Genomic DNA, 112,428 nt, shown 5'->3' with positions numbered 1-112,428 from the left:
TTCGGATCTGTCACTCGCTACCGGAGCCGTGTTCAACGTACGAACCACCAGGTCGGCAGCACTACGACTTTGCTTCAGTTTGCTCGAAGTTGCGCAAATGCTGGTCAGCACACCGGGTTTCACGCGACCATGAACGTGCGTGACGCAAACTCACGCACACCGCTGGACGGGAGGGTCCAAAGTGAAGCTTCATTTTCTGGGATCAGGTGGATCGAACACGAACGGTTGCCCATCGCTGTACGAGACAGACCAGGGCACATTCCTGGTGCAGGGCTGGACTACCGACACCGCCGACACAGTCGAAATCCCGCACCTGCTAACCGGTTTCGCACAGCCACGCACATACCTGGGCGCAACGCTCACCGACACCGGCCGAGGCACGTTCACCGTGACCGGTCGCCCGATCACCGAGACAGACACGCTCGCACAGATCGACCTGGCTGCCGACGAGACAGCCATCGAGGTACCGCTACGAAAGCGAGAGTTTTACGGTCATGCAGCAACTCAGTGACGACGGGTTCGCCGAACTGTTCGGCAGAACCACGCGCGACGCGTTCCACCTCGAGGTCCAAGACACCTACGCCGTAGACCTCGAAAACGGGCCTTACGCGCGGTGGTTGGCCGGTGAACCCGACGACTACGGATGGATGACTCCGTGGCTCGACCAGGTAGCCGACCTGACCGCGTCCGGTGCGACTGTGCGCAGGGTTCGGGTGGTCAGCCGTCCTCATACCGACTACACGCGGTGGTGTCTGCACGTCGCGCAGGAGAACATCCGTGCGGGTGAACAGGTCCAGTACATCGACCGCGCCGACATCGACCCTGAGCTGCTGACCACTGACGATTGGTGGCTCTTCGATGACAGGGTCGCCTCGTTCAACGTGTTCGAGCCGTCCGGCCGTTTCGCGGGCGGTGCGGTGACCACCGACCCCAGGATTCTCGCGATGCTGCGGGAAGTACGAGACACGGTCTGGCTGAAGTCGGTTCCCCGTGATGAGTACGCCGCCGGAGAACCCCAGCGGTGACAAGCGCCGTCCACGCGGCACGCGAGGCCCTGGGGCTCCAGCTCCGGGGCCTTCGCCACGATGCCCGACTCACCGGCCGCGCTCTTGCGGGTCTCGCGGGCTGGCACGAGTCCAAGATCAGCAAGGTCGAATACGGCAAACAGACGCCGTCCGAGGACGACGTTCGGACATGGTGCGAGCACACCAACAGCACCGAACACCTGCCCGATCTCATCGCAGCGCTCCGCAACATCGAAGCGGCCTACCTCGAGTACAGGCGCGTCCTGGCGACCGGCACGAAGCGACGGCAGAAACAGGCCGTCAAGCTCGAAGCCGACACCGAGGTCACACGCTGGTACGAGCCGCAGGTAGTGCCCGGCCTCCTCCAGACCGCCGACTACGCGCGATGGATACTCGCGCGCGTCACCGACTTCTACGAAACCCCGAACGACCTCGAGCAGGGCGTAGCCGCCCGAATCGAACGGCAACGTGTGCTCTACCACGGCCGTCATCGGTTCTGGTTCGTCATCGCTGAGCAGGTGCTCCACACAACCGCCGGTGACGACCAGATCATGTTGGGTCAACTCGACCGACTACAGACCGTCATGGAGCTTGCGCGGGTGTCGTTGGCGATCGTCCCCACAGCCGCCGTCTACCGGGCACCGACGATCAACGGGTTCGTCATGTTCGATGACCGACTGGTCCAGGTCGAAACCGTCTCCGCAGAGCTGAACGTCACCCAGCCACGAGAGATCCGGCTCTACGCACGAGCGTTCGACGTGCTCGCCCGGCAGTCAGTCACCGGAGAGCGCGCACGAACGTTGATCCGCCGGGCGATTGAATCCCGCCGACACGCTGAACCACCCGGAAGCTGATTAAGTCTGCACGTCACAGGGTGTGCGCTCGAATACGATCGCGCGATGACGGACCAGAAGCACGCAAGCTATCGGGCCGCGTGGGTACCAATGGCGCTACCCGAACATCCGTTGGACCCTGCCGTCGAGCTGTGCATCGGATGGATTAACAGCGAAGCGCACCGGCTGGGTCTGTACCCCGTGCTGATGTCGCCGACCCGCCCTGCCGTCGAGTCTTCGGAGCCGCTTGCCGAATTCGCGGCAGCGAATGTGCACATCACCGCCCTGTCGCATGCCATTCTGCCCGGGTCCGGGCCGGTGCTCTCGTATACGCCGGACGTCAAAGAGCTTGTTACCGCAGTCACGCTGACGAAAGACACGGCGCTGTGTGTGTTGGAAAACGTCATCTTCCCGGTTCACGGATGGGCCGCCGCTGTTGGTGCGCTCAACCTCGCGACCGGCCAGGTTACCGATCCGCCCCCAGAGGACCTCGCGACGCAACTCCGTCGTCTCGCCCACGCGGGATACAAGGGGTTCACAGACAATCCGACCAAGCTCAGCGCGAACGAGATCCTGACCGCTATGTCTGAACGCGACGACTACGACCCTGGCTTCATCGTGGGATATCTGGCGGCCCAGAAGCAGGTGAGCGCCGCCGGACTCGTCAGACTCCAGGGGATGGCCGCCGAGTTCGCTCCATGACGCGCGTTTGCGCCCAGGCGCTCCGGTGCTCCGGTGCCCACATTTTGCCCACACAGGGAGCGAAAACAGGGCACCGGAGGCCGGACCGATTGGAATGCAACCGCAGGTCAGAAAGTTGCCGGATCTGCGATCCGGCGGAGGACCCGGGTTCGATTCCCGGCAGCTCCACTCAGAGCCCCTCACCTGACACGCAGGTGAGGGGCTTTTTCGTGCGCGGACGACGCAGTTTTGTAACTTCGAATCCACTATGTGTAGGGTTCAGGATGTGGCGCGGAGCAAGGGGTTCGACATGGATCGAGCCGTGGACCAGGCGATGGAAGTCTTCTGGGCCAACGGCTATGCGGGCACCACGCCGAAGCGGCTCACTGCTGAGCTCGGGATCGGTAGCGGCAGCCTCTACAACGCGTTCGAGAGCAAGCGCGCGCTGTTCGAGCGGACGTTGCGGCGTTACTACGAGCGGGAGTCGGTGCGCCTGATTCAGGTGCTGGATGGGCCGGGCGCGCCGCGCGAGCGTCTGCGTGCCGCGGTCGATCTGGTGGTCGACGCGGCGCGGTCGGATGACGGGCGCGGATGCATGGCCGCCAATGCCGCGATCGAGTTCGGCGGTCGGGATCAGGTGGTCGAACATCTCGTGCGGCGAATCTTCGACCGGCAGGAGGCGGCCTTCCGGAGCACCATCGAGGAAGGACAGCGTTCCGGCGAGATCGCCGCCGACGTCGATGCCGTGGCCGTGGCCGGGCTGTTCCTCGCGACGATCAACGGCATTCGGGTGCTGGCCAAGGCCGATCAGAGTTCGCCGCGCCTCGACATTATGGCCGCTACGGCGTTGCGCGCCCTCTGACGTCTCTGGTGTGAACTTCCCGCGCTTCGTCATGCTCATATTTTGTATCTGTAGTTCAAGAAAGGAACATCATGGATCTACAACTTTCGGGAAAGACCGCCGTCGTCACCGGTGCCAGCAGGGGGATCGGGCTCGAAGTCGCCCGGTCGCTCGCGGCCGAGGGCGTGCACGTCATCGCGGCCGCACGGTCCGCGGGCACGAACAGTGACCTGGCCGAACTCGGCGTGACCGCGGTGTCGCTCGACCTCACCGATCCGCTGAGTGCCGCCCAGCTCACCGAATTCGGCGACGTGGACATCCTGGTCAACAATCTCGGTGGCGTGGCACCGGCCAGCATGGCGGCCGCTGGCTTCCTGGCCGTCGACGATGCCGCGTGGCAGCAGACCTATGACCTCAACCTGTTCGCCACGGTCCGCGTCACCCGAGCGCTGCTGCCCGGCCTCCTGCGGCGGTCCGGCGTGATCGTCAACGTGTCCTCGATCGGCGCTCGCGCCGCCTTCCCGCCGGTCGACTACGGGACGGCCAAAGCCGCCATCACCAACCTGACCAAAGCCCTCGCCGAGGAGTTCGGCCCACAAGGTCTGCGTGCCATGACGGTCAGTCCGGGACCTACCCGCACCGAGAACTGGGGCGACCCGTCCGGCTACGCGGGCCGGCTCGCCGACGTGGCGGGTGAGGACCTAGCCGACTTCCTGGCCAGGGTCCCCGAACGGATGGGAATCACCACCGGGCGGCTCACCGAACCGGCCGAGACCGCCGCGCTGATCACGTTTCTGGCCTCGCCTCGCGCGGGTAACCTCACCGGCGCCGACTATCTGGCTGACGGTGGTGTGATCAAGACCGTGTGACCCGAACCTGCCGTGGGGGAGGGCTCGCGGCCCTCCCCGGCATCAATATTCGATACATACTTCTCTGAATTCAGAAGTCTCTGTACTATCTTTCCCGTGACTACCGCAGTGCAGATCGACGCTCTCGCCCGTTTCGGCTACGCCCTCTCGGATGCGACGCGAACCCGGATTCTGCTGAGTCTGCGGAAGGGGTCTGGGTATCCGTCGGAGCTCGCCGAGGCGATCGGGGTCTCGCGGCAGATTCTGTCGAATCATCTGGCCTGCCTGCGTGGATGCGGGCTGGTCGTCGCGGTTCCTGAGGGGCGGCGCAGTCGGTATGAGCTGTCCGATCCGCGGATCGGGCGGGCCTTGGACGATCTGGTCGGGCTGGTGCTGGCTGTCGATCCGGCCTGCTGCCCGGCGGCGGAGTCGGATGGCTGCTGCTGATGGAGTCGATCGGGATGCCTGCGCTGACGGCGCCGAGTTCGGCGCGGAAGGTGGTGCTGGCGAAGCGGATTCGATGGTTGGTCGCGGTGACCATCAGCTACAACGTGGTCGAGGCGGTCATCGCGCTGGCCGAAGGAGCGCGGGTCTCCTCGACCGCGCTGATCGGGTTCGGACTGGACTCGGTGATCGAGGTGTCCTCGGCGGCCGCGGTGGCGTGGCAGTTCGCCGGGCGCGATCCGGAAGCGCGGGAGAAGGTGGCGCTGCGGGTCATCGCATTCTCGTTCTTCGCGTTGGCCGCCTATGTCGCCGTCGACGCTGTCCGTTCACTGCTCGGGGTCGGCGAGGCGCGGCATTCGACGGTCGGAATCGGGCTGGCGGCAGCGAGTCTGGTGATCATGCCGGTGCTGTCCGCAGCGCAGCGCAGGGCCGGACGCGAACTCGGGTCCGCCTCCGCCGTCGCAGATTCCAAGCAAACCCTGTTGTGCACCTATCTCTCGGCTGTGCTGCTTGTCGGCCTGGTGCTCAACAGCCTTTTCGGCTGGTCGTTGGCCGACCCGCTCGCGGCGCTGGTGATCGCGGTGATCGCGATCAGAGAAGGGATCAACGCCTGGCAGGGCGAAACCTGCTGCACGACAACGTCCACCGGATGCGGTCACGGGGATCCCGACGGCTGCTGTGACGACTTCACCAGGGGAAACACATGATGGCGAGCTGCGCACTCGGTCACTCTGGTCGACACCGGCGTGTTCGGTCTGGTCCGGAACCCCATCTTCACCGCGATGCTGCTGTTCGCCGGTGGCATCACGCTGATCATCCCGGACGCTGTCGCGATCGTCGCGTTCGCATTGCTGCTGGTGACGATCGAACTCCAGGTGCGCGTCGTCGAGGAGCCGTATCTGACGCGGGTACACGGCGCGAACTATCGCGCCTACCTCGCCGCCACGGGCCGCTTCGTCCCTGGCATCGGCCGCGCCTGATCTGACCGGCGAGACCCTGGTGCAGGCCCGTGCGGCGAGGCCACGTAGAACTGAGCGAATGACGCGGTATGCATACGACTCGGGGGCGGGAACGCTGGTCGCCACCTGGGGGACCGGTCGGGGTGACGTCGCCGAGACGATCGCCGAGGTGCCGGGGGCCGAGCACGGGGTGGAGCTGGCGGCGGCGCTGGCGAGTTTGGCGCGGTTTCAGTGGCGGACCTACACCCATCCGGCGACCGCGGCCGGGGATCCCGATATCGAGAACGGGGAAGCGTGGCGGCGGGCGGAGGAGCGCAATCGCTTCGCGAAGGTCGAAGCAGCGCTGCGCACCCCCAATCTGCCCGACGACGACGGATGCATGCTGGTCTTCTACAGCCCCATCGAGGAATCCGCGCACCACGTGGGCCGCGTGCTCCACGCGATCGGTGACGCGGGCCTGGTGGACCGGGTGGTGAACGAGGTGCTGACCGAGCAGGCGGCGATCACGGCCGCGGAACTGGGTGATCTGGCAGGCCGAGCCAGGCAGGCCGTCGAACTCACCCGGCCGGAGATCTCCCCGGTGCAGGTGCACGCGGCGGACAGCCTGCTCCGCGCCAACCCGTTGGGCACGATCGACCTGTTCACCGAACTGGATCCGGCCGCCGCATCGGTCGCCGCCGCACACTGGCTACGGGCCGCGGCGACGGTGGCGGGCGAGGTCACGGGCCTCGAGCCGGTGGACGTGGTCGCCGAGGCGGACGACATCGAAGCACTGCAGGTCGAAACGCCGACCGTGGTCCTGGAACGGCTCGGCGAGGGGGAGACGCCCACCCAGGTGGTGGTCGACCTGATCGCCGATGCCATCGCCGTGTCCGAAGGCAAGGTTCGCGACCTGGACGGAATCATCGACGCCGCGCAGGAAATCGAGGAGCGCGACGAGGACGACGATCCCGACGCCTGGTCCGACGGATATCGCATCTGCCGCCTCGACCCCACTCGCCCCGCGATCGACCTGCTCGAAGACCTGCTCGGCGCCATCCGGGGATGTTGGCTGGTCTTCAGCGAAGCAGACAGCGGTACCACGTTCGAGAACGCGGTTCGATCCGAAGCGGACGCCGACACCTCCCGCTTGCAGTAGCTCCGCGTCACCGAAAAGCCCTGCGCCGCACGGTGATTACCGGCGGGGCAGGGCTGCTCACGGAAGCGGGGCCGCAGCGCGAACTATCCTCCGGCGCGACGGCGGAAGGTGCGCTTCCCGCCTGCCTGCGCGTGCGTCCCACGCACCTTGGCGGCATTCTGCGCGGCCCCTCCGGCGGAGGAGTGGCCGTTCTTCCGCTCGAGCGCCTCGCGGAACTTCCGCTTGGTCGCCTCTTCCGGAGTTTCGTTCGCATCACCGGACTGGTCGGCGGAGATTTCCTGATCATCGGGCATGCGTACAGCCTGCCACCTCGACGCACCTTCCGGCACCATCGGCGGGACCATCGCCCGGCCCGTCAGTGCCCCTCGGTACGATCCACCGATGCGGGGCAGGCCAGGAGGGACGTGGCTGTGATCGAAGTATGGGGTGCGCGGGTCGCGGTTCGGTACGCGGACGGGCGGCTGGTGACGACGCCGCTGCGCGCGGACAACGAGATCGGGCTGGATGTCGGCGTCGCCGAACTGGGCAGGGTCGCGCTCGCGACCACCGAGGACGGGCAGATGGCACTGCTGCTGTTCTTCCGGTCGGCGCAGTTCGTGGTCGACGGGGCGCCGACCGAACGTCATCCGGTGCCGGTGTTCCTCGAAACCGGTTTACGCGAGCAGGCGCAGACGCTGATCAGAGCGGTCGAACGTGACCTGGTCAGCTTACGGAGGGTCTTCCCTCCTCGACCGAATCTCGTTCCACCACAATCGGTGCACGGTGCGAACGGCAGGCAACGTCCCGATGTCACGGCCGCCGCGTACCGAATGCGCCACGCGGGCAACTCCTTACGTGAGATCGACATCCTGCACCGCTGTGCCCGTCCCGATGAGTACGTGCTCGAACTGGCCCAAGCCGGCCACGAGGGCGCACCCGGCCTGGTCGCGATCACCACCCTGCGCCTGCTGTTCGTCTCCGCGTGGGCGGTCTACGAATTCCCGGTCTCGGTCCTGTCCGGCGCCGAAGTGATCTCCGGTCAGGTTGCGACCCTGCGTATTTCGGGCGCGGGCGCCGACCTGGACTTCGTCGACTGGGAACCCGCCGACTTCACCCGCATCACCGAGGCCGTCCAGCTGGCCTGCGAAATCGAGCACGTCGACGGATCCATCGCCGCGACGATGCCCTCCTCGGCCGACCTCTTCGGCGAATGGCAACTGCTGGTGGAACGCCGCAAACTCGGCATGGTCGACGACGATCCGTTCCGCCGTCAAGCCGTCGGCATCATGCTGACGATGCCGGGCTGAACACCGGCGCACCCGCGTGCAGGGCGACCCGCCGCCATGGACTCGACGGCCGCAGGTGAAGCCCCGCGATCATCCGCCTGCGTTCGGCCACTTGACTTTTCGCCGCCGATAGATCCTGTGTGGCCGCCCAGAAGATCGCCCCGGTGAGGAACCCGTCGCCGAACTGGCGCCAATTGCGATAGTGCTGACGCGCCCGATCCAGGCCGGTCAGCATGTGCTCCCACGCCTCGTCCTCGGTGAGGTAACCCGCCGTGCACGCGGCGCGGGCGATGAACACCAGCCGTGCCAGATCCCATGCGGTGGCGTCGATCTGCAGCGGCGTCGGCAGACTGTCGGTGATGCCGAGTTTGATGGCCTGCAACCAGGCGTCGTAGTCGCGATCGATCCCCGCGGGTCCGCGATACCCGCGGAAACCCGAGAGCGTGTGCAGGAATTCGCGGTGCTCGTCGGCCAACCCGGACCGGTCGACCCGTCCGGTATCGGTCGCCGCCATGACGGCGAGCGGATGGACGAGTTCGAACAGCGGCGCGTGCATCCCGGCCAGCAACCGCCGCGCGGTGTCATGGGCGTCCTCGGCGTTGTCGACGCCCCACGATTCATGGAGTCCCTCGATCGCGGTCTCGCGCCGCGTCGACGAGCTGTCCGGCTCCTCCGGGAGGAACGCGACCCCATCGCACTGCGCACCCCAGCTCCGGCCGTAATACGCGCCGACGGCCAAGGCCCGGATCCGGTCGTCGTCAACGGCCGCCCCGGACCATACGTCGGGCTCGATATCGATGTCCGCCCCCGGGAAACCGGCCACGCGCGGCCGTCCGCCCTGCACTGCTGCTGTCGGTTGCATGTGGCACCCCTCTGCCGAGCGAACGTCGTGCCGCCAGATCTTACGTACTGCGCGATGACAGCGCGGCAGCTACCTGTCGGTGGGCAGGACTACCGTCGGAAGGGTGACGGGATACCGGGAACGCGCATCGCGGCTGGACCGAGCGGTGGTCTGGTCGCGGACGGTGCCTGCCCACACGGGGCCGGTCACCGTGTTTCCGGACGGGTGCATGGATCTGATCTGGACCGAGGGCACGTTGATGGTGGCGGGTCCGGACGATCGGGCGTTCCGCGCGCCGACCGCGCGGGCGAGCGAATTCGCCGGCATCAGGTTCGCGCCGGGCACCGCGCCGACGTTGCTCGGGATTCCGGCGGTGGAGCTGCTGAACCAGCGGGTCGACCTGGCCGAGATCGCACCGTCGCGGACCACCCGCGCACTCGTCGACCAGGTCGACAACGCGCCCGACCGCGTGGCCGCGCTGGAAGCGATCGCATTACGATTCGCCGCCGAGAACGGTCCGGCGGATCCGGCGCTCACCGCCGTCGTCGACTCGTTGTCGGCGGGTGCGACGGTTGCCGAAACCGCCGCCGAGACGGGTATGTCGGCCCGGATGCTGCATCGGCGATCGTTGTCCGCGTTCGGCTACGGACCCAAGATGCTGGCCCGTGTGCTGCGATTTCAACGTGCGCTGGGGGCGGTTCGCACCGGCGTCCCAGCCGCGCGAATCGCGGCGACGACCGGTTTCGCCGACCAAGCGCACCTGTCGCGGGAATTCCGTGACCTGGCGGGATGCTCGGTGCGCGCACTACAAATGGGCTGACCAGCACCTCGATGCCCGGAAAGTCTCATTCGGATTCATCGTGACGGAGGGTTACGCTCACAGAGCACGCCCCGTCGCAAGTGCTCAGCACAGTCCGAACACCGACGAGAGGATGTGACCTGATGATCGACGAATCCGTGTACTCCGCACTCCGTATCGAGGCTGAACGAGACGAAATCCGCCGGCTTGTCGTCGGCGCGGTCATCGTCCGCCATCAACGAGTACTCATCCTGCGCCGCCGACGATCGGATTTCCTGAGTGGCCGGTGGGAGCTGCCCAGCGGCGTCGTCGAGCCGGGTGAGGCACTCGACGAAGCGCTGGCCCGCGAAGTCGCGGAGGAGACCGGGCTCGAGGTCACCGGGGTCAGCGACTATCTCGGCGATTTCGACTACCTGACCGGCGCGGGTGCCCGCACGCGGCAGTTCACCTTCGTGGTCGACGTGGCCGCCACGGGACCGGTGACGCTCACCGAGCACGACGCGCACCTGTGGACCAGGCTCACCGGAGAACCCCCGGTCAGCGACGAGGTCCGCGACATGCTCGGCGTGTATCAGCGGCGTCAGCGCGCCCCGCACGACTGGTCGACCTATTCGGCTGGCAACGGCGCGTAGAGGTCGATTCCGTGCCCGTCGGGGTCGACGAGCGAGGCGTAACGCTGACCCCAGAAGGCATCCCATGGCGGGAGTTCCCCGTGATGGCCGGCGTCGACGAGCTCGGCGTAGAGCTTGTCGACCTCGGCCGGATCGGCGCAGCGGAACGCGAGACTGCTGCGGCCGGGGCCGGTCGGTGGCTGCCAGCCGGGCGTGAACGAGGCGATCGTGGCCTCGGTGTCCAGCGCCAGCCGCAGCCCGCCGCCGAGCACGGCCTCGGCATGCCCCTCGGTTTCGGAGCCGTCGGGGAAAACCAGCCCCAGCTTGCGGTAGAAGGCCACCGAAGCGGCCATATCGGAAACAACAACGGACACGACATCGAGCTGTGGAGTCATATTCGCAGCGTAGACACGTGAACCCGACGAAGTCTTGAACGAATCGGACGTTCAGCGCGCAGGCACCGGCACCAGTTCCGCGATCAGATTGCCGATCAGGATCTGCAGGTGATCGCGAATGCTGCGCACCACCTCGATCGGCTGCCCGGCCGGATCCGACAGCACCCAGTCGCGATAGCTGATCCCGGGAAAGTACGGGCACACCTCGCCACACCCCATCGTGACCACCACGTCCGAGAGCCCGACCACGTCATCGGTGAGCGGCTTTGGTCGTTCGCCGGAGATATCAATCCCGATCTCGGCCATGGCCGCCACCGCGGCGGGGTTCAGCGCGGGCGCCGGGTCGCTGCCCGCGGTGCGCACCTCGATCCGGTCACCGGCCATGGCGCGCAGCAAGCCCGCCGCCATCTGTGATCGGCCCGCGTTGTGGACGCAGACGAACAACACTGTGGGAGTGTGGGCCATGGTCGCCCTTTCGGCGCAGGGGCGAAGTGCTTGTGGCGCTTCGGCTATCACCGCCCATCATTCCATCCGGGCGCACCGTCGGGGGCGCGTGCGGACGAACCGGCGACACTGTTGTCCGAGGTGTGTCCGCCTCAGTCGAGGGTGCCGAGCACCCGGTTCACGTAGTCGTTGGCGAATACCCCGGTGGGGTCGAAGCGGCGTCGTACCGCGGCGAAGCGGTCCCATTCGGGGTAGCGCGGGCGCAGCGTCTCGGCGGTCTGGAAGTGGCGTTTGCCCCAGTGCGGCCTGCCGTCATAGGTGTTGAACACCGCCTCGCACGCACGGAAATACGGCTCCCACACCATGCCCTCGTACTGGTGCACCGCGATGTAGCAGGTCTCGCGGCCGCCGGCGGGGGAGAGGAAGGCGTCGTCGGGCGCGACCCAGCGCACCTCGATCGGCATCGGCGTGCCGAATCGCCTTCCCAGCGCCAGTATCTCGCGGATCGCCTGCGCTGCGTGTGCGCGCGGGATCGCGTATTCCATCTCGTTGAACTTCACCAGCCGCGGCGTGGAGAACACGCGGTAGGAGCGGTCGACCTGCCGGTTGTTGCTGCCCGCCAGGGTGGCCGCGCGATGAATCACGGGAATGGCGGCGGGAATTCGCCGGCCGAGCTTGCACATGCCGCCGTAGACATGGTTGGCGATCAGGATGTCGTTGATCCATTCGTTCACCTTGCCGCGCGGTTGTTCCGGCGCCTCGGTGCGATTGATGGCCTTGGTCATCGCCGTGCCACTGTGCGGGAAGGCGAAGAACTCGAAATGGTCACTGCCATCGGCGAATTCGTCGATATCGGCGAGGATCTCGTCCAGCGCCACCGGTGTTTCGACGCACTCCAGCACGAACGACGGCGCGAGCTGCAAGGTGGCCGCGGTGACGATGCCGAGCGCGCCGACACTGACTCGCGCCGCCTTCCAGCCGTCGGGATCGGTCTGCTCGTCGAGCTCCACCCGGGTGCCGTCGGCACGCAGCAACTCCACCGAGTGCAGCGCGGCGGAGATATTGCGCAGCCGGGATCCGGTGCCGTGGGTGGCGGTGGCGGTCGCGCCGGCCAGGCTCTGTGTATCGATGTCGCCGAGATTGGGGAAGGCCAGCCCGTGGTCGTGCAATATCGGGCTCGCCGCGTGCAGCGAGATCCCGGCCTCCACGCGCACCCGGCCGGTGTCGGCGTCGACATCGAGCACCTTGTTCAGGCCGCTGAGGTCGACGAGTGTGCCGTCGGTGAGCACCGCGTCGGTGAACGAGTGCCCCGACCCGGCCACGCGCACGGTCCGCCCCGCGGCGACCGAATCGGCCACGATCGCGGCCAGTTCCTCGACGTCACGCGGCGCGGCGACGACGGCGGGTGTGCAGCGCTGCTCGCCTGCCCAGTTCACCCAGGTGCTCTTGGTCATGTGTCCAACTGTAGAGGATGGACTGTGACGCGCGCTACTTCTGGGTGGGGTCGGGGCTCAGCGACGGCGGCCGAGGCAGCCGGCGGCCTTGGCCTGCTCGACCTCCTCGTCGGTCATCGGGGGGACAAGCAGTGGCCTGCGTGGCACCGAGTCGGTGCGAACGCCGTTGAGGGCGATGGCCATATACCGTTGCCACACTTCGGAATTCACCGGCCCGGCGAACTCGGCGAGCGAGTTGACCATGTGGATCAGCGCGAAGAAGTCCGTGGTGGCAACGTCGGAGTCGATCGCGCCCGCCTCGCGCGCGCGATCGATGATCGCGGTCACCGACGGGTGGATTCGGTCGCGTAGCTCGGCGAATCGGGCCGGATCTTCCTCGAGCTCGAACATCACCTCGCCGAAACCGCGGTTGGTCGCCAGGTGTTTGCACGCGCTCTCGAAGAATTCGACGAGCCCGAGCCAGGCGTCCGGGTTGCCGAGGGCTTCGTCGGCCGCGTCGGCGAAGTCTTTGACGTGCTGATCGAAGACCTCGGCAATGAGTTCCTTCTTGTTCGCGAAGCGCCGGTACACCGTGCCGACGCCGACGCCCGCGCGCTCGGCGACATCGTCGAGGGTGATCTCGAGACCGTGATCGGCGAATAGCTCACGGGCGGCCGCGACGATGCGTTGCTGGTTGCGCGCGGCGTCGGCGCGCAATCTGCGAGGTGGTGTGGCAGTCGTCGTGGCGTGATTCACAAGTACATCCTATCAATCCGGGGATTAAGTGGAGGTCGTTTCTCCGTTACTCTGGTAGCTTCGAATGAAGCGGAGGCGTTATCTCCGATTATGCCACCCAGCAACCGCCCGCAGCCTTCCAAGGGGAGTTATGACCACCACACTCGACACGGAGCCCAAGAGCTCCGCGGATACCGGGCGTCGCGGCTCGCACGCCCTGCGCTGGTGGGTGCTTGCCGTCCTCGGCATCGCCCAGCTGATGGTCGTGCTCGATGCGACGATCGTGAACATCGCCCTGCCCGCCGCCCAAGCCGACCTCGGCTTCGGCGACGGTGACCGCCAGTGGGTCATCACCGGCTACGCGCTGGCCTTCGGCAGCCTCCTGCTGCTCGGCGGCAGGCTCAGCGACCTGTTCGGTCGCCGCAACACCTTCATCGTCGGTCTGATCGGCTTCGCGGTGGCCTCGGCCGTCGGCGGCGCGGCCACCAGCTTCGAGATGCTCGTCGCGGCCCGCGTCGGCCAGGGTGTGTTCGGTGCGCTGCTCGCGCCCGCCGCGCTCTCGCTGCTCACGGTCACCTTCACCGAACCCAAGGAACGGGCGAAGGCCTTCGGCATCTTCGGCGCCGTTGCCGGTACCGGTGGCGCGATCGGTCTGCTCCTCGGTGGCGTGCTCACCGAGTGGGCGTCGTGGCGCTGGGCGATGTATGTGAACCTGATCTTCGCCGCCGTCGCGCTCGTCGGCGCCGTGCTGCTGCTCGCCAAGCACGTCGCGACCTCGCGGCCCAAGCTCGATTGGACCGGCACCGTCGCCGTCACCGTCGCGCTGTTCGCCATCGTCTACGGCTTCTCCCACGCCGAGTCCAACGGCTGGAGCGACCCGGCCACGCTGGCCTTCCTGATCGGTGGCGCCGTGCTGCTCGCGGCCTTCGTGTGGATCGAGACCAAGGTCGCTCACCCACTGCTGCCGCTGCGCATCGTCGCCGACCGCACCCGTGGCGCGGCGTACCTGACCGTGTTCATCATGGGCATCGGCATGTTCGCGATCTTCCTGTTCCTCACCTACTACATGCAGCTGACCCTGGCGTACACGCCGATCGTGACCGGCCTGGCGTTCCTGCCGATGGTGGCGGGCATGGTGGTCTCCTCGACCACCGCGCCGTCGCTGCTGCTGCCGAAGGTCGGCCCCAAGGTCGTCATCAGCGGCGGTTTCCTGGTCGCCGCGGTGGGCATGCTGTGGCTCACGCAGATCGGCCTCGACTCGGGTTATGTCACCCACATCCTGCCCGCGCTGGTGCTGCTCGGCCTCGGCCTCGGTGGTGCGATGTCCGTCGCCTTCCAGGGTTCGACGGCGGGCGTGCAGCACGAGGACGCCGGCGTCGCCTCGGCGATGGTCAACACCAGCCAGCAGGTCGGTGGTTCCATCGGCACCGCGCTGCTCAGCACCATCGCGGCCTCGGCGATGACCGACTACGTGTCGTCGCATCAGCCGGGCCCGCTCACCATGGCGCAGGCCGCGATCGAGAGCTACACCACCAGCTTCTGGTGGGCGACGGCCACTTTCGTGCTCGGTGCGATCGTGATCGGCGTGCTCATGCCGAACACGGTGCCCGCCCCGGCCGAAGGCGAGCCGGTGCTCGCGCACTGATCTGAAAACATCGCCAGACGATGGCCCGAACCGACAATCGGTTCGGGCCATCGTCGTTCGTTCGCGTGGTCTGCTGAAAGTTTGCCGCGGCCGCACCGCGCGCATCGGTGTCGGTAGGTCTCGATACCATGAGCAACGACCACCACACGGATCTGCCAACGGGAGGGGAACGCATGGCATCGCCGCCCGCGGCGCTCGATCCGGCCGTTCTCGCGGCGATCTCGGTGGGCGGCGGTCTCGGTGCTACCGCACGTTTCGGTATCGGTCACTGGTGGCCGGTGCCCGACGGCGGGTTCCCGTGGTCGACATTCACGGTGAATGTGCTCGGCTGCTTCGCGATCGGCGTCTTGATGGTCGTGGTCACCGAACTGTGGAACGCGCCGAAACTGCTGCGCCCGTTCCTGGGAATCGGTGTGCTGGGCGGCTTCACGACTTTCTCCACCTATAGCCTCGAGATTCGTAGACTCGTCAACACCGGCGCGACGGGCACGGCGGTGTCCTATCTCGGTCTGTCGGTGCTCGCGGCGCTCGGTGCCGTGGCCATCGCCATGATCGCGACCAGGTGGGTAGCGCGGAGGGGGACCGCATGAATTCGACGACGGAAGGGGGCGAGCCGATGGTCGAGATGTGGGCTCTCGCACGGGGAGGCGCGGCATGACGGTGGCGCTGGTGATGGCCGGTGGCATGCTCGGAGCGCCGGCCCGGTACCTGATCGACCGGCGGATGTCCGCGTGGTTTCCGACTGGGCTGCCATGGGGGACGCTAGCCGTTAACATTGTCGGTTCGGCGTTGCTCGGGGGTTTGATCGGCGCGAGTGCGGGCAGTGCGCTGCTGGCATTCGCGGCCACCGGCTTCTGTGGTGCGCTGACCACGTTCAGCACGTTCGGGTACGAGACGATCCGTCTGGTAACCGAGGGCGCCTACGTGTACGCCGTGGGCAATGTCGCGATCAGCGTCGCGGCGAGCCTGGCCGCGGTGTACGCCGCCGCGTCCCTGACCCAGTGGTTGTGCGCATGATCCTCATGACCAGCCGCGCGCAGCCGACACGGAAGGGAACACCCACCATGGCCCACGATCGCGCCGGACGGCCTGCCCGCCCGACCGACCTGGTGGACATCGCCCACCTGGTCACCGCGTACTACAGCCTCGTGCCCGATCCGGACGAGCCGAGCCAGCAGGTGGTGTTCGGCACCTCGGGTCACCGTGGGTCCAGCGAGGACAGCGCGTTCAACGAAGCCCACATCATGGCGATGACGCAGGCGATCGTCGAATACCGCGCCACCCGTGACATCACCGGCCCGGTCTACCTCGCGCGCGACACCCACGCCCTGTCCGAACCCGCGTGGACCACCGCCTTGGAGGTCCTGGCAGGCAACGACGTGACCGCGGTGATCGACGCCCGCGGCCGCTACACCCCGACGCCCGCGCTGAGTCATGCGGTGCTGAACCACAATCGCGGCGGCACCAAGCACCAGGCCGACGGCATCGTGGTCACCCCCTCGCACAACCCGCCGCGCGACGGCGGCTTCAAATACAACCCGCCGCACGGTGGTCCCGCCGACACCAAGGCCACCGACGCCATCGCCGCGCGCGCCAACGAGTTGCTGCGCGGCGGGCTCGCCGGGGTCAAACGGGTCTCGCTCGATCAGGCGATGAAATCCCATGTCGAACGCTACGACTACCTCGACCAGTACGTCTCCGACCTGCCGAACGCGTTGAACCTGGACGCGATTCGCGGCGCGGGCATCCGGATGGGCGCCGACCCGATGGGTGGCGCGAGCGTGGACTACTGGGAAGAGATCGGGCAGCGCTTCGATCTCGAGCTCGAGGTGGTCAACCCGTTCGTCGACCCCACCTGGCGTTTCATGACCCTCGACAGCGACGGCCAGATCCGGATGGACCCGTCCTCGCGGCACGCCATGGCCGCGCTGGTCGGCATCAAGGACGACTACGACATCTCCACCGGCAACGACGCCGACGCCGACCGGCACGGCATCGTCACCCCCGACGGTGGCCTGATGAATCCGAATCACTTCCTGGCTGTCGCGATCGAATACCTGGTCGCGAATCGGATGTGGTGGGACGCGCTCACCAAGATCGGCAAGACCGTGGTCACCTCGTCCATGGTCGACCGGGTGGTCGGCGTGCTCGGGCGGGATGTGTACGAGGTGCCGGTCGGGTTCAAGTGGTTCGTGCCCGGATTGTTCAGTGGCAGTTTGGCTTTCGGTGGCGAGGAGAGCGCGGGCGCGTCCTTCCTGCGGATGGACGGCACCGTGTGGACCACCGACAAGGACGGCATCCTGCTCGCCCTGCTCGCCGCCGAGATCGCCGCCGTCACCGGCCAGACCCCGTCGGCTCGCTATGGCGAACTCGAACGTCAGTACGGCAGCCCCGCCTACGCGCGCATCGACGCCGCCGCCACCAGCGAGCAGAAAGCCGAGCTCGCGCGCCTGACTCCCGACGCCGTCACCGGCACCGAGATCGCGGGCGAGGAGATCACCGGCATCCTCACCACCGCGCGCGGTAACGGCGCGCCGCTGGGCGGGCTGAAGGTGACCACCGAGAACGCCTGGTTCGCCGCGCGTCCCTCGGGCACCGAGGACAAATACAAGATCTACGCCGAATCGTTCCTCGGCCCCGAACATCTCACCCAGGTGCAGGCTGCGGCCGAGGAGATGGTGAACCAGGCGCTGGGCGAGTGAGCGCGCCGGCCAAAGTTCGGCTACCCGCCGAGATCTGGGTACTGATCGCGGCGGCCTTCGTGATCGCGCTGGGCTTCGGCCTCGTCGCACCGGTACTCCCGCAGTACGCGCGGGAGTTCGGGGTCGGCATCGCGGCGGCCTCGGCGATCGTGAGCGCGTTCGCGTTGATGCGGTTGCTGTTCGCGCCCGCCAGTGGGCGGCTCGTCCAGAAGCTGGGCGAGCGGCGGGTGTATCTGGCCGGCATCGTGATCGTCGCGGTGTCGACCGGGGCGTGCGCGCTGGCGCAGACGTATTGGCAACTGCTGGTGCTGCGTTCGCTCGGCGGCATCGGGTCGACGATGTTCACGGTGTCGTCGATGGCGCTGATCATCCGGGTGTCGCCGCCTGCGGCGCGCGGGCGGGTTTCGGGTGTCTACTCGACCAGCTTCCTGATCGGCTCATTGGTCGGGCCGCTGGTCGGCAGTAGTTTGGCCAGTTTCGGGCTGCGTGCGCCGTTCCTCATCTACATGGCCGCGCTGCTCATCGTGTGTGTGATCGTGTTCGCCGGGCTGCGTGAATCGCCGGTGCTCGCTCCGGAGAACGGTGCGAAGTCCATCGAATTCAGCTTCCGGCAAGGCTGGGCCGAACCCGCGTATCGGGCGGTGCTGCTGTCGAGTTTCGCCGGTGGCATCGCGGTGTTCGGTGTGCGAATGGCGTTCGTGCCGTTGCTGGTCGTGGAGACGCTGCATCAGGAAGTCGGCATGGCGGGCGTCGCGCTGACGGTGTTCGCCGCTGGCAACGCGGCGGTGCTGTTCCTGTCGGGCAGGCTCTCGGACAAGTTCGGCCGAAAACCGTTCCTGATCGCCGGGTCGGTGATCTGCGCGCTCGGCACCGGTGCACTCGGCTTCGCACCGAATATCGCGTGGTTCCTGGTCGCGTCGTTCATCGCGGGGCTGGGGTCGGGGATGTTCAGCCCCGTGCAGCAGGCGGCGCTGGCCGATGTGATCGGTTCGCGGGCTCGCGGTGGTCCGGTGCTTGCCGCGTTCCAGATGTCGGCCGATCTGGGCACCGTGCTCGGCCCGATCGTCATCGGCTGGCTGGCGGAGCGCACCTCGTTCGGGGTGGGCATGGCGGTCACCGGTTCGATCCTCGCGGTGTCGGCCGCGGTCTGGCTGGTGACTCCCGAGCCCTCGCGGATCATTCATCCCGAAGACCCCGAGCACCCCGATCACGCGGGTGACGGCATCGACCCGCAGTGCACCTGCGACGGCAGTCCCGATGGCGTGCCGGTGGTGCGCGACGGGATGGTTCCCGCCGGTCGATCCAGCGACTACCAGAAGCCGCACTAGCTGGTCAGTGCACTTTCGGCGTGCCCGAGCGGCACGCCGCCGGTGACTCGAGGCAGAGTGGACGGGTGAGCACAGCCGGTTCTTCGCACAATCCGCGCCCCGTTTCCAGCAACACCACCTACGCGCTGGCCGCGGTGGCGGTCGTCGTGATCGGGTTTCTGGTCTTCGCGGCGTTCAAGTGGAACAAGCAAGCACCAACCGAGGTCCGCAACGACGGCTACGGCGCCGTGCGCGAGGCCGCCGTACAGGTCACGACCACGCCCGAGGGTGTCATCCGGCTCGGTCGCCCCGATGCCGCGAAGACCATCGAGATCTTCGAAGACCCGATCTGCCCCGCGTGCGGCGTGATGGAAACGACCTTCGGTCAGGAGCTCGCCCAGAAAATCGACGAGGGCAAGCTCGCGGTGAACTACCACCTCGTGGCGTTCCTCGACGCCCAGTCCAAGAGCAACGACTACTCCACCCGCGCGGTCGCCGCGAATCTCTGTGTCGCCCAAGCCGGTTCCGGTGCGACCTACAGCAAGTTCCACGAGGCCCTGTTCACGAAGAAGCAGCCAGAGGAAGGCGGCCCGGATCTGAGCAACCCCGCCCTCGCCACCCTCGCCACCGAATCCGGCGCCCCCGAGCCGGTCGCCGCGTGCATCAACAACAGCGCCGAGAACGAGGCCGCGAAGACGGCCGCCGCGAAGAATCTCGCCGACCTCGACGCCCGAACCGGCGACAAGGCCGCCACCCCCGCCATCTACGACGGCACCACCAAGATCGACTGGCTCGACGAGAACTGGGTAGTGAACCTGGCCCCCTGAGCCCCCGCGTGAGGTTCGGCACATTCTACCCCTGACCACCCGATCCGTCCCACCCGAACCCCCACCCGAAACCTCACGTTTCCCCCATCTACCAGCCGATTTGTTCTCCCCGAGAACCATGGTGTAACTTCATTCAGGCAGCAGCGAGAGCCACTGCAACAACTGAACACGGGGCTATGGCGCAGCTGGTAGCGCACCACACTGGCAGTGTGGGGGTCAGGGGTTCGAGTCCCCTTAGCTCCACCCAAACAACAAAGGTCCGGCTTTCGAGCCGGACCTTTGTTGTTTCTGCGCTATCTGATCGTGCGCCTCGACTGGTCCGGTCGCCGCTACCGAGCCCACACCGTCCACCGCCGAGTCCTCAGCGCCACGCTGGCGCGAGAGACTCTGGGGCCGGATGTCCCGTGATCACCCTGCGTTGCAGGTTGGCGTTGGGGCGACGCCGGTCCAGCGGTCGAGGGTCCATTGCACGAGCTGGGGTGTGAGGGGTGAATCGGGCGCGACGAGGCTCATATGACTGAGGCCGGGGAAGGTGCGGTAGTCGATCGGTTCGCCCGCTGCGCAGCGGGCGTCGATCCAATTCTGTTGCAGCGCGGGCTTGACCAGCGGGTCGGCGAGACCTTGCGCGACAAGTACCGGGGCTGGAAATGGGCCGGTGGGAGTCTGGCGCTTCAGCAGGGTGCCGAACTCGCCGTCGAGAAGGCTGTCCGGGAAGACCTGGTTCGGGATCTGCGAGCCGCGCAGGATCGCGGGGAGGGCGTCTTTGCCGTTGAAGCACAGGTTTCTGATCTTCTCGACGCCGTGTTTCGAACCTGGTGTCAGGTGCTCGGTGAGCTGGAGTTCGGGGTAGAGGAGATTCCATGTGTTCGCGATGTAGGCGGAGATGGTCTTGCCGCCGACCTCGGATTTGTCTGCCTCCGCGAGACCGTAGAGATCAGCGGCGGGGGCGAAAGCGGCGACGCCCTTGATGGTGAACTCGGGGGCGTAGCTCTTAGCGACCTGACCCGTCCACAGCGCCGCTTGGCCGCCCTGCGAATGTCCCCAGACGACGGTGTCGGTGGTCGTCGAGATCTCGTCGAACTGCTGTGCCGCGCGAGAAGCATCAAGCACGTTGCGTGCCTCGGCCTCCCCGACGAGGTACGGGTGGGTGCCCTGGGTTCCTAGCCCGATGTAGTCCGAGGTCACCGCGACCCAGCCGTGTTCGGTCACCAACTGCCGGAGCGCGGTACCGGCGCCGTCGTCGAACGGCGCGGCAGCCAGCGACGGCGCGCACTTCGGCGCGATCCCGGTGGTGCCGTGGGCGACGGTCAGCAGAGGATACGGATCGGCCGACGGGTTCGCGGGAGCGAGGATCGTGCCGCTCGACACGGCGGCGGTGCCGTCGGGATGCGTTGTCGTATAGAGGATTCGCCACCCCCGCGCACCATCGGGAACGCCTTCGTCGAGCGGTTCTGAGCGCAGCAGCCGACCTGGTTCGTCCGGCACGTTCGCGGGCGCTGTGTAGAACGGGCCGGGCTCGGGCAGCGGCACGCCCGACAGAATCCGAACACTGCCGTAGGCGAGCAGGACCGCGATCGCGAGTGCCGAAGCGGCAGCGACCGTTCGGACCCAGTGAGGGTTGACGTCGTCGTGCCGGTTCGCCCGTCCTCGGAGCCCGAGCAGTGTGGTGAACAGCAACTGCAATCCGAAGAAGACGAACCACGCGGCGACCCCGAACCGGAATAACACGAGGGTGAGGACCGGCCAGGAGAAGGCGACCACGCCGACAGTGATGCTCGCGATCGCGGTGAGCGCCGCGGTGATACGCCGGTCGACACCGCCCCGACGAGCCCCATCGTCGCGCACCGCCTGCCACACCGCGAGGACTCCATGAACGATGAGCGCCGCCCCGATGAGAAACGCGAGCCCCGGCGCCCCTGCACTCGGCCACACGGCCATCGCCACACCCAGCACGACGAGCACGCCGCCGAGTACCCGCGCGTGCAGTGGAACGCGTCCGGGCGCCGCGTGCGGAATCAACGCCGCCGCCACCCCCACGAGAACGAAGCCGGCACCGGTAACGAGCGCGACCATCTGCACCCGCATCGGAGCGAGAACCAGCAGTGCACCCACAGCGACGGCCGCGATCCCGATCGCACTGCGAAGCGGAGTCGACAACTCGTGCACCCGCCTGCGCAACGTTGCCCCGTCGCCGTGCTCAGCCTGTTCGTTCAACGAATCGTCGCTCAACTCAGCCCCTTTGCCGCGGTTCAGCCAACACCCCGACACCTGATCGTCCGCCGTGAAGCGCATCGAGGAGATCGAAGAATATCGCCTGAACAGGTCGAACAAGCGCTGCCGAGCGGTGCACCGTGGTGCGTCATGCCGAACTGGCTGAAGTGGGGTGATGTCGTGTCATACCCGGATCGCGTACACGCCGAACCCGCCGTACACATATGCCCTCTTGTCGGCGATCGCGATCGAACTGCATGCCGCGGCGGGGTCGCGTTGCCATTGGCCTTCGTCTACAGCAGTACCGATCTTGCATTCCCATCGGAGTGTGCCGGTGGCCGCGTCGAATGCGTGGACTCGAGATTCCCACACTGCGAATACGGTTCCGTCGGCCGCGAAAGGCGCCCCCATATGCCCCGCGCCACTGACTTTCGACCATCGCTTCCTGCCGGTCCTGCGGTCGAGCGATTCCAGCGGTGTGCTCGGCGCCGTGCCGCCACCATATTCTTCCGGTGTGCCGCCGAGGACGACCGCATCCCCGTCTGGGACGGCGTATCGACCGCGGTCGGCGCGGAATTCGCCGCGTGTGCCCAGAGCCCACAGCGGTTCGCCGGAGGCAAGATCGAAGACCTGGATCTGGGGCTGCCGCAACTTGGAGACCACCACGGTGTCGGCGGCGATGGCGGGCCGGTCGACAGGGTCGTAGGCACTCACCTCACCCACGGTGGCCCGCCACCGGATCGCGCCACTGACGGAATCCAGGACGAAAAGCGAATCGCCCTGGACGGCTGCGACAACACCGTTGCCCGCGGTGAAGTACATCCGGCCGGGGCCTCCGGTGTCAGCCGGGGTCGTCCAGCGTGGGGTACCGCTCTCGGCATCGAGTGCCACAATGTTGAAGCCAGAACTCGGACCCGTTCCGGCATAGACGTAGGGCGGGTCGTTTGTTGCGGACAGGTCGTTGCCACTGAGGGCTCCGGTCGCCCATCGCCGCGCTCCGGTGGTCGCGTCGAACCCGATCAACGAGCGCTCGCCGTTGACGACCACGGTGTCGTTCGAGATGACCAGGACCCGCGAATGGTCGGCGAGCTTGCTGCCGATCTCGACACTCCACCGCACTGCGCCGGTTGCCGCGTCAAGCGCGTGCAGCCGGTCGTCCTGACCGCAGAGGAAGACGCGTCCGTTGGCGACGACAGGTGGCGATCCGTCGCTGTCGGTGTTGGGACGGATCTTGGCTTGCCAAAGGATTTGGCCGGGGAGTGGTTCGGGCTCGGCCTTCGGCGTTTCCTCGTCGCGCGTCACCAGCGCTACCGCGGCACAGCCACCGCCGACGAGGGCGCCGGTGCCGAGCAAGCCCGCGCCGAGCCCGATCAGCCCCTTGGTGAGCATGGTTCTGCGGCCCAGCGACGTGGGCCCCGAACTCGGGCTGGGCGAGTTCGGTAGGTTACCCACAACCTCGGTGGTCGGTACTGCGGGCGGTTCGAACGACGGGGCCGGTGCCCGCCCGCCCAGCGATGTGGCTTCGAGCTGTCGGAGTATCTGTGTAGTCGTGAGCCGGGCACCGGGATGTGCCGCGAGGCAGCCCGCGATGACGAAGCGGAGTCTGGTGTCGGGTATGCCGGTGAGGTCCAGTGGCTGGGTGGCCACGCGATGCAGGAGCGTCGCGGCGTTGGCGTCGCCGAAGGGAGGACGCCCCATCAGTGCGTAGGAAAGCACAGCGCCCATGGCGAACACATCGGCGGCGGGTCCGCCCGGTTCCCCGGTGAGCTGTTCCGGCGACGTGAACGCCGACGGTGCGAAATGGGGCCTGGGAAGACCGAAATCGATTACCCGAGAGCCGGTTTCGGTGATGATCACCGACTGCGGGGTGATGGCGCCGTGCGCCAGACCCGCGCCGTGGATGGCGGTCAAGGCGTGCGCGATACCGATACCGATTTTCTCGACGGCCGGTAGTGGCAGCGGCCCGTGTTCGGTCACCAGCTCGCGCAGCGAAGGGCCGGTGACGTATTCGGTTGCTATCCACGGCTGCGGAGCTTGCGGGTCCGCGTCCAGGACCGTCGGTGTGAAGTCGCTGTGCACGGCTCGCGCGGCCGCGAAAACCTGTGCAAGCTCGCTTCGGTCGCTGATATCGGTTCCGCGGTCCGAGTGCACGGTCTGGACGACAACATTGTCTGCGCCAGGGGCACAACCCAAATAGGTATCGCCGCGTGCGTCCGAACCGAGCAGGCCGATCAGCACGTACGGACCGATCGTCGACGGAGCGGAAGCCCGCAACGGCAGCGTTCGCGGGCCGGACTGCCTGGCCGGTCCGACCAGGGATGCGTCAACCGCGGCACCGGTCGGCAGCGAAGTCGGCGGCTGTGGTCTTTCCGTATCCGGTTGCTGAGCCGCCCGAGCTTGCTGCCGGCGTTGCACCTGGATGATCACTGCGCCCAGGCAGAACGCCGCGACCGCGACCACACCTGCCCGGATCAATTCCACTGCTATCAGCCCGAATCCGCCCACCGGGGCGTGCCCATAGATGACGTAATCACCGGCTCGTTCCGTCCGCACCGCCGGGAGGCCCAAAATCAACGCGACGAACCCGAGCACCCACCCGAGCAGCAGAAACAACCACCACGCGGTTACCCATCCGCTGGCGCGACGGCCGCGCAGGTCCAGCGCGTCCGGCGGTGTGTGCGGGTCACTCGCGCGCCACACGTCGGACATGATCGTGTGCGGGAACCACACATTGACCACCGGGCAGAACCAGCCGCCGATCACCCATGCCATGGAACGCCGATGGCGTGCGGCGCACAGTGCTTCGGCATTGCGGCGCGCCCGCCACAACCACGTGATGACGGTCACTCCTGCACCGAGTTGCAGGATGGCCGAGATGATTCCGGCCCAGGTGTATGACTGCCACTCCGTGCGTGTCCCTGTCGGCTGTCTCCAGCTTCGTTCGAAGTCCGCCAGCAGTATCCAGTCGGCGATCGCACTGACGAACATCATGATCACAACCGCGGCGGCCAGGGCGATCGCCCATACCCCCAGCATCCCGATCGGACGTATCTGCTTATCGTCACGCACGATTGCCTGGTCCCACCCCATCGCCATGTTCCGATCCCTTCAGCCCAGCGTGCCACGCCGGGCCGGTGACAATATCGGATTACGTTGCCGCAGCGTCGTATCGAGTCAACCACGCCCTCGCCCATGCAACCAGATCGAGGAGACACATGGGCACCCTTGCAACGCCTCGTCGAGCAATTGGCCGGACCAGAGGGCATTCCGCGCGAAAGGATGCGCACGCAGCTGGCGAACTTCGCCACCAAGGTTCTGGCCTCCGACTCGCAACAGGGATAGTCGAGGACCGGGATGTCGGGTGTCGGAGTGGGGTGATCTGCAACCCGTTCACCCGGCCGTAGTGTGCGTACGCCATGCTTGTGCCGTGGTTATCGCGTCTGATGTCGTTCCCGTGCGTGGCAGTGAGTACTCGGTCCTGTTGCGTCGTATCCGGGCGGCGGACCTGCTCGACCGGCAGGTGGGGTATTACGGGTGGAAGAGCGCGCTGACCGCGGGGGCCTTCGTTGCTGGTTGGGCGGCGTTTTTCGCCCTCGGTGACTCGTGGTGGACGCTGCTGGTCGCGGTGTTCCTGGCCGCGGTGTTCTCACAGATCGCGTTCCTCGGACACGATGCGGGGCACAAGCAGATCTTCGCCGGTCGCAAGGCCAACTATCTGTACGGCTTGATCGCGGGCAACCTCATGATCGGGCTGAGCATCGGCTGGTGGACCAGCAACCACAACCGCCACCACGCCCATCCCAATACCGAGGGCATGGACCCGGACGCGATGGGGGTGCTCGCGTTCTCCGGCGAGCGCGCGAAGGCCGGAAAGGGCTGGCGCCGATTCATTTTCCGCTACCAGGCGTGGCTGTTCTTCCCGCTGCTGCTGCTGGAGGGCGGTAGCCTGCACTGGAAGAGCATCGTCGCGGTGTTCCGCTGGCCGATTCCGAACCGCATCTGGGAGGGCGCGCTGCTCGCCGCCCACTTCATCGGCATCCTGTCCGCGGCGTTCCTGGTGCTGTCGCCGGGTAAAGCGTTGGTGTTCATCGCGATTCAGCAGGGCCTGTTCGGTCTGTACATGGGCTCCACCTTCGCTCCGAACCACAAGGGCATGGAAGTTCTGCCCGACGGCGACAACACCGACTTCCTGCGCCGCCAGGTGCTCACCTCCCGCAATGTGCGCGGCAGTTTTCTCGTCGACACCGCGATGGGCGGGCTGAACTACCAGATCGAGCACCACCTGTTCCCGTCCATGCCGCGCGCCAACCTGCGTCACGCGCAGCCGATGGTCGCCCAGTTCTGCGCCGAGATCGATGTTCCCTATTGCGAGACCGGTTTGTTCGAGTCCTACCGTCAGGCGATGGCCAGTTTGAACGAAGTCGGCCGCCAGGTGCAGACCACCTCGTAGGGCCTACTCGCCGACCGCCTCGAGATAGGCGGCGGTGAGTTCCGCGAGCACCCCATCGGCGGGAAGTGGCGCGCCGCGCAGATGGGTGGCTCGCAGTTCATCCATGAATCGATCCCACATCGGCGGCCCGCCCGCGGCCAGTAACTCAGCGCGCACGGTCAGCTCCGGCGACGTGTGCAACCATCGCGCGCCCCACGCACCCAGCGCGGCCAGCACCGGAACGAGCTGAATCGCGGCCTCGGTGAGGTGATATTCGACTTTCTGACGATGGCTCGGGTCGTCGTCGCGGGTGAGCAGGCCGGCGGCGACGAGTTTGGTGAGTCTCGCGGCCAGGATGTTGGACGCGATGCCCTCGATGGATCCGGTGAGCAGCTCCCGGAAGTGCGTGTGACCGCCGAACATGATGTCGCGCAGGATGATCAGGCTCCAGCGGTCACCGAGCAGCTCCACCGTCAGATTGATCGGGCAACCCGACTTGCCCGGCGGCACGGGCAACTTTTCCAGAGCAACTGGTTGCGACATAGGATCAGTTTAGGATACGTTCGTCACTGCTTGCACATTGCAATCAGAAAGGGCACCTCGATGGCTCAGATGGTCCGCGTTCAGAACTTCAGCATTTCCAGCGACGGTTACGGTGCGGGGGAGGGGCAGAGTCTCGACCGCCCGTTCGGTCACGCCAATCCGGGTGACCTCGTTTCCTGGGCGGGTGCCACCGCGCACTGGCCCAACCGCACCGATCCCGGGGGCAGTTACGGCCTCGATGACTACATCACCCGCGACTGGGCCGTCAACATCGGCGCGGAAATCATGGGCCGCAACAAGTTCGGCCCACAGCGCGGCCCGTGGGAGAACTACGACTGGCAGGGATGGTGGGGCGACAACCCGCCGTTCCACACCCCGGTCTTCGTCCTCACCCACCATGAGCGCCCGTCGTTCACCTTGGCCGACACCACTTTCCACTTCATCGACGCCACCCCGAAGGACGCACTCGCCCAAGCCTTCGAGGCTGCCGACGGCAAGGATGTCCGAATCGGTGGCGGCGTCGCGACGGTCCGCGAGTTCCTCGCCGCCGACCTCATCGACGCGATGCACATCGCCGTCGCGCCGGTGGAAATCGGTGCGGGCGAACGATTCTGGGATAGCCCCGACGAATACACCGACCGCTTCCACCTCGAGCAGATCCCCAGCCCCAGCGGAGTGGTACACCACTTCTTCTGGCGTCGATAAGCAATCGCGTGACCTGCGCAGCGGCGATAATAGTGTGGTGCCAACAGATCGCGTGCTGCTCGACAACCCGACGCTGGAACAGTCCTCGGTAGTCGCGAACAACGCGATGAACCGTGGCCGAGGACTGTCCGGTGTGAACAGTTACACCCGAGAACTCGGATTCGATCCGTACGAGTTACTCGCGCAACGCCTTCGCACCGATCCGACGGCCGACATCACCTGGATCGATGTCTGCTGCGGTTCGGGCCGGGCGCTGCTCGAGGCCGAAGCACGATTCGAGCAGGAATTCCCGGACGCCGACCTCACCATCATCGGCATAGACCTCGTCGACTTCTTCCTCGGCAGTCCACGCACCCCCCGCCTGCGCCTACTCGCCACCTCGGCGACAGCATGGTCTCCACCCCGCAAAGCTGACCTCGTCACCTGCGTGCACGGACTGCACTACATCGGCGACAAACTCGCTCTCATCGAGGCGATGACGAGCTGGCTCGCGCCGAAGGCCCGATTCGCCGCCGACTTCGACCCCGCCGAAATCCGTCGCTCCAACGGCTTCCCGGCAACCAGCACCATCGTCGATACACTCCGAGCGGCCGGCTTGACCTACGACGTCCGCCGGCGCCAGGTCCACGGCCACGGCCGACCCGACTTCGCGGCCATCTACCTCGGTGCAGACACCACCGCGGGCCCTGGCTACACCGGCCAACCCTCGGTTGTCTCCTACTACGACTGGTGAATTCGCATCGAAATCCAGTGTCGCTCAACCCCGGTACGCACAGCGACGAGATGCCTGCGGCCCAGCGGGAAGATCCGCAGACCGCACAGGACCGAGCTGATCGGGTAGGCCTGCTCGGTCCACGGCGCGCCTGCCTTAATTCAGCGAAGCGCGACCTCTGCTCCGCCCGAGAACACGGAGTCGTGTGGGAACGGCGGCTCTGTGGCTTGGGTAGTCAGAGGCGAGGGTCGGTCGGGACGGATTCCATCGCCAGGATGGCGAAAACCAGCTCGTGGATCCGCCACAGCGGCTCGCCGGCCGCGACGGCGTCCAGGGCGGCCAGGCCGAGGGTGTGTTCGCGCAGGGCCAGGGTGCGTTTGCGGCTGAGGGTGCGGTCGCGGAGGCGGGTGAGGTGTTCCGGGGTGGTGTAGTCGGGGCCGTAGATGATGCGCAGGTATTCGCGGCCTCGGCATTTGATGCCTGGTTGGGCGAGTTTGCCCTTGGCACGGTGGGTGAGGCCGGCGTAGGGCTTGATGACCATGCCTTCGCCGCCTGCCGCGGTCAGCTCGAGCCACCAGGTGGTGGCTTCGGCTTCGGTGGCGGGGTCGGCGAGGTCGACGATGCGGCGGCCGGTGGGGCGGAAGGTTACCGGGTCGGCGGCTACCAGGCGGTCGCTGATGTCGAGGTGCCAGCTGTGGTCGCGGTCGGTGTAGGTGGCGCCTTCGGAGGCCAGGAGGGCGAAGGGGGCGATCTGGACGCCGTCGAGACCTGTTGTCGGCCAGCAGTATTGACGGTAGGCAGTGGTGAAGTCGGCCGCGTTCCCGGAGCGGGTGGCGGTGCGGTCGCGCAGTTCGCCGAGGTCGAGTCCACGGGCCAGTCCGGCGTCGAGTGCTGCGACAGCGGACGGAAGGGCGGACCGCGCGGCGGCGCCGGCGGCCGCGTATTGGGTGCGGATCAGGCCGACGGCCTTGGCCGACCAGGGGAGCAGCTCGCAGTCCAGGAGCAGCCAGTCCGAATCGAGTTCGTCGAAAAGTGGTGCGGCTGCGGCACGTACGCGATCCAGGAGGGTCTCGGTCAGGGTCGCATCGTTGAAGAACGAACGGCCGGTGCGGGTGTAGATGGCACCGGAACAGCCCACGCCGAACCGAGCCTCGGCCTGATCACGGCACACGAGCACCACGGCCCGCGACCCCATGTGCTTCTCCTCGCACACCACCTTGTCCACACCCGCCGCGCGATAGTCGGCGAACGCCTCCGTGGGGTATTCGAGATAGCCCTCGACCGTTGACGTCGACGGCGGCGACATGGTCGGCGGCAACCACAGCAGCAGCCGAGGATCGATCGCGAACCGGCTCATCACTTCCAGCGCGGCAGCTGAGTTCTCGGCATCGACGATCACCGTGCCGTAGTCGGTGCGCAGGTGCCTGCGCCCGGTGACATCGGCGAGGTCGAGAGTCTCGTTGTCGCGGGCGGATTCGGCATCGGCGAGCGGTTTGATCGGCTCGTAGTACACCTCGGCGGCCGCGACCGCGACGAAGGTCTTCTCCGGATACCGCATCGCCGTCAATTCGCCACCGAACACCGCGCCGGTGTCGAGGCAGACGGTGTTGTTGATCCACTCCACCTTCGGCGTCGGCACGTGCCCGTAGACGACCGTGGCCGCACCGCGGTAGTCTCGTGCCCAGGGATAGCGCACCGGCAAGCCGTATTCGTCTGTCTCTCCAGTGGATTCGCCGTAGAGGCAGAAGTCGCGAACGCGCCCGGATGCGCGACCGTGGTACGCCTCCTTCAGTCCGGCGTGCGCGACCACCAGCCGCCCACCGTCCAATCGCAGGTGGCTCACCAGATCATGGATCCACTGCGCCGCCGCGGCGACGAATTCCGGTGTCTCGCCTTCCAATTGCTCGAGCGTCTCGGCCAGCCCGTGCGACACCGTGACGTTCTTGCCCCGCAATTTCTTGAGCAGTTTCTGCTCGTGATTACCCGGCACGCACAGCGCGTTACCGCTCGCGGTCATCCCCATCACCAACCGCAGCACACCCGGCGAATCCGGCCCACGGTCGACGAGGTCGCCGACGAACACCGCCTGACGCCCCTCCGGATGGGTGGCATCCACCGGACGGCCTGCCTCGTCGCGAACCAGCGACCAGCCGAGTTCGCCCAGCAGCGTTTCCAATTCGGCTCGGCAGCCGTGCACATCGCCGATGATGTCGAACGGCCCGGTGAGTTCGCGCCGGTCGTTCCAGGCCTTCTCGTAGGTGATGGTCACCTCGGAGGGATCGCTGACGACGTGCACCTTGCGGAAACCCTCTCGACCCAGTTCCCGCAGTGATCGCCGCAGGTCCTGGCTCTGCCGCCGAAGGACATTGCGTCCGAACGAGCGATCGGCGCGGCCCTGAGTGCGTTCCCACGCAACAGCTTCGGGTGTATCGATCACGATCGCGACCGGCAGCACGTCGAAAGACCTTGCCAGTGCGACTAATTCGGCGCGCGCGTGCTTCTGCACATTGGTGGCGTCGATGACGACCCGTCGTCCGGCGCGCAGCCGGATCCCGGCGACGTGACCGAGTGCGTCGAAGGCGTCCTTCGTGGCGGACTGGTCGTTCTCGTCGTCGGCCACCAAGCCGCGGAAGAAGTCCGAGGACAGTACTTCGGTGGGCTTGAAGTGCTCGCGGGCGAAGGTGGATTTGCCGGAGCCGGAGATACCGATCAGGGCGATGAGCGACAGTTCGGGGAGGTCGATGTTCATTTACGCGGCCTTCCGGAAAAGCGCGAGCTGGGTGGGGGATCCGGTCTGCGGGTCGTGGTCGCCGACCGGGCGGATGGTGACGGTGTAGCCGAACGTCTCGGCCACACGGGTGGACCAGGCGGCGAATTCCGCACGGGTCCACTCGAATCGGTGATCGTCGTGGCGGTGTCCGTCGAGGGTTTCGTAGTGCACGTTGTATTCCACGTTCGGCGTCGTCACGATCACCGCGCCGGGTGCGGCATGGCCGAAGACCGCGCGTTCGAGTGCGGGCAACCGGGACTCGTCGACGTGTTCGATCACCTCCATGAGCACCGCCGCGTCGAAGCCTCGCAGCCGGTTGTCGTGGTAGGTCAGCGCGGATTGGATCAGCGTGATCCTGGCTCGCTGCCGGTCCGACATCCGATCGAACTTCAAGCGGCGCTCCGCCATCGAGAGTGCGGCGCTCGAGACATCGGCGCCGACGATCTCGGTGAACCGGGCCTCGCCTTGCAGCATGAGAAGCAAAGCGCCTGGGCCACAGCCGAGATCGAGCACCCGCGATGCGCCGGTCTCGATGAGTGCGGCGAGCACCGCTTCCTTGCGGAGCTTCACCAGCGGCGTGCGGCGCTCGGCGGCTTCGACGCGTTCGACTGCGTCTCCGGGGATTTCGGCATCCTCGACCACCTCGTCCACCGACCGCAGCCGTTCCAGCGCGGACAGCGTGAGTGTCCGTCGCCCGGCCAGATATCGTCGCGCGATCAGCTCACGGTCAGGATGTGTGCCGAGCCAGCCCTCGCCCGCCCGCAACAGCTTGTCGACCTCGTCGGCGTCCACCCAATAGTGCTTGGCGTCATCGAGCACCGGCAGCAGCACGTAGAGGTGGTTGAGCGCCTCGGCCAGCCGCAGTGTCCCGGTCAGCCGCAGGTGGGTGTAGGGGGAGGAACCCCAGTCCGGAAATTCGGGATCGAGCGGTTCCGACGTCGTCGATACCGTCCAGCCCAGCGGCGCGAACAGCCTTTCGACGATCTGCGTCCCACCTCGGCACGGCACGGCGGGCACGTCGATCTCCAATGGAATCGGCGTCTGCGCCAACTCCGCTCGATCCCGGCTCGTCCCGTTCAGCGCCGACCGGAAGACCTTGCCCATCGCCACCGACAGCAGGCTCGACGCCACATACGGCCGGTCGTTCACGTAGCGGCCGAGCGCGGATCCGTTGTGCCCCTTGCTCGGCCGTGCCAGCTCCACCGGGTCGACTTCCAGCAGCAACGCGACGGTGCAGCGGTCGGCGTCGGCCTGGGGGTAGAAGACGTGTGCCGTGCCGCCGGTGGTCGTGAACGACTGCACGCGGTCGGGATGTTTGACCAGGAGGTATCCGAGGTCTGTCGCCGGCGTGTGAGTCGTGGAGATCGTCAAGAGCACTTGCTGATCCTGTCACGCCCCGCCAGCGATTTTCGCCTTGTGCCGATTCAGATGAAGTCGAACAACGGTGGGATGGCGACGATCACGGCCGCTGCCCAGACGCCGTAGACGGGGAGGTAGTCGGTCTGCCAGCGTTCGAGCGCGGCGAAGGTCTTGGTGCCGCGCACGAATCCGACACCGAGGTAGCCCGACCACACCAGGTTCACCAGCAGGACCACATTCAGGCCGAGCGCGACCACCTTGTTCGGTGTGGAGCCGAATTCGGCGATGCGGTTGAGCATGGCGGCCAGCATGATCACGTCGACGGCCAGCGCGGTGACCACCAGGAGCACTTGCAGGCGGTCGAAGAAGCCGGGTGGGGTCAGCGGGTCGCGGGCCGAGATGGTGTACAGGATCAGGCCGAGAACCAGGACGAGGACCAGGTCCATCAGAATCAGCATTTCGCGGTCGATCGTCGTCAGGCTGCGGGTGGACGCGAGTCCGGCGAGCAGCGCGAGCAGCATCACGATCGTGAGCGGAGTGAAGACCCGGGTCAGCACCGGCGCGATGTTCTCCACGACGTTCTGCTTCGCCTCGACCAGCCAGGCGGCGACGATGACGGCCCCCGCGGCGCCGAAGGGCAGCACCCAGTACTCGATCACCGGCTCGATGTCGAGATCCAGCATCTCGAACGCCCCGACTGTCAGTCCGATCAGCACGCCGCCGCCGAGGGCCAGCAACGTCAGATAGACGAACCATTCCCCGGTGAACCGGATGAAGTCCATCCGCCGCCGTCCGGATCGCCAGTCGCCGCCGGTGTAGGCGAGGCCGACCACCAGCCACAGCAGAATCGGCGCGTGGATCGCGGCGATGATCTCGGTGGCGCCTTCGAGCTCGAACGGATACAGATTCAGAACCAGCGCGGTGAGCGCGAACGGTACGGCCAGAATCGCGGCCACCCGCCCGGAAACCTGCCGTTTCCACGCGAAATAGCCTGCGAGGAAGGGGAATACGAGCAGGCTGATATTGCGGCCGGGGGCGGAACCGTCCAGCCAGGTGAAGCCCGCTTTCACCGCGAGCCCGGCCATGACGGCGAGTGCGAGCACCACCATCAGCTCACGATTGCCCGGGCCGGTCTCGGACTCCTCCGGTACCAGAACCAGTTGCTTCCAGAGTCTTTCGGAGTGCTCGCGCGCGAATTCGCGTGAGATCGCGTCCATGCTGCCCATGCGTTTGACCGCGACGAGAAACGCCTCGTCGCCGGACAGTCCCGCTGCCTCCAGTGTCGAGATCCGCTCGCGCAGATGGTCTTCCATCTCGTCCACATCGGCAACCGAGATCGCACGATGACGCTGGACGTAGCCGCGCCACTGGTCGATGAGAACCTGCAACTCCATCACGCCCATCCCTTCGCCACCGGCTGGGTGGTGCTGCGCCAGACCTGGTCCAGTGCCTCGGCGACCACGCTCCACTGGGCTTGTCGTTCGGCGAGGGCGGCCCGGCCCGAATCGGTGATGAGGTAGTGCTTGCGGCGGCGCCCGCCCTCGGACACCCGCCAGGTCGAGGACACGTGCCCCAGTCGCTCCAAGCGGTGCAGCAGGGGATACAGCATCCCGTCGGTCCACTGCATCCGTCCGTGCGAGAGCTTGCCGACCTGCTCGAGGATGGCATAGCCGTACGACTCACCTTCGGCCAGAATCCCCAGCACCAGCGGTGTCGCCGAGGCCGCCACCAGGTCTTTGTCTATGCGCATCGCACTCCTATACCTAGAACATCTAGGGTATAACCTAGCAGATCTAGGTATCAGGGTGTGGATGTCGCCACCTAGGGTTAGGAATTCGTTCAACCGCCTAACGGCCGTCCTCGGGGCCCCGATGAAGTCAGCACATACGCGCTACCGCGCGTAGGGGACACGGAATCGAGGAACCATGAAGAACGCAGTTCGAATGAGCGCGCTGATCGCCGTCGCCGCGGGGCTGGTCGCAGGCTGCACCGGTGAGAATGGTTCGGGGACAACCACGTCGACCTCGCAGGCGACGGCCGCCTCGTCGACGACCCGCGCACCCGCGCCGGGCACCCAGGCTCCGGGAGCGAGCGCGCCGCAGGAGACGGCGCCACCTCAGCCCGGTGCCACCATCGCGCCGGAGCCCGAAACACCGCCGGTCACACAGGCTCCCACGGTTGTCCCGGTTCCGGACACGACCGCTCCCGGCAACGACATCAGTGGGCCGGATCGCTGCGTCGACACCTCCTCCACCGGCGTGCAGAACGCCCTCGCGAGCCTCACCGGAAGCTGGGTCGCGGGGCAGGCATCCGCCGATCAGCCGGGCAACTGCGGTGAGCTGCTGTGGGTGCGCGCCATCGGCGGCAACTCGGCGGGCGCACCGATTCACGTGCTGTTCTTCCATAACGGAAAATACTTGGGCACAGGTACTTCCGAGCCCTACGCCTTCACCACCGTCGTCGGCTCCAGCAGCACCGCCGTCACCGTCGAATACCGATGGCTGGCCGGCGACGAACCCTTCGCCGCACCCCAGGGCGGACCCGCGACGATCACCTACTCGTGGACCGGATCCACTGTCGTGATGAGCGGCCCGCTCCCGTCGCAAGTCACCCAGCCTCAGCGCTGATCTCGGCGCCGAGAACTGCCGCGCCGCCCAATATGATTGGGCGGCAGGGTCGTTGTGGGCAGCCCGTCGCTCGCAGAGGCGCGGGTCAGCGCTCGGGGTGCAGCACCAGCACCGTGATCTCACTGGGTGCGAACACCCGTAGCTGCGGACCCCAGAAACCGGTGCCGCGGCTGGTGTAGAGCTGGGTGTTGTTCGCGTGGCGGCTCAGGCCCGCGACGACCGGCTGGTCGAGCCGGACGAGGTAGTGGAACGGCCAGATCTGCCCGCCGTGGGTGTGACCGGAGATCTGCAACGCGACGCCCGCCGCGGCGCTGTCGGCGATCTGCTTCGGCTGATGGGCCAGCAGGACCACCGGCAGCGCGGGGTCGGCGCCCGCGAGCGCGGCGGGCAGATCGGGGCCGTGACCGGGCAGTCCGACGCCGGTCGGGTCGTCGATGCCGGCGATGACGAGCCGGTCGCCGTCGCGGGTGAGGACGCTGTGCTGGTTGTGCAGCGGCTGCCAGCCGAGCGAGGCCATGTAGTCGATCCAGCCCTGGGCGTCACCGAAGTACTCGTGGTTGCCGGTGATGTAGAAGCGGCCGAGTGGCGCGTCGATCTTGCCGAGCGGATCGACCTGCGTCTGACGTTTCGCGACCGAACCGTCGGCGAGATCACCAGCGTGACAAGCGATATCGGGCCGCTGCGCGTTCACCACCTCGACCACCCGCTCCGACCATCGGCGACGGTTCAGCGCCGCGTAGTGGGTATCGGTGACGACCACGACACGCAACCCGTCCAGACCCTCGGCCAGCCCGCGGATCGCGACATCGACGGTGCGCACCCGCGGCACCCGACGCGCTTCGTACACACCCCACCCGACCAGGATCGCCGACGTGACCAGCACCCCGGCCGCCACGAGCCGTGCACTGTCGACCCCGGCGACCGCCAGCGCACCCCGTGCGAACAGCCCGATCACCGACCAGGAGAACACCACCCACGCGACGCCGAGCAGGGTGTCGCCGACGATCACCGCCGGGTCGGACTGCGCGGGCCCGTGCCCACGGAACATCGTCACCGGCAGGCACACGAGGGCGGCCGCGCAGATCGCTGTTCCGATCCAGAACAGCGGTCCGTCTCCGCCGGTCGGCGCCCAGACCAACGTCCACCACGGCACTCCGAAGAGCAGGGCGAGGACCAGCGACAACATCATCAGGCGTACGGCGATCTTCACGGCAGTCCCGTTCTGGGCAGGGCGGCCGGGCGTGGCCACGAATCGACCTCCCAGCCTAGCGTCCGTGTCGGGTCGGCCGCCGCCGAGAATCCGCAGTTCCGGGTAGGCGCGCGAAGCGTGCTGCCCCACTTCATCATTCGATCTATCCCCGGGCTCGAGGGCGCGCTATGCTGCCCGGCAGGGCCCCGCGCGCAGGTTCAGACCGCCGCGGGTCGAGTGGGGAGGCGGCGTAGCCGCACAAAAGGGAAGGTCAGAACACCGATCATGCGTGGCGTAAATGTGCTCTTTCGGCGGGTCGTGGCGGGCGCGGTGGTGGCGGTGCTGCCGTTCGGCGCGTCGGTCGCGCCCGCGGCCGCCGATGCCGACCCGTCCGCGATCGACTTCCGGGTTGACACGTCGATGGGCGAGATCAACACGAGAATCATCCGCGCGGCCGACGGCAATACCGATCGGGTGGTCTACCTGCTCGACGGCGAACGCGCCGAGGACGACCTCAACGGCTGGGAGAAGCACACCGATATCCCGGCGAAGATGGCGAAATTCAATATCAACGTGGTGATGCCGGTCGGCGGGCAGTCCAGTTTCTACGCCGACTGGGAGCAGCCGAGCAGCTTCAACGGCATCAACCTCGACGGGTCGATGCTGCCCAGCGCCGACTCCGGTTCCGCGATCGGCGGCTGGGAGGACACCCAGGGCAAGACCACCAAGTACATGTGGGAAACCTTCATCACCAAGACCCTGCCGGACGCCATGAAGTCCCGGCTCGGCTTCAGTTCCACCCGCAACGGTGTGGTCGGCCTGTCCAGCGGTGGTAGCGCGGCGATGTTGATGGCGGCCTACTACCCGGAGCAGTTCACCTACGCCGGGTCGCTGTCGGGCTACCTGCACATGTCGATGCCAGGCATGCGTGAGGCGCTCGGCGGGGCGATGATCGCCAGCGGTGGGTACAACATCGAGGCGATGGCGCCCGCGGGCAGCGAGAAGTGGAAGCGGATGGATCCTTACGGGTTCGCCGAGTTGCTGATCGCGAACAACACCCGGCTCTATGTCTCGGCGGGCAGCGCCAAGCCCGCCGACCAGGATCTGTCCTCGATCGACGCGATCACCCAGGGCATGCCGCTGGAAGCGATCGCCCTGGCCAATACTCGCTCGTTCGAAAAGCGGGTCACGGCACTGGGTTACGAGAACGTCAGCTACGACTTCCCCGACATCGGCATCCACAACTGGGGCACGTGGGAGCAGGTCGCCATCCGCTTGATGCCGGACATGGCGCGCAATATCGGCAAGCCGCTGCCCGCGGGTGCGACGCCGCCCGCCGGTGGTGGACCGCCCGCCGGTGGACCTCCTGCCGAAGGTGCGCCCGCCGGTGGTGAGCCGCCGAAGTAGTCTCCGCCGCAACCGAAACCGCCGCTACCTGGACAGGTAGCGGCGGTTCGTGTTTTCGGGACGTCAGTTGGTCTTGATCGGGGAGTCGGTGGTGCTGCCCCAGCGGGTTTCGGTGTGGACGGTGATGTCCGCCGGTGGCGCGGCGACGGTGCGGGTGAGGCGTTGGAGCTCGCCCCAGTCGCGGGTCCAGTCGTCGGCCAGGTAGGCGGGGATGGTGCGCGATTGCATGAGCATGCTGGTCCAGCCGAGGGGCCCGCCGCCGGTGTCGCCCTGCCAGGTTTCCGACACCTGGGCGTTGAGTTTGTCGGGCTGAATGCGCCAGATCGGCATCTCGGCGACGCCGTTGCGGTGATCGAACGGGCGCTGGCACGGGAAGGTCAGTCCCACATGCCAATCTGCCAGAATCGGGTCGGCGGCGCCGACGACGGTGTTGAGGCTCGACAGCTTCGGTAGGCGCGGTGGGGTGATCGCCAACCACTGCATGGGGTCGGGTTCCGAGGCGTCGGCGACGAGTCGAACCGCGGTGGTGCCCGCGGGGATTCGATCCAGCGCGATCGGGAGATTCCGCCAGCCCGGAGCGCCGCCGACTGTCGGTGGGATCACCTCACCCAGGGCCGCGATGGTTTCGCCGTCGCCGTGCCCGAACTCCAAGCGCAACCGTTGCCCCGGCATGCGCGAGCCATCGGGTGCGGTGGACTCGATGCGCCCGGCCACGGTCAGGATCAGCACCCGATATGCCGGGTTCTGCTGCACGGCAGCGAGATCCAGGCGATACCACTGTGTTGTCAGCTGTGTTCGCTGCGGCTCGCCACTCGAGTAGCTGCCGAGCACCGGCGTTCGTTCCGGGGCGAGTCCGAACGGCAATGCCACCGTGCTCCCGTTGACGCCCGTCACCGCGGGCCCGGATGCGCCCGGAGCTCCTGGCGGTCCCGCAGTGGGACCATTCGCCGGTGCGCCGTTCGCCCCGCTGCCCGGCGCTCCGTTCGCGCCACCGGGAGCGGCGCCACCACCAGGTGCCGCGCCGCCGCTCGGTCCGCTTCCGCTGGGACCAGGGCCGCCGGGTGCGCCCCCACCCGGTCCGCCACCACTCGGTCCAGGGCCCGAACCCGAAGGCGGGGCGGAGGATTGGCCGGGTCCGGGATCGGGGGCGAGGCTGTCGACGCCGTTCGGGGTGAAGCCGGTGTTCTCGGCGGCCAGCCCGTCGGCGACGGTGCCGCGGTACGGGGTGAGGAGTGAGTCCGCGGTATTCGTTTCGACGAGGACGTCATCGGCCATCGCACACTGGTCACCCGTCAACGCGCGGAGATTCGACAGCCCGACCGAGTAGGCGGGGTATTGCGAAATAGTCGCCGAGGCAAGCGATCCCACTTCGAACAGCACCATGGCAGCTGCGGTTACGGTCAGCGGCGCGACAGCCGGGAACCTGAGGTATGGACTGCTGCGGCACTGACCTGCGGAATCGCTGTCGGTTCCGTCACCGTCCGCGGCGCCAGGGGTGCCGCCGAGGTGGTCATCGGCATTGTCCCGCACGGCAGCGGCGATGGGCGCACGGTAGTACTGGAACAGCGCTGTGAGGAGGGTCGCGGCCGTAGCGGACAGGAAGAGGGTCGACAGCTCGATGCCGCCGAGGGTGGGCGCGCGGTCCGGCCAGGGGACGCCGTAGCCGGAGACGTACCACCAGCCGTTGGAGCCGGTGAAGCTCACGGCGAGCAGGAACAGCACCGCGGCGGCGAACAGGGTGCGGAGATAGTTCTGGCCGACGCGGAGCAGGGCCACCGCGGTGATCGCGGCGAGTGCGGCGGCCAGGCCCGCGTAGACGCCGAAGTGGTGGGTCCACTTGGTGGGGGTGAACATCATCAGCAGCAGAGCCATGCAGACAACGGCGAGGACTCGGGTCACCGGGCCACGGGCGGTCGCGGGAACGCGGCCGCGGCGCAGGGTCGCGACGATGCCGACGGCGAGGCACAGCAGCATGGCGAGGATGCCGAAGCGGCGGGCCAGGGAGCCGTCGGGGTTCACCGACAACAGCGAATCCCAGCGGGTGCGTTCCTCGAACCAGGACATGTCGGGGCCGACGAGCTGGCGGACGCGGGTGGCTTCGAGAACGGTCGCGAAGGTCTGGTCGGCGAAGACGACGACCAGCACCACGGTGCCCGCCGCGACGATCGGCGCAACGAGAGCGGTGTACCGGAGGAGAGTGGCTCCGCGCGCGGCTCCGCGCGGCTCCGGTGTGGCGCGGCTGATGATCGTGCGGAGCACCGGTCGCGAACCGGCCAACAGCGCTGCCACGCAGATCAATCCGGTGGGACCGGCCGCGAGGGAGAACGCGGCGATCAGTACCGCGACGGCGGCGGGCAGCAGCCGGCGGGTGGCGATCGCGCGTTCCATCGAACACCAGGTCAGCAGCGCGCCGAGCGCGATCAACGGTTCGGGGCGAAGGCCGTTGTTGTAGGGCAGCCAGATCGACAGGAAGATCAGCGCGGCCGTCCAGCGCGCCACCCGGCTCGAGGTGACACCGGAACCGAGGCGCGGCAACACTTCCCGGCTGAGCACCAGCCAGCACACGAACCCGGCGAGCAACGCGGGCAGCCGCATCCACAACCCGGTCTCGCTGACTCTGGTCATCTGCGCCAGCACCTCGTAGGGCCACCCGAACGGGGCCTCGGCGACCTGGAACCACCGGTAATAATTGGCGGTGTAGCCCGCTTCCTTCGACGCGCGCGCCATCGTGAGGATGTAGCCGTCGTCAGAACTGTTGGCGCCGATCACATGCCAGGTCACCAATGTGCCCGCGACCACCGCATCGAGACCGGTGAACCGCCACCAGCGCGCGGGCAGAACGCGTCGCGCCCGGCGTCCGTCGCGAGTATCGCCGCGGTGCAAGCAGATCAACGCCAGCAGCGCACTCGACACGGCCCCGATGATCGCCGCCAGTTTCCAGCCGCTCGGGCTCGACGAGAACCGCGCATCGATCTCGGCGTGCAGCCGGGCATCGCCCATCCGACCGCGATCCAGCTCGGTGAAGACCCCGACCACCTGCGGCCGCACATCGGCGTCCACGGTCGTCTTCATCGGCGACCCGTCGGCGCGAGTCATGCCCGTGAGCTCAGCGGTCGTGCTGGTCGCGGTGGAGACCACCGTCAACGCCCCGCATCGCGCGGCCGGCGCGTTCTCCGGCGCAGCGCCGCCGGGCGGCGGTGGGGTGGCCGAAGGTGGTGCACCGCTCGGCCCGTTCGGGGGAACGGCGCCGGATGGGGGAGCGGCGCCGGACGGGGGAGCGCTGCCGGACGGGGGAGCGCTGCCGGACGGGGGCGGGCCGCCGGGAGGTGTGGCCCCTGGCGGCTGGGCGCCGTTCGGCGGGGTGGGCGACGCGCTGTCAGGTGCGGCGCTGCCTGCGGTAGGCCGCGCGGGCTGGTTCGCTCCGGTAGGAGGCGGCGGGGTGTCTCGGCCCTCGGCGGCCGAGCCCTCCTTCGCGGGAACGTTTCCCGCGATATCCGCGATCGACGTGCTCAGCAGCAGTTTGTCACGCAACACCACCGACAGCGTCCGCCCAGCTCCCGGCCGGTCCTCGATCCGCGCGACCAATCCCTTCGAACCGGCTCGCGGCGCCTGGGCGGGCACCGTGGACAGCACGGTTGCGCCCGTCATATCCCGCAAAGCCGTGCACGGAATGCTCAGATCGAGCGATAACGGCACGTAGTCCACCAGTGGCGCGCTGAGCTGCATCGACTGAGGCTGCGGCCAATCCAGGCTCGCGCGCTGCTGGTGCACCGGCAACAGCGGGGTCGCCACCGCAAGCACTACACCCAGCGCCCCCGCCGCGATCCCGATTTTCTGCACTCGGCCGAAGCCGGAAGAATCTCCACCCACAAACGACGATGCTAGCCATGGCCGTAGGGGAGTTGTCGATCAGCGCGGGCGGCGCAGTTCGGTGACAGCGATCCGGGCCGCCTCGCCGATCGCGGCATCGACCACCGGCAGCACCGGATCGGCTCGGGCCGCACGGGTGAAAACCGCCACCGCCACGGGTGTTTCGCCGGGGAATTCGATCACGGCGACTTCGTTGCGGATCACCCCGATGGTGCCGGTCTTGCCCGCGACGAGCACGCCGCGATGCGGGAATCCGGCGGCGATGCGGTGCGGCCAGATCTGCTTGCTCATCACCGCGCGCGCGAATTCGCCGCTCGCCGTGGACAATATGTCGCCCGACCAGAGCTTCCACAGGAATCTGGTCATCTCCTCAGGGGTGGTGGCGCTGGCGTAAGAGGGGTCGTAGGCGGAGACGGTCCAGGCCTCGTCGTTGTCGGCCAGGGCCGCGAAAGCCTCTGCGGTGCTGTGGGTATCGGTGTCGCGGACCAGGCTGCGATGCTGGTCGGCGGTGCCGCCGACGATGCGGGTATCCGTCAGATCGAGTTCGTGCACGAGCTCGCTCACCGCGGCGAGGCCCACCTCACCGAGTAGCACGTCGGCGGCGGCGTTGTCGGACACCGTCATCATCGACGTGGCCAGATCGCGACGGCTCACGGTGACCGGATCACGCAGTGCCGCAATGCCGGTGGGACCCGGGGTGCAGTCGGTGGGGTCGATGGTGAGTGAGCCGACGGGGTCGATCAGGCCGCGATCGACCTGTCGGAGGAACGCTGCCAACAGCAGCAGTTTGTACACCGACGCGATCACCACCCGGTCGCGCCCACCGACGGAAACCTCGCCGGGGGAGCCGTCGCAGCGCCGGGCATGCAACCAGCCGACGCAGCCTGCGTCGGCGAACACGGCACGGATCCGGGCGATCGCCGATTCCGCGATGCCGGGCACGGTGTCGGCGCTGTTCGATCCGGGCCGCGCGTCGGTCGAGCCGAGCCATCCCGGATCGGGGGCACTGCCCGCTGTCGCCGCGTCGAACGCGCTCATCGCAGCCTCTCCCGATACAGCACCCGATCCAGCGCATCGGCATGCGTACCCGCGTCGGCGCGGCGAATCACCCTGACCCGCACGGCAATCGATTGCGGCGCCAAGGTCAGCCAGGCGACCCCCGGCGTCGAAGTCGGCGGGGTGGCGGTCACGCCGAAACTCGTACCCGCGGCGACGGCGGCCAGCACGGCGCGATCGTCGGGAGCCGCGAGCGGTGGCGCATCGAGGCCGCGCTCGCGTAACAGATCGGTGATGGCGTCGAAGGCAGGCGGGTTCGCGGCACGCGGTGGCTGGGCGAAGTTCAGGCCGGCGAGCATCGGGAAGGTCGGCCGCTCGGCGGTGGTGGTGCGGTGATCGGCGGGCACCACCAACCAGCGCGGCAACTTCACCACCGGTCCGGCCTCCACCCCGTCGACCAGCGCCGGATGTTCGATCACCGCCACATCGCACACACCCGCCCGTACTTCGGCGACGAGATCGACCGTCGTGCCCAGCGTTGTCGCCACGCTGCCACCCGCGGCGCGCAGGCCCGTGACGCACGCGGTGACCAGCCGATCGGGCAGCGCGCTCGTCGCCGCGAACCGCACGGTCCCGCTGAGCTGGGCGATCCGCTGTGATTCGGCGAGCAACCGGTCGGCGTCGTCGACGAGCAGCCGCGCGCGCGGCAGCAGGTGCCTGCCCGCGGTGGTGAGCAGCGCGCCCTGGTTGGTGCGATGGATCAGTTCGACGTCGAGATGCTGCTCGAGGCGGCGCAACCCCTGCGACAGCGGTGGTTGGGTCATGTCGAGCGCCGCTGCCGCCCGCCCGAAATGGCCCTCGTCCGCGACGGAGACGAAGAACCGGAGGTGGCGGATCAGATCCATATCCGCCATTGAACCAGCGCACTTGCCGCGACTCGGCCGATCTGCCGCGACGAGCTGCTCGGAATCGGCCATCCGCAGTGCCCTACCGCAGCTGAACTGCGGCGATATCGAGTGCGACTCGTCCAGGCCGCTGTCCGATATTGGCCGCGTAGCCGTCCGCGATGATGTGGTGCACCGGTGACTTCCTCGACACTGACGCCCCGCGTCCGGACCCGGATCGCCGCCGTCGCGCTGGCCATCTCGGCCGTGACCTTCACCGCCTGCTCGAGCAACGACGTCGAACAGACACCGAGTACTGCTACTGCCGCATCTGTCGCACCGTCCTTCGCCGATATGGAGACGAAATACGGTGCCCGACTAGGTCTCTCGGTCGTCGACACCGGCAGTGGTGCGACAGTGGCCTACCGGGAAGGGGAACGCTTCCCGATGGCGTCGACCTTCAAGGGCTTGGCGTGCGGCGCTCTCCTGCAGGCACATCCGCTGTCCACCGGCTATTTCGACCAGGTCATCCGCTACACCGCGGGCGACATCGTCGTGAACTCACCGGTGACGGAGAAACACATCGAGACCGGCATGACGGTCACCGCCCTCTGCGACGCGGCGATCACCATGTCCGACAACACCGCGGGCAACATGCTGCTCCGATTGCTCGGCGGCCCCGCAGGATTCACCGCCTTCCTGCGCACCCTCGGCGACACCGTCTCCCGCCTCGACCGCTGGGAACCCGAACTCAACACCGCCATCCCCGGCGACGAACGCGACACCACAACCGCCGCCGCCCTCGTCGCGAACTACCGCGCACTCGTCGTCGGCACCGCCCTCCCCGAACCCGAACGCACCCAGCTCGCCTCCTGGCTGAAGGCGAGCAAAACCGGTGCCAAGCGCATCAAGGCAGGCCTGCCGACGGACTGGATCGTCGGCGACAAAACAGGCAGCCCGGCCTACGGCTCCGCCCTCGACGTGGCCATCGCCTGGCCTCCTGGCCGCCAGCCCCTTGTCCTCGCTGTCCTGACCACCAAGCCGGACCAGAACGCGGAACCATCCAACGACCTCGTCGCCGAGGCGACGAGCACAGCGGTCGGCGAACTCCGGTAATCCTCAACCGATGCGCCACCCTGCGGTCACCGACCGCGTACAGCGCCGCTGATCGTCACCGACCCCGATGAACAGGGCTGTGAGCATCGGAATTCCGAAGTCGAGTGCCGCGGCGGGCAAGGGGCCGGTGGCGACGAGGCCGGCCAGTCCGTGGCCGATGGCCCAGCTCTGCGTCGCCAGGTCGAGTGGTTCGACATCGGCGCGGAACCGTCCAGCGGACTTGGCCGACTGCACGGCGGTGACCAGGCGTTCGAGCGTCGCATCCGCGGCCGCTGCGTCCTCGAGCGCGAAGCCGGCGTCGAACATCACCCGGTAGAGGTCGGGGTTGGTCAGTGCGTTGGACAGGTAGGCGCTGCCGAGTGCGGCCAGGTCGTGGACCGGGTCGTCGGTGGTCGGCACCTCGGTCAGGCGGGTGGCGAGGCGGGTGAACCCTTCCTGGCGAACCGCGCGCCACAGGCCGTCGATGCCGTCGAAGTAGGTGTAGACGGCCATGGTCGACACCTCGGTACCCGCCACGAGGCCACGCAGTGTGACCGGTTGCCGCTCGCGCAGCAGCAGTGCCGCGCGGTCGATCAGCATCGATCGCACCGCGAGATTCTTCGTCCTACCCATAGCGCAATATTACATAGCAGCGTTATGGTATTCGGTATGACTGTGGAACTGCTGAATCCGGACGGGCTGCCCAAGCCGGAGGTATACCGGCAACTCTCGATCGCGACGGGCTCTCGCCTGGTCTTCCTGGCCGGGCAGGTCGGCCGCGACGCCGACGGAAACCCGGTCGGCACAGACGATTTCGCCACCCAGGTCGAGCAGGCATACCTCAATGTCGGCACCGCGTTGGCCGCGGTCGGCGGTTCGTTCGACGATGTCGCGAAGCTGACGATCTATGTCGTCGACTGGAGCGCGGACAAGTACCCGCTGCTCGGTGCGGGTGTCGCCAGGGCCGCGGCGAAGCTCGGCGTCGATCCGGTCAAGCCGATCACCTTGATCGGGGTGGCCGCGCTCGGCGAACCGGATCTGCTCGTCGAGGTGGAGGCGACGGCCGTGCTCGACTAGCCTCTGAGTCACGTTGCCACGCCCGGTGGCGGGGGCTCGCGGAGCGGTCTGCGCAACGTCTTCCAGGATGGCAGTGATGAAGTTGACGGCGCGTTTACGCTGGATCGCCGCGCCCATTGTCGCCGTGGCCGCGCTGGTGCTGGTGGCGTTCGGTATTCGAGACACCGACACGTCGTGGTCGAGTGCGTGGGCGACCGCTGTGCAGTATCCGATCTACCAGAATTGGTCCGCGCTGGGTTTCACTGATCAGACTGTGCGACAAGTGATCCGACTGTCACAGGACGGTCCACAAGTCAGAATTCGGCTGTCGAATCGCTTCGGCGAGTACCCCTTGCCGATCGCCGCGGCGACGGTGGCGCGCAGCGCGGGCGGAGCATCCGTTGTCGCGGAGTCGGTGCGGGTGTTGACCGTTGCCGGGCATGCCGCTTTCGTTGTCGCCCCTGGCAACGAAATCGTCAGCGACGCAGTGGAATCGGTCGGGACGGTGATGACGATAACGCTCTACTTCGCCAGCCCCACCGGCCCGGCGACCCAGCACGGGCAGGCGCTGGCCACCACCTACCGAGCGAACGGCGATCACACCGCCGACCCGTCGGCGACACCCTTCACCGAAAGATCGCAGTCCTGGTACTACCTGGCAGGCGTCGACACCCTCGGGCCGAGCGAAGGCGACGTCACCGTGGCCTTCGGTGATTCGCTCACCGACGGCTTCCGCTCCACCCCCGACGCCGACCAGCGTTACCCCGACCAACTCGCCGCGGCCGGCCACCACGGCCCGGTCGTCAACGCCGGAATCAGCGGCAACCGGCTGATCACCGACTCGACCGTGCTCGGCGACAGCGCGATCGCGCGTTTCCGCCGCGACGTTCTCGAACAACCGGGCGTCGGCACCGCCGTCGTCCTGATCGGCATCAACGACATCGGCCTCTCGGGCAGCCCGGGTCCGGACGGCATCGTCTTCCCGCCGGTGTCGAAGGAACAGCTCATCGCCGGGTATCGGGACTTGATCGCCCAGGCGCGGGCGGCGGGGGTGCGCATCATCGGTGCGACGATCCTGCCGTTCGCCGGGTCCGCGTTCTTCTCGCCGGCGAAGGAGCTCCTGCGCGCCGAGGTGAACACCTGGATTCGCGACTCGGGCGCCTTCGACAAGGTGGTCGATCTCGCGCAAACGATGGCCGCACCCGATGATCGCACCCGCCTGGCCGACCGATTCGACAGCGGTGATTACCTGCACCCCAACGATTCCGGCTACCGAGCCATGGCCGAGGTAGTAGCCGCGGCGCTCGCGAGGTGACCACGGTCTCGTCCCGCCGGTCGCGACCAGGCCGAATGCTGACCCGTAGCCCAACGGCCGGTGAACCCTCATCGGTCGAGTGGCAGGTGGGGCGGGGGCTCGTTATGCTCGACCTCGAATTTCGAAACAGGCTGCCTGGCTGCGTGTTTGATCGACCACTGATGGCTGGGGGCCTGTGAGTACCGCGGAAGCACTGCCGATGGCGCAGACAGTAGCCGCACCGGCGAAGTCCGGTGACAGTGCCGGAGCCGTGGTGCTCGGCGCGGGGGTGGCCGTGGTGGCCATCGCCGCCGTGACCGCGGTGTTCGTGCCGTCCTCCATCGGTATCCCGGTGGTCGCCGCCGCTGTCGCCGCGGCACTGATCGGCTGCCCCGCGATCTGGTTCGCCTTCCGTCAACGCGCACAGGCGCGCGCCGGTCTTGCCGCCGCCCAGCGGGCCGAACAGCAATTGGCCGCCACCGTCGCCGAGGCGAGCGCGCGCCTGACCCAGGCCGACGAGCACACCGCGTCCTACGCCTGGGAAGCCCAGGAGAACGCGCGGCGTGGCGCGGCGGCACTGGCCGCCTTCGCCGGTGCCGCGGGTCGCATCCAGGCGATGACCACCTCGATGCTGGCCGAACTGCGCGAGATGGAACACCGGCACGCCGACCCGCGGGTGCTCACCGACCTGCTCCACATCGACCACCGCACCGCCCAGGCGGGCCGCCTCGCCGACAGCATCGCGGTGCTCTCGGGTGCGCGCACCGGCCGCCGCTGGGCGAAACCGATTGCGATGGAATCGATTCTGCGCGGCGCGATGGGGCGCGTCGCCGGGTATCAGCGCGTGCGGCTGCGGGCGATCGCCGAGATCGGCATCGCCGGGCATGCCGCAGAGGGCGTGATGCACACCCTGGCCGAGCTGCTCGACAATGCCTGCAACTTCTCCCCGCCGACCACCGAGGTGCACGTCTACGCCGCGGAAGTGCCCGCGGGTGTGGTGATCACGATCGAGGACAGCGGCCTGATCATGAGTGATTCCGCGCTGCGCCGTGCCGAGGCCGCCGTCTCCGGCCGCGATCGCCAGGGCAAGGGCGCCGACCTCGCCTCGCTGTCGGGCACCAGGCTCGGGCTCGCCGTGGTCGGGCACCTGGCGCGCAAACACGAACTCACCGTGTCGTATCGGCCGTCGGCGATCGGCGGCACCGCGGTGGTCGTCGTCATCCCGCGCGAGCTCACAGCGCGGGCCGAACGCCGCAGTCGCGCAGCGCTCACCTCACCGCGCGTCGCCGAGCCCGCCACGCTGAGCCAGTTCGACACCCCCATCCCCCGCAGGACTGCCACCGGCACCATGGATTCCGGCAACTCCGCCGACACCGGCGCATTGGACGCGGTCGAACCCCTCGGACAACACGCGCGACCGGAGCCGAACGGCACCACCCCCACGCTGCCGAAACGGCGCCGCGGCGACACCCTGGCCCAGGTCCACCCCGAAGGGCTCACGTCCGCGCCCACCGCCAAGGCGCCCCCGGCCAAGCCCACCGCGCTCGGCGCCTTCCAGCGTTCCGCGCCGGGCCGCAACCTCACCAGCCACGAACCGGGCAGCGCCGCCGCGCCTGTCGACCCACTGGAGGACCGATGACCACCACCGCACCGTCGAATCTCGGCTGGCTGCTCGAGAAACTGCTCGCCCGCACCCCACGCGCCAGGCACGCCCTGCTGCTCTCGGGTGACGGCCTGAAGATCTGCCACACACCGGAACTCGATGTGGACCGCGCCGATCAGCTGGCCGCGATCGCCGCCGGTTTCCAGAGCCTGTCGCACGGGGCATCCGTGGAGTTCGGTGACGGGCGTGGCGGAGTTCGCCAGTCGATGACCGAGTTCTACGGCGGCATCCTGTTCGTGGTCGAGGCGGGGCGCGGCGCGCACTTAGCGGTGGTCGCCGCCGAGGACGCCGACGCCGGCCTGGTCGGGCACACGATGCACGAGCTGGTCGAACAGCTCGGCGAGCACCTGGCGGCCCAGCCCCGGCGCGGAGCGATCGAGTGACCAGGGCAGGTCGCGACGACGATCCCGACCGTTTCTATACCCTGACCGGCGGCCGAGCGCCCGCGACCGAGGACTTCGACCTGGTCACCCTGGTGGTGAGCGAGTCGGCGCCCAGCGCGGGGATGTCCTCGGAACAGGTCGCGGTGCTCGACATGTGCCGGGCGCCGACCGCGGTGGTGGAGATCGCGGCCGAGCTGCGCCTGCCCGTCGGGGTCGCCACGGTTGTGCTGTCGGATCTGCTGGCCGCGGGCAAGATCACCGTGCGCCCACCGCTGTCGGCGGCGATGTCGCTGGATGCTTCCACCCTCGAGAAGGTGCTCGTTGGACTTCGCAAGCTCTGAGAACGTGCCCGAGCGGGCGAGAGCGCCGCTGCACAGCACGGCAAAGCACGGGTTGAAGATCGTGGTCATCGGTGGATTCGGTGTCGGCAAAACGACATTGGTGCGTTCGGTGAGCGAGATCAGGCCACTCGACACCGAGGCCACCATGACCGACGTCGGCACCGACGTCGACGATACGAGCGGGGTACCGGGCAAGTCGACCACCACCGTCGCCTTCGATTTCGGCCGCATCACCCTCGACGAAGAACACGTGCTCTATCTGTTCGGAGCCCCTGGGCAGCAACGGTTCTGGTTCCTCTGGGACCGGCTGTTCGCGGGTGCGCTCGGCGCGATCGTGCTGGTGGACCAGCGCCGGATCAGCGACTCCTGGTACGCGATCGACCGGCTCGAGCATCAGGGCACCCCGTTCGTGGTGGCCTGCAACGACTTCGGCGATTCCCATGCGCCCGATGCCGTGCGCGACGCGCTGGATCTCGATCCGGCGGTGCCGCTGCTGATGTGTGACGCGCGCTCGCGCGAATCGAGCAAGCAGGTGTTGATCGCATTGGTCGAGCACCTGTATTCCGCTGTCCCACAGGGAGAACCCGTCTGATGAGCACACCGACCGGCGCCTGCCCGATCACCGGCGCGGTGCCGTTGAGCGGTCCGGAGTTCCACCTCGAACCGCACGAGGTCTATCGGCGGATGCGCCGCGATCACGGCCCGGTCGTCGAGGTCGAGCTGCCCGGCGGGTTCCCGGCGTGGCTGATCATCGGTTATCGCGAACTGCACCAGGTGACCAGTGATCCGCTGCTGTTCCCGCGCGATGTGTCGCTGTGGAATCAGTGGGGCCGGGTGCCGGAGGACTGGCCGCTGCTGCCGATGGTGGGGCACCCCATGCCCTCGATCTACTTCACCGCCGGCGCCGAACATCGCAGGCATCTGGCGATGGTGGAACCGGCGCTGGACGCGGTCGACCACTTCGAATTGCGCAGGGCCTGTGAGGAACTCGCCGACCGCTTGGTCGACGGATTCTGCGGTCGCGGCAGCGCCGACCTGGTCGCCGAGTTCGCGGTGCCGCTGCCCGCGCTCGCCCTGGCGCGCATTCTCGGCCTGCCCGACAACGACGCCGCCGACCTCGCCCTGGCGATGAAGCAGCTCGCCGACGGCGGCGCCGACGCCCAGGCCGGCCACGTCCGTTTCGGCGAACACATGGCGCGCCTGGTCGCGGCCAAACGAGCCCGTCCCGCGGGCGATCTGGCATCGCTGATGCTGGCCGACCCCGAGCCGTTCACCGACGAGGAGTACATGAACGACCTGATGGCGATCGCCGCCGCGGGTCACCTCACCACCGCAGACTGGCTCGGCAGCTCGATGCGGTTGATGCTCACCGACGACCGGTTCGCGAACGCGCTCGGCGGTGGCAGGCGCAGTGTCGGCGAGGCCATGAACGAGGTGCTCTGGGAAGAGGGACCGACCTCGATCCTGGCGGGCCGGTGGGCCGCGCGCGACACCCGGCTCGCCGACAAGACGATCAGGGCGGGCGACATGCTGCTGCTCGGTCTCGCGGCCGCCAATCTCGATCCGCATGTGCGCCAATCGTTTACCGAGGGCGGCTCCGTGCCCACCGGTAACAACGCCCACTTCGCGTTCAGCTACGGCGAATACCGCTGTCCTTTCCCGGCACAGCAGATCGCGGAGATCATCGCCAGGACCGGGATCGAGGTGCTGCTCGACCGGCTCCCCGATGTCGACCTCGGTGTGCCCGCCGACCAGCTCACCCGACGACCTTCGGCTTTCCTTCGGGGCATGTCCGCACTGCCCGTTCGTTTCACACCAGTTCGACCCGTCGGAGGTTTTTCGTGAGTTCCCCATGCCCCTTTGCCATCGATCCTATGGTCGGTGACCTCAACGGGGAGACCGCCCGACTTCGCGAGCTCGGCCCGATCACCAAGATCGACTTGCTCGGCGTGCCCGCCTGGACCGTCACCGATCACGCCATCGCGCGCCAGCTGACCACCGACACCCGCCTGGTCAAGGACATCAACGCGTGGTCGCTGTACGCCGACGGCGTGGTGACCGACCAGTGGCCGCTGATCGGGATGGTCCTCGTCGACCGTTCGATGTTCAGCGTCGACGGCGCCGAGCACCGCCGGTTGCGGCTCAAAACGGCGCAGGCGCTGGCCCCGCGGCGGCTCGAAGAGCTACGCCCGGTCATCGAGCAGCTCACCGCCGACCTGCTCGACGACCTCGAGGCCGCCGGTACCGATGGCGCACCGGTGGACCTCAAGGAGGTCTTCGCCTACCCGCTGCCGATGCGCGTGGTCGGCGACCTGATGGGAGTCGCGCGCGAAGACCACGCGCAGCTGCTGGACTGGTACAAGAAGTTCTTCTCGGTGATGACTCCGCAGGACGAGCGCCTCCAGGTGATGGGTGGCCTCGATGTGTACTTCACTGACCTGGTCCGGGAGAAGATCGCGAACCCGGCCGACGATCTGACCTCGGCGTTCGTCACCGCCGACGAGGGTGGCGAGCCGCTCACCGAGGAAGAGGCGATCGGCAATATCAAGGCCCTCGTCGCCGCGGGCCACGAGACCACCGTGAGCCTGATCATCAACACCGTGCGCGCGCTGCTCGGCGAACCCGAGCAGCTGGCGAAAGTCCTTGCCGGCGAGGTGGAATGGAAGCAGGTGATCGAGGAGTCGCTGCGCTGGGACGGGCCGGTCTCGCACCTGCTGATGCGTTTCGCCACCGAGGACATCACCGTCGGCGACACCGTGATCGCCAAGGGTGAGGGCGTGGTGATGTCCTACCGCGCCATCGGCCGCGACACCGCCGTGCACGGCGAGACCGTCGACGAATTCGACGTCACCCGCGCGAGCGCCAACCGCCACTTGGCTTTCGGCTACGGCCCGCACATCTGCCCCGGCGCCGCGCTGTCGCGGCTGGAAGCCGCGATCGCGCTGCCCGCGCTGTTCGCCCGCTTCCCGAAGCTGCGGCTTGCCGTGCCCGACAGTGAGCTTGGCAACCTGCCGGTGCTCACGCAGAACGATCTGGCCGCGTTGCCGATCATCCTGAGCTGACCGGCGTCGCGTCGCGCCCGGTGGTCCTACGCCGGGCGCGACGCTTTTCCTCTACAGGCCCAGATCGCGGCCGATCAGTTCCTTCATGATCTCGTTGGAACCCGCCCAGATCTTGGTGACCCGAGCGTCCATCCACGCCCGGGCGACCCGGTATTCGCGCATGTAGCCGTAGCCGCCGTGCAGCTGCACACAGGCATCGAGGACCTCGTTCTGCACCTGCGCCGACCACCACTTCGCCTTCGCGGCATCCACCGCGGAGAGCTCGCCGGCCGCGTGAGCCGCGACGCCCTGATCGACGAATGCCTGGGTCACTTCGATTTTGGTGACCAGTTCGGCGAAAAGGAACTTGTTGTACTGGAAGCTGCCGATCTGCTGCCCGAAAGCCTTGCGCTCCTTGGCATATTGCAGTGTCTCGTCCAGGATCGCGGCGGCATGAGCGAGATTGGAGACCGCGGCGCCGATGCGTTCCTGCGGTAGTCGCTCCATCATCGCGATGAAACCGCGGTCGACTTCGCCGATCCGGTTGGCGTCGGGAACGCGCACATTGTCGAAGAACAGCTCGGCGGTATCGGATTCGGGCTGACCCACCTTGTCGAGTTTGCGCCCGCGGGTGAAGCCGTCCATCCCGTTCTCGATGGCGAACAGCGTGATGCCCTTGGCCTTCTTCTCCGGGCTGGTGCGGGCGGCGACGATAACCAGGTCGGCGTTGAAACCGTTGGTGATGAACGTCTTCGAGCCGCTGATGATCCAGTCGTCGCCGTCGCGCACGGCGGTGGTCTTCAGCGCGGCCAGGTCGGAACCGCCCGACGGCTCGGTCATGCCGATGGCCGTGAGGAGCTCTCCGGTGCAGAATTTCGGTAGCCAGCGCTGCTTCTGCTCGTCGGTGGTGAGTTCGACGAGATACGGCGCGCACACGTCGTAGTGGATGCCGAACGAGGACGACAACGCCGCGCCCGCCTTGGCCAACTCCTCGCCGAGGACCGCGTTGAACCGGTAGTCACCCGCGTCGCTGCCACCGAACTCCTCGGGCACACCGAGGCCGAGGTAGCCCATTTCACCTGCAGCGAGCCAGGTTTCGCGATCGATCGCGCGCTCTTCGACGAAGCGTTCGGCGTTCGGCTCGATCGAGCGCTTGACGAACTCGGCGACCGACGCGCGGAAGGCGTCGTGGTCCTCGGTGTAGATGGAGCGCTTCATGGTGTCCTTTCGCTGACTTACTGTTCGGGCCGTTCGCCCAGCAGAACCAACGACGCCTGGACAACTCTGGCCGCGTCGGGGTCCGCACCGCTGATCACGTCGGTGTAGATGAAGGTCTCGGTGATCCGCACCAGCAGCAGTGCCAATTCCGGCACCGGCAGGAGCGGGTCGAGCTGTTGTGCCGAAATCTCTTCGGCGAGTAGGTCTTCCACGATCGCGACAACGCGGTGCTGCACCGATCCCGCACGGGTGGTGAGCAATCGCAGCGCCCGCTCCGGCTCTCGGACCAGGAACTCGCGGAAGGCGTCGGAGGTGTTGGTGGCGTGGGCGAAATCGCCGAGGATCGTCGCGATGCGGTGCGCGCCATGGCCGGGGGCCGCGGCGGCCGCGCGTCGCAGGGTCGGCTCGGTGATCGACCAGATCACCTCGGCCAGCAACTCGTCGCGCCCACCGACCCAGCGGAACAGTGTCGCCCGGTTCACGCCGAGCGCGACGGCGAGTTCCTTCATCTCCAGTCGGTGCCCGGCCAGGAACACGGCCCTGGCGGCGCGAAACGCGCTCACGGCATCGGGACGGGCGGCCGCCTCCTGAAGTCGCTTCTCCAGGGCTGTCTGCTCGATCACGTCACCTCCATGCACCGTTTCCTACAGTGTATGAATCATGCAACGTCTGTCAATATGTTGCACTCGGGAGACAAGAACGGGCACAAAAAACTCCCCGGTCACCAAGACCGAGGAGTTCTCGTTGTAGCCCCGACGGGATTCGAACCCGCGCTACCGCCTTGAGAGGGCGGCGTCCTAGGCCGCTAGACGACGGGGCCAGAACCACAGCTCACCTGCGTGAGCCGCGCGGACATACGATAGCCGACGACCAGGTGTTCGACCAAAACGCGTGGTCGCGGCCCTGGCTCAGATGATCCAGAATCGCGCGGCATCCTCGTCGCCGGCGGCCAGACTGATGTTGTCGCGGTAGGCGAGCGAGTACACCGCGGCTTCGCTTCCATACCGCCCGGAGAACACAGCCGTCCGTGGACAGAACGGCGGTCGGGTGCCTCGACTGGTTGACCACCCCCGCGCCTGCGGGGCAAGGTGGGGCCATGACCAGCAAAGAGCTGCGCGGTGGGGTGGAGATGAGCAATCTCGATCAGCCGCTGTTCGACGGGGCCGAGGCGACCAAGCGCGATCTGGTCGACTATCTCGAGTTCGTGGGGGAGCGGCTCGTGCGGGTCTTGCGCGGTCGCGCGCTCTCGGTGGTGCGGGTGCGGCCGGGGCAGGAGCCGTTCATGCAGAAGAATCTGCCGAAATACACCCCGGACTGGGTGCCGCGGGCGACGGTGTGGGCGGAGAGTTCGCATCGCGAGGTCACCTACGCGCTCGGTGATGATGTGCGCACGCTGATGTGGTTCGGGAACCAGCGGGCGGTGGAGTACCACCCGCTGTTGCTGCCGGTCGATCACAGCGCGGGGCCGACGCACCTGGTTCTCGATCTGGATCCGTCGCCGGGGCAGACATTCCGGGACGCCGCCGCGGGGGCGCATCTGATCAGGGCGGCGCTGGCAGCGGATGGTCTCGCCGGTGCGGTGAAAACCAGCGGTGCCAAGGGATTACACGTTTTCGTGCCGATCGAACCGGGTGTCGCCATCGACGACGCGGCCGCCGCGACGCGCGCGATCGCCGCGCGCGCCGAACGCATCGATCCCGCGATCGGAACCACCGCGTTCATTCGCGAAGACCGAGAGGGCAAGGTCTTCCTCGACTCGACTCGAGCAGGCGGCGCGACGGTGATCGCGGCCTACAGCCCGCGGATTCGGCCGGGGGTCCCGGTGTCATTCCCGTTGCACTGGAACGATATCGACTCGGTGAACCCCGCCGACTTCACCCTGCGCTCCGCACCGAACCTGCTCGGTGACGCCGACCCGTGGGCAACGGAAATGCCCGCGCCACAAGCGCTTCCGGCCGACCTGATCGCCGAGGGGCACACCATCCCGATCGCCCGAGTCCAGGCGATGCACGAAGGCAAACGCCGCGCCCGCGCCCGCCGCACGGAATGAGGTGGGGGTGGGCATGCCCTGGTCGACATAACCGAAAAAGGCTCTCGCACTGTCGAATTCGACGGTACGAGAGCCCTTGCTCGGTGCTGTAGCTCAGCTACCCAGCGACGCGACGCCCGCCTGGGCGAACTTCTCGTCGAGGTCGCCGCTCGGGGCGCCTGCCACGCCGATGCCCGCGATCGGGGCGTTGCCGGCCTTCACCGGGGCACCGCCGCCGAGGAAGAGGGTGCCGTCGATGTCGGCCAGGTGGGGGGCCGACTCGAGGCGCTTGGCCAGTTCGGTGGTGGGGGCGTTCCAGGAGACGGCGGTGAAGGCCTTCTGCTGGGCGGCGTCGTAGGACTGCGGGCCCGCGCCGTCGCCGCGCAGGGTGACGATGACGTTGCCGTTGCGATCGACGACCGCGACGCTCACGCGCTGGTTCTCCTTGGTGGCGGCGTCGAGGGCGGTCTGCGCGGCCTTGGTGGCGGCGGCGATCGACAGGTGGGTGGACTGGGCCAGGTTGGCGTCGGCGGCGTTGACGACAACCGGCGTGCGGGTGGCCGGGTCCTGATCCTGGGCCTGGACGGTCACGACGCCGACCACACCGGCGGCGACGACACCGGCGGTGGCACCGGCGATGATGAGGCGGTTGCGGGTGGTGGACTTGGCGGTCATGGCTGCTCCTGTGCGGATCTCGGCCGGCCGGCGGTCTGCCGTGGCCTGTTGATATCCATCCTGTTCGCCGCGCGCCCCCACCGAATCGGCGTAGTGGCTGTACTCCGCGGCCGAATCGGTCGACACCCGGGTCAACCGATCGGATGACCCGCTGGGGGCGATCGCCAGGGGAGAATCGGAGTTTGCCCAGGCCGAGCCCTTTTCTCGGCCGTGTCGATCCGGACCGACCGCCGAGGCGCGACGAGGGAGGCCCCGTGGGAAGGGAAGATCGAGGTCACGAGGAGACGAACCGCGGCGCCGGCCGCCGGAAACACAGGTGGATGACATGACTCAGTTGCTCGGCGCCCAGCGGGACGACACGCGACTGCTTGCCGTCATCGTCCACAGCGCGTTCTACGTGCTGCTCGCTGCTTCGCTGATGCGATGGCTGATCCGGCACAGCGAGACCCGGTCGACACCGTTGATCGTCGTCCTCTCCGTGGTGCTCGCCGTGCTGTACGCGCTGAGCGAGCTGCGGCAGTCGGGTCGGCTGGTGTGGTTCGCGATGCTGGTGCTCACCTGGTCGGTGCTGGTGGTGCTCGCGCCGAGTTTCGCCTGGTGCGCGGTGCCGCTGGTCTACACGGGACTGCGGATTCTGTCGGAGCGGGTCGCGGTGATCCTGGTCGTCGCGCTCACCGCGCTGGTGGTGGTGAGTCAGGTGCGCATCGCCGGGTGGCTCGATCCGAATCTGGTGCTCGCCCCGCCCGCGGTGGCGGCGGTGACCACGGCGCTGTTCGTCGGGATGCGCCGTCAGGCCGAGCGTCAGGCCGCGCTCATCGACGACCTGGTGCGGACCAGACAGGAACTGGCGGCCACCGAACGCACGGCGGGGACACTGGCCGAACGGCAACGCCTGTCCATGGAGATCCACGACACCCTCGCCCAGGGCCTGTCGAGTCAGCGAATGCTGCTGCAAGCCGCCGACCTGGTGTGGGACAGCGACCCGGCGCTCGCGCACAGTCACCTGCGGTCGGCCGCCGAGATCGCCGAACGTGATCTCACCGAGGCGCGCCGTTTCGTGCACGACCTCGCCCCCGCCGACCTCGCCGCGGGCGGATCGCTCGCCGCCGCGCTGGCCGCGCTCGCCGAACGGGAGACGACCGACACGCTGACGGTGCGCTGCCATATAGAAGGAGCGCCGGGCCCGCTGCCCCAGCGGGTAGAGGCCACCTTGCTGCGCATCGCGCAGGGTGCGCTCGCCAACGTCCGTGAACACGCGGCCGCCACCACCTCGACCATCACGCTGACCAACCTCGACGACCAGATCGTGCTCGACATCGCCGACGACGGTCGCGGCTTCGACCCCGACGCACCGACCGAGTCCACCGACCACCGCGGCCACGGCCTGCCCGCGATTCGCGCGCGCGTTCGCCAGCTCGGCGGCACCTGCACGGTGGAATCGGCACCCGGCGACGGCACCGTGCTCTCGGCCGCCATCCCGCTGGCCACCGACCCGAATCGGGCCGCCGACCAGCCGATTGCCGACCGATGAGCTCCCGGCCGCCGACCGGCCCGCGGCAGCCGCTCGCCCGTTGTCCTCGGTCGCGCGGCCCTCGGCCCACTAGCATCGGCAGCTGTGACCACCACCGTGCGCCTGTTGATCTGTGACGATCACGCCGTCGTCCGCGCCGGACTGCACGCGTTGCTGTCGAGCGCGCCCGATATCGAGGTCATCGGGGAGGCCGCCGACGGCCCGACCGCGGTCACACTGGCCGCGAGCCTGCACCCCGACGTCGTGCTGATGGATCTGCAACTCGGCAACGACATGGACGGTGTCGAAGCGACCCGCCGCATCACCGCCCAGCTCGCGCCCACCCCGCACGTCCTGGTGCTGACCACCTATGACACCGACGCCGACATCACCCGCGCGATCGAGGCGGGCGCCACCGGCTATCTCCTCAAGGCCGAACGGCCCGAGGAACTGTTCGCCGCCATCCACTCCGCCGCGAGCGGGCAGACCGCCTTGTCCGCCCCGGTCGCCGCCAAGGTGATGGCCAAAATGCGCAACCCGGGCCCCACGCTCACCGCGCGCGAGCGTGACATCCTCGGCCAGCTCGCGCACGGCCTCGGCAACCGTGAGATCGCCCGCGCACTACACATCAGCGAGGCCACGGTGAAAACCCATCTCGGCCGCATCTACGACAAGCTGGGCGTCGATACGCGCGCGGCGGCGGTCGCGGTGGCCACCGAGCGGCGTTTGCTCGCCTGACGGGTCGGGCTACACGGGGGTCAGGGTGGCGGCGCCGAAGGACACCCGGAAGCGCTCGCACCAGATGCTGACCGACTTCACGGTCGACAGATCGCTGCCCGCGGGCAGCTCATAGTTCTGGTTCCCCTCGTTTCCCTTCAAGGCGCCGAGGTCGACGTGGTTGCCGTCGTCGAAGTTGTGCCAGTCATCGGCGATCACCGGCTGATCGGTGAGCCAGACGTGCAGCGCGGGCCCGTCGGAGGTGTTCAGGTCGACGATCCGGAGCACAATTGTGCCCTCTGACGTGCGTTGAAGCTGCACGGTGCCCGAGGTGTCGTGCTCATGGGAGAGGAAGGTACCCGTGGCGATCACCGGTGGCGGCGCACCGTCCACGGCGACGATCGGTGCCTCGTCGACGGTCACCGTGGTGAACAACCGCCACGGCTGGAACAGGTAGAGACCGACGGTCGCGGTCGCGACCAGACTGATCGCGATGACGGTGAACAGGGTCCGGCGAATGCTCATAGCGCCTCCTTTCGACCCATCATCCCCCCGCGCGGCTCGCCCGTGCTGCCCGAATTGCCGGAAAGGAAACGTGACCGGGACCACCGAAAGTGCGTGAGGCCCGTCACATCACGAGCCTATAACAACAGCAATGTGATTACGGATTTGTTACGGCCGACCTGCGTGGAACAGTGTTCCTTTGGACAATATCCGCTACAAACACCTCCGTGATCGCGACGTGATCTCAGCGAACATTCCAGCTACATTCGATCACGGCTTGAACACCAACCGGGCCGAATCGAATCGCTGATCGCCAGAAAGCCTGCTCCACGATTCGAGGATCCCCGACACGACTGAGGGGCAGGGACGCGGTAGTTTCCAACACCGAGTCGGTGGGCGCAGACAGGAATTGTTTATATGTCTTTCAATCGCAAGTTCACCACCCGTGCCCTTGGTCTTGCCGCTGTTGCCGGCGCGATGATCGCCGTTCCGGCCGGTCTGACCACCGCAACCGCTTCGGCGAACAACTGGGACGCCGTGGCGCAGTGCGAGAGCACAGGCAACTGGAACATCAACACCGGTAACGGCTACTACGGCGGCCTGCAGTTCTCGCAGAGCACCTGGGAAGCCTACGGTGGCGCAGGCACCGCCGACAACGCCAGCCGTGAAGAGCAGATCCGCGTGGCCGAGAACGTGCTGGCCGCGCAGGGTCCCGGCGCCTGGCCGACCTGCAGCGCCTACCTGTAAAGAGCGCGCTGCGATCAGACTTTCCTTGTCGGGAAACGAATTACCCGCTATTCGATGCACACGTCGAATAGCGGGTTTTTTCGTTGTCAAGTGAATCCAGGCGATAAACAGTCAGCGACGCGGCGAGCATGCGCGAATCCGTCGGATCTGCCGGGTCGAGGCCGGTGAGTTCGGCAATTCTGCGCAGCCGGTAGGTAAATGTGTTCGGGTGCACGTGAATAAGTCGTGACGCCGTTTTGCGGTCGCCGCCGTGCACGAGATGCGCCTCCAGCGCGTCGATCAGGTGCGGACTGCTCAAGAGCGGAATCACCCGCTGCGCCAGACGTTCTCGGGCCGGGCCGGGGCGGGTGAGTTGATATTCGAGCAGCAGATCGTCGAGCCGATAGCAGCCGCCGGGCCTGCCGCGTAGCCGCGCCAGTTCGGTCAGTTCGGTCGCGTCCTTGGCCGCGGCAGGGATCGCCTCGCGGCTGATCCCGGAGAATTCGGCCAGATACACCGGCACCCCGAACTGGGCGCGCAGACGGTCGGCGAGTTCGTCGAACTTCGCCGCGTCCGCGATGTCGGTTTCGGAACTGTGACTCAGCAACGCGATGCCGTGGGTGCCGTCGAAGGTGGCCGGGGTAGTGGTGCCGGTGAGTTCGTCCAGCGCGCGCTGCAACACCCGGATCCGGCGCCTCGTCACCAGGTTGGCCGCGGTGCCGACGCGGGGCGGTTCGCTCAGGTGGACCGCCAGCACCGTGTACTGGTCGGCGAGGATGGTGTCGGCGCGGGCGGCGAGCTCCTCGGCGGGCAGGCCACGGACCAGTGCCGAGCACAGCTCCCGGCGCGCCTCGCGTTCGGCGTGATAGATCGACTGTTCGACCTCGGTGTAGGTCTCCACGACCGTCATATTGATGTGGCGCAGCAGGTCGAGCAGGCGGCTGCCGACACGGGCCATCTCCGCGGTTTCGGTGGGTAGGGCCAGCGACAGCGCCTCCGCGAACACCGACTGCGCCGACCCGTGGATCGCGCCGATCAACATCGGCAACGGCAGCCGGTCCTCGGCGTGCCGCTCGGCGACCGGGGCGACGAACGCCGCGACCTCGGCGTAGGTGAATTCCCGGTCGGCGCCGATCGCCTCGAGGACGGCCCGACCGCACGCGTAGATGGTCGGCAGCACTTCCGCCGTGAAGTGGCCGTCGGGTAGTTCGGCAGGTGCGTTGGCGCCGAGGCCGTCGGCGAGCATGCGCTCGGAGATCTGTGGCCACCGCGTCAACAGCCGGGCGGTGAGCGCGGGCAGGGCGGGGAGTGCGGAAACGGGGTGTTCGGCGAGCATGACTCGATTGTGTCCGACAACAGCCGGGAGTAGGACAGTCCGATCGAAACCGACCAGACCTTGGCTCTCATGCCAATCTCGTCCAGAGTTTCTCGTTGCCCGGTGCAGTGACAGCACTGTGGCCCGGGTCATAGATTCGCAGAGCGCGTCCGAGCTGGTTCGCCGACGCGGATCTAGGAGAAGTGACTCCCCATGAATGCAACGATGCATCCCCTTCGCCGTGCCCTGTGCGGAATCGGCATCGCCGTGGCGCTGACCGCGGCCGCGGGCCCGGCCACCGCGGCTCCCACGTTGGAGCCGACCATCGCCTCATTGGCCGAATACCTGAACGCGGGCACCGTCGCCGCCGCCGACGGCCGCACCCCCACCGCCATCGCCGACACCGGCAGCGCCTCGGGCAGCAGCTCGGGTTCGTCGGGCAGCCGCGCGTCCGACGCGGTGGGCGAGGGCCCCGAGATGTCGGCCTACCTGCCCGCCTTCGCCTACGGCCTGTTGCACCCCGACGCCGCGCCGCCCGGCGCCAACCGCTGGGACTGCAAGCCCTCGGCGCAGCACCCGCGCCCGGTGGTACTGCTGCACGGCACCTGGCTCAATGCCTACGACACCTTCTCCTACCTCTCGCCGCGGCTGGCGAAGGCCGGGTACTGCGTGTTCACCCTGAACTTCGGCAAGTCCGGGCTGCTGGAGGCCGGTGGACTCGGCGCCGTGCTGCCGGGCCGCTTCGGGGTCGGTCCGATGGCCGACTCCTCGCGCCAGGTCGCCGCGTTCATCGAGCGGGTACGCGCCGCGACCGGGTCGGACCAGGTCGACATCGTCGGCCATTCCCAGGGCGGCACCGTCGCCAATCACTACCTGAAGTTCGAAGGTGGTCAGGGCAAGGTCGGCAAGCTGGTGAGTTTCGGCGCCACCCATCACGGCACCTCGCTGCTCGGCATCGCCACCCTCGGCCGGCTGATCAACAACGCAGGCATCGACATCATGGGCTTCTACCGGCCGGTCATCGGCGCGTCCAATGTCGAACAGGCCATCGGCTCGCCGTTCTACACCACCCTCAACGCCACCGGTGACACCGTGCCCGGCGTCGCCTACACCGTGGTGGGTTCGCGCTACGACGAGGTGATGAATCCCCTCGACCTCGGCTTCCTGCGGGCCGGTCCGGACGCGACCGTCGACAACATCGCCCTGCAGGACGGCTGCGAGCAGGACGTCTCCGACCACCTGACCATGATGTATTCGCCGCGTGCCACCTCGATCGCGCTGCGTGCCCTCGATCCGGAAGGCAGTCCCACCTTGGCTTGCACGTTCAACCCCTGGTTCTTCGGTGGCGGGGGCAGCCTATGACCCTCGACGCGCCCCTGCTGCCGCCCGACGACCCGTTCTACACCACCCCACCCGGCATCGACGCGCTCGCGCCGGGGACGGTGGTGCGGTCGCGGCCGGTGGAGGTCGCGCTGTTCGGCCTGGTGCGTCAGCGGGTCGCGGCGTGGCAATTGCTCTATCGCACTTGTGATCTCGACGGTGCGCCGGAAGTCTCGGTGACGACCGTGCTGCTGCCGTGGGGTGCTCGCGCGCGGTCCCGCCCGCTGGTGTCGTTCCAATGCGCCATCGATGCCGTTGCCCCACAATGTTTTCCGTCGTACGCACTGCGACGTGGCGCGTGGACGATCGGTTCGATCGCGCCGCTCGAGCTGCCGATCATCGCGATGGCGCTGGAGCAGGGCTGGGCGGTGTCGGTGCCGGACCACGAGGGCTTCGGTGGCCGGTTCGGTGCGGCGCGTGAGCCCGGATACCGTGCGCTGGACGGGATTCGGGCCGCGCTCGGCTTCGCCCCGATGGCGTTGGGGTCCGCCACGCCGGTAGCGCTGTGGGGCTATTCGGGTGGTGGATTGGCGACGGTATGGGCGGCGGAGCTGGCGGCCGAGTACGCGCCGGAGCTGACGGTCGTCGGTGCGGCGGCGGGCTCACCAGTGGGCGACCCGGCCGCCGCCTTCGTTCGCCTCAACGGCGGATGGTTCGCCGGGTTCCCAGCAGCGTTCGTCGCCGGATTGCGCCAGGCCTATCCCGAGCTCGATCCGGTGCTGCACGCTCACCTCGACGCGCGATACCGCGGGCTGCTGGGCGAAGCCGAAGTACGCAGCACCTTCGCGCTGTTGCTTCGGTTCGCCCGTCGCGATGTCACCCGGCATCTGCGCGACGGCATCGGGGCATTGCTCGCCGAACCCGTCCTGCGCCGCATCCTCGCCGACATCGAACCCGGCGCACGCGCGCCCGCGGCCCCGTTGCTCATCGTCCAGGGGGTCAACGACGAGGTGATCGCCGTCGCCGACGTCGACGCCCACGTGCGGCGGTACGAGCAGGCCGGAGCGACCGTGCGCTACCTGCGGGTGCGCCGAGGCTCGCACCTTCCACTCGAATTCCTCATCGTGCCCGCGATTCTCGACTGGCTCGCCGACAGATTCGCCGGGCTGCCCGCGCCGACCGGTACCTGCACCGTCGCCTCCGTCGCCCGGTCGCCGCGGGCCCTGCGCACCCATCTCGCGTTCGTGGGTTTGGCTGTCCGCATGCTCGCCGGACTGCCGATCGGTGGGCGGGAATCACCTGAACGAATCGGCTTGCGCCAGCGCGATTCCGAGCATTCGCACCTGGTCGGCGATGCCGCGATCGCGGTCGAATGTTGAGGTCGGGCCGACACGGCGGAAGGGGCGCGGTGCGTCAGCGGTAGCGGCGTTCGGTTCGGTCCGGCTGACGGCGACGGATTCGTCTGACCGGCTCACAGGTCCGCCACGTATCTGTCGTCGTCGGGATCGGCTTCGACCGCCGCCAGGTAGACGTCCAACCGGCGCCGCAACTCGTGCACGGCTAATTCCTGCGCCGCCACCAACTCGTCTATCGTCACGCCGCCTGCCGAGCTGACGGTCGGCCGGTAGGCGCAGAGATCGCCGCGGTCCGCCTCGATCAGCATTCGCTCCGCGGCCCGCTCCTGTTTGTCGATCGCCGCCCCACGATGCCGATTCCGGGTGTCCTCGTCGAGGCGATGACGAGCGATGGCGGCGATCAACGAGTGCCGCCGCCGATCGGCCACATCGACCTCATCGGCGCATCGCCGCCGGGCCGCCTCCACATCGCCTGCAGCGGCGAACTCCGCTTCGCGCGCATACGCGTCCCGCACGCTCTCCTGATGCGTGGCCTCGCCATCGGCGAGCAGCAACCGCGCCTGCGCCTCGAAAGCCGCAGCCGTCCCCCGCAATCCGGCCCTGGCATACGCGCTGACCCGAAACACCATCGCCGCGGCAACGCCGAGTTGCCGCGCCGCGTCGTCCCTCGAAGGTGTCATCCCGCCTTCCTCGCTACTGGGCCGAACAACGGCCGTCGAGAACATAGATGCGCCGCGTTCGGGCAGCGGTTCGCCGCGAACCGATCGCACCCCGGATGGCATCAGTGTTGGCGAGGGGTTTCACCGACGTTTGCGCCACCAGCGCACCGGCGTCGGTGGAGTACTACCGCCCCTGGGAGTGACGGCCGCGCCGAAAGCTCGCCGAGTGGAGCCGCAGGGGGGTTCCACCCGGGTCGGGGGCGCGCCCTCCCAGGGCTTTCCTGAACCCGGTTGCCGGACGCGCACTTCGGCAGCCGGGTTCCTCGATCCGAAGTTCAGCCCAGACCCGCGACGATCGCGGCCCGCACCGGATCACCGGGCGTGAGACCCTTGGCCACCCGCCGCCACGCATTGCGTCCGGCCGTGAGCGAGCAGCGCACCGCGTCGGTGACCGCGGCGGTGTGCTCGGTGCCGAGCGCGGCACTCGGCAGCAGCGCGATCTCGAGATCCTCCGACATCGTGAGCGCCCTGGTGACCACCTGACCGGTGAGCGTGCCGTCGTCCTCGGCATAGAGGACGACCAGCAGTTCGGTGCGCTCGGCACCGAGGCGCACCGCCACTCGCACGATGTCGCCCGCCGCGGCCCGAGCGCCGAACGAGTGCACCGAGATTCGCGTCTGCTCCGCACCGGCGGGCGATCGCGTGAACTCGATCCCCAGCTCCCGGTCCAGCTGTTTCTGCACCGCGTGGGTCGCCGTCGTCTCACCCTCGGACGACGCGGCGAGCGGTTGCACGGTCCAGCCGCGCACCACCATCACGGCCCGGCGCGCATCGAGGGAAGTCGAGCCGCCGCGCGCTGTGCCCAACACTCGTTCCGCGATCCGGGCTCCGGCGGCGGCCGATTCCGCATCGACAGCGGTGTCGTCGCCCGCCTCGGCGAAGGCGATCAGCACATCGATATCGACAGGCAGACACAGGCGGTCCGCGTCATGATCCGGTCCCATCACGATGTCTCCTCGTTGTCCCGGTCGCGAGCGTCGAGCTGCGCACGCACCGCATCGCGCAGCAACTTGGCGCCCGCCGCGCGTAATCGCTTGACCTTCTCCTGACTGAACCGCAGGTCCCGAGCCACCTCGCCGGTGGTCTGCACATCGGTATAACTGCCGTCCGGGGCGATCACGAAGGTCGCCCGGAGCACAGCCGCGGTCTCCTCGTGCGTGATCGAGGCCAGTGCGTCGTGCAGGACGGCGCGGTCGGCGAGCCGGTTCTCGGCGTCGCCGCACCGGTGGTCCTCGAGTACCAGAACGGCCGACTCGTAGTCGACCCGCTGGCCGGGGTGGCGCTTCTCGGCGGTGCGACTGCGCCGGTCCTGCAGCACCTGCCACTGCAGCTTCTTGAGCACCAACGCTTTCCAGTGCCGAATTCGCTCAGTGGGCAAGGTCGCGGTGAGCTCGACCATCGTGTCCTGGGCGACGTCTTCGAAGTCGCTGCGCATGTCCGGGTCGATCCGTTCCAGCACATACCGCGCCTTGGCCGCCGCATAGCTCGACATGGTGACCAGATCGACGCCGAAGATGTGGTCGACGACCGCCGGGCGCACCTGTTCGGGAACCTCGCTCCACGCGGCGCCGAGCCAGTGGTCCAACGGCTCGGAACCCACCAGATACCCCCGCTCGACCGGCGTCGGGCAAGCCATAGCTCGCACAATCGACGCCGTCGATCGTACCTGCGCCGCAGGCCGGGCCGACATCAGTCGCATCGCGGCGCCTCCTTCTCAGGTCGATGGGCTCCTACACAGATGCGCTTGTCGCCCCGACCGGTTCGCGGTCACGTGGGACAGGCAGGGGAGGTGACCATGAACGAGAACGCGATCTGGCAGTACCAGGCCTTCTCGACCTTCCACTTCCCGCCTTCGGCGACGAAGTTCACGATGACCGGTTGCGGCGGGCTGTTGTTGATCGAGGCCGTGCCGTCGGCCAGCATGCCGGGGGGTGCGATTCGGGTACCCGTGATGGTGATCGCGATGGTGGCGCCGCCCTGGCGGGGTGCGTCGGCGACACGGTTGGGCAGTTCGGGGTCGCTCCCGATGCCCTGGATGAGCTCCAGCTTCTCGGCATTGGACACGGTCGTGTCGAGCAGGCGCTGCATCAGGCGCCCGATGTCCTCGGCGCTCGGCAGCGGAGGCGCGGAAACCTCGTGCGCTGCTGCCGTTGTCGGCGTCGGGGCGGTGTCCTCGGCGCCGGCACAGCTCGCCGATATCGGGATCACGGCGAGCAGGGCCGTCGCGATCAAGCTGCGCCGGGCGAGGTGTCGTCTCGACAACGTGGTCCCCTGGGTCGATCGATGATGTGCTGGGATGCAATCGTATCGGGGCATTCTCGGGAGGGTCGGGTGATGCCCGGCGGGAGACGGGGGACAGATGACGGTCGAATCGACCGACCGACCGGCTGACGTGCTGTCGACCGACGACGCGGTACTGATCGAGCTGACCGGTGCGCCGCAACGGTGGCTCGCCCTGTGCCGCGATGCCGTGGCCGCCGGGCCAGAGGCCGCGCGACAACTGCTCGAGCACCGACGGGAGACGGGTGTGCTGGCCCGGCAGTCCCTGGCGCGGTGGAAGGACCTCGCCGCCGACGATCTGCTCGAAGAAGAAGCCGAAGATCCTGATGCGCAGGGCCGGCGGATCACCGCGGATCTGTCGGCCGCGCGGGCCATGGCCGTGCTGGCCCAGGCACTGACCGGCTCGACCGGCACCGATGAGGCGTGCGAAGCGTTCCTCGATCACGCCGAACGCGCCGGTCTAATCTCGGTCGGCACCCAGCTGCTACCGGCCGGCATTCCGATCACCAGCGAGGACGCGCCGCTCGGCGATATCGTGCGCCATCTGCTCGGCCAGGGCGGTCGGGCGGCGCGCGGATACGCCATCATGTCCGCGTTGGAATTGGCCGGGCATCGACTTCCCGTGGTGCGCAGCAGCCGGATCAGCGTGCTGTTCCTGAACTTCCGTGGCGGCGGCGAGGTGGGCGTGCTTCGCCTCGACCAGGTGCGTGGCGGGCCGAGCGGGCTGCATCCCGACCCGGCGCGGATGGGCTTTCTGCAGGCGGACCGCGAATTCACCGACAGTCTCGAAAAAGCCTGGCAGATCAGCAGATCGGCGACGACCGATGCGTGTGTGTTGTGGTCGGTCTCGATACACGGCAGCGCACCGGCCAACGATATCAACGGTGCCTCGATGGGTGCGGCGATCGCCGTCGCCCTCGACGACCTCGCCCCCCGGCATGCCGTGCTGCGCACGCTGCGACCCCGGCGGCTCGACCCGGCATGCGCGGTGACCGCCGGGCTGTCGGGGACCGACCTGACGGCGGTCGGCGGGTATGCGGGCAAACTGTCCGCGGCCCAACGCTCTTCGCTGCGTGTGGTGGTGGCGTCGGCGGCGTATCGCGAAGCCGCCGATGAGGCACCGCAGAACTATGCCGACCGGATCTCGGCCGCCCGCACGGTCACCGAGGCGATCGCGAGAACCCGCACGCGGGCGAACCTCGCGCTGTGGCTGGTTTCGGTCGCCGCGGCGCTGGCCGTGCTGCTCGCGGTGGTGTCGGTGACCGAACTCGTCGGGCTGCGGATCGAGAACGCGGCCGCGCGGGCGGAATCGAATTCGCGACTGTTCGCCGGTGTCGCGCGCGGCGGCGGCAACCTCAATCCCGCACTGTCCCAGCAGATCGCCCTCGCCGCCTACCGCACCGCCCCGACCGAGGAGGCGCGCTCGGCCCTGTTGGAGAACACCGCGACGAACGCGCCGATCCGGATCAGCCCCGGTGTCGTCCTCGGCCGCGGTGTGGTCTTCGATCCGGACGCACCGCGCCTCGCGACGACACCGCAGGGCGACCTGATCGCGATCGGCGAGGGCGACGGCACCGTGGAATTGGTCCGGGTAACCGACGCGGGCATCGACCGATGGCCACGATTCGCGACCGACAGCGGCCATATCCGCGGCATCGCGATCAGCGCGAATCGCCAATGGTTGGTCGTCGCGGGCGATCTGGGGTCGGCCGTGTGGAACATCGCCGATCCCGGCGCGCCGCGCCAGGTGGCTCAGCTCCCCCTCGCCGGGCGGTTGCCCGCGTCGGTCGCGCTGAGCCCCGACCTCGGGTTCGTCGCCATCGGTACCCACAGTGCGACTGTGTCGGTCTGGCGGCTCGGTGACGATCCCGCGCGCCCGGTCGCCTTGCCGACGCTGTCTGCCTCGGGACAGCGTGCGGAGGTCGCGCTGAGCGATCGGACGCTGGTCGTGGCGGCGCCGTCGTTGTTCGGCGGAATCTGGACGACCACAGTGCGCGGCTGGAACACCGCGACGCTCGACCGCGATCAGGCGCCCGCGTTCGATCACCGCGTCGAACGTCCCGGCGGTGCGGAGGCGCGATCGGTCGAGTTCAACGGCGACGGCACCGTGCTGGCCGTCGGCCTCAATCCGGGTGAGGTCGCGCGCTGGCGCGTCGGCGCCGCCAGCTTCGATCCGATGCCTGCCGTGACGAGGGGCGCCAACGAATACATCGACGTGTCAGTGACCGAGGACGGTCGATCCGCCGTGATCGTCGGCGGCGACACCAGGGCCCGCATCCACGATCTGGACACCGGCGAGCAGGTGGTCACGTTCCCGATCGACATGGTCGCGAGCGCGCGCTTCCTGCGCGGTGGAAGATCGCTGGTGACAACCAGTTTCGACCACGCCGTGCACGTGTTCGAGCTGCCGGGCCCGGTCGTGCCGACCAGCCCGCTGACACTGTTCCGGTTTCCGCTCGACCAGCCCGTCCTCCCGCAGGGACTGTTCCCACACTTGCGGATGCTGGCCAGAACGCCCTTCGCCACCGACCGGGCCCGGCTCGACGGCGACCCCGCGGGCCTGATCGACGTCGTCGCGATCGCCTCGGACGGGACAAGGGCGGTGACCAGAACCGAATCCACGATCCAGGTGTGGGACATCACCGAGCCGGCGACTCCGCGTCGGGTCGGCGCCCCGCTCAGCGCGGCCGGCGTCGACATTCGCGCGATCACGTTCAGTCCCGACGGCACCCTGGCCATCGGTCACAGCATGACCCAGACCGTCGAGATCTTCGATGTCACCGGCGAACCCAGGTTGCGGTCGAGTATCCGATTCGGCCGCGGCTACCCGACCTCGCTCGCCTTCAGCCCGGACGGCGGCCTGCTCGCGGTCGGCAGCCACCGCACCGGCAATGTCAGTGTCTTCCCGACCACGCCCGGCGCGGTGCCGATCGCCGAACTGTCCGATCTGCGGACCCCGGGACAGACCATCTCGCTGGCCCTGAGCTCGCGGGGCACCCTCGCGGTCGGCACCCTGACCGGCGCCTTCGTCTACGCGCTCGGCGAGCCGGGTACTGCACCCGCTGCCCTCGCCGTCCCCGCCGGTGCCAACGGCTCCGCCGGCTCGGTCGCCTTCGACCCCAGCGGGACCCGGCTCGCCATCGACGACGTCGTGAGCGGCACCATCCTGCTCTGGGACTACACCGACCCCGCGCACCCCACTGCCTACGCCACGATCGCCCGCGGCCAGCGCCACCGTCAACCCACGATGCTGGCCTTCGCGGCGGACGGCGCCATCCTTACCGAGTCCGCCGTCGACGGCACCCTGCGGCAATGGCGCACCGACGCCGACGTCGAGGCCGACCGCATCTGTGCCAGCGGCACCACGCCGATCACCCGCGAGGAATGGGCCGACGCCCTGCCCGGCCACGCCTATGTGAACGCGTGCCCGGCGAACTGATTCGTGCCGCCTGACCGGCGGATTTCGCCTTTGTGTGTGACGGTGTGTAGCGATGCCCCTATTTCTTGGGGCAATGGAAACCTGGCCTTATCGGATGTCGAAATATGAATCTCATCGAGTTCTCAGAGTTAATTAAGAAACATTGGGTATCGCGCGAAAATGCCAGGTAGGGGCGGTGTTGTGGCCGGGTTGTTACCAGCGTCACTAAATCCGGAAAACCGTAACTCGTGGCGTTTGAGGCTCGATATGCCATTCGTAAGCCAGCTTCGGCTGGGCCTATGCGAGAAACAGAGGAATTACTATGATCCCCGTTATCATCGACACCGGTAGCGCTGCCCTCGGCGGCCTCTTCGACACCCTTGGTGCCGCCCTGCACGGCCTGGTCGACACCCTGTGGACCGGTTCCTTCGGCGGCTGAATCAGCCCCACTTAGGTCGATGAAACGACCTGGTCCTCGCTAGCGCGTGACCGACGAGAAGGCCTCGCACCCGATGGGTGTGAGGCCTTCCCTCGTCGGTGGGTCAGTGGGTGTGCGGAGCCTGTGTGGAGACGTGCTTCGGGCCGTGCGAATCGGCGCAGTGGTTGGCGTCGCGGTTGCCGATGTCGAGAAGCTTCGGGCTGGCGTGGTCGACCTGCAGGGTGACGTGCTCGATGTGGTGATCGTGGTCGAGCATGTGCGCGATGTCCTCGCGGACCGCATGGCAGTCGTGGCCGGGCTGCACGAGAACGTGGGCGGAGAGGGCAGGGGAGCCCGAGGTGATTTCCCAGATGTGCAGGTCGTGTACCTCGGTGACGCCGTCGCGCGCGGCCATGTCGCGGCCGATCAGCGCGGGGTCGAGGTGCTCGGGCGCGGCCTCGAGGAAGATCCGGCTCGATGCCTTGATCAGCCCGATCCCGGCCTTGATCATCAGCGCCACCACGATCAGGGTGGCGACCACGTCGGCCTGGACCCAGCCGGTGAGGATGATGGTCAGACCGGCGACGGCGGTGGCGATGAACGCGAACAGGTCGTTGAGGATGTGCTGGTAGGCACCCTCGACATTGAGACTGGTGCGATCGGCGCGGCTGATCATCCAGGTGGCCAGTACGTTCACGGCGACGCCGACCAGCGCGGTGATCAGCACCAGCCAGCCGTGTACCTCCGGCGGCTCGAACAGCCTGCGGATCGCCTCGTAGCCGAGCCAGAGCGCCAGCAGCAGCAGCGTCAGCCCGTTGGCCTGGGCCGACAGGATCTCGGCCCGTTTCCAGCCGAACGTCATCCGCCCGGTCGCCGGTCGCGCCGCGAGCCGGATCGCCCACAGCGCCAACGCGATCGACGCCGCGTCGGTGGTCATGTGCGCGGCATCGGAGAGCAGTGCCAGTGAATCGGCGATGATGCCGACCACCACCTCGCCGATCAGGAACGTGACGATCACCGCCAGCGCGCCGGCCAGCCAGCGTCGATCGCTGTCGGCCGATACCCCGTGGTCATGCCCGTGTCCTGCGCCCATTGCGTGCCCCTCTCCTGGCGTTACGATCGATCGCAATCATATGCACACATCGCTATGTATGCAATTCGTTCTTGGTCGAGCGAGATCGTCGCTGGTCACCGGATGTTGCCACGCCGGATTCCAGCCTATGCCTGAGCGTACGGGCGCTGTGCTGCGCACCGAATCACTCGCGAGAGTGAGGTGCGGTGGACCGATTACGGACACACTGGGTCGTCGTGGGAGTACCTCTGGAACATCCGTCGCCACTGGACGTGCTGATCGCCGCGGTGGTGACGGCCTCGACCGTCGTGCCCGCGCTCGTGATCGGGGCCGCGTGGTGGGTTGTCGGGTTGTCGGTCCTCGCGTCGGCGCCGGTGCTGTGGCGGCGTCGGGCGCCGGTGGGTGTGCTGTGCGTGGTCGGCCCGGCGATCACCGTGCTCGGCTGTGTGAACGCGTTGCCGGTGCTCCCGTTCGGGACGGTCGTCTGTGTGTACACGATCGCGGCGTACTGTTCCGCGCGGCAGCGGCGAATGACCTTTGCGCTGGTCGCGATCGGAATTCTGGTGTCGCTGCTGGTGCCACGGGAGACCGCTGATTCGTACGCCTATGCCGCGATGTCGTTCATGACGGCGTGGGCGCTCGGGTCGGGAGTCCGCGCGAAGCAGGCGCAGATCGACGCGCTCGCCGAACGGACGCGACGTCTCGATGACGAACGCGATGCCGCCGTGGTTCGCGAGCGGCTGCGGATCGCCCGGGATATGCACGACGGGCTCGCCCACACGGTCGGTGCGATGATCGTGCGCGCCGAGACCGGTCCGCTGCTCGAGCGGGCAGATGCCGACGCGGCCTTCGCGGCGATCGCCGACGGCGGCCGTGATGCCTTGCGGGAACTGCGCCACAGTATCGGCGCGCTCCGCGAGGACGATCCGCCGCATCAGCCGGGGGTGGCCGCCATCGCCGATCTCGTCGCGCTCGCCGAACACGGTGGGCTGATCGCGCATTTCACCGAATACGGGCCCCGCGCAGCGATTTCACCGCAGGCGGACGCCGCCGCGTACCGGATAGTGCAGGAGGCATTGACCAATACGGGCAAGCACGCGAAGGCGACCCGCGTCGATGTGGCGCTGAGCTGGTCATCGGATCGGCTCGGGGTTCGAATCGCCGACGACGGCACCGCGGTGGAAGGCGCCCGGGTGGCTGGCACCGGCACGGCGGGCTTCGGACTGGTCGGGATGCGGGAACGGGTGCACGCGTGCGGTGGCCTGCTGCGGGCGGAACCTACGCGTTCGGGGTTCGTGGTATCGGCTGATCTGCCGCTGGCGCAAGGGAATCGATGATGCGAGTGCTCGTCGTCGACGACCAGGAATTGTTCCGCACCGGGTTTCGCCTCATCCTGGAATCCGAACCCGACATCGAGGTGGTGGGGGAGGCGTCCGATGGTGTGGAAGCGGTGACGGCGGCCCGGCGGCTCGCGCCCGATGTGGTGGTGATGGATGTGCGGATGCCACGGCTGGACGGGGTGGCCGCCACCGCTCGGATCTGCGCGGAGACGGCGGCGAAGGTGCTGGTCCTCACCATGTTCGACATCGATGAGTACGTCTATGCCGCATTGCGGGCGGGTGCGAGCGGGTTCCTGCTCAAAGACGCGCGGCGGGCCGAGTTGATCGGCGGGGTGCGGGTTGTCGCGGCCGGCGACGCGCTGCTCGCCCCCTCGGTGACGCGACGGCTGATCGCCGAGGTCGCCGGACGTGCGCGTGCGCATCCGGAAGCAGCGGCGCAGCTGGCGACGCTGACTCCGCGGGAGCGCGACATTCTGCGAGAACTCGCCGCGGGCCGTTCGAACACCGAGCTCGCGGCGAGGTTGGTCGTCACCGAACACACGGTGAAAACCCATGTCAGTTCCGTTCTTTCGAAGCTGGGGCTGCGCGATCGGGCGCAGGCGGTGGTTTTCGCCTACGAATCCGGGATGGTGGCACCGGGGGACAATCGCCTGCCCGGTGGTGCGAGGTGATCTCACTCGCGTGAGGGAGGCGAGTCCGCTCGCACGGGCGATGCGCGCGGGCCCTCTCCACCGTGACGATGATCGGGTGACATCTACCGAAGAAGCTGTGCGCGAGGATATCTCCGGGCGATCCGGTCGGCGACTGCCCGGTCGGCCGTCGATCATGTGGCTGGCCGCCACCGTGAGTTCGGCGGTGCTGTGGGGTATCGGCACCGGTTTGCACCCGATACCCGGAATCGCACTACTCGCCCCGCTCCCGGTGCTGTGGTTGGCCCCACGACGCACTGCTGCGGCGGTGTTCGCGGCGGCGGTGCTGTCCTGGCTCGGCGGCAACGCCAGGTACTGGTCCTACTTCACCGGAACGCTGGAACAGCCCCGATCGACCACTGTCGGTCTGCTGGTCGGCAGTGCGCTCGTTTTCGGGGCGTGCGTGGTGCTCTTCCGAAAACTACTGCTGCAGCACAGGTTCGGGTGGGCGGTGCTCGCGCTGCCCGCCGCGTGGACGGCCGCGGAGTTCCTCTTCGGCTCGGTCGGTGTGTTCGGCGCCTGGTGGAGCATCGGGTATTCCCATGCGGGGGTGGACCCGATCGTGCGCGTCGCGGCACTGACCGGGGTGTGGGGGATCAGTTTCCTGGTGCTCGCGGCGTCCAGCGTGATCGGCACGACGACCGCACCCGGCATCCCAACGTCGCGGCGGCTGACGCTAGTGGGCGTAACAGCCGTCGTCTCGGCTGTCGTCATCGGTATGGGTCTGTGGTCCGCCGTCGCGGCGAGCAGCGGCCCGATCACGCGGGTCGGGCTGGTCGCTCTCGCCCAGCCGCCGATGTATGTCCCTGTCGCGTCGCCCGACGGAGCGCGGATGATCAACGACGCGGTCGCTGCCGTCGACGAGCTCGCCGACCAGGGCGCCGAAGTCATCGTGTTCTCCGAGAAGGCATGGCACGCAAGCCGAGCCGACCTCTTCCTCTTACGCGACCCGCTCACGGCCGTCGCCGCTCGCCGTGGCGTTCACGTTGTCGTCGGGCTGGAACTCGAGCAAGCCGGCGGCACCGTCAACGCGGCCATCGCCTACCCGGGCGAAACCATCTATGCCAAGCGATATCTCGTACCCGGGCTCGAATCCGAACTGCAGCCGGGCACGGTCCCGGTCCGGATCCCCGGCCGGCCATGGGCGCTGGCGATCTGCTTCGACCTCGACCGGCCGGCTCTCGTTCGCCAGAACCGCACCGACGGCGCGACGCTCATCCTCGCTCCCGCCCTGGATTTCGGTGTCGACCACTGGTTACACAGCCGGATGGCAGCACTGCGGGCCGCCGAATCAGGCATCGCTATCGCCCGCTCCGCCCAACTCGGCGAGTTGACCGCCATCGACGCCCGAGGCAGCGTTCGAGTCTCGGTCCGGACCGACATCAGCGAAACCCGCTCGGCGATGGCCGACATCCGCACCGCGGGCGATCGCACCCCTTACGCCCGCTGGGGTGACTGGTTCGGCGCACTATCGATCGCACTGACCGTGGCCTGCGGACTCGCTGCTCTACGTCGCCCGGACGCGCTACCGAGGAGACCTCGTGAACTGCCCGATCAGTCCTGATCAGGCCAGGCATCGGCGACGACCAACCGGCCCGCCGCCAGGAGCAGCGCGTACCGCGCGGCGATCACGCCGGTCGGATAGGTCGGCCAGAACGACACTGCCCCCGTCGCCTTGTCGATCACATACACCGAGCCGCCGACCGGGATCGGCCGAGTCGCCGGCGCGTGTAACGGCTGGACCGCGCAAACGGTGAAGCCGTCGGCGAATTCGACGATCTGCCGTTCGTGCCCGGGCAGATCGGCAGGTAGGTGTTCGGCCGCCACTCTCGTGGCCTCGGCCAGGTCGACCGGCGTCTGCGCGTCGGTCGGATATGCATGGATGTCCACGTTGTCCGCTCCTCGCGGGCGATTGTCGTCGCCCCGAGGCGATACTGCTCGACTTCGCCGAAATGAGCGAGCCCGGCGTCCCTGCTCCCCCCTCCTGGAGCAGGCCCGGCCGGGCTCGCGAGAAAAGTGTCGCGCGCGGGGCCAGCAGGATCCTGAAGAGTCGCTTAAGGCGGGCGTTGTCATCGGCGCGGTCCAGCGCGATACCCCCATATGACGGACAACTCCTGCGGTGCGCACTGCGCGCGCCTGTGTACCAGGGACGGGCTGGCCGACGTGCTGGCCACCGATCGCGGCCTGCTGCACTGGCGGGCGCTGCGCGGCCTCGGCGACGCGGGCCTGGCCGAGCACGCGGTGCAGGAGACCCTGCTGCGCGGCTGGCGTTCGTGTCACGACTTCGACGGCCGCAAGGGCAGCGTTCGGACGTGGCTGCTGGCGATCGAGCGCAATGTCATCATCGACATCATGCGGGCCAGAGCCGTTCGGCCCGGTGACGTGGGCTGGGACGACATCACCGAGGTGTCTGTCTGTGGCAGGCCGGATTTCGCCGACGGGTTGGTCGACGGCCTACTGGTCGATCAACTGCTGGCTCGACTCCCGGAGCCACAACGCGCGGCAGTCACCGAGGTGATCCTTCACGACCGTGGCTACCGGGAAGTCGCCGCGGATTTCGGTGTTCCGGTCGGCACCGTGAAGACCCGGGTGCATTATGCGCTGCGCTCACTGCGCCAATTGCCAGAAGTTGCCTGACATAGACCGCTGATGGCTCAGCTGGGCATCCGACCAGCGTCTTTTGATACTTCCATCCAGTTACATTTCGGTAACTGTGCTTGCCCTGTGGTTGCCAACGTTGCAAGAGTGAACCACTGGGTTTGGTGTTACCAGGTGTTACCAATGGGAAGGGAGGGGTGCTCCGTCCCCGGAGCGCCGACCGAACATGCAACCAAACATCATCAAGGCCGGAATCTGCTCTACCGTCTCCGCCGCGGTGGTGGTGTCGCTGTCGGGGTTGGTCCCCGTGACCGCCCACGCCGCCCCTGAACCAGCGACCAGCGAGCAGCTCGCCGGTAAGACGATCTTCCTCGACCCCGGTCACCAGGGGACGGCGCATACCGAAGACCTGAGCCGCCAGGTCGACAACGGCCGTGGCGGCACCAAGGACTGCCAGACCACCGGTATGACCTCACTCAACGGCATCCCCGAACACACCATCAACTGGGACGTCGCCCAGCTCGTGCGCGCCTCGCTGGAGGCACTGGGTGCCGACGTGGTGCTCAGCCGCGCCGACGACACCGGGTGGGGCGGCTGCGTCGACGATCGCGCCCGCGCCGCCAACCAGTCCGGCGCCGACGTGGCGGTCAGCATCCACGCCGACAGCGCCGGTCCCGACCAGCACGGATTCCACCTGATCGTGCCGCAGCTCCCGATTCCCGACGCGATCGCCGACAAGGCGCAGTCCGGTGGTGGGCGGCTCGTGTCGAGCGCGGTCCGCGACGCCTACCTGGCGGCCGGCTTCTCGCCCGCGAACTACGCGGGCGTCAAGGCCGGTCTGCAGACCCGTGAGGATGTGGCGGGCCCGGCGTTGACGCAGGTGCCGATGGTGTTCGTGGAGATGGGCAACGGCGCCAATGTCGACGACGCCGCCCGCCTGGAATCGCGCGAAGGTCAGCTCGAGCACGCGGTTGCCATCGCGACGGGCGTTGTCGGATTCCTGCTGAACAAGCCGATCCCCACCCTCGCCGCGTCGCCGCTGCCCGGTCGGGTGCCGGTCGCGACCACGACTCAGACACCGAAGCGGGCACCCGCTGCCGACCCCGCGCAGACACCGACCAGTTCCGCGCCGACGACGACCAGCGAGACGCCGACGACGAGCGCGCCGGGACAGTCCGGGAGCGAGAACGGAGCCACGGCGCCTGCCGAGGACTCGTCGGGTGCCGGTACGCCCGACGAGGGCGCGAACGGGGCTGCGGTGCCAACCACCGAACCGTCACAGAAGCCCGGAGCGGCCACCGCGTCGACTCCGGAGTCCGAGACGACCTCACCGGCTCAGCAGCCCGCCAAGGCGCCGACCACCACGACCGCCGCACCCGTACCCGGCCAGGCGCCTGCTGATTCGCCCGCGCTGCCCAGCGGCTCGAGCGATCGGACGATCGTGGATCCGGACCCGGCCGACTTCAACGGTCCGGCGGCGCCCGCTCCCGCACCGATCCCCGCACGTGCCCCGATCGCGGATCCGGTTCCGGTAGCCCCTGTCCGCACGGCTTCCCCCGGCGCTCCGGCCCGCACGGCCTCGCCCGAGGCTCCCGCCGAACCCTCGACCACCACCCCGAAGAAGCGCGGTACCGCGCCGAAAGCGGAGGCGACGCCCGACGAATCCGAGCTCGATCTGAGCACCCTCGGCGGTCCGATCACCACCGTCATGACACTGCTCATGCCGCTGGCGCAGACGCTCGGCATGGACGAATCAACCATCCCCGGCCAGCTGATCAACCTGGTGTACACGCTGGTCGGCATGGTTTTCGGCCCCAGCTGACAGGTCGCATCACAGCGCCGCCCACTCCTGACACAGGGGTGGGCGGTTTGCTGTGCGGTGAGCTCGCCTCGCCCACAGCGGCCTGGTCGGCTTCGGCGCGTGGGGGAGATGGCACCATGGTCCGGTGATACCTGTCGTGATCGTTGCTGGGTTTCTGGGCTCGGGGAAGACGACCCTGCTCAACTACCTGTTGCGCAACAATCGGGGGACCCGGATCGGGGTGGTGGTCAACGATTTCGGGGCGGTGAACATCGACGCGATGCTGGTGGCGGGACAGGTCGACGCGATGGTGTCGCTCGGCAACGGATGCGTGTGCTGTGCGGTGGACGTGTCCGAGCTCGATGATCTGTTCGCCCAGCTGGCGCAACCGCGCAGTGCGGTGGATGTGATCGTCGTGGAGGCCAGCGGATTGGCCGAGCCGCGCAACCTGATCCGGATGGTGATCGCCAACCCCAATCCCCGGATCGGCTACGGCGGATTGGTCGAGGTGGTCGATGCCGAGCAGTTCGGGTCGACCAGCGCGCAACATCCGGAATTGGTGACGCATCTGCGGATGGCGGATCTGGTGCTGGTGAACAAGGCCGACCGGGTCGCGCCCGAGGCGTTGGCCGGTTTACGTGCACAGCTCGCCGCGTGGGTCGGGCAGGTCCCGGTCTACGCGACAACCCACGGCCGGATCGATCCGGGCCTGTTGTTCGACGATCGCGAGCCGGAACAGCCGAAAGTGGCGCAGCAGTTGAGCTTCGATGTGCTGCTCGACGACCATGATCACGATGACCCCGACCATCGGCATCTCCACGATGACTACGTGTCGGTGTCGTTCACGAGCGAGCGCGCCCTGAATCCCCGTGCGCTGGTGAGTTTTCTGGAAGACCCGCCGTCAGGCCTGTTCCGAGCCAAGGGGTGTGTGGCGTTCGCGGTGGCGGGGGAGCGGCGCAAGTTCGAAGTCCACCTGGTAGGAAGACATGTCGTCTTCACGCCCGGTACCTGGGCGCGCGGCGAGCGACGCGTCTCGAGCCTGGTGCTGATCGGTGCCGGACTCGACGCTGATGCGGCACTGAAATGCTTGCACGACACCATCTTCGAGGGCGAGACGCTCTTGGACGACCAGGCGATGCTCGGGGTTTGGCGCTACACCCAGCAGTGACAGCGAATCGTTGTGGGGCTCGACCGGTGACGGCTGTCCGCCGCATCGCGGCGGCGAGGGTCAGCCGCAGGCGTTGACCCACTCGGAAAGCCCGTCCGCGAACAACTGCCGCTTCCAGATCGGCACCTCGTGCTTGATCCGGTCGACGAGCTCGGCACATACCGTGAACGCCTCGGCCCGATGCGGTGCCGCGACAGCCACCACGATCGCCAATCCGCCGATCGTGAGCGACCCGATCCGATGCGTCGCCGCGACCGGAAGGCCGCTGGCCTGCGCGACTTCCGCGCAGATCGCGTGCAGGAACCGCTCGGCCTGCGGGTGCGCGGAGTACTCCAGCGAGGTCACCGCCTGCCCGCCGTCATGGTTGCGCACCTTGCCGGTGAACACCACGACCGCACCGAATTCCGGCCCGTCGACGGCCTTTTCGACAGCGAGGGGATCGAGGTCCTGATCGCTGATCGCCGCCAGGCGTACCGCACCGAAGTCACTCATGGTTGCCGCCTCCGGCTACTTGCGCTAGCAGATGATCCAACAACGGTTCCAGCACGGCCATGCCGTCCTTCACCCCACCCGGCGAACCCGGCAGATTGACGACAACCGTGCGTCCGGCCAGCCCCGCGACGCCGCGACTCAGTGCGGCCAGTGGGAACTTCGCGGTCCCACGCTGGCGAATGGCATCGGCGACGCCGGGCAGCTCCCGATCGAGGATGCCACGGGTGGCCTCGGGTGTCGCATCGGTCGGGGAAGCGCCGGTGCCACCTGTGGTGATGACAAGCGCGGGCCCCCCGATCAGCGCATCGGTCAGTCCGGTGGCTATTTCGGCGTCGGCGTAGACCAGCGGGCCCCGCACTGTAAAGCCTTGTGCGGTCAGCCAATCGGCGATGACGGGGCCGGTGGTGTCGATGCGGGTTCCCGCCGCGGTTCCGGTGGACGCGACGACCACGACGGCCTTTCGCGAAAAGATCTGGGCTTCAGCGGATCCCGACGCGATGCTGCCTGCTGCCGTGGAATCCGCTTCGGTGGTCGTCGACAGCGTGGACTCGGCACCGGCGTCCGCGTTCACCTGCGCCAACCGGTCGGGCGACGGTGCGACGGTGTCGGACCGACCCTCCGGTCGCACCCAATGCCCGTGTTTTCCACCCTCTTTGGTGACCAGCCGGACCCCGTTCATCACCGCGGCGGGATCCACCGCCTTCACCATGTCGTGCAAGGTGAGCCCCGCGACAGCGACAGCCGTCAGCGCTTCCATCTCGACGCCGGTCGGGCCCTTCGTCTTAGCTGTCGCCTCGACGGTGATCGAGGTCTCGGTGAACCCGAACTCCACCTTCACCGACGACAACGCCAGCTGATGGCACAGCGGAATCAGCTCGGAAGTCTTTTTGGCACCGGCGATTCCGGCCAGCCGCGCCGTGGACAACACATCGGCCTTCGGCATGCCCTCGGCCCGCACCAACGCCACCACCTCAGCGGTCGTCTGCAATTCGCCTGCGGCAACAGCGATCCGGGTGGTGTCAGCTTTGGCGCTGACATCGACCATGCGTGCCCGACCCTCGCGGTCGACATGGGACAACTCGCTCATAGCGACAAGATTCGCACAGCGACGCCTGCGGCCAGCGAGGTGACCTCGGCGGGCACGTCGACGAGCACATCGGCCCAGGCCATCCCCGCGATGAGATGCGAGCCGGGCCCCGAGATCACTTCCACCCCGTCCTCGGTCGACAGGCCGCGCAGGTATTGGCGACGACCGGCAGGGGAGCGCACCGGCGTCAGCAGGGTCACCTCACGGCTCTCCACCGCAGGCAGACCGGCCAGCGCGCGCACGGCAGGTCGCGCGAACACGGCGTACGACACCATGGTGCTCACCGGATTGCCAGGGAAGCTGAGCACGGGGACCTCGTCGACCACCGTGTATCCCTGCGGGCCGCCAGGTTGCACCGCGACCGAGCCGAACGTCCCGCCGAGCGGACCCAGCACATCCTTGACCACCTCGAAGTCGCCCTTCGAGACGCCACCGGAGGTGAAAACCAGGTCGGCGGCAGCGGTCGCGGCGCGCAGCACCGAAGTGAACACGGCGGGGTCGTCGGAGCTGTGCGCGATCTCGACCACCTCGACACCGTCGGCCCGCAAGGCCGCGGCCAAGGCGATGCCGTTCGAGTTGTATATCTGCCCCGGGGCCAGCACGCTGCCCGCGGGCTGGAGCTCGTCACCGGTCGTGATGCAGACAGCGCGTAATCGGCTCAGTACCGGCACGGTCGACAGGCCGACGGCGGCCAGCGCCGCGATGTGGCGCGGCGCGAGCACCGTGCCCGTCCGCGCGACGAGCTCACCGGTTCGCACATCCGTCCCGGCCTCGCGCACGAATTCGCCACGCCCACGGCCACGTTCGACCACGATCCGGCCGTCACCCGCCTGCACGTCCTCGACCGGCACCACACAGTCGGCTCCGGGCGGCATCGGCGCGCCGGTCATCACTTTCAACGCCGAACCGGCGGGCAACGCGTCGGTACCGGGTTTTCCCGCCGCCACCACGCCGGTGACCGGCAAGGTGACCGGTGTGACTGCCACGTCGGCGGCGCGCACCGCGTACCCGTCCATCGCGGAGTTGCGGAACACCGGCAGATCGATCGGCGACACCACGTCGGCCGACAGCGTGCGGCCGAGCGCCTCGGGCACCGGCACCTGCTCATCGGGGCGGTCGGCGAGGTGGGCCAGCAGCGCGGCGACCGTGTCGCGGTACTCGTCGACGCTGCGCGCCGACGCGGTAGCGGGCCGGGGAGTCATGGTGCCAGCTTAATCGCCGCCGCTGGGGCCGGTCATGGTCGCGTGGCTCACCGAGCGGGACTGCTCGTCGTGAGCTGACGAGTTCGCGAAGAATCGGCCCGGCGCACGGAATGTGACGGGCCCGACAGGTCATACTGTATAGATGACGCTGGTCGAAATGGGGATACCCGCCGTGCGATCGGAGCGGCCGTCTCTCGACGGCAGGCCCGAGACGCCGTTCCTCGTCGACCGCTTCGGCCGGATCGCTCGCGACCTGCGTGTCTCCATCACCGAGAAATGCTCGCTGCGCTGCACCTATTGCATGCCCGAAGAGGGTCTGCCGCCGATTCCGCGCCAGGAACTGCTCACCGCCGACGAGATCGTGCGGCTGGTATCGCTGGCCGTGCGCGAGCTGGGCGTGCGGGAGGTGCGGTTCACCGGCGGCGAACCGTTGATGCGCCGTGAGCTGGAACAGATCATCGCGGGCTGTCACGCGGCGGTGCCCGGCACTCCACTGGCCATGACCACCAACGGTGTCGGCCTGGAACATCGCATCCACAAGCTCGCCGCGGCCGGTCTGACCAGGGTCAATGTCTCCCTCGACACCGTCGATCGGGAGGATTTCACCCGCCTCACCCGCCGTGACCGCCTGGAATCGGTCCTCAACGGTATCCGTGCCGCGCGCGACGCGGGCATGGCGCCGGTGAAGGTGAACGCCGTGCTGATGCGGCAGAACCTGGCGGGCGCGGCGGACCTGCTCGCCTGGTGCCTGGCAGAGCAGTGCGAACTGCGGTTCATCGAGGAAATGCCCCTCGACGCCGACCACGAGTGGGCCCGCGATCACATGGTGACTGCCGCCGACCTGCTCGACGTCCTCGGCGCGCGCTTCACCCTGACCCCCACCGCCCGCGCCGACCCGTCGGCCCCGGCCGAGAAATGGCTGGTAGACGGTGGACCGGCGACTGTCGGCATCATCGCCACGGTCACCCGCAAGTTCTGCGACAGTTGCGATCGCACCCGGCTCACCGCCGACGGCATGCTGCGCTCGTGCCTGTTCAGCGACCAGGAGTTCGACGTCCGAACCGCGCTGCGGGCAGGTGCCGACGACGATGAGGTCGCCGAGCTGTGGCGCGGCGCGATGTGGCAGAAGTGGGCCGGTCACGGTATCGATGCCGCCGGTTTCGTCCCTCCGGAACGCACGATGGGAGCCATCGGTGGTTGAGGTCCGCTATTTCGCCGCCATCGCCGACGCGGTCGGCAAGAACACCGAATCCCTCGACCTGCCAGCAGGCGCCACCGTCGCCGACCTCCGCGCCACCCTCGCGGCCACCTACGGCTCCGACATCGACAGCCTCGTCGGCGTCTGCGCCTTCCTCATCGGCGACGAACTCACCCGCGACCCCTCGGCCATGCTCCGCGACCGAGTCGACGTCCTCCCGCCTTTCGCCGGCGGCTGACCGTGGTCCAGAGCAAGGCCCCCGACGTAGCCACCTACCTCGCCGAACTCCCGGAAGACCGCCGCGAGCCCCTCACCAGGCTCCGCGACCTGTGCCGCGCGGAACTCCCCGGCTTCGCCGAGGTCATGTCCTACGGCATGCCCACGTACGAACGCGACAACACCGCCGAGATCGCCTTCGCCAGCCAGAAGCACTACATCTCCTTCTATCTGTTGCGCTCCGATATCCGCGCGGCCTTCGCCGACCGCCTCGCCGCCCACGACATGGGCAAGGGCTGCCTGCGCTTCCGCAGGGAACCGGACTACGACCTCGTGCGAGACTTATTGCGTGCCACCGTATCCGGTGATGGCGCGGTGATCTGTTGAGCCGCAACAGGATTCGCGCCGCGGCGTAGACCTCGCTACGCTTCCCGGCGTGCCGGAAACCGGCGTGCGTGTCGAAATGGGTGTGCAGTGTCGCTGGTGATGGTCGTAGTCATGGTGGTGATGGGGGTGCTGGCGTATCAGCGCGGGTTCAACCCGTTTGCCTGGATTCTCGCAGGCGGATGCTTAGGCGTGCTGGTGTTGATGTTCTTGCCCTCGGCGAGGGAAGCCGGGCTCGATGCCGAGACGAGGGATGCGCGAAGGCGTCGGGGCAACCTCTTCGGCGCGGGTTTGACCGCGGTGGCGCTGACGTTGGCCACTGCGGTGTTCGTCGTCGAGATCGTCGATATCTTGTCGGCCTAGGCCGTCACCGCCACCAGGTGTCGAGGGGCGTGACCGGGACCGTGCGCTTGTGGCGGGTGTTGGTGAAGATCGTTTCGAGACGGGTCGCCACCTCCGGGGTGACGTCCTTGCCCTCGAGGTAGTCGTCGATCTCGGAGTAGCGCAGGCCGAGCGCGTCCTCGTCGGCCAGGGCGGGGCGGTCGTCCTCGAGGTCGGCGGTGGGGACCTTGGACCAGATGCTCGAGGGGGCGCCAAGTTCCTGCAGCAGCGCGGCGCCCTGGCGTTTGGTGAGGCCGGTGAGGGGGGTCAGGTCGACGCCGCCGTCGCCGAACTTGGTGAAGAAGCCGGTGACTGCCTCTGCCGCGTGATCGGTGCCGACCACCAGGAGGCTTTCCTGGCCCGCGAGGGCGTACTGGGCGACCATTCGCTCGCGCGCCTTGATGTTGCCGCGCACGAAGTCGCGCAAGCGCTCGTGATCGAGCGCGCCCGCGACCTCGATGCCGATCGCGTCGGCGCTGGGGCGGATGTTCACCACGACCGTGCGATCGGGGTCGATGAAGTTCAGCGCGATCTGCGCGTCGTGTTCGTCGGCCTGTACGCCGTAGGGCAGCCGCACCGCCAGGAACTTCGCCGCAACGCCGTCGGCGCGCAGCTCCTCGACGGCCAGCTGGCACAGCCGGCCGGCCAGCGCGCTGTCCTGTCCACCACTGATTCCGAGGGCGAACCCCTCGGCCGGGGTGGTGGCCAGGTAGTCCTTCAGGAAGTCGACGCGCCGCCGGACCTCCTGCTTCGGCTCGATCTCGGGCAGCACGCCCAATTCGGCAATGATCTGTTCACGCAGTGTCCCCATGCGGTCTCACTCTACTTGGGGGACAGGCGAAACGACCCGGCGAACGAGCCATTCCCAGTTGTCGCCGATCTGAGCGCGGGTGTAGCCGAGCACCTCGACCTGGTGGATGACCAGCGCCGCCGACAGCGTGGACAGCAGCGTGTCGGCGATCAGCGGCACCTCACCGTCGACGCCGACCGCACGCAGCAGCAGCATGACGTGCGCCTTGTGCAGGGCGTACGGCCCGTCGCCGAAACGCCCGTTCTTCTCCGCGGCCTGGTGCAGATCTCCCTCGACCTCGATATCGAGCAGCCGGGTCCGCCCGAACGCGATCAGCCGTTCGACCGGACTCGCCTCGGGGCCGAGGGGTGCGGGCCCGAACATGAACGCGGCTTGGAATTTCTGCTCGGAGTGATCCAGCAGGGCCAACATCAGCCCGGTGCGGTTGCCGAACCGGCGAAAGACCGTGCCCTTGCCGACACCCGCGCGCTTGGCGAGCGCGTCCATCGTGAGGCCGTCGACGCCGTGCTCGCGTACCAATTGCTGGGCCGCGTCGAGCAGCAGCGCGCGATTGCGGGCCGCGTCCGCGCGTTCGACCGGCTCCGCACTGCCGGGCAGCGGTCGTCCGATCCCCAGCAGTGGCGGCTCGTCTGACCTGGGTGTGCCATAGCTCACGCCACTCACACGTCCTCCGCGGGAAGTAATCGGACTGAGGTCCGGTTGATGTCGGATGAAACTTGGATCATTCCACTGAGTACACCAGGAGTCGCAATGAGCGAGACCCGCATCCTTACTCTCGTCGGAAGCCTGCGCGCGGGCTCCATCAATCGCCGCCTGGCCGAGGCTGCGGCGCAGACCGCGCCCGCCGGTGTCGATATCACCATCTACGAGGGTCTCGGTGAGATCCCGTTCTACAACGAAGACCTGGATGTGCCCGGTGCGGTGCCCGCCCAGGCCGAGGCACTGCGTGCCGCCGTCGCCGCGGCCGACGCCGTTCTGCTGGTCACTCCCGAATACAACGGCACCCTGCCCGCCGTGCTGAAGAACGCCATCGACTGGGCCTCGCGCCCGTACGGTGCCGGCGCGATCAAGGGTAAGCCGGTCGCCGTGGTGAGCGCGTCGATCAGCCCGAACGCCGCGGCGTGGGCGCACGGCGACACCGTGAAGTCCGTCGGCGTGGCGGGCGGCGTTGTCGTCGAGTCGGCGCACGCGCAGTTCGCGACCATCGGCGAGCGTTTCGCGCAGGCACATCCGGCCGAGGACGCCGAGGCGCTGACCCAGCTCGGCGCGACCGTCCACCAGTTGGTCGCCGCGGTGAACGGCACGTTGATCTCGGCGTAAGCTGGGCGTTCGGCAGGGGCGTCGCATCCATCGCGGATGCGACGCCCCTTCGCTGTCCGCGAAGTTTGCTGAAGACTCGCCGGTAGACGAAATCGTGATCTGAACCACTGTTTTCCCTGCTTGCGCAGCGCCCGTCCTGGGACTTACCGCGTGGGAATTACATCCGTGCGACTCGCAACACCTTGTGTTGTTCCCATCTGTCGGACACTAGGTGTAGTGTCTGTCGTACTGGAAGACGGTGTGGAGCCACCACTGATCGGGCCCAAGGGAAGGGGTTACGAGCAGGGCTTTCTTCGTCAGATCCAGGAGTTTGCGCAGCATCACCCGTTCGTGCATTGCATACGGATCACAGGCTGTGGATCAGGCATAGAGAGAGGGACTCCGAATGACCGTCACCGTGTACACCAAGCCCGCTTGCGTGCAGTGCAACGCCACCTACAAGGCTCTCGACAAGGTCGGCGTGGACTACGACGTCATCGACATCTCGGAGAACGACGAGGCGCGTGACTTCGTCATGGCGCTGGGCTACCTGCAGGCACCGGTCGTCGTCGCGGGTGAGGATCACTGGTCGGGCTTCCGTCCCGACCGCATCAAGTCGCTCGCCGTCGCGGCTGCCTAGTTCGCGCCGGTTCGCCGGTAAGGAGGCGCCATGCCCGAGCAGATGACTCCGGGCGGGCTGGTCTACTTCTCCAGCGCTTCGGAGAACACTCATCGTTTCGTCGAGAAGCTCGGTCTCCCGGCAACTCGGCTTCCACTACACACCACCGCTGAATCGCCGCGGATCGACGAACCCTACGTGCTGATCACCCCCACCTATGGCGGTGGTCGGCACGTCATGGGCGGAGAACGTCCCGACAAGGACCTCGTTCCACGGCAAGTCGCCAAGTTCCTCAACGACCCACACAACCGCGCGCTGCTGCGCGGGGTGATCGCGGCCGGCAACACGAACTTCGGCGATACCTATTGCGTTGCAGGAGACATCATCTCGCAAAAATGCGGGGTGCCGTATCTGTATCGCTTCGAACTCATGGGAACCGCTGAGGACGTCGCGCGCGTCCGAGAGGGATTGGGATTGTTTTGGCAACAGCAACCACAGCACCGGCAGGCAAGTCAGCACGCCTAGAGCAGTCGGCGGTGCGGCCCGATACGGGCGAGGTCATGGACTACCACGCCCTCAACGCGATGCTGAACCTGTACGGCCCCAACGGCGAGATCCAGTTCGACAAGGATCGCGAGGCCGCGCACCAGTACTTCCTGCAGCACGTGAACCAGAACACCGTCTTCTTCCACAACCTGGACGAGAAGCTGGACTACCTGGTCAAGGAGAACTACTACGAGACCGAGGTGCTCGACCAGTACGGTCGCCCCTTCGTCAAGCAGCTGTTCCAGCAGGCCTACGCCAAGAAGTTCCGGTTCCCGACCTTCCTCGGCGCGTTCAAGTACTACACCTCGTACACGCTCAAGACCTTCGACGGTAAGCGCTACCTGGAGCGCTTCGAGGATCGCGTCTGCATGGTCGCGCTGACGCTGGCCGCAGGCGACGAGGTGCTGGCCGGCAACCTGGTCGACGAGATCATCGACGGCCGCTTCCAGCCCGCCACCCCCACCTTCCTCAACTCCGGCAAGAAGCAGCGCGGCGAGCCCGTGTCCTGCTTCCTGCTGCGCATCGAGGACAACATGGAGTCCATCGGGCGCTCCATCAACTCCGCGCTGCAGCTGTCCAAACGCGGCGGCGGTGTCGCGTTGCTGCTCAGCAACATTCGTGAGCACGGCGCCCCGATCAAGAAGATCGAGAACCAGAGCTCGGGTGTCATCCCGATCATGAAGCTCCTCGAGGACTCCTTCTCCTACGCGAACCAGCTGGGTGCGCGTCAGGGCGCGGGCGCGGTGTACCTGCACGCCCACCACCCCGACATCTACCGCTTCCTCGACACCAAGCGCGAGAACGCGGACGAGAAGATCCGCATCAAGACGCTCTCGCTGGGCGTGGTGATCCCCGACATCACCTTCGAGCTGGCGAAGAAGAACGAGGACATGTACCTGTTCTCGCCCTACGACGTCGAGCGCATCTACGGTGTGCCGTTCGCCGATGTGAACGTCACCGAGAAGTACTACGAGATGGTCGACGACAAGCGCATCCGCAAGTCGAAGATCAAGGCGCGCGAGTTCTTCCAGACCATCGCCGAGCTGCAGTTCGAGTCGGGCTACCCCTACATCATGTTCGAGGACACGGTGAACCGGGCCAACCCGATCAAGGGCAAGATCACCCACTCGAACCTGTGCTCGGAGATCCTGCAGGTCTCCACCCCCTCGGAATTCAACGACGATCTGTCGTATTCCAAGGTGGGCAAAGACATTTCGTGCAACCTGGGTTCGCTCAACATCGCGAAGGCGATGGACTCACCGGACTTCGGCCAGACGATCGAGACCTCGATCCGCGCCCTCACCGCGGTGTCGGACCAGACCCACATCTTCTCGGTGCCCTCGATCGAGCAGGGCAACAACGAATCTCACGCCATCGGCCTCGGCCAGATGAACCTGCACGGGTACCTGGCGCGCGAACGGGTCCACTACGGCTCCGAAGAAGGCGTGGACTTCACCAACATCTACTTCTATACCGTTGTGTACCACGCGATTCGGGCCTCGAACCTGATCGCCAAGGAGCGCGGCTCCGCGTTCGGTGGGTTCGCCGACTCCAAGTACGCCAGCGGCGAGTACTTCGACAAGTACACCGAGCAGGCGTGGGAACCGAAGACCGACAAGGTGGCTCAGATGTTCGCCGACGCCGGCGTGCGCATCCCCACCCAGGACGACTGGCGTCTGCTCAAGGCCTCGGTGCAGGAATACGGCATCTACAACCAGAACCTGCAGGCCGTCCCGCCGACCGGTTCGATCTCCTACATCAACCACTCCACCAGCTCGATCCACCCGGTGGCGTCGAAGATCGAGATCCGCAAGGAAGGCAAGATCGGCCGCGTCTACTACCCGGCCCCATACCTGGACAACGACAATCTCGAGTACTTCGCCGATGCCTACGAAATCGGCTACGAAAAAATCATCGACACTTACGCCGCAGCCACACAACACGTCGACCAGGGCTTGTCGTTGACCCTGTTCTTCAAAGACACCGCAACAACCCGCGATATCAACAAGGCTCAGATCTACGCTTGGCGCAAGGGCATCAAGACCCTCTACTACATCCGCTTGCGCCAAATGGCCTTGCAAGGGACGGAAATAGAAAATTGCGTCAGCTGCATGCTGTAATTCCTCGTTAGCAAACTCGGCGCGGAGGTCAGATGGGCAAGGCAACTGCTGGTGTGATCTACGGAGTTCGCCTCCGCGCCGAATTTGACTATCGGTATATAGGGCTGACGACAAAGTCGGAGCATGTGCGGCTCCGTCAGCACTTCAAGGTCGCCAGCACGGGTCGAAAGACTCCGTTCTATGACTGGCTGCGCAGACAGGATCGCGACGAGGTGATAGCGGATGTCATGGATTGGGTATAAGGCCTGAAGAAGCTCGGAAAGGCTGAGATCGATTGGATCGCATACCTTCGGAGGGAAGGTCAGCCATTACTCAACCTCGCTGATGGCGGACTCGGACCTGTTGGTGTGGTATGGACTGCGGAAATGCGGGAGGCCGCGCGAATCCGGTCGACCGGCCGTCCGGGTGTGAGCCGGTTCGGCGACGAGAATCCGTTTCACGGGCGCACGCACTCGGCTTCACAGCGTGCGAAATGGTCGATCGAACGTAAAGGCACATACGAAGGCGAAGCCAATCCGAACTATGGGAAGTTCGGTCCAGAACACCCCGGATTCGGCCGTGTGATGTCGGAGGAATCGCGTCTGCGGCTATCGGAGATGAGAACCGGCGCGGGAAACCCGAACTACGGGCGGACGGCCAGCGCCGAGACTCGGGCGAAGATGTCTGCTGCTCAGAAAGGGCGACCGAAGCCCACGAGCAGGCGTAACGCACACACTCGCCATCACACGAATAAGGCTGTGTTCAAAGAATCTTGTGCGTATTGCGTCGAGGACCTGGCGAATCGGGACGATCGGAAACCTGAAGTCGATAGCTGAACCCCATCGTCGGCCCCACGGATGAGCCGTCCGAACTGCTGCGCACGTGAGTCGGTCGGCCCTATGCGTGTCAGTCGACGGAATCGAAGAGGTCGAAGCAGGACCAGCCGCCGCGGAACCACTGGACGACCAGTTGCCAGGTCGACGGGTAGGTTCCGTCGGCGTAGCACAGGCGCAGGCCGTATCGGCACTTGCCGATTGTCGTTCGGGTGTGGCGTTGGATCACCGTGCGGTGCAGGAAGGACGCGCCGAGCCAGGCGAGGATGCCGTACAGGACGGCTGTTGCACCGGGGGCGAGGTACCAGGCGGTGGCGCCGATCGCCGCGTGCAGCGTCATGTCGATGAGGAACGCGGGAATCACGCCGGTCTCGTCGCCGTTGGAAGTGCGTGCGGTGAGCGGGAATTCGTCCGCCCGGCGCTGCGAGGCTCGCGTTTCGGTGAACGCTGGTCGCTCGACTCTGCTGGTCCTTGCCGCGTGCCGGGGCGGTGCTGCGTTGCTCATGGGCCTCAGCGTGGTGCGTAGCGCTTAACATCCACCCGCTGTCGGTCTTGTCGACCTGTTCACGACGTTGCGTGCTCGCTGATCTGAAGTGGCGGCACAAGTGAGCAGGCATGCACCTAGTCAGTCGAGCAGGCATGTGGTCGCGTGTTCTTCACAGCCGAGGGAGGTGTTCGTGGTGATCGGCACAAGTCTGTTCCAGCGACGGCACCGGACAGTTGCGAACCTTGTTAACGTGGCCGCGTTTTGAGATGCACGGTGAGAGGGACCAGATGAAGCGCGCGCTCGTGATGGTAGCGGCCGGAGGATTGGCGCTGGCGGCGCTCGTCGGATGTTCGAGCGACGAGCCCGCGGAAGCGAAGGTGTTGTTCGAGCCGTGCACCGGGGTTACCGCGGGTGCACTGCAGAAGGCCGGTGTCGACCCCGCGACGAAGGTTGCCGCGGGTGCACCTGCCGCGGGCTGGCAGACCTGCGAATGGACCGGTGCCACCGTCCACCTGAAGGTGTTCTCGATCTCGAGAACCCTCGAGGAGTTCGAAAAGGAGTCGGGCACGACAGCGTTCACCGACGAAACCGTCGCGCGCCGCGCCGGCCGCCGCCTGGCCGCCGCCGCGGCCCCCAACTCCTGTGACGTCCTCTTCTCCGCCGACCAAGGAGTGATCCGCATGGTCGTAGTGAAGAACCCCACCGAACCGGCCACCGACCCATGTGTCACCCTGCGCCACATGGGCGAATCGATCGTCCCGACCTTCCCTGCCTGAGCAGCCGCTCATCACCCGAGCGCGAGCCGCTGACGTCGGTGTTCAGGGTAAGGAGAGGACTTGGATCACGGATTTGAGCACGGTGGTGAGCCAGTGTTTTGTCAGGCGGCCCAGGGTGGGGTGGGTGCCGTCGGGGTGGGCCAGGCGTAGGCCGAGCAGGGCGTTGCCGAGGGTTGCTCGGGTGAGTCGCTGAATCGCGACGCGGTGCAGGAAGGAGGCGGTGATCCAGGCCAGGCAGGCATACCAGAACGCTGTGGTGGGGTCGTTCGGTCGAAGGGCGAACCAGACGGCGACGCCGATGCTGATGTGGAGGGTCCAGTTGATCAGGGCGGCGAGGATGGCGGGTAGGGGGTTGTCGCTGTCGGGCGGGGTGGTCGACAGGCTGTGTTTGCTCGGTGCGGGATCGCCGTCGTTGTCGAGGGTGGGGCCGAGGTGGCGTGTGCCGTCGGGTCGCTGCTGGTCTGTGGTGGTCAGCGCCGATGATTCGCGCCGCACGGCCTCCGGTTGCCTCATGACGCCAAAGTAGAAAGTGGGGCTTAAGGCCGGCCGTGGATTACGCCAATGCCGGGATCACCTCGCGTTCGAAGAGTTCGATGCCGGAGGTGTCGTAGGCGGCTTCGGGGAAGTTGAGGATGGCGTAGGCGAGGCCGAGATTCTTTACCTCGGTGAGGCGTTCGATGATCTGTTCGGGGGTGCCGACGGCCGCGCTGGTGGCGAATTGTTCGTGCACAAAGGCTTTCGCCTCGTCGGCGCCGAGGAAGGGGGTGAAGCGGTCGATGACTGTCGAGAGACGTTCTTGCACTTCGGTTTCGGTCGTGCCGACGATGGCGTTGAAGTTGGAGCTGCGGGTGATCGCCGCGAAATCGGTGCCGACCTCGGTGCAGTGCCGGCGCAGGATGTCGGACTTGCGGGCGAACTCTTCGGGGTTGCCGCTGAAATTGGTGTAGGCGGCGTACTTCGCCGCGATCCGCAAGGTCTTCTTCTCGCCGCCGCCCGCGATCCAGATCGGAATTCCGTTCTCCTGCAACGGGCGTGGGTGCACGATGGCGTCGTCGACCTGGTAGTACTTGCCGTCCAGTGTTGCCCGGCCGGTCTGCCAGGCCTGACGGAAGATCTGCACGCCTTCGTCGAGGCGGCCGAGGCGTTCGCCGGCGGGCGGGAAGCCGTAACCGTATGCGCGCCATTCGTGTTCGTACCAGCCACCGCCGATGCCCAGCTCCACCCGGCCGCCCGAGATCAGGTCGACGGTGGCGGCCACCTTGGCGAGGTAGGCGGGGTTGCGGTAGCTCACCGCGGTACACATCTGGCCAAGCCGCACGCGCGAGGTGGTGGCCCCGAACGCCGCCATCAACGACCATGCCTCGTGGGTGGCCTCGTCGGTGGGGACGGGCGTGGTGTGGAAGTGGTCGTAGACCCAGATCGACTCCCACTCGGTGATCGCGTCGAACCGCTGGGCCAGCTCACGCATCACCGACCACTGGTCGGCCGGTTCGATACCGACCAGATCCAGCCGCCAGCCCTGGGGAACGAAGATGCCGAATCGCACAGGTTTTCTCCTGGAGTGAATGGAACTCGAGCGGCGCGCCACACGCCGCGGCTGTCGCGCTCCACTGTTCCACTTCCGTGCGCTCAGGCAACTATTGTGCGCGCACCGCGCTGAACTCTGGACCGGCTGTTATGCACGGAAATTCACTGGGCACGCGGGGCGAACCTGGGCAGGCTCGCCCTCGTATGAACAATATTTCCCCACCCCGCCTCGGCGTCGATTTCGGCCGGGTGATCCAGGGGCCGCGCGCACGCCGGGCGCCCCGGACACGCCCGATCGGCCGCGATCGGGCGTGCGGCCGCGATCTCGCAGATCAGGCGCTTGGGTCGCCGTAGGACGCGGCGATGTCCTTACTGCTCGGCCAGCCGCTGTAGGTCGGTGACTGCGGCCAGCCCTCCGGACTGTCCTGCCATACCTCCTGGCGGCCGTAGGGGAGCGCGTCGATGAGGCCGAAGGTGTAGGCGAGTTGTTCGGTGCCACGGCCGTCGGTGTGCCAGCTGCGGTAGACGGTGTCGCCGTCGCGCAGGAAGGTGTTCACGGCGAAGCCCGCGCCGGGGCCTGCGCCCATGTCGGCGCCGAACGGGCTGTCGGCGGTCGAGTACCAGGTCATCGTGTTGCCGACGCGCTTCTTGTAGGCGAGCACCTCGTCCATCGGCCCCTGCGTCACGATGACGAATCGCGCGTCGTAGCCGTCGAGAAAATCCAGCCGTGCGTACTGCGCGGTGAGGCCGGTGCAGCCCCCGCACTGCCAGGTGTTTCCCGGCGTCCACATGTGGTGATAGGTGATCAGCTGCGAGTGCCCGTCGAAGATCTCGGCGAGTGAAACGTCGCTGCCGTCTTCGGCTTTCAGCGTGTAGTCGGGCAGGCGGACGGCGGGCAGACGCCGGCGCTGGGCGGCGACGGCATCGAGTTCGCGGGTCGCGGCCTTCTCCCGGATTCTGAGCTGATCGAGTTCGGCCTGCCAGGCGTCCTGATCGACGATGGTGGGCAATGCGGTCATGATGGGCCACCCTTCGATGTGTACGGTGTGCACATTTGATATGTTCACACCGTATACTTCTTCGAAAGGAAGTTCAAGGGTTGGCCTATCACCACGGTGACCTCGCGGCGGCATTGGTCGAGGCCGGACTGGAACTCACCAGATCCGGCGGGCCCGACGCGCTGACGATCCGCGCAGTCACCCGCCGGGTCGGTGTCACGCCGAACGCCGCCTACCGGCACTTTCCCGACCGGCAAGCCCTGTTGCGCGCGGTCGCGACGGCGATCGAGGCGCGGATGGCCGAGGGCATGGAGCGCGTCCCGGTGGCACCGCGCGCGAGCTTGCGCGCGGTCGGCCTCGGGTATATCGGCTTCGCGCTGGGGGAACCGGGCTGGTTCGCGGTCGCGTTCTTCGGCGCCGGTGACACCTCGCCCGAATCGGTCGTCGACTCGCCCGCCTATCTCGCCCTCGCCGACGCGCTCGACATGATGGTGCACATCGGCGAACTCGCCCCCGCGGCGCGCCAGGGCGCGACCTGGAGCTGCTGGTCCACCGTGCACGGCTTCGCGGAACTGGCATTGCGCGGGCCGTTGCGGCACCTGGACCGCGCCGAGTTGTGGCCGCTCGCGGAACAGGCCGTCGACACCGTCATCGCCGGGCTCCCACGGGTGGTGTGAGTGGGCTCACTGTGACCAGTGGTACGCGAGCCAGGGGTGAAACGAACGGGCCTCGCATGTAGTCTCTTGGTGGAAGGGTGTGCCCGAGTGGGTACTCCACGTGATCTGCGGAGCGATGAGCCGCGGCGACTGTGAGGAGGTGGGGTTGCAATGCGCAACGAACCCCCCAGTCGAAGGCCGCGCGGCGTCACCCCTTCGTCCTCGCACTGAATTCCTGACCTGGTAGGTCCGGCTCGTGCGTGCTGGCCCCGGCGGTGGACGCCCCGCGGTGTGAACGTCAGCCACCGTTCCACTCATTCGCATCCTGTCGCAATGTCGCAGGCGTGCGCGCTGTTACGCCAGAGGACTCCTCCATGTCGAACATCGATCTCGTCGAAACCCGTCACGTACCCACCGAATCCGTTGCGCCGGAAGTAGTTTCGCCGCGCCGCACCCCCGTCGAAGATCACGCGGTGACCGAGGCGCTGGAAATTCTGTCCGAATCGGTGCGCGATATCGTCGCGACCCACCGCGTCACCTGCGGTGGCCTCGACTGGCTGGAGAACCGTCCGCCGCACGTGATCGCCGACGCGCTCGCCCGGATGGACGCCGTGCAGGCCGGAGTCGTGTTCCGGCTGCTCGACAAGGAGCGCGCGCTCAGCGTGTTCGAGGAGCTCGAGCCGGTGGACCAGCAGCAGATCCTGCAGGGCCTGCGCGAGAAGAGCTTTCGCGATCTCGTCGAGGCGATGGACCCCGACGACCGTGCTCGGATGCTGCACGAAGCACCCGCCAAGGTCGCCAAGAAGGTGCTGGCCGGGCTGAGCCCGCGCGAGCGCCGGATGACGGCCGCGCTGCTCGGCTACCCCGAGGGCTCGGTCGGGCTGTTCATGACGCCGGAAGTTGTTGCGCTGCCGGACAATCTGACCGTCGCGCAGGCACTGGGCTGTGTGCGCGCCAAGGGCGGCAACGCCGAAACGGTCTACACGCTGCCCGTGGTCGATCGCGGCCGCCGCCTCACCGGCATCGTCGAATTGCGCGAGCTGGTGCTGCACTCCCCGGACGCGATGGTGTCCGAACTCGTCGTCACCGAGCCGCCATTCGTGCGGGCCACCGATTCCGCGGAGAAGGCCGCCCGGCTGATGAGTTCCACCAACCTCATCAACCTGGTGGTCGTCGACAGCGAGGACCGGGTGGTCGGGCTGCTCACCATCGACGACGCGATGGAGGTACTGGAGGCCGCCGACAGTGAGGACGTCGCCAAGCAGGCCGGTTCGGCGCCGTGGGAGGGCCACTACATGGCCGCCAAGGTGTTCCAGCTGGCGCGCTACCGGGCGCTGTGGCTGACGCTGCTGCTGTTCGCGGCCACGCTGACCGTGAGTGTCACCGACATGTTCGCCTCGACCCTCGAACAGGCCGCGAGTCTGGCGCTGTTCATTCCGCTGCTGATCGGCGCGGGCGGCAACGCGGGCGCGCAGGCGGCGACGGCGTGCGTACGCGCGCTGGCGGTCGGCGAGGTGCGGGTCTCGGATCTGTTCAAGGTGATCTGGCGCGAATGCCGGGTCGGGCTGGTGCTCGGCAGCATGCTGGCCGCGGCCGGGCTGCTGATCGGCACCGTGTTCGTCGGGCCGAAGATCGCCATCGTCGTGGCCATCACCCTGGTGGTCATCTGCGGCTGGGCGGCGACAATCGGCGGCACGATGCCGTTGCTGGCCAAGAAGTTCCGGATCGACCCCGCGGTCGTGTCGGCGCCGATGGTGACCACCCTGGTCGACGCGACCGGGCTGATCATCTACTTCACCACCGCGAAGCTGGTGCTGGGGATCTGAAGCTGGTGCTGGGGATCTGAAGCTGGTGCTGGGGATCTAACGCTCCGGGAAGAGCGTGAGCGTCTGTGCCATGACGTCTTTGGCGACGTCGTCAGTGGCGGCGACCACCTCGACAACCGGAATGCGCCTGCCGAACGCGGTGGATTCGGCGGGCAGTTCCGGGCCGACGGCCGCGGTGTAGATCGGGATCGAGCTGTCGTAGACCGAGACCGAGCGGTGCACCGTGCGGCCGTCGATGTGGTCCTCGGTGCTGTTGGCGGCCAGGTAGTCGGGCACGCGGTACTCGTAGCTCACGGTGATCTTCTCGCCGCGATAACTGAAGAGGCACTGGGTGAGTCGCTGTTCGTCGCCGGGCACGGCGCCGGCCAGTTTGCCGCGAACCGTGCACGGGTCGGCGCCGAGCAACACGGTTGGTGCGGTGTCGGGGGAGGTGCCCTGCGGCGGCGACTGACGCCAGCGCTCGATCATGCCGGGCATCAGTTCGTCGGCGACCGTGCACGGGTTCTTACCCGGGGTGGACAGGCCGAGGTAGAACGCCGCGCTCGACGGGAACTGGGCGGTCGCACCGCAGGCGCGTGGTTCGCCCGCATCCCGGTCGGGGACCGTGCGGACGTTCGTGTCGCCGATCTGCCGCGTGACGCCGCGGCCGCCGGTGGACAGGGCATCGAGCAGGGTGGCGTGCCAGGTCAGGGTCGAGCCTTCGCCTGCTTTGTCGCTGCCGATGATCGCCCGGCACGAGTCGAGGCCGACGGTCACGCTCTTGACCTCGCCGAACTGTGCCAGGGTTTCGCGTGGCAGCAACGCGCAGACGTCGACCTGGCGGGTCGCCTGGGCCACCTCCGCGCGCTGGTTCTGATCCTGGGGGACCTTCGACCAGAACTCGGGGGGCTGGGCGGGTATCACCGGCGCCGGTGGCGGTGGCAATGTCGCGTAATCGGGTGGGTCGCCCGCCTCGTCACTCCCGCACCCGGCGCATACGAGCAACGCGGCAGCGGCCAGCGCCATCCTGCGATACATCCGCACCCCTGTCCTCGGCAGATCCGGGCCCGGACGCGCGCCCGACCACCGAGTCTGCCCGCGACGGCAACCCTCGCGCAAACATCGCGCCAGGTCGTTCTCAGAACGTTGTCGTCACCGCACCAGCGGCAAGGTTTCGCGCATGACCTTCTCCGCGATCGTGGAGTCGGCTGTGACCGAGACGGTCGGCACGCGCCGACCGAGCAGGGCGTCGGTCGGCCCTGGTGCGAGACCGGGGCCGACGACCGCCGACAGCGACGCCAGGTCGGACTGGGCCGTATCGAACCGGTACACCTGGCGGGAGCCGACGGTGAAGGCCGGCGCGTCGTCGATGATGGAACGTTCCTCGTTGTAGTCGTAGGTGACGATCGCATCGCGCCCTTCCACGTGCAATGTGCACGTGGTGACACCCTGATCGGCCGCGGGCACCTGGACACCGAGCGACGGTGCGACCGCACACGGATCGGCCCCGGTGATCACCGCCCGATCCGAGTCCGGCGAGGTCCCCTGGGCAGGTTCCTTACGCCATTCGATCAACGCGATCCGCAACAGCGCCTTCGCCGACGCGCAGGCATCCTGCGGCGCCCGCACACTGAACGACAGATCGGCCCCCGCCACGAATCGCGCCCACGCCTGACAGGCCCCACGCACCTGCGGATCGCCCGACGCCGCGGGTTCGTCGTTGAACAGCACCCGCACATCCCCCATCGACTCGACGTCTACCGGTCGGTCCATGCCCGGCTCACCCTCGAACATCACCCCGGTACTCCAGGTCGCATCGATCCCGGTGAGATGACCCTCGACAGCGATGTTGAGCCGGCACTGATTCGGATGCACGTTCTCGACATCGCGCACGGTGCCGAGCGTCCCCAGCGCTGCGCGGGGTAACAACGCGCACACATCGATCGCCCTGACCTTGCGCAGAACCGCGACCTTGTCCTGATCGGAAACCGCTGCGGTGGACCAGAATCCGCCTTTGGGCATGGAGTCCGGTGCGGGTTCGCTCCCGCACGCGACCATCGTCAGCGCTGCGGCGATCAGCAGGATGAACTGTCGCACAGGGGTTCTCCTTGTCCGGATCAGGTGGCGGGGAAGAGCGTGAGGACCTGCCGCATCACATCTTTGGCGACGTCGGGAGTGTCGGCGAACACGTTGACCGCGGGTGCGCTAGGGCCGAGATAGCCTGTCTCCCCGGCGAATTCGGGGCCCACCACCACGGTGTAGCTCGTGCCGTCGAGGACGTTGGCGGTACGGCCGTCGGGCATCTGCTCGGTGTTCTTGCTGAGTATCAGTTTCTCGCGGTTCTCGAAGCTGACGACGACATCAACGCCTCGGTAGGTGAAGCCGCACGAGTTCAGCGTCGGCACGCCGAACGGGCCGGTTCCGTCCAGGAGGGAGCGCACGGCGCACGGATCCGCGCCGTTCAGGACCGAGCGCCTCGTATCGGGTGAGGTGCCCTGCGGTGGCGCTGCCAGCCAGCGTTGCACCGCGCCGGGGACCAGGGCCTCCAGTCGGGCACACGCGTCGGTCGTCGGAGAGGTGGTCGCCTTGAAATAGATGGCCGCACCTGAACGGAACTTCGCGGTGGCATTGCAGGTCTTCTCGGGCGCACTGGTTCCCGGGTCATCGGGCAGCACCGACAAGGCAACGTCGCCGAGTTGCCTCACGGTTGCTCCCGGTTGTGGGACATCGCCGAAGACCACCATCGACGCCCAGCTCAGCTTCTCGACACTGCCCTTCGGTCCCAATTCGACTCGGCAGGAATCAGTTTCGTCGTTGTCGACTTTGCGTACCTCGCCGAAAGTGCTGAGTTCCGTGCGGGGAACGAGCGCGCACACGTCGATGAGTCGCGCATGCGCCGACACCTGGGCTCGCTGCTCGTCGGTCTGCGGGACGGTCGACCAAAACGATGCGTCGACCGGGGTCGGCACAGGCTCGACAGCTCGCGTGGTCTCCGGCGGATCTGCTTGACAAGCTGTCAGTCCGAGAATGACGGCGGCGGCGCCAACCACCAGTCGACGCAATCGCATATGCAAATCCCCCTCGCGCGGACGACGCCCGCTCCTTTGACCCACTTCGAATGCCAGTGTGCCGGATTTGCCACCTCTGACCCGCACCGGGCCAGGTGCGCCGGTCAGTGGCGCCGCTCACCGGCGGACCGGGCGCTCACACGCATGTGGCGAATCACTGGCGATGCGATGGTGGTGTGGCGGCGATCGTGCCGCACAATGGGGGCCGCGTGTGTGGTGCGGGTGTTCGGCCGGTCAGGTCGGGTTCCGCGCGCCGCAACACAAGCTGTAGTGCTCCCCGAGGTTGTCACCCACTACGAGTAGTGTTCTGGGTGAAGGGCCTCGCGCATGTCGGCGAGTGCGGGTCATCAGGTCTGGCGGAAAGGTGTGGAGGCGGAATGAAGCTCATCGATCGGGCGTCGGCCATCAATTGGAATCGGGTGCCCGATGAGAAGGATGCCGAGGTCTGGGATCGGCTGACCGGCAACTTCTGGTTGCCCGAGAAGGTCCCGGTGTCCAACGACATCCCGTCCTGGAACACCCTCACCCCCGACGAGAAGCAGCTCACCATGCGGGTCTTCACCGGCCTGACGCTGCTCGACACCATCCAGGGCACCGTCGGCGCGGTCTCGCTGATCCCCGACGCGATCACCCCGCACGAGCAGGCGGTGTACACCAACATCGCGTTCATGGAGTCAGTGCACGCCAAGAGCTACAGCTCCATCTTCTCGACCCTGTGCTCGACCAAGGAGATCGACGAAGCCTTCCGCTGGTCGGAGGAGAACCGCAACCTGCAGCGCAAGGCGGAGATCGTCCTGGGCTACTACAACGGCGACGATCCGCTCAAGCGCAAGGTGGCCTCCACGCTGCTGGAGAGCTTCCTGTTCTACTCCGGCTTCTACCTGCCGATGCACTGGTCCTCGCGGGCCAAGCTCACCAACACCGCCGACATGATCCGGCTGATCATTCGCGACGAGGCCGTGCACGGGTACTACATCGGCTACAAGTATCAGAAGGGCCTCGAGCTGGTCTCCCAGGCCGAGCGCGACGAGCTCAAGAACTACACCTTCGAGCTGCTCTTCGAGCTCTACGACAACGAGGTCGACTACACCCAGGACCTCTACGACGAGGTCGGCCTCACCGAGGACGTCAAGAAGTTCCTGCGCTACAACGCGAACAAGGCGCTGATGAACCTCGGCTACGAGGGTCTGTTCCCGAAGGACGAGTGCGAGGTGAACCCTGCGATCCTCTCGGCCCTGTCGCCCAACGCCGACGAGAACCACGACTTCTTCTCGGGTTCGGGTTCCAGCTACGTCATCGGCAAGGCCATCAACACCGAAGACGAGGACTGGGAGTTCTGAGCGAACTCGACCCACGACGGCGGCGGAGTGATCCGCCGCCGTTGTGCTGGGATCGGATCGGTCAGCGCTCCCACGGTGCTTGCAGTGACGGATCGTCGAAGGCCTCGGCCGCCTGCTGATAGAGCTCGCCGATACGGTGCTCGACCTTCTTGCGGTCTTGTTCCGAGATGTCGGCCTGGTCCAAGCGCGCGGCCGCGTTGGCCACGGCGTGGAAGACCAACGTCGGCTTGCCGTCGATGATGTCGGCGACCGGGAATTTGTAGTCGGCCTCGGTGGCGGGATTGCCGCCACGTTCGCGGTACAGATAGATGCTCGCCAGTTTGAGCGGGTCGCCGTTTGCCCACCGCAAGGCGTCGTGCTCGGCCTTGGTGCCGCTCCACTCGTGGTCTCGGGGAGCCCACGGAAGGTCGAGATCGGCGGCGTTGTCGGATGCGGGCGGGATTCGCTCATCGGAATGCTCGGCCATGTTCTCCTCCTCGAACGGGGGTTGTCGGAGCTTCGGCGCGGGGCGATCGCGACGCGGGGAGCGCTGTTCGCCATGATAGCAATCGGGCGGCTACCGGCGATTTCCCCGCGGCGCCGACAGTTGGTCGGCGCCGCGGGGTCCGTTCAGCCGAGCGCGGCCAGGCCGCGGCGGTCGATTTTGCCGGTCGGGGTGCGCGGGAGCTCGTCGACGAACAGCACGTCGCGGGGTGCTTTGAAACGCGCGAGGTGGGATTTCACGTAGGCGCGGACGGTGTCCGCGTCCAGATCGGCCGCGGGGACGATGAACGCGGCGAGCCGTTGCCCGAATTCCTCGTCGGGGACACCGATTACGGCCGCTTCGGTGATCGAAGGGTGCTGGTAGAGCAGGTCTTCGATCTCGCCGGGGAAGACGTTCTCACCGCCGGAGACGATCATGTCGTCGTCGCGACCGTCGATGAAAAGCCTTCCGCCGGAGTCGAAGTGGCCGAGGTCGCCGGTGCTCATCAGGCCGCCGCGGATCTGCTTGGCGCCGCCACCCGAGTAGCCCGCGATCGCGATGAAATTGCCGACATGGACGGTGCCGACACGGCCGGGTTCGGTGACGAGGGTGTCTTCGTCGTAGAGGGCGACCGTGATGCCGACCGGTGCCTTGCCTACGGTGCCGGGTGCGGCGATCCAGTCCTGCGGGGTGGCGATGGTGGCGGTGCCGGTTTCGGTGCAGCCGTAGAAGTTGTAGATCACGGGGCCGAATGCCTCGATGGCTCTGGTGCCCAGCGAGGAGGGGAGCGCTGCGCCCGCGGTGAAGACGATCCGCAACGAGCTGGTGTCGTTGGCGGACAACGTCTCTGGGCCGAGATCGAGGATGCGGCGCAGCATGGTCGGCACCAGTACCACCATGTCGGCTCGATGCCCGGCGATCTGGCCGAGCGCGCGGGCGGCGTCGAATCGGCCGTGTAACACGATCGTCGAACCCAGGTTCAGCGACACGATGAACTGCGACAGGGCGGTGCCGTGGAAAAGTGGCGCGCACAGCAGCACGGTCTGGCCACGCCGCAACGGCACCCGGTCGACGAATTGTGCCGCTGCCAAAGGAGATTCGACACGTCGCGGTGCGCCCTTCGGTGTCCCGGTGGTGCCGCCGGTGAGCAGGACGAAGCCCGCCTGCTCGGCCGGTGCGGGCAAGCGCGCGCCGCCGGGTGTGGCATCCACGTCGAGCACGGTGATATCGCCGGGCAGGTCATCGGCGAGTGCGGACCGGCTCGGGTCGAGCACCAGCGCGCACCTGCTCCCGGACGAGCACATCGTGCAACTGCGCGGCGCCGAACCCAGTGTTGAGCAGCACCAGTCGGGCGCCGAGTTTCGCCGCGGCAGCCATGGTTTCGACCAGGAGCAGGCCGTCGGGACAGAGCACCCCGATGGTGTCGCTCGCATCGAAGCCCGCGGCGTGCCAGCGGGTGGCGATCGCATCGGTGCGTGCGTCGAGTTCGCCGTACCTGATCCGGCGGTCACCATCGATCAGTGCGATCCGGTCGGGGGTTCGTCGCGCCGAGGTGATGATTCCGCCCGCGATCGGACCGTAGGCGCGCATCGTGGCGGCGGTCCGGGCGATCTGGGGCGGATGGCGCAGATCGATGATCCCGGCCCGCTGCATGACCCGGATCTGGCGCACTGTGGTCCGCGCCGTGAGCGCTGCCCGGCGCACCGCGCTCAACATACTCGCGGCCCGGGGTCGGCTCCGGCGGTGACCGCGAGCAACCAGGCGACAGTGCCCAGTTCGGGGACGATCTCGGCGCTGATGTGCTCGGAGAACGGCACCCGCAACATCCGCATGTTCGCCCCGCGCGCGCAGTAATCGGCGGCGATCTTGTCGATCACCAGTTCGGCGGGCAGCAGTTGGTCGGTGGTCGAGTGCCACATCAACAGCGGCATATCGGGTGTGTTCTCCGGCTTGCCGAAGCTCGCCGCGGCCAGCGCCGGTTGCGCGGCAGCCAGCGCGGCAGCGGGGTCGGTCAGGTACTCGGCCATCGGGCGAAGCAGCGTGGTGGCCACGGCGGTGTAGAGGCAGCGTTCCCGCAGGTCATAGGCAACACGCTGGCCTTCCGGTGTCAGGTATCGCTGCAATTCCCGGTCGAACTCGGGGTATTCGCGGGCCAGTCCCAGCACCGCCAGCCAGCCGGTGAAGTTCGCTTGCGGCTGCTGCCCCGAGATCGCGAAAGGTGCGATCGCGACCTTGTCGCCCGGGATACCGCCCTGCGCACTGCCCTCGATATCGAGTTCGGGAGCGTAATGGCGGCGCTGCTCGGCGGCCGAGGCGGAGGCGTTGCCGCCACCGGAATAACCCCACAACCCCACCGGTGCGGTCTCGAGCCCGAGCCCACCGCGCTTGGCGGCGCGGATCCCGTCGAGCACCATCCGCCCCTCGCTGGGCGACATGATCGTGTTCTCTTTGCCGTCGAAATCGGTGACGACCACCGCCGCGCCCGCCGCGAGGAACTGACTCATGATGGCCACTTCCTTCTGGATTCCCGCGCGCAGGGTGTAGGACGGATTGCACTGCTGGCCGAGGCTGTCGATCGCCTCCTGATAGGAAATCAGCGGGCGCGCACCGGGTCCCAGCCACGGGATGCCCGGCATCAGCACGGTGGTCGCCGTGGCGAGCGGGTTGTCGTGCACATCGGAGCTGCGCAGCAGCAGCTGTGTGGTGTGCACCGGGGCCGGGATGCCGAGCACGTGGGTCTGCACGATCCGGCTGCGGATCACGTCGCCGTTGGCGTAGGCGGCGAGATCGGCCGGATCGGCGTACCAGGGGTCGTGCTGAGGGGTGGGGATCGGCACGACCGCCGGATATACCTGCGCCTCGTTCGGCAGCGGTGGCAGTTCGAAATCCTGGGCGCCCGCCGGACCCGCTGCCACCAGCACTGTCATCGCGAGCAGAGGCAGGGCTCGGGCGCCGAGCCGTCGGAGCCGGGGCGACCGGCAAGTGGCCGTGCTGCGCTGCATGGCATCTCCTTCGATAGGTGATTCCGATTACAGCACGTTGCCTTGTTGAGAACAAGAGTTCTTGTTCTTATTGGGCGATCTGTAGGCTGAGCTGCGTGACGTCGACCGACAAGAGCCAAGTCCGCTCCCGGCGCATCCAGGGCTTGGACGCCGAACAGCGCCGTGCCCGCAGGCGGGAACAGATATTGGCCGCCGCTTTCGACTTGATCGCCGCCGACGGCTACGTCAACACCGCGATCGAGCAGATCTGCCAGACCGCCTTCGTCGGCAACAAAGCCTTCTACGAACTCTTCGACAGCAAAGAAGACTGCTACCTGGCGCTGCTACAGCAGCAGAGCGAACACGCACAGGACAAGGTCGCCACCGCGCTGTCCGAATCCTCGGGCGCCCGCGACGACGTGGTCGCCGCCGTCATCGGCGCCTTCGCCCATTCGATGGTCGACGACCCGCGCGTGGCGAAGGTGACTTTCGGTGAGGCCAGCGGCATTTCGGCGAAAGTCGAACAGCAACGGCGGATCAACCGCCGCTGGGCCGCTCAGTTCCTCGAAACCCTGTGGCGTGAATACGGATTCGTGCCCCCCTTAGGAGTCGGCATCGATCTGCACGCCCTCGCGGTCTCCACGATCGGCGGTCTGTTCGAGACCGTCGCCGACTGGCTCCACACCGACGCCGGCGCGACGGGCGACATCGATGTGCTCATCCGAGATCTCATGGCGTTCATCGAGATCGTGCACTCAGGATTGGGGCGGTCCGCGGGTTGAGTCCGCCCGCATTCGTCAGCGGGGAGCGGGGCCGCCGGGCGGCGGGCCGCCTGGCGCTCCGTTGCCCGAGGGCGGGGCACCGTTGCCGGACTGGGTGTTCTGGGATTTCGCGGCGACGCCGACCGTGAGGGCGACGGACATGCCGGTGGTGGGTGTGCCGGTGACCGTGGCCAGTTCGGCGTCCCAGCCGTCGCCGAAGACGTTGTCGGAGGACAGGGTTACGCCGGACATGTTGCGGGTGCTGTTCGTGTAGCCGGGGTCGGCGTCGAAGACCGAGGTGCAGGCGTCTTGGGGCAGGGCGATCTGGGAGGTGAGGCGGGCGTTGTCGCCTGCGACGGCGGTGGACAGGGAGTCGTAGACCTCGAAGTGGATGTGTGGCCAGCGGCCGGCGTAGCAGGCCGGGAAGATCGAGGTGAAGCGGACGGTGCCGTTGTCGTCGGCTACTTGGACGCCGCGTAGGTAGTTCTGTTCGGTGGCGCCGTCGGTGTAGAGGGAGTAGCGGCCTTCGCGGTCGCAATGCCAGACGTAGACGGCCATGCCGGTGCCCGCCGCGTTCTCGACGAGATCACGCAGGTTCAGCGTGAGTGTCATCGGAACACCCTGGGCGGTACCGGAATACGTGCCGAAACTGGTGGTGATGTCGGATCGCACCACGCCCGATTCGATCAGGACATTGGGTCCGTTGGAGCCGTCACCCGGGTAGGGACCCGCCGTCTCCTGCGGTGCCGCGGCGGGGGTTTCCGCCGACGCGGAGGTGGTGGCCGAGCTGGTGCTCGCGTCGGTCCTGTCGTCGGTGGTCGCGCAGCCCGCCGCCGCCGCCGCAACCCCGGCGACGCCGAGAAACCTCAGCGCTCGCCGCCGCGACAGCACTCGAAGATCGTGCCCGAGTCCCAGATCGTGCTCGCCCATTTCCGCTCCTTCGCTGCCGTGTTGACGACCACGGTAAGCACGGGGGCTGCGCCGGAGCCGCGAACGCGCTGAGAGGTAGCTGGGAGTCAGTCGGTGACGTAGCCGTTGAGGCTGTTGCGCAGGTCGGTGAGGACCGCGCGGGCCGCGGTGAGGCCGGTGGTGTGCCAGATCTTGTCGTCGACCGCGAAGACACGCTTGTCGGACGCGGCGCCCAGCTCTTCGAACTGATCGGAGCGCAGGACCTGCCTGCCGTGTTCCTCGCCGTCGGGGCCGTCGAACATCACGTAGATGACATCGCCTTCGGCTTTGGTGGCGAGGTCGGCTTCGGTGATGTCGAAGGATCGGCCGCGCTGGGCGGTGGGGCGCTGGACGCCGACGTCGGAAAGGACCTGGGCCGCGAAGGTTTCGGTGCCTTGGACCTGAATGGTGTCGGCGGTGAAGCGCAGGACCGAGGCCTGGGATTGGCGCGCGTTCAGGGCGGGGCCGAGGTCGTGCGCTTCGGTGAGGTAGTTCTGCAGGGCGGTGCCGGCGGCGTCGCTGCGGTTCATGCCCGCGGCATAGGCGGCGAAATCGGACTGCCAGCTGCCGCCCGCGCCGATCAGGACGGTGGGGGCGATCTTGCTCAGCGCGTCGAAACCACCGGCGGTCGTGGCGACGTCGCCGAGGATCAGGTCGGGCTTCAGCTCGGCGATCCGTGCGGGATCGGGCTGACCGATGGCGCCGACGCTTGGCACCTTCACGACGCCGTAACCCAGGTACATCGGTTGCGGACGGTCGCCGTCGAGGGTGACCGCGCCCGCGACCCGCTCCCACAGGCCCACCGCGCAGGCCGCGTCGAGCGCCGCGGTGGTGAGTACGACGATGCGCTGCGGGTCGGCGGGAACCTGTGAGACACCGCCGGTGTGGGTGACGGTGCGCGCCGCGCCGGAGTCCGGCGCGCTCGGCAGCGGGCACGCGGTCGCGGTGTCGCGATCGGTCCCGACCACGCCCGCACCCGCGATATTCGTGGTGGTGCGGATGATCGTGCTCGCGTCATCGTGCTTCTCCGCGCACCCCGCGGTGAGCACGGCGGCGCACAGCAACGCGGCCGCCACGACGAAGCCGCGCGAGCGGACGTGCCCGCCCGGCTCGGCGGTGCGACGGAATCGGGTGCGGTTTCGGGCGCTCGCCAGCATGCGCACGAGGGTACTGCGTGGCCGCCGGTGTGAGTGCCGCGGGCCGATCTACCGGCGGCTCGCACGCCGGAAGCCGATGGCGGCGGGAACGGCGAACAGCAGGACGGCGGCGCCGGACCAGGCGAGGGTGAGCAGCAGCGGCCGCGCGATGGGACCCTGATCGGACAGGCCGCGCATGGCGTCGACGGCGACCGACATCGGCTGGTTGCGCACCACCGGCTGAATCCAGGTCGGGAAGGCGACCAGGGGCACGAACCCGGTGCTGAAGAACATCATCAGCGAAGTGAGGATCGTGATGCCCTCGACCAGGGAGGCCTTCGCGGTGTAGACGGCGACGGCGGTGACGATGGTGGCGAAGGCGAGCCCGAACACCACGGGGACCAGCAGGAATACGAGCGCGGCCAAGGGGCCGTGGTGGAACCGGAAGCCGAGCAGGAAGCCGACGATCACCACCGTCACGGTGCCGAGCAGAATGCGGCAGCCCTCGGCGAGGATGCGCGAGACGATCCCGGACGCGCGATGCACGGGCAGCACCCAGAATCGGGCCAGCAGACCGGCGTCGCGTTCACGGCCGAGCAGCACACCGCTCGCGACGGCGCCGGACAGCGCGCCGACGAGGGCGACCATCGGGACCGAGCCGTAGAGGGCGTCGTCGCCGGTGAACTTCTCGATCTGACCGCCCACCACGATATCGAGCATGATCAGCAGCAGACACGGGATGAGCAGGGTCTCCAGCAGCGTGATCGGGTTGCGGGCCCAGCGCACCAGCAGCCGCTCGGTCTGGATCAGCGTGTGCCGGACCAGCGACACCGCCGAGGTCTCCAGTCGCTCTGCCATCAGGCCCTCCTGGAACTCAGCCGGATGGCCACCGGCAAGCAGATCGCCACGATGGCGGCGAGCCAGAGCAGCGACGGGCCCATCAGTGACCAGGTCACGGTCCCGGCGTTGCCTGTGGTGTCACCGGCCAGCGCGCGCAACACGATCGCGAACTGGGAGACCGGTTGATTGCGGACGAACCATTGGATCCACTCCGGGAATTGGCTCGCCGGTGCGAGACCGGTCGAGAGCATGCCGAAGATCAACGGCGGCAACACCAGTGCCTGTGACGTGGCTTCCGGGCTCTTGGACAGCGTGCCGATCACATCCGCGCCGAGGGTGAACGCGAGTCCGATGAGCAGCGAGAACGCCAGGTAGCCGAGGGTGTGCGCGGCGTCGAGCCGGAATCGGAAGCCGATCACATAGCCCGCGGTGATCGCCGCGGCCAGCGAGATCAGCAGACGGAACAGGTTGGCCGACATCCGCGCCGCGACCGGAACCAGCGGGCGCAGCGGCATCGCACCGAAGCGGCGGTTGAGGCCCGCGACGGAATCGGTGGCCGAGCGGAACGCCGCCGAGATGGCGGTGAACGCGGCGGCCTGCAAGATCACCAGCGGCATCATGTACTGGGCGTAGCTGCTGAAACCGTTGCCGGAGAACGTCATCACGGTTTTCAGCGGAATGTAGAAGCTGGCCGTGAAGGCCGCGGGCGCGAAGACCGAGGCGAGGAACTCGCCGGATTTGATCGAGGGCACGATCAGCCGCGTGGTCAGGACCCACCACTGCTGCACCGTCTCCGGTGTCGCGCGCGCAGCGGTGTTCCAGGTGATGGCGGTCATGCCGTGGCCTTCGATTCGGCCTCGGTCGAGGCCAGGTGACCGGTGAGTTGCAGGAACACGTCGTCGAGCGAGGGCCTGCGCAGGGCGATGTCGACGAGTTCGACAGAGGCGTTGTCGAGTCGGCGCAGGGCCTCGGCGAGTGTCTTGGCGCCGTCGGGGGCCGGGATGGTGATGCGGTCCGATTCGGGAGTGAGCGCGGCCAGGTTCTCCGCGGGAAGCAGCGAGCCGAGCGCGCTGACGATGGCAGGCAGCCCTTCCAGATCCAAAGGCACGATCTCGCAGTAGCTGCCACCGGTGCGATGTTTCAGCTCGTCGGCGGTGCCGGAGGCGATCACCACGCCGTGGTCGATCACGATGATCTGGTCGCTGAGCGCGTCGGCTTCCTCCAGGTACTGGGTGGTGAGCAGGGTGGTGATTCCCGCGCTCTTGAAGCTGCGCACCAGGTCCCAGACGCCCTGCCTGCTGCGGGGGTCGAGGCCGGTGGTCGGCTCGTCGAGGAAGACGACATCGGGGCGCACCACCAGCCCGCACGCGATGTCGATGCGGCGCCGCATGCCGCCCGAGTAGGTGCCGACGCGCCGATTCGCGGCCTTCTCCAGATCGAATTCGCCGAGCAGTTCTCTGGCCCTGACCTGGGCCGCCGGTTTGCGCAGGCCCATCAGCCTGCCGAACATGACCAGGTTCTCGTAGCCGCTGAGCATGTCGTCGAGCGCGGCGTACTGTCCGGTCAGCATGATGCGCTGGCGCACCGCGGCGGGGTCGGCGACGACATCGTGACCGGCGACCGTCGCCCGCCCTCGATCGGGCGTGATGAGGGTGGACAGGATGTTCACCATGGTCGTCTTGCCCGCGCCGTTGGGGCCGAGGATGCCGAGCACCTCACCGGGGGCGGCCTCGAAATCGACACCGCGCAGGGCGTGCACGTCGCCGAAGGACTTCTCGATCCCTTCGACCATGACGCCACCGGTGCGCGAATTGCTCTGCACGAGAGTGTGTTCGAGGCTCATATCCGGTCTCCTGCTTCCAAGTGGTCATCGAGCAGTGGCGAGATGACCGACAGTGCGTAGGGATTGGTCATCTCGTCGTGGGTGACGTCGACGTCGTGGTTGGTGATGGCGCCGGTGACGTAGGGCCGCCAACCGCCGGGTCCCATCCATTCGGCGGGGTCGACCGTGGCGCTGAAATAGACGACGTCGCCGTCGTAGACCGGCCGCTGGTATCCGGTCCTGGTGCCGGCGGAGGCGTTGTAGGAGCCCGCCATGCGCTCGATGGTGGCCGCGTCGATGAGTTCCACACCGCCGAGTCGGGTGGTGATGAGCTCGGCCGCTTGTTCGGCGGTTGATTCGGCGGGGACGTCGTCGATGCCGAAGATGGCGCCGAAGGTGTTGATGAAGGCGCCCGGCGAGAGGCGCTCGATGGTGTCGCCGTCGATGTCGGCGGTGTCGGTGTCCAGCAGTGCTACGACGCCGACCTGCTCGCCCGCGGCCTTCAGCTCGACCGCCATGGCCTGGGCGATGAGTCCGCCGAAGGACCAGCCGAGCAGGTGATAGGGGCCGTTGGGCTGCACCGCGCGGATCTCGCGCACGTAGCGTCGCGCGAACTCCTCGATGGAGCGCGCGGAGGGTTCGCGGCCGCTGAGGTCAGGCGCCTGAAGTCCGTAGATCGGGCGTCCGGGCCGTAGCTGTTCGGCGAATCCCAGGTAGCTCCAGGACATTCCGGAGGAGGAGTGGACGCAGAACAGTGCGGGGCGGTCACCGTCGGGGCGGATCGGTAGCAGCACGTCGAGACCGAGGCCGGTCGGCCCCGGCTCCACGACCGCTGCGGTGCGCGCTGTCATGGCGGCGGCTTCGTCGGCCGAAGCGGTCTGGGCCGCAGGGGTTTCGGCGAAGCGCGCGGCCGCGTCGAGTGCCCCGGCCCAGAGATCCGCGAGTTCGGCGACCGCCGCACGGTCCAGAAGTTGTGCCGCGTAACCGAAATCGGCCTGGAGGCGGTTGTCGGCGACCATGGCGTTGATGTCGATCGCCGACATGATCGGCACCTCGGGATGCTCGGCAGCCGCGAGATCGCCGAGCGCGTCGGTGGGGAGCCAGCCGAGGCCTTCGAGGCCGGGGGGAGTGTCGACCGAGGTGTGTCGGCCGAGGTAGTTCACGCAGATCTGGCCGGGAAGCCGGGACGGGAGTTGTTCGGCTGCTTCGGTATTCAGGTAGCGCAGCAGACCGAATCCGATGCCCTTGTCCGGGACCTCGAGCAGGTCGTGCTTGACCCGGCGGATGGCCGCGCCCATGGCCGGGCCGCCCGCCAGCGCATCCTCGATGTCGATGTCGGCGAGATCCAGCCGCACCGGGTACAGGTTCGTGAACCAGCCGATGGTGCGCGACAGATCCGCGCCCGGCACGACTTCCTCCTGTCTGCCATGGCCTTCCAGCCGGAGCAGCGCCGAGCGCTCGTCCACGCCTCGGCGCGCCCGCCAGCGCACCAAGGCCAGTGCCAGGGTGGCGAACAGCGCGTCGGTGACGCTGCCGTGGAACAGCCGGGGCAGGGTGGTGAGCAGGGCGGTGGTGGTGTTCTCGTCGACCTCGATCTCGAGGCGGCGGACCGTCCGCGCCTGATCTGTGGCGGGGTCGAGGTGGCGGGGACCGAGCAGTGGGTCGGGGCCGTTCACCACCTGTCGCCAGTACGGGAGTTCGGCCAGGCGCTGCCCGGAATGGGCCTGCTCGGTCATGGCATGCGACCAGCGCCGCATCGAGGTGCCGATGTCGGGGAGCGTCGGGGTGGCGCCCGCCGAGACCTGGGCCCAGGCGGCGATCAAGTCCTGCACCAGGATTCGCCACGACACGCTGTCGATCGCGAGATGGTGCGCGACGATGATCAGGCGGCCGGGCCGGGTGTGCGCACCGGCGTCGCCGACCGGATCGAGCCACACGAACTGGAGTACGACACCGTCGGCGGGGTGCAGGCGGTTCATCGCGGAGTCCAGTGCGGTCTGCGCGTATTCGCGCAGGTCGATCGAGTCGGTGGGATCGAAGGCCGTGCGGTGCACGAGGGCGTCGACGTCGATCGAACCGGGGTCTGCCACCCGCAATCGCCAGCCGTCATCGGCTGCCCACAGGCGCGCCCGCAGCATGTCGTGGCGGTCGATCGCGGCGGTGAGCGTGGTGACCAGTTGTGCGCGGTCGATGCCGACCGGCAGTTCCACTACCGCGGTTTGGGCGAACCGGTCGAAATCACCGCCGCGTTCGATCATGTACCGGACGATCGGGGTGAGCGGAAGGTCGCCGGTGCCGCCGCCGGGCAGTTCCGCGAGTGCCTCGACCGTCTCGGCGGCATCGACGGCCGCGCCGAGCGCCGCGACCGTGCGGTGTTCGAAGACCTGCAGCGGGGTGCAGTGCACGCCACGCAGCTTCGCCTGGGTGACGAGC

General features: G+C 67.6%; 106 protein-coding genes, 2 tRNA genes and 3 pseudogenes (1 of these 111 cut by a window edge). 60 read left to right on the top strand and 51 right to left on the bottom strand.

Going from position 1 to position 112,428, the window contains the following annotated elements; genetic code table 11:
• Positions 1-139 precede the first annotated feature (139 nt).
• From ACQHI0_RS21325 to ACQHI0_RS21280, 10 genes and pseudogenes are all read left to right on the top strand, one after another.
• On the top strand, positions 140-511 hold the full coding sequence (locus ACQHI0_RS21325) for a hypothetical protein (RefSeq protein ID WP_427903609.1): 372 nt from the start codon (positions 140-142) through the stop codon (positions 509-511).
• Entirely contained in the window at positions 495-1,025 is a 531-nt protein-coding gene (locus tag ACQHI0_RS21320) for a DUF6879 family protein (RefSeq protein WP_427903608.1), read from the top strand. Before ACQHI0_RS21325 ends, ACQHI0_RS21320 begins: the two co-directional genes overlap by 17 nt.
• Positions 1,022-1,879: a helix-turn-helix domain-containing protein gene (locus ACQHI0_RS21315; RefSeq protein ID WP_427903607.1), complete on the top strand. Its 858-nt coding sequence runs from the start codon at positions 1,022-1,024 to the stop codon at positions 1,877-1,879. The genes ACQHI0_RS21320 and ACQHI0_RS21315 overlap by 4 nt, the downstream gene beginning before the upstream one ends.
• A gap of 45 nt (positions 1,880-1,924) precedes the next feature.
• Entirely contained in the window at positions 1,925-2,560 is a 636-nt protein-coding gene (locus ACQHI0_RS21310; RefSeq protein ID WP_427903606.1) for a hypothetical protein, read from the top strand.
• Between the two features lie 289 nt (positions 2,561-2,849).
• A complete protein-coding gene (locus tag ACQHI0_RS21305; RefSeq protein ID WP_427903605.1) occupies positions 2,850-3,401 on the top strand; it encodes a TetR/AcrR family transcriptional regulator in 552 nt (183 codons plus the stop codon).
• A 71-nt stretch (positions 3,402-3,472) separates the two neighbouring features.
• Positions 3,473-4,249 carry an SDR family oxidoreductase gene (locus tag ACQHI0_RS21300; RefSeq protein ID WP_427903604.1) on the top strand — a complete coding sequence of 259 codons (777 nt, stop codon included), beginning with the start codon at positions 3,473-3,475 and terminating at the stop codon, positions 4,247-4,249.
• Positions 4,250-4,345: 96 nt separating this feature from the next.
• The gene (locus ACQHI0_RS21295; RefSeq protein WP_427903603.1) at positions 4,346-4,675 is read left to right on the top strand and encodes an ArsR/SmtB family transcription factor; all 330 of its coding nucleotides are present in this window, start codon (positions 4,346-4,348) and stop codon (positions 4,673-4,675) included.
• Positions 4,675-5,379 carry a cation transporter gene (locus tag ACQHI0_RS21290; RefSeq protein ID WP_427903602.1) on the top strand — a complete coding sequence of 235 codons (705 nt, stop codon included), beginning with the start codon at positions 4,675-4,677 and terminating at the stop codon, positions 5,377-5,379. Before ACQHI0_RS21295 ends, ACQHI0_RS21290 begins: the two co-directional genes overlap by 1 nt.
• Positions 5,380-5,652: pseudogene (locus ACQHI0_RS21285) on the top strand (methyltransferase family protein); the annotation flags it as partial.
• Positions 5,653-5,710: 58 nt separating this feature from the next.
• Positions 5,711-6,769 carry a hypothetical protein gene (locus ACQHI0_RS21280; protein WP_427903601.1) on the top strand — a complete coding sequence of 353 codons (1,059 nt, stop codon included), beginning with the start codon at positions 5,711-5,713 and terminating at the stop codon, positions 6,767-6,769.
• Positions 6,770-6,852: 83 nt separating this feature from the next.
• Here the strand turns inward: ACQHI0_RS21280 and ACQHI0_RS21275 are convergent, their stop codons facing one another.
• A complete protein-coding gene (locus ACQHI0_RS21275; protein WP_427903600.1) occupies positions 6,853-7,062 on the bottom strand; it encodes a DUF5302 domain-containing protein in 210 nt (69 codons plus the stop codon).
• A 111-nt stretch (positions 7,063-7,173) separates the two neighbouring features.
• On the opposite strand from ACQHI0_RS21275, the gene ACQHI0_RS21270 reads away from it, so the two are divergent.
• Positions 7,174-8,055 (top strand): hypothetical protein, encoded by an 882-nt coding sequence (locus tag ACQHI0_RS21270; protein ID WP_427903599.1) that lies wholly within the window; start codon positions 7,174-7,176, stop codon positions 8,053-8,055.
• Here ACQHI0_RS21270 and ACQHI0_RS21265 read toward each other — a convergent pair.
• The gene (locus ACQHI0_RS21265) at positions 8,033-8,896 is read right to left on the bottom strand and encodes a DUF1266 domain-containing protein (protein WP_427903598.1); all 864 of its coding nucleotides are present in this window, start codon (positions 8,894-8,896) and stop codon (positions 8,033-8,035) included. The genes ACQHI0_RS21270 and ACQHI0_RS21265 overlap by 23 nt on opposite strands.
• 103 nt (positions 8,897-8,999) lie before the next feature.
• On the opposite strand from ACQHI0_RS21265, the gene ACQHI0_RS21260 reads away from it, so the two are divergent.
• Together ACQHI0_RS21260 and ACQHI0_RS21255 are read left to right on the top strand one after the other, a co-directional pair.
• The gene (locus tag ACQHI0_RS21260) at positions 9,000-9,695 is read left to right on the top strand and encodes a helix-turn-helix domain-containing protein (protein WP_427903597.1); all 696 of its coding nucleotides are present in this window, start codon (positions 9,000-9,002) and stop codon (positions 9,693-9,695) included.
• A 122-nt stretch (positions 9,696-9,817) separates the two neighbouring features.
• A complete protein-coding gene (locus tag ACQHI0_RS21255) occupies positions 9,818-10,306 on the top strand; it encodes an NUDIX domain-containing protein (RefSeq protein WP_427903596.1) in 489 nt (162 codons plus the stop codon).
• Here ACQHI0_RS21255 and ACQHI0_RS21250 read toward each other — a convergent pair.
• The 4 genes from ACQHI0_RS21250 to ACQHI0_RS21235 form a co-directional block, all read right to left on the bottom strand.
• Positions 10,282-10,680, bottom strand: a complete 399-nt coding sequence (locus ACQHI0_RS21250) for a VOC family protein (RefSeq protein ID WP_427903595.1) — start codon at positions 10,678-10,680, stop codon at positions 10,282-10,284. The genes ACQHI0_RS21255 and ACQHI0_RS21250 overlap by 25 nt on opposite strands.
• Before the next feature lie 51 nt (positions 10,681-10,731).
• The gene (locus ACQHI0_RS21245) at positions 10,732-11,145 is read right to left on the bottom strand and encodes an arsenate reductase ArsC (RefSeq protein ID WP_427903594.1); all 414 of its coding nucleotides are present in this window, start codon (positions 11,143-11,145) and stop codon (positions 10,732-10,734) included.
• 131 nt (positions 11,146-11,276) lie between these two features.
• The gene (locus ACQHI0_RS21240; protein WP_427903593.1) at positions 11,277-12,578 is read right to left on the bottom strand and encodes a D-arabinono-1,4-lactone oxidase; all 1,302 of its coding nucleotides are present in this window, start codon (positions 12,576-12,578) and stop codon (positions 11,277-11,279) included.
• Between the two features lie 57 nt (positions 12,579-12,635).
• Positions 12,636-13,313 (bottom strand): TetR/AcrR family transcriptional regulator, encoded by a 678-nt coding sequence (locus ACQHI0_RS21235; RefSeq protein ID WP_427903592.1) that lies wholly within the window; start codon positions 13,311-13,313, stop codon positions 12,636-12,638.
• Positions 13,314-13,443: 130 nt separating this feature from the next.
• Between ACQHI0_RS21235 and ACQHI0_RS21230 the strand changes: the two genes are divergently transcribed.
• The 7 genes from ACQHI0_RS21230 (at position 13,444) to ACQHI0_RS21200 (ending at position 20,016) form a co-directional block, all read left to right on the top strand.
• Positions 13,444-14,937, top strand: a complete 1,494-nt coding sequence (locus ACQHI0_RS21230; protein ID WP_427903591.1) for an MFS transporter — start codon at positions 13,444-13,446, stop codon at positions 14,935-14,937.
• Positions 14,938-15,110: 173 nt separating this feature from the next.
• Entirely contained in the window at positions 15,111-15,527 is a 417-nt protein-coding gene (gene crcB, locus ACQHI0_RS21225; RefSeq protein ID WP_427903590.1) for a fluoride efflux transporter CrcB, read from the top strand.
• 64 nt (positions 15,528-15,591) lie between these two features.
• Positions 15,592-15,954: a fluoride efflux transporter CrcB gene (gene crcB, locus ACQHI0_RS21220; RefSeq protein WP_427903589.1), complete on the top strand. Its 363-nt coding sequence runs from the start codon at positions 15,592-15,594 to the stop codon at positions 15,952-15,954.
• Between the two features lie 47 nt (positions 15,955-16,001).
• The gene (pgm, locus tag ACQHI0_RS21215) at positions 16,002-17,639 is read left to right on the top strand and encodes a phosphoglucomutase (alpha-D-glucose-1,6-bisphosphate-dependent) (RefSeq protein ID WP_427903588.1); all 1,638 of its coding nucleotides are present in this window, start codon (positions 16,002-16,004) and stop codon (positions 17,637-17,639) included.
• A complete protein-coding gene (locus tag ACQHI0_RS21210) occupies positions 17,636-18,967 on the top strand; it encodes an MFS transporter (RefSeq protein WP_427903587.1) in 1,332 nt (443 codons plus the stop codon). The genes pgm and ACQHI0_RS21210 overlap by 4 nt, the downstream gene beginning before the upstream one ends.
• Positions 18,968-19,032: 65 nt before the next feature.
• Positions 19,033-19,773: a DsbA family protein gene (locus ACQHI0_RS21205; protein ID WP_427903586.1), complete on the top strand. Its 741-nt coding sequence runs from the start codon at positions 19,033-19,035 to the stop codon at positions 19,771-19,773.
• A gap of 170 nt (positions 19,774-19,943) precedes the next feature.
• Positions 19,944-20,016 (top strand) — tRNA-Ala (locus ACQHI0_RS21200).
• 165 nt (positions 20,017-20,181) lie between these two features.
• On the opposite strand, the gene ACQHI0_RS21195 is transcribed toward ACQHI0_RS21200, so the two are convergent.
• Positions 20,182-22,002, bottom strand: coding sequence for a lipase family protein (locus tag ACQHI0_RS21195; protein ID WP_427903585.1), 1,821 nt, complete (start codon positions 22,000-22,002; stop codon positions 20,182-20,184).
• Positions 22,003-22,167: 165 nt separating this feature from the next.
• Positions 22,168-25,053, bottom strand: coding sequence for a PQQ-binding-like beta-propeller repeat protein (locus ACQHI0_RS21190; RefSeq protein ID WP_427903584.1), 2,886 nt, complete (start codon positions 25,051-25,053; stop codon positions 22,168-22,170).
• 358 nt (positions 25,054-25,411) lie between these two features.
• Here ACQHI0_RS21190 and ACQHI0_RS21185 point away from each other — a divergent pair, with 358 nt between their 5' ends.
• The gene (locus tag ACQHI0_RS21185; RefSeq protein WP_427903583.1) at positions 25,412-26,434 is read left to right on the top strand and encodes a fatty acid desaturase family protein; all 1,023 of its coding nucleotides are present in this window, start codon (positions 25,412-25,414) and stop codon (positions 26,432-26,434) included.
• 3 nt (positions 26,435-26,437) lie between these two features.
• On the opposite strand, the gene ACQHI0_RS21180 is transcribed toward ACQHI0_RS21185, so the two are convergent.
• Entirely contained in the window at positions 26,438-26,956 is a 519-nt protein-coding gene (locus ACQHI0_RS21180) for a winged helix-turn-helix transcriptional regulator (RefSeq protein ID WP_427903582.1), read from the bottom strand.
• Positions 26,957-27,016: 60 nt separating this feature from the next.
• On the opposite strand from ACQHI0_RS21180, the gene ACQHI0_RS21175 reads away from it, so the two are divergent.
• Both ACQHI0_RS21175 and ACQHI0_RS21170 read left to right on the top strand, forming a co-directional pair.
• Complete coding sequence (locus ACQHI0_RS21175) at positions 27,017-27,661, top strand: dihydrofolate reductase family protein (RefSeq protein ID WP_427903581.1); 645 nt, start codon at positions 27,017-27,019, stop codon at positions 27,659-27,661.
• A 37-nt stretch (positions 27,662-27,698) separates the two neighbouring features.
• On the top strand, positions 27,699-28,394 hold the full coding sequence (locus ACQHI0_RS21170) for a class I SAM-dependent methyltransferase (protein ID WP_427903580.1): 696 nt from the start codon (positions 27,699-27,701) through the stop codon (positions 28,392-28,394).
• A gap of 214 nt (positions 28,395-28,608) precedes the next feature.
• On the opposite strand, the gene ACQHI0_RS21165 is transcribed toward ACQHI0_RS21170, so the two are convergent.
• Genes ACQHI0_RS21165 through ACQHI0_RS21150 form a run of 4 tightly spaced genes read right to left on the bottom strand, consistent with a single transcriptional unit; the run spans position 28,609 to position 34,252 of the window.
• Positions 28,609-31,122 (bottom strand): polynucleotide kinase-phosphatase, encoded by a 2,514-nt coding sequence (locus tag ACQHI0_RS21165; protein ID WP_427903579.1) that lies wholly within the window; start codon positions 31,120-31,122, stop codon positions 28,609-28,611.
• The gene (locus ACQHI0_RS21160; RefSeq protein ID WP_427903578.1) at positions 31,123-32,520 is read right to left on the bottom strand and encodes a 3' terminal RNA ribose 2'-O-methyltransferase Hen1; all 1,398 of its coding nucleotides are present in this window, start codon (positions 32,518-32,520) and stop codon (positions 31,123-31,125) included.
• A 47-nt stretch (positions 32,521-32,567) separates the two neighbouring features.
• Positions 32,568-33,905, bottom strand: coding sequence for a permease prefix domain 1-containing protein (locus ACQHI0_RS21155; RefSeq protein ID WP_427903577.1), 1,338 nt, complete (start codon positions 33,903-33,905; stop codon positions 32,568-32,570).
• The gene (locus ACQHI0_RS21150; protein ID WP_427903576.1) at positions 33,896-34,252 is read right to left on the bottom strand and encodes a PadR family transcriptional regulator; all 357 of its coding nucleotides are present in this window, start codon (positions 34,250-34,252) and stop codon (positions 33,896-33,898) included. Before ACQHI0_RS21150 ends, ACQHI0_RS21155 begins: the two co-directional genes overlap by 10 nt.
• A 175-nt stretch (positions 34,253-34,427) precedes the next feature.
• Here ACQHI0_RS21150 and ACQHI0_RS21145 point away from each other — a divergent pair, with 175 nt between their 5' ends.
• Positions 34,428-35,129 carry an LppP/LprE family lipoprotein gene (locus ACQHI0_RS21145; RefSeq protein ID WP_427903575.1) on the top strand — a complete coding sequence of 234 codons (702 nt, stop codon included), beginning with the start codon at positions 34,428-34,430 and terminating at the stop codon, positions 35,127-35,129.
• Between the two features lie 85 nt (positions 35,130-35,214).
• Here ACQHI0_RS21145 and ACQHI0_RS21140 read toward each other — a convergent pair whose 3' ends face one another.
• Entirely contained in the window at positions 35,215-36,315 is a 1,101-nt protein-coding gene (locus ACQHI0_RS21140) for a metallophosphoesterase (RefSeq protein WP_427909244.1), read from the bottom strand.
• 288 nt (positions 36,316-36,603) lie between these two features.
• Between ACQHI0_RS21140 and ACQHI0_RS21135 the strand changes: the two genes are divergently transcribed.
• A complete protein-coding gene (locus tag ACQHI0_RS21135) occupies positions 36,604-37,725 on the top strand; it encodes an alpha/beta hydrolase (protein ID WP_427903574.1) in 1,122 nt (373 codons plus the stop codon).
• 63 nt (positions 37,726-37,788) lie between these two features.
• Here the strand turns inward: ACQHI0_RS21135 and ACQHI0_RS21130 are convergent, their stop codons facing one another.
• From ACQHI0_RS21130 to ACQHI0_RS21120, 3 genes are all read right to left on the bottom strand, one after another.
• Complete coding sequence (locus ACQHI0_RS21130) at positions 37,789-41,595, bottom strand: arabinosyltransferase domain-containing protein (protein ID WP_427903573.1); 3,807 nt, start codon at positions 41,593-41,595, stop codon at positions 37,789-37,791.
• A 39-nt stretch (positions 41,596-41,634) separates the two neighbouring features.
• A complete protein-coding gene (locus ACQHI0_RS21125) occupies positions 41,635-42,528 on the bottom strand; it encodes a serine hydrolase (RefSeq protein ID WP_427909243.1) in 894 nt (297 codons plus the stop codon).
• Positions 42,529-42,629: 101 nt separating this feature from the next.
• Positions 42,630-43,505 (bottom strand): LysR family transcriptional regulator, encoded by an 876-nt coding sequence (locus ACQHI0_RS21120; RefSeq protein WP_427903572.1) that lies wholly within the window; start codon positions 43,503-43,505, stop codon positions 42,630-42,632.
• A 168-nt stretch (positions 43,506-43,673) separates the two neighbouring features.
• On the opposite strand from ACQHI0_RS21120, the gene bla reads away from it, so the two are divergent.
• A complete protein-coding gene (bla, locus tag ACQHI0_RS21115; protein ID WP_427903571.1) occupies positions 43,674-44,591 on the top strand; it encodes a class A beta-lactamase in 918 nt (305 codons plus the stop codon).
• Between the two features lie 3 nt (positions 44,592-44,594).
• On the opposite strand, the gene ACQHI0_RS21110 is transcribed toward bla, so the two are convergent.
• Positions 44,595-45,203 (bottom strand): TetR/AcrR family transcriptional regulator, encoded by a 609-nt coding sequence (locus ACQHI0_RS21110; protein WP_427903570.1) that lies wholly within the window; start codon positions 45,201-45,203, stop codon positions 44,595-44,597.
• Between the two features lie 36 nt (positions 45,204-45,239).
• Here ACQHI0_RS21110 and ACQHI0_RS21105 point away from each other — a divergent pair, with 36 nt between their 5' ends.
• The 8 genes from ACQHI0_RS21105 to ACQHI0_RS21070 all read left to right on the top strand — a co-directional run bounded on the left by ACQHI0_RS21105 (position 45,240) and on the right by ACQHI0_RS21070 (position 52,369).
• Complete coding sequence (locus tag ACQHI0_RS21105; protein WP_427903569.1) at positions 45,240-45,647, top strand: RidA family protein; 408 nt, start codon at positions 45,240-45,242, stop codon at positions 45,645-45,647.
• Between the two features lie 76 nt (positions 45,648-45,723).
• Entirely contained in the window at positions 45,724-46,941 is a 1,218-nt protein-coding gene (locus ACQHI0_RS21100) for an SGNH/GDSL hydrolase family protein (RefSeq protein ID WP_427903568.1), read from the top strand.
• Between the two features lie 199 nt (positions 46,942-47,140).
• Positions 47,141-48,559 (top strand): sensor histidine kinase, encoded by a 1,419-nt coding sequence (locus ACQHI0_RS21095; protein ID WP_427903567.1) that lies wholly within the window; start codon positions 47,141-47,143, stop codon positions 48,557-48,559.
• Positions 48,556-48,966, top strand: a complete 411-nt coding sequence (locus tag ACQHI0_RS21090; protein WP_427903566.1) for a roadblock/LC7 domain-containing protein — start codon at positions 48,556-48,558, stop codon at positions 48,964-48,966. The genes ACQHI0_RS21095 and ACQHI0_RS21090 overlap by 4 nt, the downstream gene beginning before the upstream one ends.
• Positions 48,963-49,307: a DUF742 domain-containing protein gene (locus ACQHI0_RS21085; RefSeq protein ID WP_427903565.1), complete on the top strand. Its 345-nt coding sequence runs from the start codon at positions 48,963-48,965 to the stop codon at positions 49,305-49,307. Before ACQHI0_RS21090 ends, ACQHI0_RS21085 begins: the two co-directional genes overlap by 4 nt.
• A gap of 52 nt (positions 49,308-49,359) precedes the next feature.
• Positions 49,360-49,899: a GTP-binding protein gene (locus ACQHI0_RS21080; RefSeq protein WP_427909242.1), complete on the top strand. Its 540-nt coding sequence runs from the start codon at positions 49,360-49,362 to the stop codon at positions 49,897-49,899.
• On the top strand, positions 49,899-51,152 hold the full coding sequence (locus ACQHI0_RS21075; protein ID WP_427903564.1) for a cytochrome P450: 1,254 nt from the start codon (positions 49,899-49,901) through the stop codon (positions 51,150-51,152). Before ACQHI0_RS21080 ends, ACQHI0_RS21075 begins: the two co-directional genes overlap by 1 nt.
• Positions 51,153-51,181: 29 nt before the next feature.
• Positions 51,182-52,369, top strand: coding sequence for a cytochrome P450 family protein (locus ACQHI0_RS21070; RefSeq protein ID WP_427903563.1), 1,188 nt, complete (start codon positions 51,182-51,184; stop codon positions 52,367-52,369).
• Between the two features lie 51 nt (positions 52,370-52,420).
• On the opposite strand, the gene ACQHI0_RS21065 is transcribed toward ACQHI0_RS21070, so the two are convergent.
• The 3 genes from ACQHI0_RS21065 to ACQHI0_RS21055 all read right to left on the bottom strand — a co-directional run bounded on the left by ACQHI0_RS21065 (position 52,421) and on the right by ACQHI0_RS21055 (position 54,386).
• Entirely contained in the window at positions 52,421-53,566 is a 1,146-nt protein-coding gene (locus ACQHI0_RS21065) for an acyl-CoA dehydrogenase family protein (protein ID WP_427903562.1), read from the bottom strand.
• Between the two features lie 17 nt (positions 53,567-53,583).
• Positions 53,584-54,189 carry a QsdR family transcriptional regulator gene (locus ACQHI0_RS21060; protein ID WP_427903561.1) on the bottom strand — a complete coding sequence of 202 codons (606 nt, stop codon included), beginning with the start codon at positions 54,187-54,189 and terminating at the stop codon, positions 53,584-53,586.
• A gap of 124 nt (positions 54,190-54,313) precedes the next feature.
• Positions 54,314-54,386, bottom strand: a tRNA-Glu gene (locus ACQHI0_RS21055).
• A 276-nt stretch (positions 54,387-54,662) separates the two neighbouring features.
• On the opposite strand from ACQHI0_RS21055, the gene ACQHI0_RS21050 reads away from it, so the two are divergent.
• A complete protein-coding gene (locus tag ACQHI0_RS21050; protein ID WP_427903560.1) occupies positions 54,663-55,616 on the top strand; it encodes a DNA polymerase domain-containing protein in 954 nt (317 codons plus the stop codon).
• 93 nt (positions 55,617-55,709) lie between these two features.
• Here ACQHI0_RS21050 and ACQHI0_RS21045 read toward each other — a convergent pair whose 3' ends face one another.
• A complete protein-coding gene (locus ACQHI0_RS21045; RefSeq protein ID WP_427903559.1) occupies positions 55,710-56,270 on the bottom strand; it encodes a GlcG/HbpS family heme-binding protein in 561 nt (186 codons plus the stop codon).
• 325 nt (positions 56,271-56,595) lie between these two features.
• On the opposite strand from ACQHI0_RS21045, the gene ACQHI0_RS21040 reads away from it, so the two are divergent.
• On the top strand, positions 56,596-57,801 hold the full coding sequence (locus ACQHI0_RS21040; RefSeq protein WP_427903558.1) for a sensor histidine kinase: 1,206 nt from the start codon (positions 56,596-56,598) through the stop codon (positions 57,799-57,801).
• 84 nt (positions 57,802-57,885) lie between these two features.
• Complete coding sequence (locus tag ACQHI0_RS21035; RefSeq protein ID WP_427903557.1) at positions 57,886-58,518, top strand: response regulator; 633 nt, start codon at positions 57,886-57,888, stop codon at positions 58,516-58,518.
• A gap of 9 nt (positions 58,519-58,527) precedes the next feature.
• Here ACQHI0_RS21035 and ACQHI0_RS21030 read toward each other — a convergent pair whose 3' ends face one another.
• Entirely contained in the window at positions 58,528-59,022 is a 495-nt protein-coding gene (locus ACQHI0_RS21030) for a DM13 domain-containing protein (RefSeq protein WP_427903556.1), read from the bottom strand.
• A 396-nt stretch (positions 59,023-59,418) separates the two neighbouring features.
• On the opposite strand from ACQHI0_RS21030, the pseudogene ACQHI0_RS21025 reads away from it, so the two are divergent.
• Positions 59,419-59,745: pseudogene (locus ACQHI0_RS21025) on the top strand (transglycosylase family protein); the annotation flags it as partial.
• A 43-nt stretch (positions 59,746-59,788) separates the two neighbouring features.
• Here the strand turns inward: ACQHI0_RS21025 and ACQHI0_RS21020 are convergent.
• Positions 59,789-61,063: a PucR family transcriptional regulator gene (locus ACQHI0_RS21020; protein ID WP_427903555.1), complete on the bottom strand. Its 1,275-nt coding sequence runs from the start codon at positions 61,061-61,063 to the stop codon at positions 59,789-59,791.
• A 192-nt stretch (positions 61,064-61,255) separates the two neighbouring features.
• On the opposite strand from ACQHI0_RS21020, the gene ACQHI0_RS21015 reads away from it, so the two are divergent.
• Entirely contained in the window at positions 61,256-62,404 is a 1,149-nt protein-coding gene (locus ACQHI0_RS21015; RefSeq protein WP_427903554.1) for an esterase/lipase family protein, read from the top strand.
• The gene (locus tag ACQHI0_RS21010; protein WP_427903553.1) at positions 62,401-63,741 is read left to right on the top strand and encodes a lipase family protein; all 1,341 of its coding nucleotides are present in this window, start codon (positions 62,401-62,403) and stop codon (positions 63,739-63,741) included. Before ACQHI0_RS21015 ends, ACQHI0_RS21010 begins: the two co-directional genes overlap by 4 nt.
• A gap of 92 nt (positions 63,742-63,833) precedes the next feature.
• Here ACQHI0_RS21010 and ACQHI0_RS21005 read toward each other — a convergent pair whose 3' ends face one another.
• The 4 genes from ACQHI0_RS21005 to ACQHI0_RS20990 form a co-directional block, all read right to left on the bottom strand.
• The gene (locus ACQHI0_RS21005; RefSeq protein WP_427903552.1) at positions 63,834-64,397 is read right to left on the bottom strand and encodes a hypothetical protein; all 564 of its coding nucleotides are present in this window, start codon (positions 64,395-64,397) and stop codon (positions 63,834-63,836) included.
• A gap of 314 nt (positions 64,398-64,711) precedes the next feature.
• Positions 64,712-65,383 (bottom strand): hypothetical protein, encoded by a 672-nt coding sequence (locus tag ACQHI0_RS21000; RefSeq protein WP_427903551.1) that lies wholly within the window; start codon positions 65,381-65,383, stop codon positions 64,712-64,714.
• The gene (locus ACQHI0_RS20995; RefSeq protein WP_427903550.1) at positions 65,380-66,072 is read right to left on the bottom strand and encodes a hypothetical protein; all 693 of its coding nucleotides are present in this window, start codon (positions 66,070-66,072) and stop codon (positions 65,380-65,382) included. The genes ACQHI0_RS21000 and ACQHI0_RS20995 overlap by 4 nt, the downstream gene beginning before the upstream one ends.
• A gap of 131 nt (positions 66,073-66,203) precedes the next feature.
• Positions 66,204-66,698: a hypothetical protein gene (locus tag ACQHI0_RS20990; protein WP_427903549.1), complete on the bottom strand. Its 495-nt coding sequence runs from the start codon at positions 66,696-66,698 to the stop codon at positions 66,204-66,206.
• A 97-nt stretch (positions 66,699-66,795) separates the two neighbouring features.
• Between ACQHI0_RS20990 and ACQHI0_RS20985 the strand changes: the two genes are divergently transcribed.
• Entirely contained in the window at positions 66,796-70,155 is a 3,360-nt protein-coding gene (locus tag ACQHI0_RS20985) for a WD40 repeat domain-containing protein (RefSeq protein ID WP_427903548.1), read from the top strand.
• Positions 70,156-70,676: 521 nt separating this feature from the next.
• Here the strand turns inward: ACQHI0_RS20985 and ACQHI0_RS20980 are convergent.
• A complete protein-coding gene (locus ACQHI0_RS20980) occupies positions 70,677-71,645 on the bottom strand; it encodes a cation diffusion facilitator family transporter (protein ID WP_427903547.1) in 969 nt (322 codons plus the stop codon).
• Between the two features lie 215 nt (positions 71,646-71,860).
• On the opposite strand from ACQHI0_RS20980, the gene ACQHI0_RS20975 reads away from it, so the two are divergent.
• The 3 genes from ACQHI0_RS20975 (at position 71,861) to ACQHI0_RS20965 (ending at position 75,217) form a co-directional block, all read left to right on the top strand.
• The gene (locus tag ACQHI0_RS20975; protein WP_427903546.1) at positions 71,861-72,961 is read left to right on the top strand and encodes a sensor histidine kinase; all 1,101 of its coding nucleotides are present in this window, start codon (positions 71,861-71,863) and stop codon (positions 72,959-72,961) included.
• Positions 72,961-73,635: a response regulator gene (locus tag ACQHI0_RS20970; RefSeq protein ID WP_427903545.1), complete on the top strand. Its 675-nt coding sequence runs from the start codon at positions 72,961-72,963 to the stop codon at positions 73,633-73,635. The genes ACQHI0_RS20975 and ACQHI0_RS20970 overlap by 1 nt, the downstream gene beginning before the upstream one ends.
• Before the next feature lie 76 nt (positions 73,636-73,711).
• Positions 73,712-75,217 carry a nitrilase-related carbon-nitrogen hydrolase gene (locus ACQHI0_RS20965; protein ID WP_427903544.1) on the top strand — a complete coding sequence of 502 codons (1,506 nt, stop codon included), beginning with the start codon at positions 73,712-73,714 and terminating at the stop codon, positions 75,215-75,217.
• On the opposite strand, the gene ACQHI0_RS20960 is transcribed toward ACQHI0_RS20965, so the two are convergent.
• A complete protein-coding gene (locus ACQHI0_RS20960) occupies positions 75,208-75,543 on the bottom strand; it encodes a hypothetical protein (RefSeq protein ID WP_427903543.1) in 336 nt (111 codons plus the stop codon). The two genes, ACQHI0_RS20965 and ACQHI0_RS20960, sit on opposite strands and share 10 nt — an antisense overlap.
• Positions 75,544-75,753: 210 nt before the next feature.
• Here ACQHI0_RS20960 and ACQHI0_RS20955 point away from each other — a divergent pair, with 210 nt between their 5' ends.
• The 3 genes from ACQHI0_RS20955 to ACQHI0_RS20945 all read left to right on the top strand — a co-directional run bounded on the left by ACQHI0_RS20955 (position 75,754) and on the right by ACQHI0_RS20945 (position 79,220).
• On the top strand, positions 75,754-76,290 hold the full coding sequence (locus tag ACQHI0_RS20955) for a sigma-70 family RNA polymerase sigma factor (protein ID WP_427903542.1): 537 nt from the start codon (positions 75,754-75,756) through the stop codon (positions 76,288-76,290).
• A 187-nt stretch (positions 76,291-76,477) separates the two neighbouring features.
• Entirely contained in the window at positions 76,478-78,073 is a 1,596-nt protein-coding gene (locus tag ACQHI0_RS20950) for an N-acetylmuramoyl-L-alanine amidase (protein ID WP_427903541.1), read from the top strand.
• 124 nt (positions 78,074-78,197) lie between these two features.
• Positions 78,198-79,220, top strand: a complete 1,023-nt coding sequence (locus ACQHI0_RS20945) for a CobW family GTP-binding protein (RefSeq protein ID WP_427903540.1) — start codon at positions 78,198-78,200, stop codon at positions 79,218-79,220.
• 60 nt (positions 79,221-79,280) lie between these two features.
• Here the strand turns inward: ACQHI0_RS20945 and ACQHI0_RS20940 are convergent, their stop codons facing one another.
• From ACQHI0_RS20940 to ACQHI0_RS20930, 3 genes are read right to left on the bottom strand one after another with little or no spacing between them, the layout of a single operon-like run.
• Complete coding sequence (locus ACQHI0_RS20940) at positions 79,281-79,712, bottom strand: molybdenum cofactor biosynthesis protein MoaE (protein WP_427903539.1); 432 nt, start codon at positions 79,710-79,712, stop codon at positions 79,281-79,283.
• Positions 79,705-80,799: a bifunctional molybdenum cofactor biosynthesis protein MoaC/MoaB gene (gene moaCB, locus ACQHI0_RS20935; protein ID WP_427903538.1), complete on the bottom strand. Its 1,095-nt coding sequence runs from the start codon at positions 80,797-80,799 to the stop codon at positions 79,705-79,707. Before moaCB ends, ACQHI0_RS20940 begins: the two co-directional genes overlap by 8 nt.
• Positions 80,796-82,001 carry a molybdopterin molybdotransferase MoeA gene (locus ACQHI0_RS20930; RefSeq protein WP_427903537.1) on the bottom strand — a complete coding sequence of 402 codons (1,206 nt, stop codon included), beginning with the start codon at positions 81,999-82,001 and terminating at the stop codon, positions 80,796-80,798. Before ACQHI0_RS20930 ends, moaCB begins: the two co-directional genes overlap by 4 nt.
• 142 nt (positions 82,002-82,143) lie before the next feature.
• Here ACQHI0_RS20930 and moaA point away from each other — a divergent pair, with 142 nt between their 5' ends.
• From moaA to ACQHI0_RS20910, 4 genes are all read left to right on the top strand, one after another.
• A complete protein-coding gene (gene moaA, locus ACQHI0_RS20925) occupies positions 82,144-83,202 on the top strand; it encodes a GTP 3',8-cyclase MoaA (RefSeq protein WP_427903536.1) in 1,059 nt (352 codons plus the stop codon).
• Entirely contained in the window at positions 83,195-83,437 is a 243-nt protein-coding gene (locus ACQHI0_RS20920; RefSeq protein WP_410870116.1) for a MoaD/ThiS family protein, read from the top strand. The genes moaA and ACQHI0_RS20920 overlap by 8 nt, the downstream gene beginning before the upstream one ends.
• Positions 83,438-83,439: 2 nt before the next feature.
• Positions 83,440-83,802: an iron chaperone gene (locus tag ACQHI0_RS20915; RefSeq protein ID WP_427903535.1), complete on the top strand. Its 363-nt coding sequence runs from the start codon at positions 83,440-83,442 to the stop codon at positions 83,800-83,802.
• A gap of 96 nt (positions 83,803-83,898) precedes the next feature.
• Entirely contained in the window at positions 83,899-84,162 is a 264-nt protein-coding gene (locus ACQHI0_RS20910) for a hypothetical protein (protein ID WP_427903534.1), read from the top strand.
• A 4-nt stretch (positions 84,163-84,166) separates the two neighbouring features.
• On the opposite strand, the gene nadE is transcribed toward ACQHI0_RS20910, so the two are convergent.
• Both nadE and ACQHI0_RS20900 read right to left on the bottom strand, forming a co-directional pair.
• Entirely contained in the window at positions 84,167-84,991 is an 825-nt protein-coding gene (gene nadE / locus ACQHI0_RS20905) for an ammonia-dependent NAD(+) synthetase (protein WP_427903533.1), read from the bottom strand.
• 6 nt (positions 84,992-84,997) lie between these two features.
• Entirely contained in the window at positions 84,998-85,645 is a 648-nt protein-coding gene (locus tag ACQHI0_RS20900; protein ID WP_427903532.1) for a TetR/AcrR family transcriptional regulator, read from the bottom strand.
• A 96-nt stretch (positions 85,646-85,741) separates the two neighbouring features.
• Between ACQHI0_RS20900 and ACQHI0_RS20895 the strand changes: the two genes are divergently transcribed.
• The 4 genes from ACQHI0_RS20895 (at position 85,742) to nrdE (ending at position 89,575) form a co-directional block, all read left to right on the top strand.
• Positions 85,742-86,311, top strand: coding sequence for an NAD(P)H-dependent oxidoreductase (locus ACQHI0_RS20895; protein ID WP_427903531.1), 570 nt, complete (start codon positions 85,742-85,744; stop codon positions 86,309-86,311).
• A 385-nt stretch (positions 86,312-86,696) separates the two neighbouring features.
• Positions 86,697-86,930, top strand: coding sequence for a glutaredoxin-like protein NrdH (gene nrdH, locus ACQHI0_RS20890; RefSeq protein ID WP_301902494.1), 234 nt, complete (start codon positions 86,697-86,699; stop codon positions 86,928-86,930).
• Between the two features lie 30 nt (positions 86,931-86,960).
• Positions 86,961-87,434, top strand: coding sequence for a class Ib ribonucleoside-diphosphate reductase assembly flavoprotein NrdI (nrdI, locus tag ACQHI0_RS20885; protein WP_379292523.1), 474 nt, complete (start codon positions 86,961-86,963; stop codon positions 87,432-87,434).
• Positions 87,435-87,469: 35 nt separating this feature from the next.
• Positions 87,470-89,575: a class 1b ribonucleoside-diphosphate reductase subunit alpha gene (gene nrdE / locus ACQHI0_RS20880; protein WP_427909241.1), complete on the top strand. Its 2,106-nt coding sequence runs from the start codon at positions 87,470-87,472 to the stop codon at positions 89,573-89,575.
• A gap of 885 nt (positions 89,576-90,460) precedes the next feature.
• Here nrdE and ACQHI0_RS20875 read toward each other — a convergent pair.
• Positions 90,461-90,892 carry an RDD family protein gene (locus ACQHI0_RS20875; RefSeq protein WP_427903530.1) on the bottom strand — a complete coding sequence of 144 codons (432 nt, stop codon included), beginning with the start codon at positions 90,890-90,892 and terminating at the stop codon, positions 90,461-90,463.
• A 269-nt stretch (positions 90,893-91,161) separates the two neighbouring features.
• On the opposite strand from ACQHI0_RS20875, the gene ACQHI0_RS20870 reads away from it, so the two are divergent.
• Positions 91,162-91,650, top strand: a complete 489-nt coding sequence (locus tag ACQHI0_RS20870) for a DUF3558 family protein (protein WP_427903529.1) — start codon at positions 91,162-91,164, stop codon at positions 91,648-91,650.
• A 42-nt stretch (positions 91,651-91,692) separates the two neighbouring features.
• Here ACQHI0_RS20870 and ACQHI0_RS20865 read toward each other — a convergent pair whose 3' ends face one another.
• The 3 genes from ACQHI0_RS20865 to ACQHI0_RS20855 form a co-directional block, all read right to left on the bottom strand.
• Positions 91,693-92,163: an RDD family protein gene (locus ACQHI0_RS20865; protein ID WP_427903528.1), complete on the bottom strand. Its 471-nt coding sequence runs from the start codon at positions 92,161-92,163 to the stop codon at positions 91,693-91,695.
• Positions 92,164-92,203: 40 nt separating this feature from the next.
• Positions 92,204-93,196: an LLM class F420-dependent oxidoreductase gene (locus ACQHI0_RS20860; protein WP_427903527.1), complete on the bottom strand. Its 993-nt coding sequence runs from the start codon at positions 93,194-93,196 to the stop codon at positions 92,204-92,206.
• A gap of 313 nt (positions 93,197-93,509) precedes the next feature.
• Positions 93,510-94,196, bottom strand: coding sequence for a DUF899 family protein (locus ACQHI0_RS20855; protein ID WP_427903526.1), 687 nt, complete (start codon positions 94,194-94,196; stop codon positions 93,510-93,512).
• Between the two features lie 80 nt (positions 94,197-94,276).
• Between ACQHI0_RS20855 and ACQHI0_RS20850 the strand changes: the two genes are divergently transcribed.
• Both ACQHI0_RS20850 and mgtE read left to right on the top strand, forming a co-directional pair.
• Positions 94,277-94,852 carry a TetR/AcrR family transcriptional regulator gene (locus tag ACQHI0_RS20850; protein ID WP_427903525.1) on the top strand — a complete coding sequence of 192 codons (576 nt, stop codon included), beginning with the start codon at positions 94,277-94,279 and terminating at the stop codon, positions 94,850-94,852.
• Between the two features lie 353 nt (positions 94,853-95,205).
• The gene (mgtE, locus tag ACQHI0_RS20845; RefSeq protein WP_427903524.1) at positions 95,206-96,657 is read left to right on the top strand and encodes a magnesium transporter; all 1,452 of its coding nucleotides are present in this window, start codon (positions 95,206-95,208) and stop codon (positions 96,655-96,657) included.
• Positions 96,658-96,693: 36 nt separating this feature from the next.
• On the opposite strand, the gene ACQHI0_RS20840 is transcribed toward mgtE, so the two are convergent.
• From ACQHI0_RS20840 to ACQHI0_RS20830, 3 genes are all read right to left on the bottom strand, one after another.
• Positions 96,694-97,674: a peptidase gene (locus tag ACQHI0_RS20840; protein WP_427903523.1), complete on the bottom strand. Its 981-nt coding sequence runs from the start codon at positions 97,672-97,674 to the stop codon at positions 96,694-96,696.
• Positions 97,675-97,788: 114 nt separating this feature from the next.
• Entirely contained in the window at positions 97,789-98,733 is a 945-nt protein-coding gene (locus tag ACQHI0_RS20835; protein ID WP_427903522.1) for a hypothetical protein, read from the bottom strand.
• Between the two features lie 20 nt (positions 98,734-98,753).
• Entirely contained in the window at positions 98,754-99,605 is an 852-nt protein-coding gene (locus ACQHI0_RS20830) for a peptidase (RefSeq protein WP_427903521.1), read from the bottom strand.
• Positions 99,606-100,081: 476 nt separating this feature from the next.
• Between ACQHI0_RS20830 and nrdF the strand changes: the two genes are divergently transcribed.
• Entirely contained in the window at positions 100,082-101,044 is a 963-nt protein-coding gene (gene nrdF / locus ACQHI0_RS20825; RefSeq protein ID WP_056812336.1) for a class 1b ribonucleoside-diphosphate reductase subunit beta, read from the top strand.
• Between the two features lie 61 nt (positions 101,045-101,105).
• Here nrdF and ACQHI0_RS20820 read toward each other — a convergent pair whose 3' ends face one another.
• The 3 genes and pseudogenes from ACQHI0_RS20820 to ACQHI0_RS20810 form a co-directional block, all read right to left on the bottom strand.
• Positions 101,106-101,510, bottom strand: a complete 405-nt coding sequence (locus ACQHI0_RS20820) for a hypothetical protein (protein WP_427903520.1) — start codon at positions 101,508-101,510, stop codon at positions 101,106-101,108.
• A gap of 143 nt (positions 101,511-101,653) precedes the next feature.
• A pseudogene (locus ACQHI0_RS20815) lies at positions 101,654-103,223 on the bottom strand (AMP-binding protein).
• Complete coding sequence (locus ACQHI0_RS20810) at positions 103,217-104,509, bottom strand: lipase family protein (protein WP_427903519.1); 1,293 nt, start codon at positions 104,507-104,509, stop codon at positions 103,217-103,219. The pseudogene ACQHI0_RS20815 and the gene ACQHI0_RS20810 overlap by 7 nt, the downstream one beginning before the upstream one ends.
• Before the next feature lie 95 nt (positions 104,510-104,604).
• On the opposite strand from ACQHI0_RS20810, the gene ACQHI0_RS20805 reads away from it, so the two are divergent.
• On the top strand, positions 104,605-105,270 hold the full coding sequence (locus ACQHI0_RS20805; protein WP_427903518.1) for a TetR/AcrR family transcriptional regulator: 666 nt from the start codon (positions 104,605-104,607) through the stop codon (positions 105,268-105,270).
• A gap of 15 nt (positions 105,271-105,285) precedes the next feature.
• Here the strand turns inward: ACQHI0_RS20805 and ACQHI0_RS20800 are convergent, their stop codons facing one another.
• The 6 genes from ACQHI0_RS20800 to ACQHI0_RS20775 form a co-directional block, all read right to left on the bottom strand.
• Positions 105,286-106,179: a dioxygenase gene (locus tag ACQHI0_RS20800; protein ID WP_427903517.1), complete on the bottom strand. Its 894-nt coding sequence runs from the start codon at positions 106,177-106,179 to the stop codon at positions 105,286-105,288.
• 86 nt (positions 106,180-106,265) lie between these two features.
• A complete protein-coding gene (locus tag ACQHI0_RS20795; protein WP_427903516.1) occupies positions 106,266-107,354 on the bottom strand; it encodes an ABC transporter substrate-binding protein in 1,089 nt (362 codons plus the stop codon).
• A 48-nt stretch (positions 107,355-107,402) separates the two neighbouring features.
• Positions 107,403-108,191, bottom strand: a complete 789-nt coding sequence (locus tag ACQHI0_RS20790; protein ID WP_427903515.1) for an ABC transporter permease — start codon at positions 108,189-108,191, stop codon at positions 107,403-107,405.
• Positions 108,191-109,009 (bottom strand): ABC transporter permease, encoded by an 819-nt coding sequence (locus ACQHI0_RS20785; protein WP_427903514.1) that lies wholly within the window; start codon positions 109,007-109,009, stop codon positions 108,191-108,193. The genes ACQHI0_RS20790 and ACQHI0_RS20785 overlap by 1 nt, the downstream gene beginning before the upstream one ends.
• Positions 109,006-110,016, bottom strand: coding sequence for an ATP-binding cassette domain-containing protein (locus tag ACQHI0_RS20780; RefSeq protein WP_427903513.1), 1,011 nt, complete (start codon positions 110,014-110,016; stop codon positions 109,006-109,008). Before ACQHI0_RS20780 ends, ACQHI0_RS20785 begins: the two co-directional genes overlap by 4 nt.
• Positions 110,013-112,428: the 3' portion of an amino acid adenylation domain-containing protein gene (locus tag ACQHI0_RS20775; RefSeq protein ID WP_427903512.1), read on the bottom strand. The gene runs 11,099 nt beyond the window's last position; the window shows 2,416 of its 13,515 coding nt (coding positions 11,100-13,515); the start codon falls outside the window, past its right edge; its stop codon occupies positions 110,013-110,015. The genes ACQHI0_RS20780 and ACQHI0_RS20775 overlap by 4 nt, the downstream gene beginning before the upstream one ends.

Origin of the sequence: Nocardia sp. FBN12 (assembly GCF_050320175.1) — a bacterium.
GTDB lineage: Bacteria > Actinomycetota > Actinomycetes > Mycobacteriales > Mycobacteriaceae > Nocardia.
Note: the sequence above shows the minus strand (reverse complement) of the source record. Positions and strands in the feature narration are given on the sequence as shown.

Excerpts from the sequence above, each read along its gene's own strand:
- ACQHI0_RS20875 (WP_427903530.1), bottom strand. The coding sequence starts at position 90,892 with ATGAGCAACGCAGCACCGCCCCGGCACGCGGCAAGGACCAGCAGAGTC.
- ACQHI0_RS21155 (WP_427903577.1), bottom strand. The coding sequence starts at position 33,905 with ATGGGCGTGATGGAGTTGCAGGTTCTCATCGACCAGTGGCGCGGCTAC.
- ACQHI0_RS20800 (WP_427903517.1), bottom strand. The coding sequence starts at position 106,179 with ATGGGCGAGCACGATCTGGGACTCGGGCACGATCTTCGAGTGCTGTCG.
- ACQHI0_RS21010 (WP_427903553.1), top strand. The coding sequence starts at position 62,401 with ATGACCCTCGACGCGCCCCTGCTGCCGCCCGACGACCCGTTCTACACC.
- ACQHI0_RS21310 (WP_427903606.1), top strand. The coding sequence starts at position 1,925 with ATGACGGACCAGAAGCACGCAAGCTATCGGGCCGCGTGGGTACCAATG.
- nrdE (WP_427909241.1), top strand. The coding sequence starts at position 87,470 with ATGGACTACCACGCCCTCAACGCGATGCTGAACCTGTACGGCCCCAAC.
- mgtE (WP_427903524.1), top strand. The coding sequence starts at position 95,206 with ATGTCGAACATCGATCTCGTCGAAACCCGTCACGTACCCACCGAATCC.
- ACQHI0_RS20840 (WP_427903523.1), bottom strand. The coding sequence starts at position 97,674 with ATGTATCGCAGGATGGCGCTGGCCGCTGCCGCGTTGCTCGTATGCGCC.
- ACQHI0_RS20950 (WP_427903541.1), top strand. The coding sequence starts at position 76,478 with ATGCAACCAAACATCATCAAGGCCGGAATCTGCTCTACCGTCTCCGCC.
- ACQHI0_RS21045 (WP_427903559.1), bottom strand. The coding sequence starts at position 56,270 with ATGACCGCCAAGTCCACCACCCGCAACCGCCTCATCATCGCCGGTGCC.
- ACQHI0_RS21030 (WP_427903556.1), bottom strand. The coding sequence starts at position 59,022 with ATGAGCATTCGCCGGACCCTGTTCACCGTCATCGCGATCAGTCTGGTC.
- ACQHI0_RS20995 (WP_427903550.1), bottom strand. The coding sequence starts at position 66,072 with ATGGCTTGCCCGACGCCGGTCGAGCGGGGGTATCTGGTGGGTTCCGAG.
- ACQHI0_RS20810 (WP_427903519.1), bottom strand. The coding sequence starts at position 104,509 with ATGCAGCGCAGCACGGCCACTTGCCGGTCGCCCCGGCTCCGACGGCTC.
- ACQHI0_RS20955 (WP_427903542.1), top strand. The coding sequence starts at position 75,754 with ATGACGGACAACTCCTGCGGTGCGCACTGCGCGCGCCTGTGTACCAGG.
- nrdF (WP_056812336.1), top strand. The coding sequence starts at position 100,082 with ATGAAGCTCATCGATCGGGCGTCGGCCATCAATTGGAATCGGGTGCCC.
- ACQHI0_RS20930 (WP_427903537.1), bottom strand. The coding sequence starts at position 82,001 with ATGACTCCCCGGCCCGCTACCGCGTCGGCGCGCAGCGTCGACGAGTAC.
- ACQHI0_RS21105 (WP_427903569.1), top strand. The coding sequence starts at position 45,240 with ATGACTGTGGAACTGCTGAATCCGGACGGGCTGCCCAAGCCGGAGGTA.
- ACQHI0_RS20790 (WP_427903515.1), bottom strand. The coding sequence starts at position 108,191 with ATGGCAGAGCGACTGGAGACCTCGGCGGTGTCGCTGGTCCGGCACACG.
- ACQHI0_RS21165 (WP_427903579.1), bottom strand. The coding sequence starts at position 31,122 with ATGAACATCGACCTCCCCGAACTGTCGCTCATCGCCCTGATCGGTATC.
- nrdH (WP_301902494.1), top strand. The coding sequence starts at position 86,697 with ATGACCGTCACCGTGTACACCAAGCCCGCTTGCGTGCAGTGCAACGCC.
- ACQHI0_RS21250 (WP_427903595.1), bottom strand. The coding sequence starts at position 10,680 with ATGACTCCACAGCTCGATGTCGTGTCCGTTGTTGTTTCCGATATGGCC.
- ACQHI0_RS21110 (WP_427903570.1), bottom strand. The coding sequence starts at position 45,203 with ATGGGTAGGACGAAGAATCTCGCGGTGCGATCGATGCTGATCGACCGC.
- ACQHI0_RS20795 (WP_427903516.1), bottom strand. The coding sequence starts at position 107,354 with ATGCTGGCGAGCGCCCGAAACCGCACCCGATTCCGTCGCACCGCCGAG.
- ACQHI0_RS21230 (WP_427903591.1), top strand. The coding sequence starts at position 13,444 with ATGACCACCACACTCGACACGGAGCCCAAGAGCTCCGCGGATACCGGG.
- ACQHI0_RS21320 (WP_427903608.1), top strand. The coding sequence starts at position 495 with ATGCAGCAACTCAGTGACGACGGGTTCGCCGAACTGTTCGGCAGAACC.
- ACQHI0_RS20985 (WP_427903548.1), top strand. The coding sequence starts at position 66,796 with ATGACGGTCGAATCGACCGACCGACCGGCTGACGTGCTGTCGACCGAC.
- pgm (WP_427903588.1), top strand. The coding sequence starts at position 16,002 with ATGGCCCACGATCGCGCCGGACGGCCTGCCCGCCCGACCGACCTGGTG.
- ACQHI0_RS21135 (WP_427903574.1), top strand. The coding sequence starts at position 36,604 with ATGCGTGGCGTAAATGTGCTCTTTCGGCGGGTCGTGGCGGGCGCGGTG.
- ACQHI0_RS21075 (WP_427903564.1), top strand. The coding sequence starts at position 49,899 with ATGAGCACACCGACCGGCGCCTGCCCGATCACCGGCGCGGTGCCGTTG.
- crcB (WP_427903590.1), top strand. The coding sequence starts at position 15,111 with ATGGCATCGCCGCCCGCGGCGCTCGATCCGGCCGTTCTCGCGGCGATC.
- ACQHI0_RS21240 (WP_427903593.1), bottom strand. The coding sequence starts at position 12,578 with ATGACCAAGAGCACCTGGGTGAACTGGGCAGGCGAGCAGCGCTGCACA.
- ACQHI0_RS21040 (WP_427903558.1), top strand. The coding sequence starts at position 56,596 with ATGACTCAGTTGCTCGGCGCCCAGCGGGACGACACGCGACTGCTTGCC.
- ACQHI0_RS20940 (WP_427903539.1), bottom strand. The coding sequence starts at position 79,712 with ATGAGTGACTTCGGTGCGGTACGCCTGGCGGCGATCAGCGATCAGGAC.
- ACQHI0_RS21145 (WP_427903575.1), top strand. The coding sequence starts at position 34,428 with ATGAAGAACGCAGTTCGAATGAGCGCGCTGATCGCCGTCGCCGCGGGG.
- ACQHI0_RS21015 (WP_427903554.1), top strand. The coding sequence starts at position 61,256 with ATGAATGCAACGATGCATCCCCTTCGCCGTGCCCTGTGCGGAATCGGC.
- ACQHI0_RS21020 (WP_427903555.1), bottom strand. The coding sequence starts at position 61,063 with ATGCTCGCCGAACACCCCGTTTCCGCACTCCCCGCCCTGCCCGCGCTC.
- ACQHI0_RS21290 (WP_427903602.1), top strand. The coding sequence starts at position 4,675 with ATGGAGTCGATCGGGATGCCTGCGCTGACGGCGCCGAGTTCGGCGCGG.
- ACQHI0_RS21095 (WP_427903567.1), top strand. The coding sequence starts at position 47,141 with ATGGCGCAGACAGTAGCCGCACCGGCGAAGTCCGGTGACAGTGCCGGA.
- moaCB (WP_427903538.1), bottom strand. The coding sequence starts at position 80,799 with ATGAGCGAGTTGTCCCATGTCGACCGCGAGGGTCGGGCACGCATGGTC.
- ACQHI0_RS21140 (WP_427909244.1), bottom strand. The coding sequence starts at position 36,315 with ATGTTGTCGCTGGTCCTCGCCCTGCTCTTCGGAGTGCCGTGGTGGACG.
- ACQHI0_RS21300 (WP_427903604.1), top strand. The coding sequence starts at position 3,473 with ATGGATCTACAACTTTCGGGAAAGACCGCCGTCGTCACCGGTGCCAGC.
- nrdI (WP_379292523.1), top strand. The coding sequence starts at position 86,961 with ATGCCCGAGCAGATGACTCCGGGCGGGCTGGTCTACTTCTCCAGCGCT.
- ACQHI0_RS21090 (WP_427903566.1), top strand. The coding sequence starts at position 48,556 with ATGACCACCACCGCACCGTCGAATCTCGGCTGGCTGCTCGAGAAACTG.
- ACQHI0_RS20980 (WP_427903547.1), bottom strand. The coding sequence starts at position 71,645 with ATGGGCGCAGGACACGGGCATGACCACGGGGTATCGGCCGACAGCGAT.
- crcB (WP_427903589.1), top strand. The coding sequence starts at position 15,592 with ATGACGGTGGCGCTGGTGATGGCCGGTGGCATGCTCGGAGCGCCGGCC.
- ACQHI0_RS21150 (WP_427903576.1), bottom strand. The coding sequence starts at position 34,252 with ATGCGCATAGACAAAGACCTGGTGGCGGCCTCGGCGACACCGCTGGTG.
- ACQHI0_RS21255 (WP_427903596.1), top strand. The coding sequence starts at position 9,818 with ATGATCGACGAATCCGTGTACTCCGCACTCCGTATCGAGGCTGAACGA.
- moaA (WP_427903536.1), top strand. The coding sequence starts at position 82,144 with ATGACGCTGGTCGAAATGGGGATACCCGCCGTGCGATCGGAGCGGCCG.
- ACQHI0_RS21180 (WP_427903582.1), bottom strand. The coding sequence starts at position 26,956 with ATGTCGCAACCAGTTGCTCTGGAAAAGTTGCCCGTGCCGCCGGGCAAG.
- ACQHI0_RS21265 (WP_427903598.1), bottom strand. The coding sequence starts at position 8,896 with ATGCAACCGACAGCAGCAGTGCAGGGCGGACGGCCGCGCGTGGCCGGT.
- ACQHI0_RS20785 (WP_427903514.1), bottom strand. The coding sequence starts at position 109,009 with ATGACCGCCATCACCTGGAACACCGCTGCGCGCGCGACACCGGAGACG.
- ACQHI0_RS21245 (WP_427903594.1), bottom strand. The coding sequence starts at position 11,145 with ATGGCCCACACTCCCACAGTGTTGTTCGTCTGCGTCCACAACGCGGGC.
- ACQHI0_RS21005 (WP_427903552.1), bottom strand. The coding sequence starts at position 64,397 with ATGACACCTTCGAGGGACGACGCGGCGCGGCAACTCGGCGTTGCCGCG.
- ACQHI0_RS20870 (WP_427903529.1), top strand. The coding sequence starts at position 91,162 with ATGAAGCGCGCGCTCGTGATGGTAGCGGCCGGAGGATTGGCGCTGGCG.
- ACQHI0_RS20970 (WP_427903545.1), top strand. The coding sequence starts at position 72,961 with ATGCGAGTGCTCGTCGTCGACGACCAGGAATTGTTCCGCACCGGGTTT.
- ACQHI0_RS20780 (WP_427903513.1), bottom strand. The coding sequence starts at position 110,016 with ATGAGCCTCGAACACACTCTCGTGCAGAGCAATTCGCGCACCGGTGGC.
- ACQHI0_RS20895 (WP_427903531.1), top strand. The coding sequence starts at position 85,742 with ATGAGCGAGACCCGCATCCTTACTCTCGTCGGAAGCCTGCGCGCGGGC.
- ACQHI0_RS21305 (WP_427903605.1), top strand. The coding sequence starts at position 2,850 with ATGGATCGAGCCGTGGACCAGGCGATGGAAGTCTTCTGGGCCAACGGC.
- nadE (WP_427903533.1), bottom strand. The coding sequence starts at position 84,991 with ATGGGGACACTGCGTGAACAGATCATTGCCGAATTGGGCGTGCTGCCC.
- ACQHI0_RS21275 (WP_427903600.1), bottom strand. The coding sequence starts at position 7,062 with ATGCCCGATGATCAGGAAATCTCCGCCGACCAGTCCGGTGATGCGAAC.
- ACQHI0_RS20865 (WP_427903528.1), bottom strand. The coding sequence starts at position 92,163 with ATGAGGCAACCGGAGGCCGTGCGGCGCGAATCATCGGCGCTGACCACC.
- ACQHI0_RS21175 (WP_427903581.1), top strand. The coding sequence starts at position 27,017 with ATGGCTCAGATGGTCCGCGTTCAGAACTTCAGCATTTCCAGCGACGGT.
- ACQHI0_RS21280 (WP_427903601.1), top strand. The coding sequence starts at position 5,711 with ATGACGCGGTATGCATACGACTCGGGGGCGGGAACGCTGGTCGCCACC.
- ACQHI0_RS21065 (WP_427903562.1), bottom strand. The coding sequence starts at position 53,566 with ATGAAGCGCTCCATCTACACCGAGGACCACGACGCCTTCCGCGCGTCG.
- ACQHI0_RS20855 (WP_427903526.1), bottom strand. The coding sequence starts at position 94,196 with ATGACCGCATTGCCCACCATCGTCGATCAGGACGCCTGGCAGGCCGAA.
- ACQHI0_RS21120 (WP_427903572.1), bottom strand. The coding sequence starts at position 43,505 with ATGGCGGATATGGATCTGATCCGCCACCTCCGGTTCTTCGTCTCCGTC.
- ACQHI0_RS21070 (WP_427903563.1), top strand. The coding sequence starts at position 51,182 with ATGGTCGGTGACCTCAACGGGGAGACCGCCCGACTTCGCGAGCTCGGC.
- ACQHI0_RS21050 (WP_427903560.1), top strand. The coding sequence starts at position 54,663 with ATGACCAGCAAAGAGCTGCGCGGTGGGGTGGAGATGAGCAATCTCGAT.
- ACQHI0_RS20820 (WP_427903520.1), bottom strand. The coding sequence starts at position 101,510 with ATGGCCGAGCATTCCGATGAGCGAATCCCGCCCGCATCCGACAACGCC.
- ACQHI0_RS21100 (WP_427903568.1), top strand. The coding sequence starts at position 45,724 with ATGAAGTTGACGGCGCGTTTACGCTGGATCGCCGCGCCCATTGTCGCC.